88 protein-coding genes and 2 tRNA genes (1 of these 90 running past the window's edge) are annotated in these 97,748 nt (G+C 69.5%); 63 read left to right on the top strand and 27 right to left on the bottom strand.

Annotation, left to right across the window (positions count from 1 at the left end; all coding sequences use genetic code 11):
- Positions 1 to 164: 164 nt before the first annotated feature.
- Positions 165 to 602, bottom strand: coding sequence for an Lrp/AsnC family transcriptional regulator (locus ACFSVL_RS11920; RefSeq protein ID WP_378303399.1), 438 nt, complete (start codon positions 600 to 602; stop codon positions 165 to 167).
- Positions 603 to 727: 125 nt separating this feature from the next.
- Here ACFSVL_RS11920 and ACFSVL_RS11915 point away from each other — a divergent pair, with 125 nt between their 5' ends.
- From ACFSVL_RS11915 to ACFSVL_RS11895, 5 genes are all read left to right on the top strand, one after another.
- Complete coding sequence (locus ACFSVL_RS11915; RefSeq protein WP_378303398.1) at positions 728 to 1,147, top strand: rhodanese-like domain-containing protein; 420 nt, start codon at positions 728 to 730, stop codon at positions 1,145 to 1,147.
- Positions 1,144 to 1,893: a type 1 glutamine amidotransferase gene (locus ACFSVL_RS11910; protein ID WP_378303396.1), complete on the top strand. Its 750-nt coding sequence runs from the start codon at positions 1,144 to 1,146 to the stop codon at positions 1,891 to 1,893. The genes ACFSVL_RS11915 and ACFSVL_RS11910 overlap by 4 nt, the downstream gene beginning before the upstream one ends.
- 94 nt (positions 1,894 to 1,987) lie before the next feature.
- The gene (locus ACFSVL_RS11905) at positions 1,988 to 3,118 is read left to right on the top strand and encodes an inorganic phosphate transporter (protein ID WP_378303394.1); all 1,131 of its coding nucleotides are present in this window, start codon (positions 1,988 to 1,990) and stop codon (positions 3,116 to 3,118) included.
- 30 nt (positions 3,119 to 3,148) lie between these two features.
- On the top strand, positions 3,149 to 6,124 hold the full coding sequence (locus ACFSVL_RS11900; protein ID WP_378303392.1) for a bifunctional [glutamine synthetase] adenylyltransferase/[glutamine synthetase]-adenylyl-L-tyrosine phosphorylase: 2,976 nt from the start codon (positions 3,149 to 3,151) through the stop codon (positions 6,122 to 6,124).
- A 10-nt stretch (positions 6,125 to 6,134) separates the two neighbouring features.
- Positions 6,135 to 6,563 carry an acyl-CoA thioesterase gene (locus ACFSVL_RS11895; protein WP_378303391.1) on the top strand — a complete coding sequence of 143 codons (429 nt, stop codon included), beginning with the start codon at positions 6,135 to 6,137 and terminating at the stop codon, positions 6,561 to 6,563.
- A gap of 79 nt (positions 6,564 to 6,642) precedes the next feature.
- Here ACFSVL_RS11895 and ACFSVL_RS11890 read toward each other — a convergent pair whose 3' ends face one another.
- Positions 6,643 to 7,077: a winged helix-turn-helix transcriptional regulator gene (locus tag ACFSVL_RS11890; protein WP_378303388.1), complete on the bottom strand. Its 435-nt coding sequence runs from the start codon at positions 7,075 to 7,077 to the stop codon at positions 6,643 to 6,645.
- 72 nt (positions 7,078 to 7,149) lie between these two features.
- Here ACFSVL_RS11890 and ACFSVL_RS11885 point away from each other — a divergent pair, with 72 nt between their 5' ends.
- Together ACFSVL_RS11885 and ACFSVL_RS11880 are read left to right on the top strand one after the other, a co-directional pair.
- The gene (locus tag ACFSVL_RS11885) at positions 7,150 to 7,791 is read left to right on the top strand and encodes a DsbA family oxidoreductase (RefSeq protein ID WP_378303386.1); all 642 of its coding nucleotides are present in this window, start codon (positions 7,150 to 7,152) and stop codon (positions 7,789 to 7,791) included.
- A 49-nt stretch (positions 7,792 to 7,840) separates the two neighbouring features.
- Entirely contained in the window at positions 7,841 to 8,662 is an 822-nt protein-coding gene (locus tag ACFSVL_RS11880; protein ID WP_378303384.1) for an alpha/beta fold hydrolase, read from the top strand.
- 5 nt (positions 8,663 to 8,667) lie between these two features.
- Here the strand turns inward: ACFSVL_RS11880 and ACFSVL_RS11875 are convergent, their stop codons facing one another.
- Positions 8,668 to 9,219, bottom strand: coding sequence for a TetR/AcrR family transcriptional regulator (locus ACFSVL_RS11875; protein WP_344268626.1), 552 nt, complete (start codon positions 9,217 to 9,219; stop codon positions 8,668 to 8,670).
- A 232-nt stretch (positions 9,220 to 9,451) separates the two neighbouring features.
- On the opposite strand from ACFSVL_RS11875, the gene ACFSVL_RS11870 reads away from it, so the two are divergent.
- The 25 genes from ACFSVL_RS11870 to ACFSVL_RS11750 all read left to right on the top strand — a co-directional run bounded on the left by ACFSVL_RS11870 (position 9,452) and on the right by ACFSVL_RS11750 (position 40,925).
- Entirely contained in the window at positions 9,452 to 9,904 is a 453-nt protein-coding gene (locus ACFSVL_RS11870; protein WP_378303382.1) for a (2Fe-2S)-binding protein, read from the top strand.
- A complete protein-coding gene (locus ACFSVL_RS11865; protein ID WP_378303380.1) occupies positions 9,891 to 10,853 on the top strand; it encodes an FAD binding domain-containing protein in 963 nt (320 codons plus the stop codon). Before ACFSVL_RS11870 ends, ACFSVL_RS11865 begins: the two co-directional genes overlap by 14 nt.
- The gene (locus tag ACFSVL_RS11860) at positions 10,850 to 13,021 is read left to right on the top strand and encodes a xanthine dehydrogenase family protein molybdopterin-binding subunit (protein WP_378303378.1); all 2,172 of its coding nucleotides are present in this window, start codon (positions 10,850 to 10,852) and stop codon (positions 13,019 to 13,021) included. The genes ACFSVL_RS11865 and ACFSVL_RS11860 overlap by 4 nt, the downstream gene beginning before the upstream one ends.
- A gap of 536 nt (positions 13,022 to 13,557) precedes the next feature.
- Complete coding sequence (locus tag ACFSVL_RS11855) at positions 13,558 to 16,422, top strand: ATP-binding protein (RefSeq protein ID WP_378303376.1); 2,865 nt, start codon at positions 13,558 to 13,560, stop codon at positions 16,420 to 16,422.
- Between the two features lie 132 nt (positions 16,423 to 16,554).
- Positions 16,555 to 18,000 (top strand): eCIS core domain-containing protein, encoded by a 1,446-nt coding sequence (locus ACFSVL_RS11850; RefSeq protein ID WP_378303375.1) that lies wholly within the window; start codon positions 16,555 to 16,557, stop codon positions 17,998 to 18,000.
- A 102-nt stretch (positions 18,001 to 18,102) separates the two neighbouring features.
- Positions 18,103 to 18,858, top strand: coding sequence for an AfsR/SARP family transcriptional regulator (locus ACFSVL_RS11845; protein WP_378303373.1), 756 nt, complete (start codon positions 18,103 to 18,105; stop codon positions 18,856 to 18,858).
- Between the two features lie 44 nt (positions 18,859 to 18,902).
- Positions 18,903 to 19,118: a hypothetical protein gene (locus tag ACFSVL_RS11840; RefSeq protein WP_378303371.1), complete on the top strand. Its 216-nt coding sequence runs from the start codon at positions 18,903 to 18,905 to the stop codon at positions 19,116 to 19,118.
- Between the two features lie 55 nt (positions 19,119 to 19,173).
- Complete coding sequence (locus ACFSVL_RS11835) at positions 19,174 to 20,796, top strand: phage tail sheath family protein (RefSeq protein WP_378303369.1); 1,623 nt, start codon at positions 19,174 to 19,176, stop codon at positions 20,794 to 20,796.
- Between the two features lie 11 nt (positions 20,797 to 20,807).
- Positions 20,808 to 21,329 carry a phage tail protein gene (locus tag ACFSVL_RS11830; RefSeq protein WP_378303368.1) on the top strand — a complete coding sequence of 174 codons (522 nt, stop codon included), beginning with the start codon at positions 20,808 to 20,810 and terminating at the stop codon, positions 21,327 to 21,329.
- Complete coding sequence (locus tag ACFSVL_RS11825) at positions 21,329 to 22,027, top strand: T4 family baseplate hub assembly chaperone (protein ID WP_449224372.1); 699 nt, start codon at positions 21,329 to 21,331, stop codon at positions 22,025 to 22,027. Before ACFSVL_RS11830 ends, ACFSVL_RS11825 begins: the two co-directional genes overlap by 1 nt.
- Complete coding sequence (locus ACFSVL_RS11820; RefSeq protein ID WP_378303364.1) at positions 22,024 to 22,800, top strand: hypothetical protein; 777 nt, start codon at positions 22,024 to 22,026, stop codon at positions 22,798 to 22,800. Before ACFSVL_RS11825 ends, ACFSVL_RS11820 begins: the two co-directional genes overlap by 4 nt.
- Positions 22,797 to 24,032 carry a DUF4255 domain-containing protein gene (locus ACFSVL_RS11815; protein ID WP_378303363.1) on the top strand — a complete coding sequence of 412 codons (1,236 nt, stop codon included), beginning with the start codon at positions 22,797 to 22,799 and terminating at the stop codon, positions 24,030 to 24,032. The genes ACFSVL_RS11820 and ACFSVL_RS11815 overlap by 4 nt, the downstream gene beginning before the upstream one ends.
- Entirely contained in the window at positions 24,029 to 25,849 is a 1,821-nt protein-coding gene (locus ACFSVL_RS11810) for an ATP-binding protein (RefSeq protein WP_378303361.1), read from the top strand. Before ACFSVL_RS11815 ends, ACFSVL_RS11810 begins: the two co-directional genes overlap by 4 nt.
- Positions 25,846 to 26,076 carry a hypothetical protein gene (locus ACFSVL_RS11805; RefSeq protein ID WP_378303359.1) on the top strand — a complete coding sequence of 77 codons (231 nt, stop codon included), beginning with the start codon at positions 25,846 to 25,848 and terminating at the stop codon, positions 26,074 to 26,076. Before ACFSVL_RS11810 ends, ACFSVL_RS11805 begins: the two co-directional genes overlap by 4 nt.
- A gap of 321 nt (positions 26,077 to 26,397) precedes the next feature.
- Positions 26,398 to 27,054 (top strand): hypothetical protein, encoded by a 657-nt coding sequence (locus ACFSVL_RS11800; RefSeq protein WP_378303357.1) that lies wholly within the window; start codon positions 26,398 to 26,400, stop codon positions 27,052 to 27,054.
- 10 nt (positions 27,055 to 27,064) lie between these two features.
- Positions 27,065 to 27,382, top strand: coding sequence for a LysM peptidoglycan-binding domain-containing protein (locus ACFSVL_RS11795; RefSeq protein WP_378303355.1), 318 nt, complete (start codon positions 27,065 to 27,067; stop codon positions 27,380 to 27,382).
- A complete protein-coding gene (locus ACFSVL_RS11790; protein WP_378303353.1) occupies positions 27,375 to 28,496 on the top strand; it encodes a hypothetical protein in 1,122 nt (373 codons plus the stop codon). The genes ACFSVL_RS11795 and ACFSVL_RS11790 overlap by 8 nt, the downstream gene beginning before the upstream one ends.
- On the top strand, positions 28,493 to 29,029 hold the full coding sequence (locus ACFSVL_RS11785; protein WP_378303351.1) for a phage baseplate assembly protein V: 537 nt from the start codon (positions 28,493 to 28,495) through the stop codon (positions 29,027 to 29,029). Before ACFSVL_RS11790 ends, ACFSVL_RS11785 begins: the two co-directional genes overlap by 4 nt.
- A gap of 10 nt (positions 29,030 to 29,039) precedes the next feature.
- Positions 29,040 to 29,366 (top strand): hypothetical protein, encoded by a 327-nt coding sequence (locus tag ACFSVL_RS11780; RefSeq protein ID WP_378303349.1) that lies wholly within the window; start codon positions 29,040 to 29,042, stop codon positions 29,364 to 29,366.
- Between the two features lie 5 nt (positions 29,367 to 29,371).
- Positions 29,372 to 29,731 carry a GPW/gp25 family protein gene (locus tag ACFSVL_RS11775; protein WP_378303347.1) on the top strand — a complete coding sequence of 120 codons (360 nt, stop codon included), beginning with the start codon at positions 29,372 to 29,374 and terminating at the stop codon, positions 29,729 to 29,731.
- Positions 29,728 to 32,496, top strand: coding sequence for a putative baseplate assembly protein (locus ACFSVL_RS11770; protein ID WP_378303345.1), 2,769 nt, complete (start codon positions 29,728 to 29,730; stop codon positions 32,494 to 32,496). Before ACFSVL_RS11775 ends, ACFSVL_RS11770 begins: the two co-directional genes overlap by 4 nt.
- A 23-nt stretch (positions 32,497 to 32,519) precedes the next feature.
- On the top strand, positions 32,520 to 35,744 hold the full coding sequence (locus ACFSVL_RS11765) for a putative baseplate assembly protein (protein WP_378303343.1): 3,225 nt from the start codon (positions 32,520 to 32,522) through the stop codon (positions 35,742 to 35,744).
- The gene (locus ACFSVL_RS11760; RefSeq protein ID WP_378303342.1) at positions 35,741 to 37,867 is read left to right on the top strand and encodes a hypothetical protein; all 2,127 of its coding nucleotides are present in this window, start codon (positions 35,741 to 35,743) and stop codon (positions 37,865 to 37,867) included. The genes ACFSVL_RS11765 and ACFSVL_RS11760 overlap by 4 nt, the downstream gene beginning before the upstream one ends.
- A gap of 9 nt (positions 37,868 to 37,876) precedes the next feature.
- Positions 37,877 to 40,009, top strand: a complete 2,133-nt coding sequence (locus ACFSVL_RS11755; RefSeq protein ID WP_378303340.1) for a DUF6519 domain-containing protein — start codon at positions 37,877 to 37,879, stop codon at positions 40,007 to 40,009.
- On the top strand, positions 39,996 to 40,925 hold the full coding sequence (locus ACFSVL_RS11750; RefSeq protein ID WP_378303338.1) for a glycoside hydrolase domain-containing protein: 930 nt from the start codon (positions 39,996 to 39,998) through the stop codon (positions 40,923 to 40,925). The genes ACFSVL_RS11755 and ACFSVL_RS11750 overlap by 14 nt, the downstream gene beginning before the upstream one ends.
- Positions 40,926 to 41,291: 366 nt before the next feature.
- Here ACFSVL_RS11750 and ACFSVL_RS11745 read toward each other — a convergent pair whose 3' ends face one another.
- Complete coding sequence (locus ACFSVL_RS11745) at positions 41,292 to 42,143, bottom strand: oxidoreductase (protein ID WP_378303336.1); 852 nt, start codon at positions 42,141 to 42,143, stop codon at positions 41,292 to 41,294.
- Between the two features lie 74 nt (positions 42,144 to 42,217).
- Here ACFSVL_RS11745 and ACFSVL_RS11740 point away from each other — a divergent pair, with 74 nt between their 5' ends.
- Together ACFSVL_RS11740 and ACFSVL_RS11735 are read left to right on the top strand one after the other, a co-directional pair.
- The gene (locus ACFSVL_RS11740) at positions 42,218 to 42,823 is read left to right on the top strand and encodes a TetR/AcrR family transcriptional regulator (protein ID WP_378303334.1); all 606 of its coding nucleotides are present in this window, start codon (positions 42,218 to 42,220) and stop codon (positions 42,821 to 42,823) included.
- A gap of 152 nt (positions 42,824 to 42,975) precedes the next feature.
- The gene (locus ACFSVL_RS11735) at positions 42,976 to 43,839 is read left to right on the top strand and encodes a hypothetical protein (protein WP_378303332.1); all 864 of its coding nucleotides are present in this window, start codon (positions 42,976 to 42,978) and stop codon (positions 43,837 to 43,839) included.
- Positions 43,840 to 43,890: 51 nt separating this feature from the next.
- Here the strand turns inward: ACFSVL_RS11735 and ACFSVL_RS11730 are convergent, their stop codons facing one another.
- The 8 genes from ACFSVL_RS11730 to ACFSVL_RS11695 form a co-directional block, all read right to left on the bottom strand.
- Positions 43,891 to 44,736 carry a hypothetical protein gene (locus ACFSVL_RS11730; RefSeq protein WP_378303330.1) on the bottom strand — a complete coding sequence of 282 codons (846 nt, stop codon included), beginning with the start codon at positions 44,734 to 44,736 and terminating at the stop codon, positions 43,891 to 43,893.
- Complete coding sequence (locus tag ACFSVL_RS11725; protein WP_378303328.1) at positions 44,736 to 45,935, bottom strand: RNA polymerase sigma factor; 1,200 nt, start codon at positions 45,933 to 45,935, stop codon at positions 44,736 to 44,738. The genes ACFSVL_RS11730 and ACFSVL_RS11725 overlap by 1 nt, the downstream gene beginning before the upstream one ends.
- Positions 45,932 to 46,294: a YciI family protein gene (locus tag ACFSVL_RS11720; RefSeq protein WP_378303327.1), complete on the bottom strand. Its 363-nt coding sequence runs from the start codon at positions 46,292 to 46,294 to the stop codon at positions 45,932 to 45,934. Before ACFSVL_RS11720 ends, ACFSVL_RS11725 begins: the two co-directional genes overlap by 4 nt.
- A gap of 407 nt (positions 46,295 to 46,701) precedes the next feature.
- Complete coding sequence (locus ACFSVL_RS11715) at positions 46,702 to 47,526, bottom strand: dioxygenase family protein (RefSeq protein ID WP_378303325.1); 825 nt, start codon at positions 47,524 to 47,526, stop codon at positions 46,702 to 46,704.
- 51 nt (positions 47,527 to 47,577) lie between these two features.
- On the bottom strand, positions 47,578 to 48,513 hold the full coding sequence (locus tag ACFSVL_RS11710; RefSeq protein WP_378303323.1) for a helix-turn-helix transcriptional regulator: 936 nt from the start codon (positions 48,511 to 48,513) through the stop codon (positions 47,578 to 47,580).
- A gap of 75 nt (positions 48,514 to 48,588) precedes the next feature.
- Complete coding sequence (locus ACFSVL_RS11705; RefSeq protein WP_378303321.1) at positions 48,589 to 49,125, bottom strand: helix-turn-helix domain-containing protein; 537 nt, start codon at positions 49,123 to 49,125, stop codon at positions 48,589 to 48,591.
- Between the two features lie 7 nt (positions 49,126 to 49,132).
- Positions 49,133 to 50,644: a sodium:solute symporter family protein gene (locus tag ACFSVL_RS11700; RefSeq protein WP_378303319.1), complete on the bottom strand. Its 1,512-nt coding sequence runs from the start codon at positions 50,642 to 50,644 to the stop codon at positions 49,133 to 49,135.
- A gap of 4 nt (positions 50,645 to 50,648) precedes the next feature.
- Positions 50,649 to 50,867, bottom strand: coding sequence for a DUF3311 domain-containing protein (locus tag ACFSVL_RS11695; RefSeq protein WP_378303317.1), 219 nt, complete (start codon positions 50,865 to 50,867; stop codon positions 50,649 to 50,651).
- A 173-nt stretch (positions 50,868 to 51,040) separates the two neighbouring features.
- On the opposite strand from ACFSVL_RS11695, the gene ACFSVL_RS11690 reads away from it, so the two are divergent.
- From ACFSVL_RS11690 to ACFSVL_RS11680, 3 genes are all read left to right on the top strand, one after another.
- Positions 51,041 to 52,168, top strand: a complete 1,128-nt coding sequence (locus tag ACFSVL_RS11690; RefSeq protein WP_378303316.1) for an aminotransferase class V-fold PLP-dependent enzyme — start codon at positions 51,041 to 51,043, stop codon at positions 52,166 to 52,168.
- On the top strand, positions 52,165 to 53,400 hold the full coding sequence (locus tag ACFSVL_RS11685; RefSeq protein ID WP_378303314.1) for an amidohydrolase family protein: 1,236 nt from the start codon (positions 52,165 to 52,167) through the stop codon (positions 53,398 to 53,400). Before ACFSVL_RS11690 ends, ACFSVL_RS11685 begins: the two co-directional genes overlap by 4 nt.
- 96 nt (positions 53,401 to 53,496) lie before the next feature.
- The gene (locus ACFSVL_RS11680; protein WP_378303312.1) at positions 53,497 to 54,639 is read left to right on the top strand and encodes a TetR/AcrR family transcriptional regulator; all 1,143 of its coding nucleotides are present in this window, start codon (positions 53,497 to 53,499) and stop codon (positions 54,637 to 54,639) included.
- Here ACFSVL_RS11680 and ACFSVL_RS11675 read toward each other — a convergent pair.
- On the bottom strand, positions 54,636 to 55,610 hold the full coding sequence (locus ACFSVL_RS11675) for a zinc-binding dehydrogenase (RefSeq protein WP_378303310.1): 975 nt from the start codon (positions 55,608 to 55,610) through the stop codon (positions 54,636 to 54,638). The genes ACFSVL_RS11680 and ACFSVL_RS11675 overlap by 4 nt on opposite strands.
- 63 nt (positions 55,611 to 55,673) lie before the next feature.
- Between ACFSVL_RS11675 and ACFSVL_RS11670 the strand changes: the two genes are divergently transcribed.
- Complete coding sequence (locus ACFSVL_RS11670) at positions 55,674 to 55,982, top strand: ArsR/SmtB family transcription factor (protein ID WP_378303308.1); 309 nt, start codon at positions 55,674 to 55,676, stop codon at positions 55,980 to 55,982.
- Between the two features lie 43 nt (positions 55,983 to 56,025).
- Here ACFSVL_RS11670 and ACFSVL_RS11665 read toward each other — a convergent pair whose 3' ends face one another.
- From ACFSVL_RS11665 to ACFSVL_RS11655, 3 genes are all read right to left on the bottom strand, one after another.
- A complete protein-coding gene (locus tag ACFSVL_RS11665) occupies positions 56,026 to 57,237 on the bottom strand; it encodes an oxygenase MpaB family protein (protein WP_378303306.1) in 1,212 nt (403 codons plus the stop codon).
- Positions 57,238 to 57,661: 424 nt separating this feature from the next.
- Positions 57,662 to 59,683, bottom strand: coding sequence for a hypothetical protein (locus ACFSVL_RS11660; RefSeq protein ID WP_378303304.1), 2,022 nt, complete (start codon positions 59,681 to 59,683; stop codon positions 57,662 to 57,664).
- Between the two features lie 77 nt (positions 59,684 to 59,760).
- Positions 59,761 to 60,162: an ArsI/CadI family heavy metal resistance metalloenzyme gene (locus tag ACFSVL_RS11655; RefSeq protein WP_378303303.1), complete on the bottom strand. Its 402-nt coding sequence runs from the start codon at positions 60,160 to 60,162 to the stop codon at positions 59,761 to 59,763.
- A gap of 71 nt (positions 60,163 to 60,233) precedes the next feature.
- On the opposite strand from ACFSVL_RS11655, the gene ACFSVL_RS11650 reads away from it, so the two are divergent.
- Genes ACFSVL_RS11650 through ACFSVL_RS11640 form a run of 3 tightly spaced genes read left to right on the top strand, consistent with a single transcriptional unit; the run spans position 60,234 to position 62,091 of the window.
- Complete coding sequence (locus tag ACFSVL_RS11650) at positions 60,234 to 60,584, top strand: ArsR/SmtB family transcription factor (protein ID WP_378303301.1); 351 nt, start codon at positions 60,234 to 60,236, stop codon at positions 60,582 to 60,584.
- On the top strand, positions 60,581 to 61,654 hold the full coding sequence (arsB, locus tag ACFSVL_RS11645; protein WP_378303299.1) for an ACR3 family arsenite efflux transporter: 1,074 nt from the start codon (positions 60,581 to 60,583) through the stop codon (positions 61,652 to 61,654). The genes ACFSVL_RS11650 and arsB overlap by 4 nt, the downstream gene beginning before the upstream one ends.
- Positions 61,651 to 62,091 (top strand): arsenate reductase ArsC, encoded by a 441-nt coding sequence (locus ACFSVL_RS11640; protein WP_378303297.1) that lies wholly within the window; start codon positions 61,651 to 61,653, stop codon positions 62,089 to 62,091. The genes arsB and ACFSVL_RS11640 overlap by 4 nt, the downstream gene beginning before the upstream one ends.
- Here ACFSVL_RS11640 and ACFSVL_RS11635 read toward each other — a convergent pair.
- Entirely contained in the window at positions 62,051 to 62,950 is a 900-nt protein-coding gene (locus ACFSVL_RS11635; RefSeq protein WP_378303295.1) for a LysR family transcriptional regulator, read from the bottom strand. The genes ACFSVL_RS11640 and ACFSVL_RS11635 overlap by 41 nt on opposite strands.
- 96 nt (positions 62,951 to 63,046) lie before the next feature.
- Here ACFSVL_RS11635 and ACFSVL_RS11630 point away from each other — a divergent pair, with 96 nt between their 5' ends.
- The 3 genes from ACFSVL_RS11630 to ACFSVL_RS11620 are packed head-to-tail and all read left to right on the top strand — an operon-like array spanning position 63,047 to position 65,996.
- Complete coding sequence (locus ACFSVL_RS11630; protein WP_378303293.1) at positions 63,047 to 63,871, top strand: polysaccharide deacetylase family protein; 825 nt, start codon at positions 63,047 to 63,049, stop codon at positions 63,869 to 63,871.
- Positions 63,868 to 64,833, top strand: coding sequence for an NmrA/HSCARG family protein (locus ACFSVL_RS11625; RefSeq protein WP_378303291.1), 966 nt, complete (start codon positions 63,868 to 63,870; stop codon positions 64,831 to 64,833). Before ACFSVL_RS11630 ends, ACFSVL_RS11625 begins: the two co-directional genes overlap by 4 nt.
- Positions 64,830 to 65,996 carry a glycine C-acetyltransferase gene (locus ACFSVL_RS11620; RefSeq protein WP_378303289.1) on the top strand — a complete coding sequence of 389 codons (1,167 nt, stop codon included), beginning with the start codon at positions 64,830 to 64,832 and terminating at the stop codon, positions 65,994 to 65,996. Before ACFSVL_RS11625 ends, ACFSVL_RS11620 begins: the two co-directional genes overlap by 4 nt.
- On the opposite strand, the gene ACFSVL_RS11615 is transcribed toward ACFSVL_RS11620, so the two are convergent.
- Complete coding sequence (locus ACFSVL_RS11615) at positions 65,987 to 66,448, bottom strand: hypothetical protein (RefSeq protein WP_378303288.1); 462 nt, start codon at positions 66,446 to 66,448, stop codon at positions 65,987 to 65,989. The genes ACFSVL_RS11620 and ACFSVL_RS11615 overlap by 10 nt on opposite strands.
- Positions 66,449 to 66,595: 147 nt before the next feature.
- On the bottom strand, positions 66,596 to 67,630 hold the full coding sequence (locus ACFSVL_RS11610) for a hypothetical protein (protein ID WP_378303286.1): 1,035 nt from the start codon (positions 67,628 to 67,630) through the stop codon (positions 66,596 to 66,598).
- Between the two features lie 148 nt (positions 67,631 to 67,778).
- On the opposite strand from ACFSVL_RS11610, the gene ACFSVL_RS11605 reads away from it, so the two are divergent.
- Positions 67,779 to 70,022 (top strand): 2OG-Fe(II) oxygenase, encoded by a 2,244-nt coding sequence (locus ACFSVL_RS11605; protein ID WP_378303284.1) that lies wholly within the window; start codon positions 67,779 to 67,781, stop codon positions 70,020 to 70,022.
- Between the two features lie 399 nt (positions 70,023 to 70,421).
- Here ACFSVL_RS11605 and glnA read toward each other — a convergent pair whose 3' ends face one another.
- Positions 70,422 to 71,846, bottom strand: a complete 1,425-nt coding sequence (gene glnA / locus ACFSVL_RS11600; protein ID WP_116201910.1) for a type I glutamate--ammonia ligase — start codon at positions 71,844 to 71,846, stop codon at positions 70,422 to 70,424.
- A gap of 172 nt (positions 71,847 to 72,018) precedes the next feature.
- Here glnA and ACFSVL_RS11595 point away from each other — a divergent pair, with 172 nt between their 5' ends.
- Positions 72,019 to 72,504 carry an RDD family protein gene (locus ACFSVL_RS11595; protein ID WP_378303282.1) on the top strand — a complete coding sequence of 162 codons (486 nt, stop codon included), beginning with the start codon at positions 72,019 to 72,021 and terminating at the stop codon, positions 72,502 to 72,504.
- A gap of 62 nt (positions 72,505 to 72,566) precedes the next feature.
- On the opposite strand, the gene ACFSVL_RS11590 is transcribed toward ACFSVL_RS11595, so the two are convergent.
- The gene (locus tag ACFSVL_RS11590; RefSeq protein WP_378303281.1) at positions 72,567 to 73,295 is read right to left on the bottom strand and encodes a DUF4191 domain-containing protein; all 729 of its coding nucleotides are present in this window, start codon (positions 73,293 to 73,295) and stop codon (positions 72,567 to 72,569) included.
- A 64-nt stretch (positions 73,296 to 73,359) separates the two neighbouring features.
- Between ACFSVL_RS11590 and ACFSVL_RS11585 the strand changes: the two genes are divergently transcribed.
- The 5 genes from ACFSVL_RS11585 to ACFSVL_RS11565 all read left to right on the top strand — a co-directional run bounded on the left by ACFSVL_RS11585 (position 73,360) and on the right by ACFSVL_RS11565 (position 78,367).
- Complete coding sequence (locus ACFSVL_RS11585) at positions 73,360 to 75,459, top strand: ATP-dependent DNA helicase UvrD2 (protein WP_378303279.1); 2,100 nt, start codon at positions 73,360 to 73,362, stop codon at positions 75,457 to 75,459.
- A 209-nt stretch (positions 75,460 to 75,668) separates the two neighbouring features.
- Complete coding sequence (locus ACFSVL_RS11580) at positions 75,669 to 75,947, top strand: hypothetical protein (protein ID WP_378303277.1); 279 nt, start codon at positions 75,669 to 75,671, stop codon at positions 75,945 to 75,947.
- A gap of 152 nt (positions 75,948 to 76,099) precedes the next feature.
- Complete coding sequence (locus tag ACFSVL_RS11575; RefSeq protein ID WP_067592977.1) at positions 76,100 to 76,447, top strand: WhiB family transcriptional regulator; 348 nt, start codon at positions 76,100 to 76,102, stop codon at positions 76,445 to 76,447.
- 553 nt (positions 76,448 to 77,000) lie between these two features.
- Complete coding sequence (locus ACFSVL_RS11570; RefSeq protein ID WP_378303275.1) at positions 77,001 to 78,188, top strand: methyltransferase domain-containing protein; 1,188 nt, start codon at positions 77,001 to 77,003, stop codon at positions 78,186 to 78,188.
- Positions 78,185 to 78,367: a hypothetical protein gene (locus ACFSVL_RS11565; RefSeq protein ID WP_009073268.1), complete on the top strand. Its 183-nt coding sequence runs from the start codon at positions 78,185 to 78,187 to the stop codon at positions 78,365 to 78,367. Before ACFSVL_RS11570 ends, ACFSVL_RS11565 begins: the two co-directional genes overlap by 4 nt.
- A 530-nt stretch (positions 78,368 to 78,897) precedes the next feature.
- Here ACFSVL_RS11565 and ACFSVL_RS11560 read toward each other — a convergent pair.
- The 3 genes from ACFSVL_RS11560 to ACFSVL_RS11550 form a co-directional block, all read right to left on the bottom strand.
- The gene (locus ACFSVL_RS11560) at positions 78,898 to 79,470 is read right to left on the bottom strand and encodes a hypothetical protein (protein WP_378303273.1); all 573 of its coding nucleotides are present in this window, start codon (positions 79,468 to 79,470) and stop codon (positions 78,898 to 78,900) included.
- A gap of 456 nt (positions 79,471 to 79,926) precedes the next feature.
- Positions 79,927 to 81,228, bottom strand: coding sequence for an ABC1 kinase family protein (locus tag ACFSVL_RS11555; protein ID WP_378303409.1), 1,302 nt, complete (start codon positions 81,226 to 81,228; stop codon positions 79,927 to 79,929).
- 103 nt (positions 81,229 to 81,331) lie between these two features.
- Entirely contained in the window at positions 81,332 to 82,417 is a 1,086-nt protein-coding gene (locus tag ACFSVL_RS11550; RefSeq protein WP_378303272.1) for a ThiF family adenylyltransferase, read from the bottom strand.
- Positions 82,418 to 82,633: 216 nt separating this feature from the next.
- Here ACFSVL_RS11550 and ACFSVL_RS11545 point away from each other — a divergent pair, with 216 nt between their 5' ends.
- A complete protein-coding gene (locus ACFSVL_RS11545; RefSeq protein ID WP_378303408.1) occupies positions 82,634 to 83,140 on the top strand; it encodes a M48 metallopeptidase family protein in 507 nt (168 codons plus the stop codon).
- Between the two features lie 709 nt (positions 83,141 to 83,849).
- Here ACFSVL_RS11545 and ACFSVL_RS11540 read toward each other — a convergent pair.
- Positions 83,850 to 85,286 carry a zinc-dependent metalloprotease gene (locus ACFSVL_RS11540; RefSeq protein WP_378303270.1) on the bottom strand — a complete coding sequence of 479 codons (1,437 nt, stop codon included), beginning with the start codon at positions 85,284 to 85,286 and terminating at the stop codon, positions 83,850 to 83,852.
- 191 nt (positions 85,287 to 85,477) lie between these two features.
- Here ACFSVL_RS11540 and ACFSVL_RS11535 point away from each other — a divergent pair, with 191 nt between their 5' ends.
- The gene (locus tag ACFSVL_RS11535; protein WP_378303406.1) at positions 85,478 to 86,497 is read left to right on the top strand and encodes a YlbL family protein; all 1,020 of its coding nucleotides are present in this window, start codon (positions 85,478 to 85,480) and stop codon (positions 86,495 to 86,497) included.
- Positions 86,498 to 86,503: 6 nt separating this feature from the next.
- Here ACFSVL_RS11535 and ACFSVL_RS11530 read toward each other — a convergent pair whose 3' ends face one another.
- The gene (locus ACFSVL_RS11530) at positions 86,504 to 87,112 is read right to left on the bottom strand and encodes a TetR/AcrR family transcriptional regulator (RefSeq protein ID WP_378303268.1); all 609 of its coding nucleotides are present in this window, start codon (positions 87,110 to 87,112) and stop codon (positions 86,504 to 86,506) included.
- An 85-nt stretch (positions 87,113 to 87,197) separates the two neighbouring features.
- Here ACFSVL_RS11530 and ACFSVL_RS11525 point away from each other — a divergent pair, with 85 nt between their 5' ends.
- Positions 87,198 to 88,079, top strand: coding sequence for an oxygenase MpaB family protein (locus tag ACFSVL_RS11525; RefSeq protein ID WP_378303266.1), 882 nt, complete (start codon positions 87,198 to 87,200; stop codon positions 88,077 to 88,079).
- Here the strand turns inward: ACFSVL_RS11525 and ACFSVL_RS11520 are convergent, their stop codons facing one another.
- Positions 88,080 to 88,634: a PPA1309 family protein gene (locus ACFSVL_RS11520; protein ID WP_378303264.1), complete on the bottom strand. Its 555-nt coding sequence runs from the start codon at positions 88,632 to 88,634 to the stop codon at positions 88,080 to 88,082.
- Between the two features lie 148 nt (positions 88,635 to 88,782).
- On the opposite strand from ACFSVL_RS11520, the gene ACFSVL_RS11515 reads away from it, so the two are divergent.
- The 9 genes from ACFSVL_RS11515 to ACFSVL_RS11475 form a co-directional block, all read left to right on the top strand.
- Entirely contained in the window at positions 88,783 to 91,767 is a 2,985-nt protein-coding gene (locus ACFSVL_RS11515; RefSeq protein ID WP_378303262.1) for a UPF0182 family protein, read from the top strand.
- Positions 91,768 to 91,834: 67 nt separating this feature from the next.
- A tRNA-Met gene (locus ACFSVL_RS11510) sits at positions 91,835 to 91,908 on the top strand.
- A gap of 838 nt (positions 91,909 to 92,746) precedes the next feature.
- A tRNA-Met gene (locus tag ACFSVL_RS11505) sits at positions 92,747 to 92,820 on the top strand.
- Between the two features lie 240 nt (positions 92,821 to 93,060).
- Positions 93,061 to 93,561 (top strand): PadR family transcriptional regulator, encoded by a 501-nt coding sequence (locus tag ACFSVL_RS11500; RefSeq protein ID WP_378303260.1) that lies wholly within the window; start codon positions 93,061 to 93,063, stop codon positions 93,559 to 93,561.
- A gap of 64 nt (positions 93,562 to 93,625) precedes the next feature.
- Positions 93,626 to 94,729 (top strand): peptide chain release factor 2, encoded by a 1,104-nt coding sequence (gene prfB / locus ACFSVL_RS11495; RefSeq protein ID WP_378303258.1) that lies wholly within the window; start codon positions 93,626 to 93,628, stop codon positions 94,727 to 94,729.
- Between the two features lie 96 nt (positions 94,730 to 94,825).
- The gene (gene ftsE, locus ACFSVL_RS11490) at positions 94,826 to 95,515 is read left to right on the top strand and encodes a cell division ATP-binding protein FtsE (RefSeq protein ID WP_009073292.1); all 690 of its coding nucleotides are present in this window, start codon (positions 94,826 to 94,828) and stop codon (positions 95,513 to 95,515) included.
- Between the two features lie 51 nt (positions 95,516 to 95,566).
- Positions 95,567 to 96,460: a permease-like cell division protein FtsX gene (gene ftsX / locus ACFSVL_RS11485; protein ID WP_378303256.1), complete on the top strand. Its 894-nt coding sequence runs from the start codon at positions 95,567 to 95,569 to the stop codon at positions 96,458 to 96,460.
- A gap of 52 nt (positions 96,461 to 96,512) precedes the next feature.
- Positions 96,513 to 96,995, top strand: a complete 483-nt coding sequence (gene smpB / locus ACFSVL_RS11480) for an SsrA-binding protein SmpB (RefSeq protein ID WP_067593092.1) — start codon at positions 96,513 to 96,515, stop codon at positions 96,993 to 96,995.
- Positions 96,992 to 97,748, top strand: the 5' portion of a protein-coding gene (locus ACFSVL_RS11475; protein ID WP_378303254.1) for an amidohydrolase family protein. 140 nt of this gene lie beyond the right edge of the window; 757 of the gene's 897 nt are visible here — the first part of the coding sequence; the start codon lies at positions 96,992 to 96,994; its stop codon lies off the right edge, out of view. The genes smpB and ACFSVL_RS11475 overlap by 4 nt, the downstream gene beginning before the upstream one ends.

The raw sequence follows: 97,748 nt of genomic DNA, 5'->3' as shown, positions 1-97,748 counted from the left end.
GGAAGCTAAGCCTGACTGCGCCGATGGTACTGCAACCGAAGGGTTGTGGGAGAGTAGGACACCGCCGAACTTTACCTAGAAGGAAGGGGCGGGGCCCCGGTCGAGAACCCGAAAAGGGTTTTCCCGGAGCCTCGCCCCTTTTCTCATGCCCAAAAACGGGCAGGTCAGAGCGGCAGGCCGCGGCCCCGGACTGGAGAAGAGAACACCAGCGACGTCGTCGTCTCGCCGTAGCGCTGAGCCCGTTCCACGAACTGCTCCAGCTCCGCCGTCGTGCGGCAGTGGACCCGGAGCTGCCAGCACTCGTCCCCGGTGACGTGGTCGGCGTCGGTGATCTCCGGCAGCGGGAGGATCGTCTCGCGGAAACGCGGGCCGTCCAGGCTGCGGACGCGGACCCGGACGATCGCCTGGATCGGGCGGCCCAGTTTCTCCGGGTCAATCCGTGCGGAGTACCCGGTGATGACGCCGCGGTGTTCCAGCCGGCGTACCCGCTCCGTCACGGCCGGCGCGGACAGGGAGACCCGGCGGCCGAGTTCGGAGAAGGTCAGGCGGGCGTCGGACTGGAGCAGCTCCAGAAGGTGCCGATCGACGTCGTCCAGGTCCACGTCCGTGCCCTCCCGATAGATCCCAAGCCAGCTGCCGTCCGGGCCTGGAAAGCCCTGGTGAAGACCGTAGAACACCTGGATCTTCCACTGTCTCGCACGGGGGTGCGGCGGCGAGGATTAACGGCGTGAAACCTCGCATCCTCTCCCTCCCCAGTGAAGCCGCGACCGACGCTGTCGGGTACTTCGGGCGTGAGCTTGCCTTTGAGGTCGACCCGGCCGATCTTGCTCAGGATCTCGCGGACGGACGCACTGACGGCTACGTACTGGTCGAGACTCGCAGTCCGGGGGCGTACGAAGAAGCGCACCTGCCGGGCGCGATTTGCTTGCCGTACCGGGAAATCACCGAGGAAAGCACCCGTGACCTCGATCGGGACCTCGTCTACGTCTGCTACTGCGAGAGCATCTACTGCAACGCCGCCACCCAGGGCGCATACCGGCTCGCGCGGCTTGGCTTCACGGTGAAGCGGCTCTCCGGGGGCATCACGACTTGGCTCGCGCACGGCTATCCAACCGAGGCCGGGATGCCCGTACCCTGGACGCCGTGACTCGTCTGCTCATCATCCAGCCCGATGCCAGCGATCCCGTCGGCCCGCTCGGGGAGTGGCTCACCGAGGCCGGTGCCGAACTCGATGTGCGGCTGCCGCCGGAGCAGGAGCTGCCGGCGAGTCTCGACGGGTACGACGGGCTGGTGTGTCTCGGCGGCGGCATGTCCGCGCTCGACGACGCGGCCCACCCCTGGCTCGCCGACGTCCGGAAGCTCCTCGCCACCGCGGCGGGCAAGGCGGTGCCGACGCTCGCGATCTGTCTTGGCGCGCAGCTGCTCGCCGTCGCGACCGGCGGGCAGACCGCGGTGGGCGAGGCCGGGCCGGAGGTCGGGCCGGGGCTGGTGTCGAAAAAGGACGCCGCGTGGGTCGATCCGCTCTTCGCGGACATGCCGTTCCTCCCGGACGTCCTGCAGTTCCACCAGGACGCCATCACGGTCCTGCCGCCGAGCGCCGAGCTGCTCGCGTCCTCGCCGAAGTACCCGCACCAGGCGTACCGGATGAACCGTTGTGTCTACGGTGTCCAGTTCCACATCGAGACCACGCCGGACATCGTGCTGGCCTGGGCCGAGGCCGCACCGGAAATGGCGGAACTCACCCGTCCGGGCGCGCTGGAGCGGGACACCCTGACCTCTGTGCACGCGGACCTCGCCGAGACGTGGCGTCCGTTCGCGGCCCGGTTCGTCCAGTTGGCCGCCGGGCAGCTGCAGGCGGCTCCGGAAAGTCAACGCCAGTTGCCGCTGGCTTAACGGATGACGTCGGAATCACTTACGGCGAGTTAACGGTTCACCCAAACGGTCAGGTACCTTGCGAGAGGTATTTCCGTAGGGTTCGGAGGTCGGGGTGGACCCCTCGCTGCTCGTCGTCGTCGTGATCTGCACGGCGCTGGTTTTCGATTTCACCAACGGCTTCCACGACACGGCGAACGCGATGGCGACCTCGATCGCCACCGGAGCACTCCGGCCCCGCGTCGCCGTGGCGATCTCCGCGGTCTTGAACCTGGCCGGCGCGTTCCTGTCGGTCGAGGTCGCGAAAACGATTTCCAGCGGTCTCGTCGACGAGACGCGGATCGGGCCCGCCATCGTGTTCGGCGGGCTCATCGGGGCGATCGTCTGGAACCTCTTCACCTGGTACGTCGGCCTGCCGTCGAGTTCGTCGCACGCGCTGTTCGGCGGGCTGATCGGCGCGACCTGGGTGTCGGCGGGCGCGGATTCCGTGCACTTCGCCAAGATCGTGGACAAGGTGCTCGTGCCCGCCGCCGCGTCCCCGGTGATCGCGGGGGTGGCGGCGGCCGCGGTCACCTACGTCGTCTACCGCTTCCTGGTCCGCAAGCGCGGCGGGCGCGGATTCCGGGTCGGGCAGATCGTGTCCGCGTCGCTCGTCTCGCTCGCGCACGGCACCAACGACGCGCAGAAGACCATGGGCGTCATCACCCTGACGCTGGTCGCGGCCGGCAGTCTCCCGGCCGGGTCCGCGCCGCCGATCTGGGTGATCGTCAGCGCCGCGTCCGCGCTGGCGCTCGGCACGTATCTCGGCGGCTGGCGGATCACCCACACCCTCGGCAAGGGCCTCACCGACATCGAGGGTCCGCAGGGCTTTTCCGCGCAGACCAGCAGCGCGGTGGTGATCCTGCTGTCCTCGCACCTCGGCTTCCCGCTGTCGACCACGCACGTGTGCTCCGGCGGCATCGTCGGCTCCGGCGTCGGCCGTCGCGAAGCGCCGGTGCGCTGGCGGATGGCGGGCCGGATGGTGCTCGCGTGGCTGTTCACGCTGCCCGCGGCGGCCATCGTCGGCGCGGCGGCGGGCAAGATCGCGTCGCTCGGCGAAGCCGGGACCATCGCGGTCGGCGTCGTCGGAATTCTCTTCGCGGCCGGGATTTACCTCCTGTCCCGGCGCAAACCCGTCACCGCGCACAGCTTCCAGGTCCCCGAGCCGTCCGCGGCCGACACCGAACCGGACCGCCTGGCTGCCTGAACCACCCTCGGTCCGGCTACGGTGTGAGCGATGGCAGAGCGCGCGCGGACCACAGCTTCGGCGGCCAGGTACGGCTTCACTGACACCCGGGCCGACGGTCAACTGCGCGCGGCGGGCTGGTGGACCGAAGGCGGACCGGCCGACGGGGCCACGGACGTCCTGGTCGCGCTGTCCCGTGCGGCGGACCCCGACCTCGCGCTGGCCGGGCTCGATCGCATCCGCGAGGCCGACGAACCGGGCTGGGCCGAGCTGGACCGGACCCTCCGCGAGCACCGCACGTTCCGTGGCCGGCTGCTGGGCGTGCTCGGCACCTCTACCGCGCTGGCCGATTTTCTGGTCGCCAACCCGGGCGAGTGGCGTTGCCTCTCCGACAACCGGTGCACCGATCCGGCGAAGTTCGCGGACCGGCTGCTTGAGCGGGTCCGGCAGGACGACGGCAGCTATGCGACCGGAACCGCCGCCGAACACGAACTGCGTACTGGCTACCGCGGGCTGCTGCTCGGTATCGCCGCCGCTGACCTCGGTCATCTCGTGGAGCCCGGGCTGGAGCATCCGCAGTTCCGGGACATCGCCAGCGAACTGACCACCCTCGCCGAGGCTTCGCTGCAGGCCGGACTCGTGGTCGCCGAGCAGGAGGTCGGCGCGCCGGCCGAGGGCACGCTCGCGGTGATCGCGATGGGCAAGACCGGCGGTCGCGAGCTGAACTACGTGAGCGACGTCGACGTCATCTTCGTCGGGGCGGGCGACCTTGGCGTCGCGACCCGGCTGGCCAGCACGATGATGCGGCTGGTCGGCAACGCGTGCTTCGAGGTCGACGCGGCGTTGCGGCCGGAGGGCAAGAGCGGTGCGCTGGTGCGCACGCTCGAAGGGCACACCGCGTACTACCAGAAATGGGCGAAGACCTGGGAGTTCCAGGCGTTGCTGAAGGCGCGTCCGGTGGCCGGCGACGCCGAGCTCGGCAGGCAGTACGCGGAGATGGTCGCGCCGATGGTGTGGTCGGCAGCGGACCGCGAGAACTTCGTGACCGAGGTCCAGCAGATGCGCCGCCGGGTGGAGGACCACGTCGCGTCGGAGCATCTCGAACGCGAGCTGAAGCTGGGCCGCGGCGGGCTGCGGGACGTCGAGTTCGCCGTGCAGCTGCTGCAGCTCGTGCACGGCCGGGTGGATCCCGCGCTGCGCTCGCCGTCCACTTTGGAGGCCTTGGCCGCGCTCGGCGACGGCGGGTACGTCGGCCGGGCGGACGCGGCGGAGATGAGTTCGTCGTACGAGTTCCTGCGGACCGTCGAGCACCGGCTGCAGCTGCGCCGGTTGCGGCGGACGCATCTGTTCCCGGCCTCCTCCGACACCGATGAGCTGCGGATTCTCGCGCGCGCCTGCGGGATCCGGCCGGTTCGCGGGCGTAGCCAGGGCGAGGCGCTGCTCGCTGAGTTCCGCCGCCACGCGCAGGGGATTCGGCGGCTGCACGAGAAGGTCTTCTACCGTCCGCTGCTGCAGTCGGTGGCGAATGTGCCGACGGAAGCGCTGCGGCTCACCACGAAGCAGGCCGCCAGCCGTCTTGCCGCGCTCGGGTACGCCGCTCCGGAAGGCGCGCTGCAGCACATCAAGGCGCTGACCTCCGGGGTGTCGCGGCGGGCGGCGATTCAGCAGGCGCTGCTTCCGGTGTTGCTCGATTGCCTGGCCGATACGCCGGACCCGGACGGCGGGCTGCTTTCGTATCGCAAGGTGTCCGAGGCGCTTCAGGACACGCCGTGGTACCTGCGGGTGCTGCGTGATGAAGGCACCGTGGTCGAGCGGCTCGCGTTCCTGCTCGGCACGTCGAACTTGGTCCCGGATCTGCTCGTCCGCGCGCCGGAAGTGTTGCAGCTGCTGGGAGATCCGGCTCGGCTGACTGGACGGACTCCGGCGGAAGTGGCGACATCGCTGCGGGCTGCGGTGCGTCGTCAGCCTGGGCTGAGCGCTGCGGTTACCGCGGCCCGGTCATTGCGTCGGCACGAGCTGCTGCGCGTCGCGTGTGCGGATTTGCTGGGACTGCTGGATGTTCCGTCGGTCTGCGAAGCGCTGTCGAGTGTGTGGGTGGCCGTGTTACAGGGAGCGTTGTCGGCGGCTTACCGGCAACGGCAGGCTGAGCTGGGTCGTACTCCGGCGACGATCGCGGTCATCGGGATGGGCCGGCTCGGCGGGGCGGAACTGGGCTATGGCTCGGACGCCGACGTGCTCTTCGTCTGCGAGCCGGCCGAAGGCGTAACGGACGCCGAAGCGGTGCGGTTCGCCTCGTCGGTCGCCGAGACGGTGCGGAAGATCCTCGGCGCGCCGAGCGCGGATCCGGCCTTGGTCGTCGACGCCGATCTCCGGCCGGAAGGGCGCAGCGGGCCGCTGGTGCGGACGCTGGAGTCGTATCGGGCGTACTACCAGCGCTGGGGCGAGGTGTGGGAGTCGCAGGCGCTGCTGCGGGCCCGGTTCGTCGCCGGTGACGACGAGCTTGGCCGTCGGTTCATCGAGATGATCGACCCGCTGCGCTATCCGGAAGGCGGGCTCGACCCGACGGACGCGCGCGAGATCCGGCGGATCAAGGCCAGGGTGGAGACCGAACGGCTTCCGCGCGGCGCCGACCCGACACGGCACACGAAACTCGGCCGCGGCGGTCTCGCCGACGTCGAGTGGACTGTCCAGCTTCTGCAGTTGCAGCACGCGCACGAGGTGCCTGGCCTGCGGACGACGTCGACTCTCGAAGCGCTGACCGCGTTGGCGGAGGCTGGTCTCGCGTCGGCCGAATCGGTGGAATCGTTGCGCGAGGCCTGGCTGCTGGCCACGCGCGTGCGCAACGCGACGATGCTGGTGCGCGGCAAGGCGGCGGACGAGGTGCCCGGAACGGGACGCGACCTCGCCGCGGTGGCGCGCGTGTTCGGCTACTCGGTGGACGACGATCCGGGCGAGTTCCTCGACTTCTACCGGCGTGTGACGCGGCACGCACATGCCGTGGTCGAGGAACTCTTCTACGACAACTAGCCTGAGCCTCGTGACCGACCGCGAACCGTTCCGCACCCGGATCAAGGTGCGCCACTACGAACTCGACACGCTGGGCCATCTGAACCACGCCGTGTACCACTCCTACGGCGAGGTTTCGCGGCTGGAGGTCTTCGAGGCGGCCGGCGACGGAAACCTGCGCGAGGCGCGGCTGGCGCCGGTGCTGCTCGAATCGAACATCGTCTACCGGCGGGAACTGCGCGCCGGCGACGTGGTGGACGTGACCTGCGACGCGTCGTTCGGCGAGGGCAAGGTGTTCTGGATGACCTCGCGGATCATCAAGCTGGACGGGACGCTGTCGGCCGAGATCAAGTGCACGCTGGGGCTGATGGATCTGGAGAAGCGCAAGCTGGTGCCGGATCCGCGCGGGCATTTCGAGCGGGCTGGGGTGGACTTGAAGGTGCTGTCCACTTCGGAATGATCCGCGGAATGTTAATAGCGGCTTAGTTTATCGGGTAAGCGCAAGTTTCCCCGTATGAGTATTTCTCGAAGATCTTCTTTTATGCGGTGGTCGCGCGCTTTCCTGTCGGAGTCGGTTGCGGGGTCCGTGCGTCGTGCCGCGTACGGGCGGCCGAGATCTCCTCGCCGTGCTCCTCGCTCCAGTCGATGAGACCGCGCAGCCGTCCGCTCAGGTCGTGCCCGATGGCGGTGAGCGAGTACGAGACCCGCAACGGCGTCTCGGTTTCGACCGTGCGGTCGAGCAGTCCGTCGCGCACCAAGGTGCGCAGGTTCTGCGTCAGCATCTTCTCGCTGATCCCGCCGATCCGGTCGCGAAGCTGCGCGAACCGCAGCGCGCCCGGCGCGAGTGCCAGGAGGATGAGCAGGCCCCAGCGGCTGGTCGCCTGTTCGAAGAGCGGGCGGCCGGGGCAGTCCTTGCGGAACGTCGCGTCCAGCGGCGCGGCGGCCGGGCTTCGTCCAGGGCTGGTCGCATCCACGAATGGACCTTACCAAATTGTCAGTGCTTGTCAGTGGTTTCAGTGCGGCGCAGAGGTCCCTATTCTTGCGGCATGACGAAGATCGCGGTCGAAATCTGGTCCGACTTTCTGTGCCCGTGGTGCTATATCGGCAAGCAGCGGTTCGAGGTCGCGCTGTCCGAATTCGAGCGCGCTGGGGACGTGCGCGTCCGGTGGCGCAGCTACGACCTGCACCCCGACGAAAAGAAGGTGCCGGACCTGACCATCCCGCGCAGGCTCGAACGGGACCTCGGGCTCAGCCTCTCCGACGCGGAGGCCGCGGTCGACCAGGTCGGCGAGCTGGCCGCGGAGCTGGGGTTGCGCTATCGGATGCGGGACGCGCTCCTGGTGAACTCGTTCGACGCGCACCGGCTCGCGCACTTCGCGGAGGCCCGCGGGCACGGGAACGACTTTCGCGAACGGCTGATGCGGGCCTATACCGGCGAAGGGGCGAATATCGCCGACCATGCTTCGTTGCTGCAGTTCGGCGTCGACGCTGGGCTCGACAAGGACGACGCGCAAGCATTGCTCGACAGCGACGATTACGCGGACGCTGTCCGGGATGACCACCGCGAAGGACGGGCGCTCGGCGTGAGCGGCGTTCCGACGGTGATCGTCAACCGTCAGTTCGTGGTTTCCGGAGCCGCGTCCTCGGCCGCTTATCTCGACGCCCTCCGCCGAGCCGTCACGGCCTGATCCGGCGGGCTGGTCAGCGCTACGCTGGCCAGAGAGCCTTGGGGCGTTCATGGCAGGAAGCTCAGTGCAAGTGTCACTCGACGGCTGCACTCTTCGCGGGCAGACAGCCGGAGAAGGTCCGCTGCTGGTGATGGTGCCAGGCGGAGCCGGTCAGGCACATCAGACAGATCCGATGCGGGAGATGCTCAAGCCGCGGTTCGAGGTGGTCTCCTGCGATCGCCGCGGCATCTCGCGCAGCCCGCTCGCCCCGGGCGCGCCGTCTCCGACGATCCAGACGCACGTTGACGACCTGCACAGCTTGATCGAGACGCTCGGCGGTGGCGGTGTCTTCCTCTTCGCCACGAGCATCGGCTGTCTGATCGCTCTGGATCTCTTGGCCCGCTACCCGCACGACGTCGTGAAGCTGGTCGCGCACGAGCCCCCGGACACTCATCTGCTCAGCGGCGCGGCGCGGGAAGAAACAGACGCCGGTCTCGCGCGCCTGGCCCAGACTTTTCAGACTGACGGCACCGTGGCGGCGCTGCAGCAACTCACCGCTCTGATCGGCCTGAATCCCGCCGAGCGCGAGGCCGACGCCCCGGAACTCGTGGTGACGCCGCAGTTCTTTCAGGACATGTCGTTCTACCTCGAACACGATCTCGGCGCGGCGCGCGAGTACCGCCTGGATATCGAGGCCCTTCGCACGCATCGAGACCAGGTGATCGCGGGCGCGGGCGAGAAGTCCGGCACGCTGTGGACTTGCCTTTGTGCGCAAGCACTGGCACGGGAACTGGACGTGCCGTTGACTTCGTGGCCCGGCGGTCACAACGGTCCGGCGGCGTATCCGAAAGCCAGCGCGAGGGCCGTCATCGAAGCTCTCGCCGAGGCCTGACGCGGTCAGTCCAGCCGCATTCCGTGCCACACCAGGTCGACCACTCCTTCGGTCTCCGCCTTCCAATCTCCGTCCGGGGTAAGGAAAAACAGCCCGCCGAGGCCGCGCATCAGCGTTTCCGTCTTCAGGTCCGGCCGGATCGTGCCCGCTTCCGCGTTCGCCTTCCGCAGGGTGTCCAGCGCGTCGATCATCCGCGCGTACGCCTGCGTCGGCAGTTCGCTCTGCGACGCGCGCAACGCGTTGGCCAGCCCGCGTTTCGTCATCATGTAGTGCGCCAGGTGGTCCACGATCCAGACGCGCAACGCCTGATCGGGGGAATGTTTGGCGAGTAATTCGGGCACGATCTCGACGAGCTGGTTCACCTCGCGCTCGTAGACGGCCAGCACCAGCGACTCCGGCGTGGGGAAGTGCCGGTACACCGTGCCGACGCCGACGCACGCTTCCTTGGCGACCGCGTTGAACGACACTTCTCCCGCTCGGCTCACGGTTTCCGCGGCCACCGCCAGGATCCGTTCGTGGTTGCGCCGGGTGTCCGCCCGCCGCGGGCTCACCGGCATCGCGCCTCCCGCGTTTGCTTCGCCTTGTCTGACCTGGAGCTGCTCCAGCCTCACCTGGAGCAGCTCCACTTCGTTGCGTAGCGGATTCTAATCCGCTAGCCTCGGTCAAAGCGAGCCAAGCGGATGAATATCCGGTTTACCCCGGCGGCTCGTGTTCCCGAAGGGCCGTCACCACCACCATCACGCCGCAGGACGTCCGCCGCGGACGGGCTGCGGGAAAGCGAACCCTACTGTGGACATTTCCCTTGAAGTCAATGGAAGAACCGAAGAACTCGGCGTCGAGCCGGGGGTGACCCTCCTGGACGCGCTGCGCGAGCGGCTCGGCGTCACCGGCCCGAAGAAGGGCTGCGACCGCGGGCAGTGCGGTGCCTGCACCGTGCACGTCGACGGCAAGCCCGTGCTGTCCTGCCTCACGCTGGCGGCTGCCGTGCGCGGGCCCGTCACCACCGTCGAAGGACTGTCCACAGAGGACGAACTGCACCCGGTGCAGCAGGCGTTCGTGGACCAGGACGCGCTGCAGTGCGGGTTCTGCACGTCCGGGCAGGTGATGTCGGCGGTCGCCGCGGTGCGCGACGACGTGGCCGACGTCCGCGAGTTCATGTCCGGCAATCTGTGCCGGTGTTCGGCGTACCCGAACATCGTGCGCGCCGTGGAGCAGGCGAGGCAGGCCGATGCGACCGTTTGAGCTGACCGCGCCCGCCACGGTCGAGGACGCGCTGGGCAGCGCGGGCACCTACCTCGCCGGCGGTACCACCCTGGTCGATCTGATGAAGCTCGACGTCCTTACGCCGCAGCTCGTGCTGGACATCAACGACCTGCCGCTGCGGGGCATCGACACCTCCGACGGCCTGCGCTTCGGCGCGCTGGAGCGGATGGGCGACATCGCCGCGCATCCCGGCGTGTACCCGGCGATCTCGCGCGCGCTGCTGCTCAGCGCGTCGCAGCAGTTGCGGAACATGGCCAGCATCGGCGGAAACCTGATGCAGCGCACGCGGTGCTCGTACTTCCGCGACGTCGCGATGCCGTGCAACCGGCGTTCGCCGGGCAGCGGATGTTCGGCGATTTCCGGCGTCAACCGGATGCACGCGATCCTCGGCACCAGTGATTCCTGCGTGGCCACGCACGCCAGCGACGTCGCGGTCGCGCTGGTCGCGCTCGACGCGGAGGTTGTGCTGGCCGGGCCTGAGGGCACCCGGACGGTCGCGCTCACCGAGTTCTACCGCGAGCCGGGCGACACCCCGGAGATTGAGCACGACCTGCGTCCCGGCGAGCTGATCACCGAGGTGCGCGTGCCGCGGCTGGACTGGGCGGAGAACTCCACGTACGTGAAGATCCGCGACCGGCAGTCGTACGAGTTCGCGTTGTGCTCGGCGGCGGTCGCGCTCGACGTGCGCGACGGGAAGATCGCCGACGCCCGCGTCGCGGCCGGCGGGGTCGGGACGGTGCCGTGGCGGCTGCCCGCGGTGGAAGAGGCGCTGCGCGGTGCGGAGCTGACCGAGGAGGCCTTCGCCGCTGCCGCCGCGGTCGCGGTGGACGGGGCGAAGCCGTTGTCCGGCAACGTGTTCAAACCTTCGCTGCTGAAGCGGACGATCGTCCGCGCGCTGCTCGAACTGACCGAAGGGAGCCGGGCATGAGTGCGCGGCTGGACGGTCCGCGGAAAGTCACCGGGCGGGCCGATTACGCGCTGGACCGCACGTTCCCCGGGACGCTGTACGGGTACATCGTGCTCAGCACGATCGCGCACGGCGAGATCACGGCCATGGACGTGACGGCGGCGAAGAGCGCGCCGGGCGTCGTGAGCGTGTACAGCCCGTTCGACCCGCTCGAGCTGCACGCGTACGTGTCGCAGCTGATGGGGGACGTGTGGCTGCCGCTGCACGACCGGGACGTCGTGTTTTACGGCCAGCCGATCGGGCTGGTCGTCGCGGAGACGTTCGAGCAGGCGCGGGACGCGGCCGGGCTGATCGAGGTGTCGTATCAGGAGAAGCCCGCGCTGACGTCGATGGAGGACGGCCTCGCGACCGCGGAGGACGCGCCGGAAAGCCGTGGCGCCGAACCGTCGATCGAGGTGCTCGCCGACGGCGTCGAGTCCATTGCGGACGCACTGGCGCAGAGCGCGGTCGTGGTTTCGCAGACCTACCGCACCGCGACGCAGAACCACGCGGCGATGGAACCGCACTCCGCGGTCGCGAAGTGGGACGGCGGCGAACTGACGCTCTACAGCGGAAACCAGGCCAGCCACCTGCAAGCGGCGGAAATGGCGGGGGTGCTGGGCATCGAGCCGTCGGCCATCCACGCGGTGAACCCGTACGTGGGCGGGGCGTTCGGCGGCAAGGCGGGCACCTCGGCACCGGCGATGCTCGCCGCGGCCGCGGCGAAGGCGCTCGACCGTCCGGTGAAGTGCGCGCTCACCCGCGAGCAGGTGTTCACGGCGACCGCGAACCGGCCGGCCACGGTGCAGAATGTCGCACTGGGCGCGGACCGCGACGGCACGCTGATCGCGGTGCAGCACGATTCCTGGTCGGCCACGTCGATGAGCCGGTCCTTTGTGGAGCCGACGTCGCACGGCACGTCGCGCGAGTGGTACGCGACGCAGAACCTGTCGATCAGCCAGAAAATGGTGCCGCTGCACATCCCGCCGGGCACGTTCATGCGCGCGCCGGGGGAGGCGTCGGGTTCGTTCGCGCTCGAAAGCGCCGTCGACGAACTCGCGATCGCGCTCGAGATGGACCCGATCGAACTGCGGCGGCGCAACAGCTCGCTCGCCCCGCCCGGGGTCGACCTGCAGTGGTCGAGCAAGCATCTCGACGAGTGCTACGAGATCGGGGCGCAGCGGTTCGGCTGGGCGAACCGGTCGCCGCGCGGGCACGTCGACGGGGACTGGCTCGTCGGCATGGGCACCGCGACCGCGATGTTCCCCGGCCTGCGCTTCCCGGCGACGGTCGAGCTCACGCTCAACGCGGACGAGACCGCGGACGTGTCCACGAGCGGGGCCGACCCGGGCACCGGGCTGCTCACCGTGCTGGCCACGATCGGGGCCGAATCCCTCGACATCGACCCGGAACGCGTCACCCCGCACCTGGGCGATTCCCGGTTCGCGCCGGGCGGGATGTCCGGCGGCTCGACAGCGACGGCGAGCACCGGCACCGCGATCATGCTGGCGGCCACCGAACTGCTCGACGAGCTGGTGGCGCTCGCCGCCGAGCCGGGCGCGCCGTTCGAGGGCCAGGTGGTCACGTACGCCGAGGGCCTGCTGCACGGTGACAGCGGCACCATGCCGTTCGGCGAGCTGCTGCGCGCGATCGGCCGGGAATCCTTGTCCGCCAAGGGTTCCTCCGCGCCGGGCGAGGAGATGACGAAGCATTCGTTCAGCTCCTTCGGCGCGCAGTTCTGCGAGGTGCGGGTGCACCGGCTGACCCGCGAGGTCCGGGTGTCGCGGATGCTGGGCGTCTTCGACGGCGGCCGGATCATCAACCCGATGCAGGCGCGGAGCCAGCTGTCCGGCGGCATGATCTGGGGCGTGTCGGCGGCCCTGCACGAGGGACTGGAAGTGGAGTCGAACGGCCGCTTCGCGAACGCCGACTTCGCGAGCTACCTGGTGCCGGTCAACGCCGACATCCCGGAGATCGACGTGCAGTTCGTCGAGTACCCGGACACACTGCACAACGCGGTCGGCGCCCGCGGCGTCGGCGAGATCGGCGCGGTGGGCATGGCGGCCGCGGTGGCGAACGCGGTGTGCAACGCGACCGGGATCCGGGTGCGGAGCATTCCGATCATGATCGAGGATTTGCTGGTCGAGTGAGCGGGCGGGGGCGTCCGCCCCCACGCGTCCGCCCCCACGCGCCGGATCGGCGGCGAGCGAGTGCCGTTCGGTTCGGCAGCCAGGTCCGTGAAGGGCCCCTTGAGGGAATCAGATTCCCTCAAGGGGCCCTTCACGGACCTGCAGATACGGTCATATGGGGATCAATCGGACATTATGTGAAGGTTTTCGTCCTTTGTGGACGGTCGCCGGGCTGAGCCCGGCCCGGCAACGGTGCTTCGGTCGTCCGTGAGGGGCACCTTCACGGACTCTGATTCCCTCAGGGTTCCCCTCACGGCTGTCCGTGAAGGCGACGCGGAACGGGTGCGGAACCGCTCCGCGGCGCCATTCCCCGCATTGCCGCGTTGTGAAAAATGCTCATCAGCTGTGCCGACCAGGTCTAGTCCCGGCGGCTCCGATGCCTCCCCCGCAGGTCAGCGGCCAGATTCCCGGCGCCATTCTCCCCCGCGAGAAAATCGCTCGTGCCACCGCCTTCGGGCGGTATGGTTTTGAGGGCACTTGTTCGGGGAGGCTGGCGAATGGACGCAGCACCGGCCGGGAGTGCGGACCTGCCGCGAAGAGGCGGGATCGGCTCGTGTCGCGGATCCGAACCGGGCGTTCCGCTGATCGGCCGGGACGTCGAATTCGCTGTGCTGGCAGGGGCGATCGCCGCCGCGGGCGAGGGACGGGGCGGCTCGGTCCTGGTGTGCGGGCAGCCGGGGATCGGCAAGTCCCGGCTGGCCGCCGAGGCGATCGGGGCTGCCCGGGGCAAGGGATTCGCGATTGTCGAGGGGCGGGCGGACCCGTTGTTGTCCGGCCTTTCGTACGCGCCTATCGTCCAGGCATTCCGCGGCCATCTGAGTGAATCGGCCGGATTTTCTCCGGATCCCGGTAACGTCGGCGCATTGTTCCCCGACTTGCGTCCGGTTTCGCCTGAAGCCGGGGATCCCGGGCTGCAGCGCACGCGGATGTGCGAGGCGGTGCTCGCGGCGACGCGTCAGCTCGCCGTCCGTTCTCCGGTGCTGCTCGTGGTCGACGATCTCCATTGCGCTGATCGGGGGACCATCGAACTGCTGCACTATCTCGGGCGCAACGCGGAGGAACTGCCGCTGCTCGTGGTCGGGTGCTTTCGCTCAGGCGTGGACAACGAGGCGCTCGGCGCGATGGCGGAGGCGGCCCGGCGACACCCGGCCGGGCGGTTGCTGGAACTCGCGCCGCTGCCCGACGAGGCGGTGCGGGATCTGGTGCAGCACGTGCTGGGCACCCCGCCGCCGCTCGCGCTGCTTCGGGCGGTCACGTCCCGGGCGTCCGGGGTCGCGTTGTTCGCGGTCGCGCTGACCCGGCATCTCGCCGCCAGCCGGATGTGCGGGCCGCTGCCCGAGGTGATCCGGGACGTCGTGCGCGAGCAGATCGGGCTGCTCGGGGAGGCGGACCGGCGGCTGCTGGAGGTGGTCGCGGTCGCCGGGACGCACGGGCGGCCGGAGGTGCTGGCCGACGTGGCCGGGCTGGGGCTGCCGGGCCTGCACGCGGCGTTGCGCCGGCTGGTCGGCAGGCGGCTGGTCGTCGAGCATCAATCCCCGGTCGAGCCGCATTACCAAGTGGCGCATCCGCTTTACGCCGAGGCGGTTTACCACGAGCTGCTGCTTGCCGAGCGCCGGACACTGCACGCGGCGATCGGGGCGGCGTTGCACCGGGCCGACCGCACTGTCGCGGCCGCGCCGCACTACGCGGCTGGTGGCGACAGCGTTCCGGTGGACCGGGCGATCGAGGCGTTCAGCGCCGCCGGGAGCCGTGCGCTGACTGTCGGGGATCTGGACGAAGCCGCCGAGTACCTGGCTGCGGCGCTGCGGCGGGCGCGGGACGCACGGCCGGACGCGGTGCCGGCGTTGCTCGTGGATTTGGCTCGGCTGCAGCAAGGGCGCGGCCGGCTGGACGAGGCCGCCGAGTTGCTGCGGGACGCGGTCGCGCTCAGCGAGCGGCGCGGGCAGGACACCGAGCGGCGGCGGGCGTGGCGGCATCTGCAGGCGCTGCTCGAAGTCGAGCGCGGGAACCTTCCAGCGGCGGTCGGGCTCGCGCGGGCCAGCGGGCGCCGTCCGGCGACGGATCCGCCGACGCGGTTGCTGATCCACTGGATCATCGCGTTGCGGCACGGCGATTTCCCGGAGCTGGCGGTGATTTCGCGGGAGCTCGTCGCGCTTCCGTCCACAAGCGACACTCCGGGCGCGCACTCGGTCGCGCATCTCGGGGCCGGTGCGCTGGCGGCGCTGTCCGGCGACATGGAAACCGCCGTGGTGGAGCTGCGCGGCGCGCTGGAGCTTGCGCTGCGCTGCGGCGACGAGGGTCCGCGTCTCGCGTTCGCGCCGCGGATGATGCTCAACGGCCTGTCCACGCTGCGCGGTGATCTTGCCACCGCGATCCGGGTCGCGGACGTCGGCAGCACTCCGGCGGTCCGGCAATGGCTGCCGTCCGCGACGTGCTACCTGCAGACAATGCTGGCCACGACGCGGTATTTCGCCGGTGATCTGCGGACCGCGCAGTCTGAAATGGACAGTGCGGTGGCCGAGGCGCGCCGGGTCGGGCAGGACCGGCTGGTGGGGCGGACCCTCGCCGGGCGCGCTTTCGTCCGTGCCGAGCGCGGGCATCTCGACGAGGCGGCCGCGGACTTGGCCGACGCGCGCCGGCATTACGACCCCTCGCAGATCGACCTGCTGGACGCGTTCGACCTGGCGGCGACGGCGCTGGCGGTGCGGCGCGGAGTGGCGGCACAGGCTCCGCCGCTCACCGACACGCTCCCGTTCGGCGACACGCAGCTGAACTGTCTCCGGGTTTCCTTCGCCGGATATGCCGCGGTGCAGCGGGGAGACCTGGCCGAAGCCGATCGCGTGGTCGGCCTGCTTCGCGCGGCGGGCAGCAACGCTCCGGTGCTGCACGCGCTCGCGGACCGGCAGCAGGGCTTTGCCGACGCGGCCAGGGGAAAGGCCGTCGTGGCGGTCGAGCGGCTGCGCGGTTCGGCGACCGCGTTGCGCGGCTTCGGGATGAATCTGCTTGCCGCACAAGCCGAATTGGAGCTGGCCGAGCTGCTGTCCCCGGCCGAGGCGGAGGCGGTGACGTCCTCGGCGACGGCGGCGTTCACCGCGGCGGGCAGCACTCCGTGGCCGGAGCGGATCGTGAAGCAGGGCCATTCCGTCCCGGCGCAGCGGTCCGGGCCGCTGACCCGGCGGGAATCGGAGATCACCGCGCTGGTCGGGAACGGGCTGTCGAACGCCGACATCGCCGCGGCGCTGTTCCTCAGCGAGCGGACCGTGGAGACGCATCTGCGCAACGTCTACCGCAAGCTCGGGCTCAAATCCCGGGTCCGGCTCGCGCAGTGGGCGCGCGACCGGCGCGGGGAGGGCGCTCGCTGACCGGTCGGCGCATGCCGGGCAAGAGGAATATGCCGAAACGGACTGCGATCGCGGCGGGGAGCCGCCGCGGTGACGTCGCGGTGACGGATTCCGATCACACTGTCCCGGTGGTCCAGTGATCGGGAGGGTCCGATGGAGCAGCGCGTCCGGATGCCCGCGCCGGGACCCGCCGGGCCCGAGCCCGCGCGCGGCGGGAATCCTCTCGAACCGGGCATCCGGCACTTCATGGAGGAGCGCTTCGGCCAGGACTTCAGCCAGGTGCGGGTGTACTCGGACCGGACGGCGGCCGAATCCGCGGCCTGGCTGGGCGCGAAGGCTTACACGGTCGGCGAGCGCATTGTCTTCGGTACCGGCGAATACCGGCCGGAGACGAGCGCGGGACGGCGTTCCCTCGCGCACGAGCTGGCACACGTCGTCCAGCAGCGTCGCGGCGGCGGGCCCGCCTCCGGGCATTCGCTCGAACGGTCGGCGGACGCGGCGGCGAACGCGGTGGCCGGCGGCGGCTCGGTCCGGGTGGCCGGGGCCAGTGCGCCCGGTCTCGCCCGGCAGGCTGAGCCGGACACCCGGGCGGTGGTCGCGAATCTCCGCGGCAACCGGGTGTTCGGGGCGGTCCGGGCGGCGGTCTCGGTGCTGTCGGCGCCGCTTCGGTTGCTGGGGTGGGCGATCACCGGGGCGGCGGTCGGGATGCGGGCCTCCGGCAATGCCGGTGCGGGGGTGGGGGTCGGCGCGGGGCAGGACACGATGGTCTTCGTCAACCTGGAGTCCGGCGAGGTGACCACGGACATCATCGGGTACGGCGAACTCGGGGTCGCCGTGACCGCGGGCGGCAGCGAAGCGATCGTCGTGGCGCTTCGGCTCGGCCCGGCCGGGCAGGCGGGGAATGTGTCCGGCGCGTACGCGGGCGGGAGCGTTAACGTCGCGGCGAAGTTGCTCGCTGGGGTGGGATTTTCGGTCAGCACCGGGCTTTTCTCCGGGGAGGAAGGCTGGGTGGCCGCCGCGTTCAGTCTCGGGGCCGAGGCCGGGGCGCGGGTTTCGGGCAGTTACGGCGTGAGCGCGGTGGACACGGTCGCGCCGGCGGTCGCGGCGTGGACTCGCCGGGTGGCGACCGGGCTCGCGTCCGGGGTGCAGACGGCGGGCGCGATCGGGCAGGGCATCAGCAGCGCGGTGGCGCAGATGTTCGGCAGCGTGATCGGCATTCTCGACCCGGCCAACTGGAACCTCGCCGGATACACCCCGGCAGAGCAGCAGGCGTGGCGAGAGTTCGGCGGGTACCTGGCGCGGGTGATCACCAGCACCACGCTCGACCGGTTTCTCGCCGGGGAAGCGCAGGGGGTGCCGGTGTCGCGGCGGATCGCGTCGATCGGGGACGTGGGCGTATTCATTCGCGTTTCCGAGGCCATCAACGCGCGGTACCGCCGAATGGCTGGAGCCGCATTGCGGCCGGGTGACGAGATCTGGCCGGCGAATGCGTTCACGGAGCGCACGTACCTTCAATTTCTTGCCTTCATGCGGGACCAGCGATTGCTGGCCGGGGCTGGTCCGGGCGGCTCGTTCGCGCCGGTGCGGGAGCGGCCGTGAGCGAAGTTACGTGGTAGCACGGATGGCGCGGCGGCGGGCCGGTCACGATCATCGGAGTTCGGCCGGCGGCGTTCCCGGGGGACGCCGCCGAGGATCGAGGGGGTGTCGGTTCGGATGGTCGGTTCCAGAACAGCGGTGGAGTACGAATCGGGAGAGGGGACAGGATCGGCGTCGGTGCTCGTCGTGCAGACGTTGCCGGCTTTCGCGGTGGACGGAGCGGTCGGCGCGCGACCGCTTTCCCGTGCGGCGCAACGGTTGGTGACCTACCTCGCGCTGCGCGACCGGCCCGTGCGGCGGGCCGAGGTCGCGCACGCGCTGTGGGCGGACTCGTCGGAGGAACACGGTGCGGCGAGCCTCCGCACCACGTTGTGGCGGATCGGCCGGGTGCACCGCGATCTGGTGCAGGCGAGCGCGGAACGGCTTTCGCTCGCCGATACCGCGGCTGTCGACGTGCGGGCCGCGTCGAGCCTGGCGCGTTCGCTCGCGTCCGACACCGCGGAGCTTCCCGGCGACAGCGAACCGGTGATCAGTTTGCTGTCGACCGATTTGCTGCCGGATTGGTACGACGACTGGCTTTTCGTTTTCCGCGAGCGATGGCGGCAGCTTCGGTTGCACGCGCTGGAATGCCTTGCCGGACGGCTCGGCGAGGCGGGCCGCTTTTCCGAAGCGATCGACGCCGCGCTCACCGCGGTGGACGCCGAACCGTTGCGGGAAAGCGCGCACCGGTGCCTGATCCGCGTGCACCTTCTCGAAGGAAATCGCGGCGAGGCGGTGCGCGCGTATCGCGCCTTGGCCGAGTTGCTGCACAGTGAACTCGGCGTCCGGCCCAGCGCGAGCGTACGGGCTCTGCTCGCCTGATCCGGGTGACGGTGCGGTGACGGAGAACCGTTGTACTGCACCGTATGGCAGGTGCGGACTCGGAGCGAATCGCGCTGCACGTCCTTCGGGCGTGGCGCACGTCCGAAGGACAGTTGCGGGTCCGCATCACGACGACCGCGGACGTGCGCACCGACGCGACGACGTCGGAGGTGCTCACGACCCGCGAACAGGTTCTCGCGTCGGTGGACCGCTGGCTGAGCCGGATCGGCGCGGAAGACGGCGACGTGACGCCGCGGTGACGGAACCAGTGCACGCTCAGTACCACGGCCGAGAAAGCCGCGGAGGGAGACGGCCATGCCCATCACGCCCACCTTTCCGGGTGTCTATATCGACGAGCTGCCGAGTGCGGTTCGGACCATCACCGGGGTGCCCACCTCGGTCGCGGCTTTCGTCGGCACCGCACCGCGCGGCGTGACGAACGTGGCGGTGCACATTACGAGCTGGGAGGACTACGAACAGGAATTCGGCGGGCTCGACGCGGCGAGCGACCTCAGCTACGCGGTCTGGCAGTTCTACCAGAACGGCGGCAGCGAAGCCGAAATCGTGCGGGTGTTCGGCACGGTGGCGCCGCCGAAGACTCCGGATGCCGAGCCGGCCGCCGAGGATCCCAAGCCGCCTCCGCCCGCCGCCGCGGCGAAGATCGTTTTGCCGAGCGGGCCGACGCTGCACGCGCGGGGAGAAGGGTTCTGGGCCAACGGAAATCTGCTGGCGCGGGTCGACTACAGCACCGCCGCGGAGGGCGCGGACAAGCTGTACAACCTCACGATCCGGGACAAGACCAGCAAGGTCACCGAGCAGTACCTCAACGTCAGCATCGACCAGAAGTCCCCGCGGTCGCTGGGGAACGTCATCGCTTCCTCGGCGTTGATCGGCAAGGTCGAGAACCCCGGGAACCGTCCGGCCGAGCACAGTTCCGCCGATCTGGGCGAGGGCGAGGACCCGTTCCTGGACAAGGACAAGAAAGACGTCTGGTACACCGCGGCGAGCGGCGGAGACAACGGACCGGATCCGCGGCCCGCGGACTACCTCGGCGACCCGGGCAATCAGAGCGGTATTTACGCCTTGCTCAAGACCGACATTTTCAACATGCTCTGCCTGCCCGGCGCGCCGGGGCTGATCGGCGCGGACAACATTCTGGACAAGGCGCTCAAGCTGTGCGTGGACCGCCGGGCGATGCTGATCGCGGATCCGGATCCGAACTGGAAGACGCCGGCCGCGGTGTCGACGGCGGTGAAGGATGCCGGGTTCGTGCTGAACGGCGAAAACGGCGCCAACGCGGCGCTGTACTTCCCGCAGATCAAACAGCCGGACATCAAGCAGGAGAACCGGGTTCGCGATTTCCCGCCGTGCGGGGCGATCGCCGGGATCTGGGCGCGCACGGACGTCCGGCGGGGCGTCTGGAAGGCACCGGCCGGCACCGAAGCGACGTTGAGCGGGGTCAGCGCGCTGAGCGTCAAGCTGACCGACCCGCAGAACGGCGTGCTCAACCCGCTCGGCGTCAACTGCCTGCGCGGCCTGCCGTCGGTGGGGAACGTGGTGTGGGGCGCGCGCACCCAGCGCGGCGCGGACGTGCTCGCGAACCAGTGGAAGTACCTGCCGGTGCGGCGATTGGCTTTGTTCGTCGAGGAAAGCCTTTTCCGCGGCACGCAGTGGGTGGTGTTCGAACCGAACGACGAACCGCTGTGGGCGTCGATCCGGCTCAACGTCGGCGCGTTCATGAACACCCTGTTCCGCCAGGGCGCTTTCCAGGGCCGCACGCCGAAGGACGCCTATCTGGTGAAATGCGACGCGACGAACAATCCGCAGAACGACATCGACCGCGGCATCGTCAACATCCTGGTCGGGTTCGCCCCGCTCAAGCCCGCCGAGTTCGTGCTCATCCACATCCAGCAGCTCGCCGGCCAGATCCAGGTGTAGGGGGAACCGTCATGTCCGACAGCAAGACGAAACGCCGCGACCCGTACAAGAACTTCCGGTTCCGGGTGAAGTTCAGCGGCGGCGACTATCTGCTCGGGGTCAGCAAGATCACCGGGTTCAAGCGGAGCACCGAGGTGATCAAGCACCGGTCCGGCGGCGATCCGGCGACCAGCGCGAAACTCCCCGGCCGCACCGAATACGACGCGATCACCCTCGAACGCGGCGTGACCGCGGACAAGGTGTTCGCGCAATGGGCGAACCGCGTGTGGAGTTTCGCCAACTCCGGGCAGGGGCTGGAGACCTCGCTCAAGGACTTCCGCCGCGACCTCATCGTCGACGTGTTCGACGAGGGCGGCCAGAAGGTGCTGTCCTATCAGGTCTTCAACTGCTGGGTTTCGGAGTGGCAGCCGGTGTCCGATTTGGACGCCAACGCCAACGCGGTGGCCGTGCAGCACATCAAGGTCGAGAACGAGGGGTGGGTCGCCGAGGAGGTTTCGGAGCCGCAGGACGTGTTCTTCGAAGATCCGGCGTGATGTTCACCGAGGCGAGTCTCCTGGACGTGTGGGAGACGGCGCACGGGCTCAGCGCGGTCCGGCGGGCGCTCGTCCTGGCGGTCGCGGGCGGTGCCGAACCGGCCGCGGCCGGCGATCTCGCAGTGGGCCAGCGGGATGAATTCCTGCTGGCCCTGCGGGAACGGTGCTTCGGTACTGCTTTCCCGTGCCTGGTGAACTGCCCGTCGTGCGGCGAGGAGCTTGAGCTTGAGCTGGCAAGCCGGGATCTTCGTCCGTCGCGAGTGGACAGTCCGGCGATGATCGCGGTGGACGGGTACGAGGTCGAGTTCCGGCCGGTGACGAGCCGGGATCTGCTGGAAGTCCACAGTAGACGCGCACTGCTGGAAAGGTGTGTGGTGGCGGCGCGGTCTGGCGGGCAGGACGTGGACCGGTCGGAGCTGCCGGACGCGGTGCTCGCCGCGCTGCCGGACGCGCTGGCCGCGTGCGATCCGCAGGCGGACGTCCGGATCGATCTGGACTGCGCCGTGTGCGGGCATCGCTGGGCTTCTCCGTTCGACATCGCGGTGTATCTGTGGACGGAGCTGGAGGCCTGTGCGCGGCGGCTGTTGTACGACGTGCACGCGCTCGCGCTCGCTTACGGCTGGTCGGAGGCGGAAGTGCTCGCGGTGAGCCCTGGCCGGCGCCGGCGTTATCTCGAACTCGCGGGGACTACGGCATGAATGATTTCGTGGACCGGCTGCTCGGCCGGGTCGACGCGCCGCCGATCCGGCCGCTCGTGCCGACGTTGTTCGAGCCTGCGAGCCCGGTCGGAGCGGAGCCGGACCTGCCGATGGGCACGTTCACCGAGGCGGAGCCGAAACCGGTGGCGGGTAAGGAAGTCGAGCGCGTCCGCGAGGTGCTCGGGCCGGAGCGGGTCGAACAGGTCCGCGACGTCTCGGTGCCGCTTCCGGGGAAGGTCGAAAGCGTGCGTGAAACCGTGCTGCCGCAGGCAAAACTGGTCGAGCACGTCCATGAGGTTCCGCTGCCAGCTCCGAAGCCGGGAGATCCGGCCGCTGTCGTGCGGGAAAGCGTCGTCGAGTCTCGGACGCACACCGAGCACGCGGCCGTCTCCCATACGGAGCGGGTCACCGAACGATCACTGGAGCGCGAGACGCGGACGGAACAGCTGCGGCGAGACGTCGTGGCGGTACCGCGGCCAGCCGACGCACCGGCACCGCAAACCACGCCAGCGCCAACCGGGTCGGCTCCGGTCGCGCGGGCTTATCCGGTCGAGCCGGTCCGGGCGCATCCGGTCGCCCGTGCGGAACCGGCGCCACCGCCGCCGCAGGCCCTGGTGGTCCGGCGACGGAAACCACCGGCCGAACCGGACGTGCACATCAGCATCGGCCGGGTCGAGGTGACCGCGCGTCCGGCACCGGCTCCGGTCGCGAAGCCGCGGCCGGAGCGGAAACCGTTGCTGAGCCTCGACGACTACCTCCGGGAGCGCGGATGAGCGACGCCAATGCCATCGAAGCGGTGACCGAGGCGCTGGTCCAGCTGGTCCTCGAAGGCGCGCGCGAGGTCGAGATCGGCGCGAAGGTCGAAGCGCGCCCGCCGCACGAGACGCCGGGGCCGAGCGGCGATCCGCAGCTGAACCTGTTCCTCTACCAGATCGGCATCGACGAGGGGCTGCGCAACGAGGATCCGGTGGGGCTGGGGCCCGGCGAGCACGGCGATCCGCAGCTGCCGCTGATCCTGCACTACCTGCTCACCGCGTACGTGCCGGGTGGCGCGGACACCATCGCGCACCGGATGCTCGGCGGGGCGCTGCGGACGTTGCACGAGCATCCGCACCTCAGCCGGGAGCGGCTGCGGCAGGTGCAGTCGCCCAGCGACGTCTCGGAGCAGTCCGAGCTGATCCGGCTCACCTGGCAGTCCTTCGCGGAGAAGGACATTTACTCGCTCTGGTCGGCGTTTCAGACCAGCTACCGGCTCACCGTGGCCTTCGAGGCCAGGCCGGTGCTCATCGACAGCCGACGTCCGCCGCGGTTGCCGGTGCCGGTGCTGCGCCGGGGCGCGCAGGACCGCGGGCCGGAAGCGGCCTCCGGGGTCGAATCGCCGTTCCCGCAGCTCAACGCGGCGGTGCCGGTCGCGATCGGCACCGATGGCCGCGAGCACGAACAGGCGTCGGTCAAGCTCGGCGGCCGGGTCGTGCTGCGGGGTGCGCATCTCGATCTGGCGAACGAGGTGCGGCTGACGCATCCGCTGCTGGCCGAACCGGTCTCGATCCCGGTCGTTCCGGGGAACGCGGCCGAGGTCCGGTTCGAGCTGACCGGGCCGCCGCAGGCGTTTCCGGCCGGGCTCTGGTCGGTGGCGCTGGTGTCCGGCACGACGGCGACGAACGAGGTTTCGCTGGCGGTCGCGCCGGAGATCACCAGCCGGATGCCGATGACCGTGCACCGGAACGGATCGGCCGCGGTGGTCCGGCTCGCCTGCCGTCCCCCGGTGCGGACCGGGCAGCCGGTGCTGCTGGTGCTCGGGTCGCGGTCGGTGCTGGAGCGGCGCGCGGTCGCGGCCCGGCCGGACGATCCGGTGACCGGCGCGGACCTGATCTTCGACGTGCCGGACGCGCCGGTCGGCACCCACCTCGCCCGGCTCCGGATCGGCGGCGTGGACAGCCTGCTGGTCGACCGCACCGGGCCGAAGCCGAAGTTCGACGCCACCCAGACGGTCACGATCTCATGACCGGCGACTGGGAGGCGGCCAACGGACGCTTCCTCGCCGCGTCGCTGGAGTGGCTGCGGGAACGTCTGCGTCACCCCGGCGAAGAGGTCCCGGTCGAAGCTGTGGAATCCGCAGAGGCGATCGACCCGCCGCCGGCGCTGACCGTGCTGGCGGCGCGGCTCGGGCTGTCGCGGTTCGAACGGGACACCTTGCTGCTGTGCGCGGCCGTCGAGCTGGATCCGTCGGTCGCGGGGCTGTGCGCCGAGGTGCACGGCAATCCGCACATGGCGTATCCGACGTTCGGCTTGGCTCTTCGGGTGCTGCCCGATCCGGCGTGGGAAGCCGTGTCGCCGCAAGGCGGTTTGCGGTATTGGCAGCTCATCGAGGGTGTTTCCGGGCAAGGCGTGGTGTCCGCGCCGCTGCGGGCCACCGAGCGTGCGGTCAACTACCTGAAGGGCCTCAACAGCCTTGACGACCGGCTGACTCCGCTGGTCACGCCGCTGGCTCCGGCTGAGTTGTCGGCGTCGCAGCGGCGGGTCGCCGAGGAGGTGGCGAGCCAGTGGGCGCTCGCCGGTCCGGTGCAGCTCACCGGTGCCGACGAGGCCGCCAAACGGCAGGTGACCGCCTACGCGGCGGAGATCTCCGGGCTCGCGGCGTATCGGCTCCAGGCGTCCGCGTTGCCCGCGCAGCCCGCGGAGCTGGGTCAGCTGGCGCGGATCTGGCAGCGCGAGTCCGCGTTGCTGCCGCTGGCGTTGTACCTCGAAGGCGACGGGACGGACGCTGGGCGCTTTCTCGACCGGATCGGGGGACCGGCGGTGCTGGCGGTGCGCGAAGGCGGGCCGGGGCTCCGGTCGTTCGAGGTCAGCCCGCCGACGCCGGCGGAACGCGCGCTGGCGTGGGGCGAAGTGCTCGGGACGGACCAGGCGGCGATCGACGCGCTGTCCGCGCAGTTCGCGCTCGACCTGCCGGGCATCGCGGCGGTGGCGGCGGTCGCCGGAGCCGATCCGGAAAAGGTGTGGCAGGAATGCCGGATCCGCACCCGGCCGAGGGTGGACGGGCTCGCCCAGCGGCTCGAACCGGCGGCGGGCTGGGACGATCTCGTGCTGCCGGAGCAGGCCCGCTGGCTGCTCGGCGAGATCGCCGACCAGGTCGGGCAGCGCACGACGGTGCACGAGACGTGGGGCTTCGGCGGCCGCAATCTGGGGTTGAGCGTGCTGTTCACCGGGCCGAGCGGGACCGGCAAGACGATGGCGGCCGAGGTGCTGGCGGACCGGCTGGCGCTGGACCTCTACCGGATCGATCTGTCCACAGTGGTCAGCAAGTACATCGGGGAGACCGAGAAGCACCTGCGCAAGCTGTTCGACGCGGCCGAGGGCGCGATCCTGTTCTTCGACGAGGCGGAATCGCTGTTCGGCAAGCGCGGCGAGGTCCGCGACGCGCACGACCGGTACGCCACCATCGAGGTCGACTACCTGCTGCAGCGGATGGAAGCCCACCGCGGCCTGGCGATCCTCGCGACCAACATGCGGTCGACGCTGGACACCGCGTTCCTGCGGCGGCTGCGGTTCGTGGTCGAGTTCCCGTTTCCCGGCCCGGCCGAGCGGAAAATCATGTGGCAGAAGGCGTTCCCGGCGCGGGCCCCGTGCGAGGGTCTCGACTTCGACCGGCTGGCCCAGCTGCAGACGAGCGGTGCGATGATCCGGAACATCGCGCTCAACGCGGCTTTCCTGGCCGCGGCGGCCGGGTCCTCGATCGTGCAGGACACGGTGCTGGCCGCCGCGCGCACCGAGTTCCGGAAGCTGGAACTTCCGGTGCCGGAACGGGATTTCCGGCGATGATCGAGGTGCGGATCGACCGGCTGGTGCTGGACGGCCTGGACGGCTCGCCCGGCCAGCTTCGCGACGCGATGCAGACGGCGCTGGCCCGGCAGCTGGCGGACGCGCCGCGCCAAACGTGGCAGGCGGCGCGGCGTCGCCGGGTCGTGGCACCGGATCTCGCCGATGGTTCGCTCGCCGAAGCGATCGCGCTGTCGATTCACCGGGGTATTCGCGAGGCGGCCGGCTGAGTCGGCTGTCTGTGAGGGGCACCCTGAGGGAATCTGATTCCCTCAGGGTGCCCCTCACAGAATTGAAGAAACGGGCATTGCGGGGCTAATCGGGCATTTCGCTGGTCTGGGTGTCCTTTATGGACAGTCGGTAGGCTGAGCCGCCTGGCTTAAGTCCCCGGCATGGGAATCCACGTCCGTGAAGGTGCCCCTCACGGACGTGAAGATACGGCCAGCGCCGCATCACGCGGAACACGCTCTGAGCGGTGACGCCTTGGTGACGGGGTTCCGGCACGCTTTGGGGGCAAGGCGTTCCGCCGTTCGCTGGGGAGGACCACGACGATGACCACCTTTCCGCAGAGCCTGAATCCCGTCCGGGGCGGGTTCGTGCTCGTGGATCCGGACAGCGGACTGCCGTCGAAGACGATTCCGTTCCAGTACAACCCCGACACGCTCACCCGGACCGTGCAGCTGCAGGGCATCGGCTCGGAACCGGGCGACCGGCTGGAATCGTTGCGGCTCAAGGGCCCGCCGCACGAGTCGTACCGGTTCGAGGCCGAGTTCGACGCCACCGAAGCGCCCGCCAAGTTCCCCGACGGATTGTTCCCGGTGCTCTGCGCGCTGGAGAAAAACATGGCGCCGACGTACGCCCAGCTGCGGAACGAAGACCAGCTGGCCGGACAGGGGCAACTCGAAATCGTGCCGGTGGAAGCGCCGCTGACGGTGCTCGTTCTCGGGCCGAAACGCGTGGTGCCGGTGCGGATCACCGACTTCAGCGTCACCGAGGAAGCCTTCGACGCCACGCTCAATCCGATCCGGGCGAAGGTCAGCGTGACCGTCCGCGTGCTCACGGTCGACGACCTCGGCTACCCGCGTCCCGGCGATCCGGGTGCCCGCGCCAAGGGCGGAACGCTGTATCTGACCTATCTGCAGCAGAAAGAACGCTTCGCTGACGGAGTGAACCACCCGGTGACCGACGTCGGCGTGCCGACTGTCTAGGAGGTGCCCGATGTTCTCCGCGACCAGCCGCTACTACGGCCTGCCCACCGCGGTCCGCGATCTCCCGGACGGCCGCTCGGTCCGCTTCGTCCAGCGGCGGCTGCTGCCGCATCCCGAGCAGCTCGCGCAGATCGGCGAACGCGTGGTGAAACCCCGCGACCGGCTCGACCGCATCGCCGGCGACGTGTTCGGCGACGCCGAGCAATACTGGCGGATCGCGGACGCGAACCGCGCGATGGATCCGGACGAGCTGACCGCGGAACCGGGCCGCCGGCTGCGGATCACCCTGCCGCCCGGGATTCCGGCGGGAGGGACCGCTGGTGGGTAAGAGCTTTCAGCTGCAGCTGATGATGGGCCGGGTGCTCGCCGCGCCGGTGCCGCACGCGCTGATCGACGCGCTGCAGTCGGTACAGGTCACCTCCGCCGCGGGCGAGCGGAGCGGGTTCCAGCTGACCTTCGCGGTGAGCCGGAACTCGGTGCTCACCCGGACGTTGCTGCCGTCCGGGCTGCTCGATCCGCCCGCGCGGGTCGTGCTGTCGGTGATCGTCGGCGGTTCGCCGGACGTGCTGATGGACGGGGTGATCACCCGGCACGAGATGAGCCCGGGGGCCGGGCCCGGCGAATCGCGGCTCACGGTCACCGGCGAGGACCTCACCGCGCTGATGGACCTGCGGTACGAACAGGAGATCTTCCCCGGGCTGCCGCTGCACGTGCGGGTGCTGAAGATCCTGGCGAAGTACGCGATGTACGGAATCGTGCCCGCGCCGGTCCCCGTGCTGTTCTGGGAACCGGAGCTGCCGCAGGAGCGGGTCGCCGGCCAGTCCGACACCGATCTCGGCTATCTCCGGGAACTGGCCCAGGACGCGGGGTACGCCTTCTACCTGATCCCGGGGCCGGCGCCGGGCGCGAGCATCGGGTACTGGGGCCCGGAGGTGCGGGCCGGGGTCGTGCAGCCCGCGCTCACCGTGGATTCCGGGACGGCGACCAACGTGGAATCCCTGTCGTTCGGCTTCGACGGGATGTCCGGGAAGCAGTACACGATCCGGATCACCGAGCCTCGGACCAAGATCGGGATTTCCCTTCCGGTGCCGGGCCTCTCGCTGCTGCGACCGCCGCTGGCGGCGCGTCCCGCGGTGGCGTTGCACGAGGAACCGTTGCTGGACCTGGCCGGACGACCGACGCCCGAGGTCTTGCTGCGGGCGCTGAGCAAAGCCGCGAAAGGCGCGGACGCGGTGACCGGACAGGGAAAGCTCGACGTGCTCCGGTACGGCCACGTGCTCAAGTCGCGCGCGCTCGTCGGAGTGCGCGGCGCGGGGCTCGCGTACGACGGCCTCTACTACGTCAGCCGGGTCACGCACGAGATCAAACGCGGCGAGTACAAGCAGAGTTTCGGCCTGACCAGGGACGGTTTCGTCCCCTTCTCCCAGCAGGTGAGCGCATGACGACCGCAGAATCCCGGTTCGACGGCACCTATCAGGGCGAGGTGGTGTCCAATGTAGACCCGCTCGGGCTCGACCGGCTGCTCGTGCGCGTCGGCGACGTATTGGGCGACAACGCCGTCTGGGCGCGGGCGAGCACCGCCGCGCCGGGCATGAACGTGGTGCCGCTGATCGGTTCCGGCGTGTGGGTCGAGTTCCAGGGCGGCGACCTCGGCCGTGCGGTATGGACCGGCTTCCGGCGCGACGTGCGCGAGGAAGGGCCGCCGATCGCGTCCAGCATCCTGCCCGGCGTGCCGCAGGTGGTCATCGGCACGCCGCTGACCACGGTCGGGCTGCCGCCGCAGAACTACCTGCTGATCACCCAGCAGCCCGGCCCGACCGGCGGCATCCAGCTGCAGATCCAGGGTCCGACGGGCCCGTACGTGAAGCTCAACGAGACCGGGATCGAACTGTCCTGCGGTCCCGGTCTCGCCTCCATCCGGCTCGCCGGCACGTCGGTCATCATCAACAACGGCACCTTCGTCGTTCCGAAGTAGGAGGGTGGCCATGCCGGGTTTCCTGCTGCACAGCGGAATGACGATGAACTGCCCGCACGGCGGCGCGGTGACCGCGATCCCCGCCGGGCCGCCCGCCGCGCTGGTGAACGGAATGCCGGTGCTCACCACGAAAGACCAGCTGATCGTCGCCGGATGCACGGCCACGCCGCCTTGCACGAAGGTGCAGTGGGCGAACATCTCGTCCCTGCTGGCGGGCGGGACGCCGGTGCTCACGCAGCTGCCGCCGTCCGGACCGGGCGGCGGCGTGTGCATCGGGTCCGTTCCGCCCGCACCACCGGTAGTGGTTGTCATGCAACAGTTCGTCACGGGGAGGTGACCACTGTGGACATCGACTTTCCGTTCCATTTCGACGAACGAGGCCGGGTCGCGGAAACCGGGTACGCGAACCATGTGCTCGACCTGATCGAGCAGCTGCTCTTCACCACGCCGGGTGAGCGGGTGATGCGGCCGGACTTCGGCTGCGGGCTGCTGGACCTGGTGTTCGAACCGAACAGCCCGGAGCTGGCGGCGGCGGTGCAGGTGTCGGCCGAGGGCGCGTTGCACCGGTGGCTCGGCGACCTGATCACGGTGCAGCACCTGGAGGTCACCGCCGAGGACAGCACCTTGCGGATCGAAATCGGCTACGTCCTCCTCGCGACCGGCGAACGGCGCGAGGACGTCATCACCGGGAGGGCGGCATGATCGGCTGTGCGGACGAACGCCGCCGGGCGGACGTGCGGGTCGCGGGACGCAATGGCATCGACTCGGTCGGCGTGAGCGACGACGGTCGCTCGCTTGCGGTGGGGTTCTTCGGCAAGGCACCGGAAAGCCTGGGACCGGCGAACTTCCGGATCGACGGCGGGCGGCGGGTGACCGGGATCGCGGTTGTCGCGGTCGAGACGTGGGCGAGCGAGGATCCGGAACTCGCGGACGCGGTGCGGCTGACGGTCGATCGTGTTGGGGATCTGTCTGCGTATCGTCTGTCCATTGTGGAGTGTGGCCCGATCGGCAAGCCGGGTACGCGGCCGTATCCGGGCTTCGATCCGCGGTATTCCTTTGCGGACTTCACGTTCGGAAGCTGTGGCGACGTCGACTGCGCGCCGGCCGAGGAGTGTCCACCGCAGACGGACGCAGTGGTCGAAATCGACTACCTCAGCAAGGATTACGCCAGCTTCCGGCAGCTGCTGCTGGACCGGTTGAAGCTGACGATGCCGTCCTGGACCGAGCGGCACGTGCCGGACATCGGCGTCATGCTGACCGAACTGCTCGCCTACGAGGGCGACCGGCTGAGCTATCAGCAGGACGCGGTGGCGACCGAGGCGTACCTGGACACCGCGCGGCTGCGGGTTTCCGTCCGGCGGCACGCGCGGCTGGTCGACTATCTGATGCACGACGGGTGTTCCGCGCGGGCTTGGGTGTGCCTCGAAGCCGACGACGAGGTCACGATCCCCAAGGGGCACTTCCGGTTCAGCACGCTGCCAGGGCCCGCGTTGGCGGAACGGGATCTCCGCGGCGCGCCGGAAGTGTTCGAGCCGGTCCATGACGAAGCGCTGCGGCTTCTCCCGTCCCGCAACCGGATCAGCCTGTGGACGTGGGGCGACCACGACTGCTGCCTGCCCGCCGGGACGACCTCGGCCACACTGACGGACAACGACCGCACATTGTGCCTTGAACCGGGCGACGTGCTGTTCTTCGAGGAGCTGGTCGGCGCGAAGTCCGGTCTTCCGGCCGACGCGGACCACACGCACCGGCAGGCCGTCCGGCTGATCTCAGTGACCGAGGCGGAGGATGAGCTGTACCAGCAAAAGCTGCTGGAAGTCACCTGGGCTCGTGAGGACGCGCTGACGTTTTCGTTGTGTGTCAACGCTCGCGGTGGACCGGACTGCGTCGACCTTGAGGTCGGTGTCGCGCGGGGCAACGTGGTTCTGGTCGAGCACGGCGGGCGGATCAAGCCGGAGGACTACGACGTTCCCGATCCGGCCCCGGAGGAACCACAGTGCCCGCGCAATTGCGGATGTGGTTGCGGCGAAACCGAACCTGAGCTGGCGTACCCGCCGTTTCCGGTGGTCGTTCAGCCGCAGCTGCGCCCGCAGCCGATCACGCAGAGCGTGCCGTTCCCGGATCCCGCCGACGTCGCGGCCGCGCAGGCACGGTGGCTGGTCGGTCTTCCCGGCCGGATCCGCGCTCGGCTGACCGCGCTGTGGCGGGGTGAACTGTCCGAAGAGGACATCAAGTTTGTCACGGTGCTTTTCGGTGCCAAGCTGGTGAAGAAGATCGGCCTGCGTGAGCATCCTCGGCGCGCGCTTCGGTACCTGCTGGCGCGCTTCGACGATCTGCTGGAAACCAAACTGGAGCGGCTGAAGGACCTCATCCGGCAGGCTCGCGCGGGCTACGTGCTCACGGCTGCGAACGAGGGCTGGGAGATCGGCCAGAGCTGGGGTTGCGACGAAGGCTCGAAGCTCGATGAGCACCGTTCGGCGTTCCGTGGTCCGGCAAGCCTTGCTACCCAACCAGATCCGCGGGCCGCACTGCCTGCGGTGACGGTCACCGATCGAAAGGGCGACAGCTGGGTGGCCCGGCGAGACCTGCTCGAAAGCGGACCGGCGGACCGGCACTTCGTCGGCGAGGTCACCGACACCGGCGCGACCGTGCTGCGCTTCGGTGACGGCCGTAATGGCGCGAAGTTCCCGTTGAGCGGCAAGCTGACCGCGCGGATGCGGGTGGGGACCGGCGTGGCGGGGAACGTCGGCCGCGAAGCCATCAGCAGCATCGTCTTCCGCGGTACGGACGTGCCGGGCATTCGAAGCGTGCGCAATCCGTTGCCCGCCAAGGGCGGCGTCGAGCCCGAGCCGGTGTCCGAGGTCCGCCTGCGCGCTCCGCAGGAGGCCCGCCGCCGGCTGTTGCGAGCCATCACGGCCGAGGACTACGCGACGCTGGCCGGAGCCTCGCCGAACGTGCAACGCGCGGCGGGCGACCTGCGCTGGACCGGCAGCTGGTACGAGGCGCAGGTCGCGATCGACCCGCTCGGCATGGAGGTCGCGCCGAGCTGGCTGCTCGACGAGACGCGCGCCGGGCTGTACCGCTACCGCCGGATCGGCCACGACCTTTCGGTCTTCAGCGCGACCCTCGTCCCGCTCGATCTGACGGTGCACGTCGAGGTGCTGCCCGACCACATCGCCGGGCACGTGCGCTCGGCGCTGAGGCGGGTGCTCGGCGCGTTCTTCCAGCCCGACCGGCTCACCTTCGGCACCCCGATCCGGGTCGGCCAGATCGTCGCGGCCGTGGCCGCGGCGCCCGGAGTCCGGCACGCCGAGGTGACGCGCCTGGAGCGGCTGTTCGGCCCGCCCGGCACCGCGCTGGCCACCGGAGTGCTCCCGATCGGGCCGCTCGAAGTGGCGCGACTGGACGACGACCCGAGCCGTCCCGAAAACGGGCAGCTCACCCTCGACCTGGCAGGCGGACGATGAACTGCTGCGCGGGACCCGGCCCGATGACCCCGGCGACGACCTACCAGCGGCCCGGCCTTCCCGCGCTGTCCCGCCGGATCGGCACCTACGGGCGGTTCCGCCAGTCGATGCTGGCCCGGCTCGCGAGCCGGGCCGCGCTGGACCCGCTCACCACGCGCGATCCGGACGACCCGGCGATCGCGCTGCTGGACTGCTGGGCCGTCGTCGGCGACGTGCTGACCTTCTACCAAGAGCGGATCGCCAACGAGGGCTATCTTCGGACCGCCACTGAACCCGAATCGCTCGGCCACCTCGGGGCGCTCGTCGGCTACACGCCGCGGCCCGCACTGTCGGCGACCACCTATCTCGCGTACACGCTGGACCCCGGCGCGCGGACGGTGATTCCGGCGGGTACGGCGGCCAAGAGCGTGCCCGCGCAGGGCCAGCTGCCGCAGACGTTCGAGACCACGGCGGAACTCCAGGCCCGCGAGGAATGGAACGCGCTTCAGCTCGCCATGGCCGAGCCGGTGGACGTCAACGCCGAAACCGCGCCGTATGTCCCGCGGATCGGCATTCAAGGCACCACCGCCGCGCTCAAGCCGGGGGACCGGTTACTGCTGCTGTTCGGCACGTTCACCCCGGTGGTGCGGGTGGTCGCGGCCGCGAAGGAGGACTTCCAGGCCGGCCGCACGACCGTCACACTGGTCACCCCGGACGTTCTCCTGGACGAGCTGAACCTGGCGGTCTTCACCCTCGTCTCAGCGGTCGGGACCGCGTTGTCCTATCAGCCCGCATCGTCGCCCTGGAGCGACCACACGGTCATCCTGCTCACCACCACGAAGTCCTATTTGGACAACCTCGGCACTCTGCAGGGCGTGAGTTCGACCCTGGCCCGCACCGTCTACCACCTGAGCACCGAATTGGCGGAACAAGCCGCGCTCGCCCGCGCGCACGGGAGCTGCGCGGTCCAGAACTGGTTCCGCACGTTCGTCAAACCGGTGTCGGACGCGACGGCCGTGCTGCTGAAGTTCTGCATCGACGCGAGGCGGGAAAACGATCCGGAACTGCGCTACCTCAACAGTCTCGCCCGCGGATTGTTCTGCGACGCGCCGACCTACGGCTTCGACGGCTGCCGGCCCACTTACGGCCCGGAATGCGACCGGGCGGCCGCACTGATCGGGCTGACCCCGGTGCTGCCGTTGCTGCGCCGCGAGCCGTCCCGGCCGCCGCGCCGGGCGATCGATCTTCCGTCCACAATAGACAAGCTGTTCCACGCCGGTTCCGACGTCCACCCGAAACTGCTCATCGAGGCCGACCGGAGGCTGGGGCCGAATCTGCACCACGCCTGGGCGAACGAGCAGATCGCGCCGCCGCCGGCGCTGTCCGGCGTGCAGGCGCTGCGGACCCGGGCCGTCGTCGTGGACCGTCCGTCCGGTGCGATCGCGGACGCGGCGAACACCACCACGATGTGGCTGGACGCGGTGTACGACGGCATCGCCAAGGACAGCTGGGTCGTGGTGGAATCGGCGGCACGCGAGACGGACTCCGCGCAGGTGACCGCGGTGGAACTGGCCGACGTCGACGTCACGGTGCTCGATGCCCAGTCCAAGCCGAAGAAGGTCGGGACCAAGCAGGTCACCAAGCTCACCGTGAACCGGGTCGTCTCGCCGGTGCCGGTGGCGGGCACGGTCGTGTGGGCGCACGGCGACGCGCTCACCGCGATCGGCGACCCGATCACCGAGGACGTGCACGGCGACGAGATCGAGCTGTCGCGGGTCTACGACGGGCTCCGGCCGGGCCGCTGGCTGGTGGTGTCCGGCGAACGCACCGACGTGCCGCACACCAGCGGGATCCAGGCCGCCGAGCTGACCATGGTGGCCGGTGTCCGGCAACGGGTCGAACCGAGCCGCAACGGCAGCCATGTCCGCACGTTCCTGTCGCTGGCCACCGAGCTGTCCTACCGGTACCGCCGGGATACGGCGACCATCCACGGCAACGTCGTGGAGGCTGATCAAGGGGAGACCCGCACCGAGGTGCTCGGCAGCGGCGATCCGGGCGTCGCGGGGCAGACCTTCCAGCTGCGCCAGGTCAACGCCGACAATCCGCTCACCTTCCGGCCGTCGGCCAACCCGTCCGGTGCGGAGAGCACGCTCACCGCGCGCGTGTCCGGCGTGCGCTGGCACGAAACCGACGGCTTGGTCTGGTCCGGGCCGACGGGGCACGACTACGAGGTCGCCGCGGCAGCGGACGGCACCCGCACGCTCCGGTTCGGCGACGGTGTCCACGGCGCGCGCCTTCCCGCTGGCACGGAGAACGTGACGGCGGTCTACCGGGTGGGCGCGGGCCACGACGGGAATGTCGCGGCCGGGCAGATCAACCAGGCGACCGTCCGGCCGCCGGGCGTGCGCGCGGTGACCAACCCGCTGCCGTCCGGCGGGGGAGCGGACGGCGACGGACCGGCGGACGTCCGGGCCTCGATCCCGTTGCGGATGCTCGCGCTCGACCGGCTGGTGTCGGTCCGCGACTACGAGGACTTCACCCGGGCCCGCGCGGGGATCGGGAAAGCCAAGGCGGTCAAGCTGTCTGACGGCGGACGGCGGGTGGTGCACGTGACGGTCGCGGCGACCGGGGATGCGCGGATCGACTCGTCGTCCGGGTCGGTGGTCGCGCTGGAGGCCGCGCTGGCCGGGTTCGGCGATCGCGGCATCGAGGTGCGGGTCGCGGTGCGGGAACGGGTGCTGCTCGTGCTGCGCGCCGGGATCAAGGTACTGCCGGACTACTCGTGGGATCTCGTCGAGCCCGCGGTGCGCGCCGCGCTGCTGGACAAGTTTTCCTTTGCCCGCAGGGAACTCGGCGAACCGGCTTTCCTCAGCGAAGCGTTCGCGGCGATCCAGGCCGTGCCCGGGGTCGACTACGCGGACATCGACGTGTTCGACGGCGTCGGCGGCGACGTCACGCCGATCGAGCTGGCCACGATCTCGGACCGGCTTACCAAGGCGCAGCCGTGCGTCGGCGCGTCGGGCGCGCGGTTCGAGGAAGTCTTCGACACGGCGGGCTACGTGGACGGTTTCGGCCCGGACACCTTGACGACGATCGCGCTCCGCCACGGGCTGACGATGGACGAGCTGGTCGCGCTGAACCCGGGGCTCGAGTCGACGGCGCTCGAACAGGGGCAGCAATTGACGGTGTACCGCGGCATCCGGCCCGCCCGGCTCGCGGTGCTTCCGGCGGGCGTGCCGGAGGCATTGACGTTGGTGAGGATCCCATGACCCGCAATCCGGACCGGCTCTACGAGCTGATGCCGTCGGTCTACCGGCGGCGCGACGAGGAGAACGCGGGGCCGCTGAAGGCGTTGCTCGGCGTCATCACCGAGCAGGCCGACCTGATCGGCGCGGACCTGGACGCGCAGTACGCGGACTGGTTCGTCGAGACCTGCCAGGACTGGGTCGCGCCCTACCTCGGCGATCTGGTCGGGTACCGGATCCTGCCGGGAGCGGACGAGACGCTCGCGTCGGGATCGCCGGCGGCCCGGCGGCTGCTGTCGGCGCTCGCGCCTCGCCGCGACGTCGCGCACACCGTGGGCAATCGGCGGCGCAAGGGAACCTTGGCACTGCTGGAACAACTCGCCGCCGATGTAGCGGAGTGGCCGGCGCGCGCGGTCGAATTCCGGCAGCTGCTGGCGGTTTCGCAGGCCGTCCGGCTGCACGGCCGGGACCCGCGAGCCGACCGGCGGAGGCTGACCCGGGGCCAGCTGGCCGACCTGCGCGGGGCCGACGCGCTCGACCGGCTCGACGGGCCGTTCGACGAGCTGGCGCATGCGATCGACGTCCGGCGGATCACCTCGCATCGCGGGACCGGGCGGTTCGGCATCCCGGAAATCGGCCTGTACGTGTGGCGGCTGAAACCGTATTCGATCACGCGCGGGCCCGCGTACTGCGAGGACCGGGCGCGGACCCGGTTCACGTTCAGCATTCTGGGCAACGACACTCCGCTGATCGTCGCCCCGGTGCGGGAACCGTCGCCCACCCATATCGCCGACGAGACGAACGTGCCGGTGTTCATCCGACGGCAAGCCTTCGCCGACCGGCCAGCTGTCTACTATGGACCCGGCAAGAGCCTGTGTGTCTACCTCGGCAACGGGAATCCGGTGCCGTTGAGCGACATCGTGCCCGCGGACCTGTCCGGCTGGCGCTACCGGCCCGCGCACGGGAAGGTCGCGCTCGACCCGGTGCTCGGCCGGATCGCGTTCCCGACCCGGCAGGCCCCCGAAACCGGCGTGTGGGTCACCTATCACTACGGGTTTTCCGACGATACCGGCGCCGGTGAGTATCCGCGCGAGACGGAACCGGCGGAGAATGTGTACCGCGTCGGTCCCGGACACCATGAATTCGTCATGGAAGCCGTCGAGGAATGGCAGCGGGACAAGGAAACCGATCCGTCCGCGCGCGAGGCGGTCATCGAATTCACCGACAGCGGCGCGTACCAGGAACAAATCGAGCTGACCGTCGATCGCGGCGATTGCCTGACGCTGCGGGCGGCGAGCGGAACGCGTCCGGTGCTGCGCCTGCTCGACTGGAACAGCAACCGCCCGGACGCGTTGCGGATCATCGGCACCGGCCGGGGCGCGGAAGACGACCCGCTGCCCAAGGTCGTCTTCGACGGGTTGCTGGTCACCGGGCGCAGCGTGCAGGTGCACGGTCCGGTCGGGCAGTTCGCGGTGCGGCACTGCACCTTGGTGCCCGGATGGTCGCTCGACGCGGATTGCTGTCCGGAACACGAGGAGGAAGCGAGCGTCGAACTCGCCGATACGCCGGCGAGGTTGTGCGTGGAACACAGCATCCTCGGCACGATCCTCGTCTCCGCCGACGAAGTGCACCGCGAGCCCAACCAAATCCGGCTCACCGACAGCATTCTCGACGCCGCCGGTCCCGGCCTGGCCGCGCTGTGCGGTCCGGACGACGGCTGCGCGCACGCGGTGGTCGACGTTCGCCGGTGCACGGTGTTCGGTTCCGTCTTCGCGCACGGCACCGGACTGATCGAGAACTCCATTATGGACGGTCGGGTGCGGATAGCCCGGCGTCACGAGGGCTGCGTGCGCTTCTGCTGGCTGCCGGAGAGTTCGCGCACGCCACCGCGTTTCCATTGCGAGCCAGAGCATTCCGGCGATCCGGTGCGCGTCGTCCCCCGGTTCACCTCGGTCCGCTACGGCACCCCCGGTTACGCGCAGCTCGCGCGGTCCGGTCCGGAGGAGATCAGCCGCGGCGCGGAGGACGGTTCGGAGATGGGCGCCTTCCACGACCTGTTCCACCCGCAACGCGAGGACAGTCTCCGGCTGCGGCTCGACGAGTACACCCCGGCCGGCACGGACGCCGGCATCCTGTTCGCCACTTAGGAGACCGCCATGCAAGCCGACTTCTCGCGCCGCACTTTCGACTCGCTGAAGCACTTCTCCGCGGTGCTGGCGCAGCAGGGCCGGGTCCAGCTCGACGCGGACGCGAACGAGCAGGCCGCGATCCTGCTGCACCAGCTGCGGACCACCGTCGCCGACCTGCTCGGCCCGGCCGCCGTGCCCGCCGGCGAGCCCGGATTCCGGCTGCACCCCGTGCTGGACCAGCGGAAGATCACCGACCTGCGGATCTCGGCCGGCCGGCTGTACGTCGACGGGCTCTTGGTCGAGAACGACCGGGCCACGCGCTACTGGTCCCAGCCGGAGGGCTACCTCGACCAGGAGAAGGACACGCTGCCCGAAACCGGGCCGTTCGTGGTGTACCTGCGGGTGTGGGAACGGCTGATCACCGCGCTGCAGGATCCGGCGATCCGCGAGATCGCGCTCGGCGATCCCGGCCCGGACACCGCGGCACGGGCGAAGGTCGTCTGGCAGGTGGCGTGGTGCGCGGGGCAGAACGCGGACGATTTCGCGGACTTCCGCCACTCGCTGAACCCGGAGCCCGGCTTGCTTGCCGCCCAGGCGAAACACCCCGGCGATACGGACGCCTGCCACCTGCCGCCGGAGGCGCGGTTCCGCGGGCAGGAGAACCAGCTGTACCGCGTCGAGGTGCACACCGGAGGCCGCGCGTGGACGGATTCCGCGCCCACGAAGGAATCCGGCGAGACGCTGCACGGCGCGACGTTCAAATGGTCGCGGGAGAACGCGTCCGTGGTGTTCCCGATCGTCTCGGTATCCGGTGCGACGGTGACGCTCGGAACGCTGGGCCGGGACAGCAAACTGGACCTGGACGTCGGCGACTGGGTCGAACTGCTCGACGACGCCGCCGTCATCCGCGCCGCCGACGACCTCCCCGCGAAGCGCCGCCCCAAACCGGCCCCCGCACTGCGGAGAGTCGTGGCGATCGACCCGGCGGACCGGCTGGTCACCCTGGACGGCGAACTCGACGAACGCTGCGGCCCCGGTTCCGACGCGGACCTGCACCCGTTCCTGCGCCGCTGGGACCACCTGGCCGGCGACAGCAAGGACGGCGCGGTTCCGCTGGTCGAGAACACGTGGATCGACCTGGAGGACGGCGTCCAGGTGCGCTTCGAAGCCCCGCCCCGGACGTCGGCGGAGGTCGCGGCCGGCCAGCCGGGCACCTACCGGCGCGGCGACTACTGGCAGATCCCGGCCCGCACGGTGACCGGAGACGTCGAGTGGCCCCGCGACGACGACGGCCCGCGCCCGGTCCCGCCGCACGGCGTCGAGTACCACTACGCGGTGCTGGGCGTCGTCGGCGAGGACGGCACGGTGACCCTGCCGCCGGACAGCTTCGAACCGCTCTTCCGGCAGGGGCCGAACCCCACCGCGCCTGCCCCGGAGGAACCTTCGCCTCCGGACGATTCCCCGAAGCCCTCGACGGAAATCGACTCGCCGCCGGATCCGCCCGATCCGGTGGTGTTCGCGGCGGAGATGTCGACCGCGCACTCGCCCGAGACCGGCTCGGCGGCACCCGCGCGTTCGCCGGAGACCGGATCGAGCGCACCTTCGCCGAAACCGTCCACTGGTTCGGCCGCGTCTCCGCCGACCCTCGCGCTCTCGGCCTCGCCGCCGAAACCGGGGCCTTCGAACGGTTCGTCTTCCGCGAGCGCAACCGCGACCTTGGCACCCCCGGTCGAGGTCTCGTTCCCAGCCCCGGAACCGGTCCACCCGCCCACCCGCACCGTGACCGAACCGTCCACATCGGACCCCGAGACCACCTCGGACAACCCGCCCGCCCCTTCCACCGCACCGGAGACAACCGCCATGACGCACCCGACCGGACCGCTCGGCGACCACCTCACCTCCTGGCTGCGCACCGTCGTCCCCGGCCTGTGGTCGGCACTCGTCGCGTGGCTCGTCTCGCTCGGCCTGCCCGGGTCGGTGACCGACGCGGTGGCCGGGCTGGGAAACCAGGTGATCGTGCCGCTCGTGCTCGCCGTCGTCTACGCGCTGCTGCGCGGTCTCGAAGCCCAGATGCCGCCGTGGCTGACGCGGATCCTGCTCGGGTCCAACCGGCCGCCGAGCTACGCCGAAACCGGGGCGGACCGTCATGCGCTGGGCTGACTATTCGGCGGGAAGACCGAGTTCGGCCGCGCTGAAAGCGGCCGGTTTCGGCGGCGTGATCCGCTACGCGGGTCTGGGCCGGGCCTCGAAACGGCTGACCGGACCGGAGTACCGGGAACTCGTCGGCGGCGGGATCACGGTCGCGCTGGTCATCGAACTGGGCACGGACGACGCGTGGGGCAGCACCACCGACGACGACTTCGCCCGCGGCGTCTCGTTCGCGCAGGCGGGCCTCGCCGACGCGCGCGGGATGGGCCTCCCGGAGTCGATACTGATGGCCTGCGCCGCCGACAAGCACGCGCTGGACTTCCAGATCGACGACGTCGTGCGGTTCGCCCGCGGGTTCGCCAGCGTGGTCGGCCAGGGCCGAGCCGGGTTCTACGGCTTTTCCGAGACGCTGCGCGCGGTCCACGACGCCGGGATCGTGTCGTGGTACTGGCGCTGCGGTTCGCAGCCCACCGCCGCCGAGCGGACCTGGACCCACCTGTGGCAGCGCAACGACGGCAAAACCGAGGTCTCCCGGGTCCCGTGCGACATCAACGAGCAGTACATCCAGCTTCCCGGCGGCGGGGGCAGCGCGCCCGCCCCCGGCTCCGGCAACGACGAGGAGACTCTGATGCTGATCCCCGCAGCCCCGAACGGCGACCACTTCTACATCCCGCTCGCCGGCCGCCCGCCGTACCTGTATCTCTTCGCCGGCTTCGGCGACACCATCGAGATCAAGCAGATGGACTTCGTGCGCGCGAGCAAGTCCGGCAACCAGGGCGATTTCGTGCCCGGCGCGCAGATCCGGAACTTCACGTTCCTCTCCGACCGCCCCGGCCCGCTGGACCTGCGCAGCGCCGCCGCGGCGGGCGCGATCGGCATCTCGATCTGGTACCAGGCCAAACACTCGTTCACCGCCTACGTCGGCTGACCCCGGCTCCGCACGCCCCAATGCCACATTGGGTGCGTCTGACGCACCGAACGCCACATTGGGTGCGTCGCATGCACCCAATGCCACATTGGGGCGGCTGCGGAGCCAGCTCAGCCCGCTCCGCCCGAAGACGTCCGTGAGGGGACCCCTGAGGGAATCCAATTCCACTGCCGGGACTCAAGCCGCGCGGCTTCAGCCTGATGACCGTCCACAAAGGACGCCAAAGTCGCCGAAATGCCCGATTGATGCTCGCTTGGCCGGGTCCGCAAGTCCGTGAGGGCCTCCCTGGGGGAATCAGAGTCCGTGAAGGTTCCCCTCACGGACCTCCCGGGGAGCGCTTCTGCCCAGCGCGGCGACGGCTCCGGCTCAACCAGGCAGCTGAGCACCGTCCGGAAAGTCAGTCGACCGGCTCAACTCCGCCCACTCCTCGATCTCCCGATCCACCGCCGCCCGCCCGTTCGCGACCAAACGCAGCGCGTCCGAGCCAAGAACCAGATGCGCGGGCGGGTTCGGGACGTCGAGGATGCGCAGCACCGCCTCCGCCGCCTTCCGCGGGTCGCCGAGCTGGTTGCCGCTCGCGGCGCGGCGGTGGTCGCGGATCGGGTTCATCACCTGGTCGTAGTCCGGCACCGAACGTTCGGTGCGGACCATCGACCGGCCCGCCCAGTCGGTGCGGAACGAGCCCGGCGCGATCGCGGTGACGTGCACGCCGAACGGCGCGACCTCCTTGCCGACCGTCTCCAGGATGCCCTCTACGGCGTACTTGCTGCCTTGATAAAACGACGTGCCCGGCACAGTGATCAGCCCGGCCATCGACGTCACGCCGAGGATGTGCCCGCGCCGCCGCCGGCGCAGGTGCGGCAGCACGGCTTTCACCGTCGCGACGACGCCGAACACGTTCACCTCGAACTGCGCGCGCAGCTCCGCCATCGTCGATTCCTCGAAGACGCCCTCGTGGCCGTACCCGGCGTTGGCGATGACGACGTCGATCGGGCCCACCTCGGCCTCGATCTCGTCGACCGTGCGGAACACCGCGTCGTCATCGGTGACGTCGAGGATGCGCGCGAGGGATTTCCCCGGCTGGAGCTGCTCGAACGCCTCGGCGTCGGCCTGCTTGCGGACGGTGCCGACGACGGTGTGCCCGGCTTGGAGCGCGGCCTCGGCGAAAGCGCGGCCGAGGCCGGAGCTGGCGCCGGTGATCAGGAAGAGCTTGGTCATAAGCCAGACTCTACACCGCGTTGATAAAAATCTGCACTGTGTCAAAAATAGTCGGCATGTGATAAAACGGGCAGGTGGAAGACGAGCAACGCGGCACCAGGACCCGCCGCCGGACCGCGCCGACCAAGGGGGACCTGCGCGAGCGCGCGATTCTCGACGCGGCGGAGCGGCAGCTGGACACGGCGGGCGCGGACGCCATGACGGTGGCGACGATCGCGCAGGAGGCCGGGATCACCCGGGGCGCGCTCTACTTCTACTTCGGGTCCAAGAACGAGGTGCTCGCCGCGCTGGTCGAGCGCACGGTCACCGCGTTGCGCGCCGGGGTCGACGCGGTGGACGACGGCGGGGCTCCCGCGGACGTCGTGCGGCTGGGGATCGAGCGGACCGCTCAGATGTGGCGCGAGCACGGCACGGTGATGCGCACGGCGGTCGAACTGTCGCCGTCGGTTCCGGCGGTCGACCGGGCGTGGCGTTCGGCGGTGGTCGCGCTCGCGGACACCATGTCCGGCGTCGCGGAACGGGCCGGAGTTCCGCCCGCGACTGCCGCGCCGGTCTCGGCCGCGCTGGTGTGGATGACCGAACGCGTCTTCTACCAGGCGTTTCTCGCCGAAAGCTCGCTGGACGAGGCGGCGGCGACGCTGACGCACGTGTGGCTGGCGGCGTTCGGCGTCGCGTCCTGAGGGTTGCGAGACCGGCCGAGGTCGTGCCCGCGCGGACCCCGCCGGGGCGACGTTGGGGCAACTATGGCTCTTCGCGGAACTGCGGCGCAACGTCATTCGGTGCTTCACGTCTTTGGGAGTAGAGATTCGCCAAAAGACACGGGGAGCGCACAATGGGATTCACCGCGATGAAGTCGATGAAGCTGGTCATGGTCGGCGGTGCGGTCGCCGCGACCGCGTTGCTTTCCGCGTGCAGCGGAAACAATGTCGACGGAAATGGTTCCGCGGCGAAAAACATTTCCGAAGTCGCTGCGGTCAAGCAGGGCGGTTCGGCCGGCACCGCGGCCACGTCGAACGGCGATGTCAACTGCAGCAAACACGGCGGGCAGGTCGGCCCGGCCGGCAAGCAAATGGACCTGATCGCGGTGCAAAGCGCCAACGGCAGCATTCCCGGCTGCACCGAGGCATTCAATGTCATGACGAAGTACTACGAATTGTCACCGACTCAGGGTGAAGGTCCCGGAAAGCGCGTGCTCGGCATTGACGGACACTGGGATTGCGCATTGGGCGCGGAAGAGGAATTCACTCAGGGCGTGGTGAACTGCGGCAAGGACGGCGGCACCGAATTCATGATCAAGACCGCGCCGGCCGCGGGCAAGGGCCAGCAGCCGAGCGCGCCGACCCGCCGCTTCCCGAACACGACGCAGACCGTGCAGTTCACCGGCTTCGACCACTCGGTCAACATGGCCCAGTTCCAGCTGATCACCTGGCAGAAGGGCGGCGCGGACAACGGCCACTTCGTGCCCGCCGACCCCAAGACCTACCGCCTGCCGGTGAGCCAGGCCGCGAAGGTGTTCGGCGCGGCCGAGCTGTGCCCGGGCGACGAGGTCGCCCTCGACCCGCAGGGTCGCGGCACGAACCCGTGCACCGAGGAGGCGCTGATGGAGGCGCTGAACGGGCCGAACCAGCTGCACGCCGAAATCCACGTCGACAAGAACGACAACATCGACGTCGTCAAGGAGCTCTACCGCCCCTGAGCGGACCGCTGAACCGGCGGCCGGGTGACACACCCCGGCCGCCGGTTCGCGTTATGCGCCGAGTTTCCGCTGTCCGGCGTCGTAACTGCGCAACGCGGCACCCACCGCCGCGGCGACGGTGATCTCGTAGACCTCGTCCTCGCGGTATTCCGTTGCCAGCTCAGCGAAATCGGCATCGGTGAGCCGGTAGGACGCGTCGCGAACCTTCGCCGCGAACGGCTGCAACAGCGCGGGCAAGCCGTCCTCGCCAGCCGCAGCACGACGAAGCGCCGGATCGGTCATCGCGGGCACGGTGAACACCGAATACCGCATATTCTCCACCGGATCCTCGTGCGGGCCCACGGGACCGCCGGCGAGCAGAAAACCGGGGAACCGGTACCCGAACCGGTGCAGCGCACGGGTTCCGCTCTCCAGCTGCCCGTCGCGGAGCACGAAGCCGAACGCGTTCGCGAGCCGGTTCACGACGTTCCACACCAGGTTCACCCGCAGCGCCTCGCGAATCGCCGGCGGCGGCAGATCCGGCAGCACGATCTGGTCCGGGTTCAGCGTGACGGTCTCCAGAAACGCCCGGACGGCGCGCACCTCCGGGCGAGCCGAGTCCGCCCGGTCGGGATCGATCTCGCCGTGCCCGGCGATCCGGGTCAGCTCCGCGTGCGAGTCGACGCAGAACGGGCATTCGTGCAGCAACGCCGTTGACATGGCGAGGAATTCGCGTTCCCCGGCCGTCCAGTACGACGGTCCGCGCATCGCCGGCGCGGTGAGGTCCAGCAGCGGCCGGGTGAGGAAACCGGGCCGGTACAGCAGCATCTTCACGATGTCCGGCGGCTGTTTCGACGTGACCGACAGGAACAGCCTGGCCCGCAGGCGATGCCCGTTGTCGAGAATGGACAGTCTCATCAGTGCTCCAAAGCGGCTAGCCGTCCCGCGAGAAACCGCCGGTCGGCCGGGTTGGCGGCGAGTTCGTGCGCACGCCGGTACGCGGCGATCGCGTCCGGGGCACGGCCGAGGCGGCGCAGCAGATCGGCGCGCGCGGCGTGCATCAGGTGGTACCGGTCGAGACCTTCGATCCCGTCGATGAGCGCCAAGCCGTCCGCCGGACCGTCGGCCATCGCGACCGCGACGGCGTGGTTCAACGCGATCACCGGCGACGGAGTCATGTCGTGCAACCGCTGGTACAGCCCGGCGATCGCCGCCCAGTCGGTGTCCGCGGCGGAACGGGCCTGCGCGTGCTGGACCGCGATCGCGGCCTGCAGCTGATACGGCCCCGGCGCGCCGAACCGCAGCGCCCGGTCCAGCAACCCGATCGCTTCGGCGATTTCCGTGTGGTCCCAACGACTTCGGTCCTGGTCTTCGAGCAGCACGACGTCGCCGCCGCGGGTATACCGGGCCGCGGTGCGCGAATCGTGCACGAGCAGCAGGGCGAGCAGGCCGATCGCCTCGGGTTCGTCCGGCATCAGAGCCGCGACGAGTTTCGCCAGCCGGATCGCTTCCCGCTGCGGTTCCCGGTGCTCCGGAGCGGTGTAGCCTTGAGTGAAGATCAAGTACAGCACCGCCAGCACTCCGGACAGCCGCTCGGGCAGCAGATGATCGGCGGGCACGGCCAGGCTGATCCCGGCGTCGCGGATCTTGCGCTTGGCCCGCACCAGCCGCTGCGCCAGCGTCGCCTCGCTGACCAGGAACGTCCGCGCGATCTGCCCGGCGGTCAGCCCGGCCACCGCCTGCAGCGTCAGCGCGACGCGGGCCTCCTCGGCGAGCGCGGGATGGCAGCAGGTGAAGACGAGGCTGAGCCGTTCGTCGCCGATCGAGAGCAGGCGTTCGTCGGACGGTTCCGCGCGCACGGCGGGTTCCCCGAGCTGGGCGAGCTTCTCCTGCCCGCGCCGGGCCCGGCGGAGCCGGTCGATCGCGCTGTTGCGGGCGGCGGTCAGCAGCCACGCCACGGGGTCGTCCGGCGGCTCGTCGCCCCAGGTGCGCAGCGCGAGCGCGCACGCGTCCTGGAGCGCGTCCTCGGCGAGTTCGAAATCGCCGAGGACGCGGACCAGCGCCGCGAGCATCCGGGCCCGGTGCGCGCGGTAGGTGTCCCGCAACGGCGAGGTCATGCCTGGTGCGCGAGCCCCGGCACCGCGGCGACCGGGCGCACCTCGACGGTGCCGACCGCGGCCATCGGGCACAGCGCGGCGAGTTCGAGCGCCTCGTCGAGATCGCGGCAGTCGAGGACGTAGACGCCACCCAGGTGTTCGTGCGTCTCCAGGAACGGCCCGTCGGTGACGAGCGTCTTCCCCTCGCGGACGCTGACCGTCGTGGCGGTGTGCTCGCCCTGCAGCGGATGTCCGGACACGAACGCCCCGCGCCGGCGGCATTCGTCGGCGAACGCGTTCACCCTGGCCAGCGCGTCGGGGAAGGCCGGGTCATCGGGTTCCGGGCGGTCGCAGTTGTAGATCACCAGCAGGTACAGCATGTGTCCTCCGAGAGGCCGGTACGGCGTTGTCGTAGTGGAAGACGAATGCGTCGACCGTAACTCGACACCCCGCGCCGGGCTTCCCGGAAAACGGCGATGCCAGGAACTCAAGGCGGCGCTAAGGAGCTGGCCAGGGCCGGTGCGGCTCTTGGCGGGTCCGCTGCCGCGGGGGTTGGGTCGTCCGTGAGGGGAACCTTCACGGACTCTGATTCCCTCAGGGTTCCCCTCACCGCCCTTCAAATGTGGTCATGTGGGAATCAATCGGGCATTTCGGCGACTCTGGAGTCCTTTGTGGACGGTCAGCGCCGGCTTAAGCCCCGGCATCGGGACCCGCGTCTCCCTCGCGGACCTGAGGAAAACGGAGAACGGCGGGCCCGGGGGAGCCCGCCGTTCTCGTTAGGAGGGGATCAGCCCTTCTGCCACAACGCCGGAGCGTTCGGCGGTTCCCAGCCTTGCTGGGCAGTGTGGCCCTGCAGGCACACATAGCTGACCCCGTTGAACGTGACGCGCGTGCCGGCGGTGTAGGCCTTGCCCACCGCCCAAGACCCACTCGGTTGCGTGGTCGGCGACGTGGGCTGGGTGGTCGGCCCGGTCGTCGGCGTCTGCCGGACGTTCAGCACGAAGTCGAACGCGGCTTCCTTGGCGTTGTTCGGGGCGTCGCGGACCGTCATGAGCAGCCGCGGGTCGAAAATCGTGTCGGTGTTGTTCCGCGGTTCGCCCGGGAAGTACAGCTGGGTCGTCAGGATCCGCTGGCCGGGGGCCTGCACCTTGACGTGGATGTGCCGGGTCCGGCCGGGGTAGAGGCCGGGCACGATCGTGGTCAGCTTGAACTCGCCGAGATCGTTCGTGTACTGGTGGCCGCGGAAGGTGTAGCCGACGTTGTCGTACGCGCCGTTCACGTCCGCCTGCCAGAAGTCCAGCAGCGCGCGGCCGATCGGCTGGCAGGCCAGCCCGAAGACGTATCCGCTCACGGTGAGCCGCTGGCCCGGGGTGTTCCCGTCGACGAGCACGCTGCGCTCGGGCGAGTTCGGCTTGAAGTACGGGCCCTCGGTCTGGTCGATCGTCGGTTCGTCGCCGTCGTGGCAGTACGGGGTCGGCTCGACCGCCTGCCCGCCCGCGAAATTCGTGCGGGCGAGCGCGGGTCCGCCGACGAGGGCGACCGGCGCGGCGACTCCGGCGGCCAGCGCGGCCTTCAGCACTGCCTTGCGGCTGAACTTTCTGTCTTCGTCCATGCCTGCTCCTCGGTGGGGGCTCGGGATTCCCCTCGACGGTAGGAGAACCGGTCAGCCCGCAGCGATGGACGGAGTCATGCAGTCGTGGTGAATCTTCGGGGCGGCGTCGCCGGTGCGGCGGAATCCGCCGGGACTCAACCCGGTTTCGCGCCGAAAGAACCGACAAAAGTAGGCTGGATCGGCGAATCCGACGCGGCTGGCCACCTGCCGCACGGACAGGTTCGTCCGCAGCAGGAACCGTTTCGCCTCCTGCGTCCGCGCTTCGCGCACCAATTCCGCCGCGGTACGCCCGGTTGCCGCCTTGACGGCCTCGGTGAGGTAGCCGGGAGTGACGCCGAGCCGTTCGGCGTGCGCGCGCACCGACCACAGCCCCAGCTCGGATTTTTCGGCCTGCTGGGCGAATTCCGCCGCCACCGCGCGGGCGCGGGCGGGCGGCGGCGCGGGCGGGATGCCGGGAAGCCGCCCCGCACGCACGATCAGCACGTGCACCAGCGCGCGCAGCACGGATTCGCCGTCCTCGCCGCCGCGCCGGAACTCCTCCTCGAGTTCGGCGATCAGCCGCGCGGTCCGGTCGTGCGCGGGCCCGTCGAGGCGCAGCCACGGCCGTTCGCGCAGCCGCCGCAGGGTTTCCCGGTCCGACGGGTGGTCGAAGAGGAAATCGTCGGTGAACAGCACGACCGATCCGGTGAGCCCGCTCGCCTCCCAGTGGTGCACCTGGCCGGGGGTGACCACGCCGAGGTGCGGCGGGCTCAGCTCCCAGCGCGTCAGGTCGACCACGTGCGCGCCGGTCCCGCCGGTGACGAGCACGATTTCGTAGAAGGTGTGCCGATGCGGGAATTCCGCCCGCGACAACGGGCCCACCGCGTCGAAGGACCCGACCGCGAACGGCACCGAATCGGGGGCGGGCACCTCCAGCCGGTGCAGCGGAAGTTCCCCGGTTTTGACCGGTCGGCAGCACATTCCCGGGGGCACCGTCGTCCCACGCATCAGTTCCGTCCCTTTCGCCGGGTTCGGAACGAAAAGTCTAGACCAATTTCGCGCCGGATACCTCCGACGGAAGTATCAGTAACTCGGCGGAGTGACGCTCACGAGGAAGCGGGCGACGGTCCGGCCGTCGTTGCGGAAGCGGTGCGGGATGGCCGAATCGAAGTGGCAGCTGTCGCCGGTTTTGAGCACGTGCGTCTGCTCGCCGACCTGCACGGTCAGCCGTCCGGCGATGACCACCACGCATTCCTCGGACGGATGCGAGCGCAGTTCGTCGGACGAGGCGCCGCCGGGTTCGAGCACGCCTTCGAGCACCTCGAGCTTCGCGCCGCCCGGCGAGGCGCGGGTGTAGGTGATCGCGTGGTGCGGCGAGGAGATCCGGTACCGGTCGTCGTGCCGGATCACCGCGACGGTTTCCTCGTCCGGCTCCTGGAACAGGCTGAACAGCGGGATGTCCAGCACCTCGGCGATGCGCCGCATGGTTTCCAGGCTGGGGTCGGTGACGCCCCGCTCGACCTGGCTGATCAACCCGGTCGACACCCCGGCCTGGTCGGCGAGCTGGCGCACGGTCAGCCCGCGCAGGGTGCGGAACTCGCGGATCCTCGTCACGGTCACCCGATCATTATCGTCGAACGGCGCTCCGGCGCAGGTCACCGGCCTCGGCGGGTCCCGCTGGGCGGTCCCCTGTCCCGATCTCGACCGCCGTTGCCGAGGGCGGCCGGGTCACCAGGCTGACCGCCACCGTCACGATCAGGTTGACGACGAGCGCGGGCAGCCCGACCACGGTCCCGGGCGGCATGGTGTGCGCGGCGAGCGAGCCGAGCGCGGGCACTCCGACGATCAGCCCGCCGCACAGCGCGCCGGCCGCGAGCCCCGGCGCGGTGACCCGCCGCCACAGCATCGAAAGGAACAGCGCGGGGGCCAGCTGCCCGACGGCGCTGTACACGTTCGTCATGATGCTCAACAGTTTTTCGTTGCTGTGCGCGACAAGAAGTACGGAAAGCGCGGTGAAAACGAGAACGCCCACGCGCATCGCGGTCAGCGACGAGGCCCATTTCTCCGACCGCGCACCGGCGACATTGCGGGTGAACAGGCTGCTGGCGGCGAGCACGAGCACCGCGGTCGGCACGAGCGCGACGAGAATGCCCGCGCCGCCGAGCAGTCCGATGACCCACTCGGGATATTTCTCGCGGACGAAAATCAGCAGCGAAGCGTTGGCCTGCTTGCCGGTCAGCTTCGGCAGCGCGAGCACCGCGGCGAGCGCGATCATCACGATCAGGACGTAGAACAGCGAATACAGCGGCTGGATCACCTGGTTGCGGCGGATCGTCGCGACGTCCTTCGCGCTGTAGGACACCTGGAACATGTGCGGCAGCGCGAACGAGCCCAGCGGCGTGAGCAGCAGGAAGCTCATCCACCACCAGGTGTTCGTGGCGGTCGAACCGTGCAGCCCGGGCAGCGTCGCGCCGCTGGGATGCGCTTGTTTCATCGCGTCGAACACGCCCAGCGGTCCGCTGACCCCGGCCGCGTCCGCCGCGCCGATCGCGACCACGAGCAGGATCGCGATCAGCAGCACGTCCTTGACGATCGCGGTGAACGCGGCGCTGCGCATCCCGCCGACCAGCACGAACCCGGCGACCAGCACCCCGCCGGCGACGACGTAGGCCAGCGACGGGACCTCGCTGCCGAACAGGCTCGCCAGGATCAGGCTCAGCCCGGTCAGCTGGACCTGGGCGTAGAGCAGCAGCGCGACGATGCCGAAAACGGCGACCAGCCCGCCGAACCAGCGGGCCTCGAACCGGGCGGTGAAGTAGTCGGCCATGGTGACCAGGCCGTGCTGCTTGCCCGCGCGCCAGATCTTCGGCACCACCCAGTAGCCGACCGCGGCGGTCAGCACGACCGTGCCGAGGACGTAGAACCCGGGCGCGCCGTTGCTGAACACCCCCTGCGAGGCGCCGAGCAGCGCGAACGTGGTGAACGTTTCGCCGACCAGCAGGAACCAGAACAGCCAGGTGCCGAACCGGCGGCCGCCGACCGACCATTCCTGCAGGTTCATCGCCCGGCCGCGCGCGGCGGCGACGGTGCCCCAGACGATCGAGCCCACCGCGATCAGGAGAGCGAGTGCCAGCGCCATCGCGTCACACCCGGTCCAGGTCGCCGCGGCGCCGGTCGATCGCGTAGACCAGCCCGATCGCGCCCGATCCGACCAGTACGCCCGCGGTCATCCACACCAGCAGGAACGGGACCGAGCCGAAGACGTACTCGATCCGGTTGACCAGCGGAATCGCCGCGACGCACCACGCGAACGGGACGACGAGCAGCAGCCAGTGCCAGCGGCGGCGCTTGGTTCGGGCCATGATCACTCCTCAGCTACCCACGTCGCTGTGTTCAGCCTGGATGAATGTGCATCAGTGTGAGCGATGCTTTGTGTCGCGTCAATGACGACGATCGGGTGGACGCGAGAAAGTCTTGCGCAGTGAGGGTGCTAGCTGTTCACTGTGGCTGACGGCAGCTCTCGCGGAGGTGACTCGTGGATCCCGACCGGTTCCGTGCCCAGTTCCCCAGTCTGGCCGACACCACGCACCTGGCTTCGTGCAGTCAGGGCGCGGTTTCCGTGCAGGTCACTGCGGCGATGGGGGAGCTGGTGTATTCGCTGCGCGACCAGGGCGCGCCGTGGGGCCCGTGGATGGCCGAGGTCGAACGGTTGTGGTCGGCCGCGGCGGGTTTCCTCAACGCACAGCCGGACGAGATCGCGCTGGTGCCGTCCGCGTCGCACGCTGCGTTCCAGGCGGTCAACGCGGTCGATTTCGACGACGGCGGCGTGATTGTGTCGATGGCGTCGGAATTTCCCAGCGTCGGGCAGGTGCTGCACGCACAGGGCGAGCAGATGCGGTGGGTCAGCCAGGACGCCATGCGGACGCTCGGCGTGATCGAGGCTTACCGCGCCCAAATCGATGAGTCGACAAGGCTGGTCTCAATCCCGTTTGCCTTGTACACCAACGGTTCCCTGCAGCCGGTGAACGAGATCGCCAAACATGCGCGGGCGGTCGGCGCCCGGGTGCTGGTCGACGCGTACCAGGCCGCAGGCGTCGTCCCCGTCGACGTCCAGCAGCTCGACTGCGACTACCTCGTCACCGGAACCCTCAAGTACTTGCTGGGCCTGCCCGGAATCGCGATCCTGTTCGCCCGCTCCGGGGTCGAAGACCACCAGCCGCCGCGGATGACCGGCTGGTTCGGCCGCGTCGACCCGTTCGACTTCGACCCCGAGCTCCTCGACGTCCCGGCCAGCGCCCGGCGCTTCGAATCCGGCACCCCCGGAATCCCCGCCGCCTACGCCGCCCGGGCGGGCATCGAGGTACTCGGCCAGCTCGACCCCGCGGACGCCTGGGCACACGTCGAACGCCTAGTCGCTTTAACGACCGAACGACTCACCGGCTCCGGCGAGACCCTGGACGGACCCGCCCCGGACGCTCGCCCTGGCCCGCAAGTCGCGCTGGTCGACGCCGATCCCGTTGCCCTGGCGGACTTCCTGGCCGCCCGCCGGATCGTCACCGCCCCGCGCGGATCGAACCTCCGGATCTCCTTCCACTGCTACAACACCACTGACGACATCGATCGCCTCTGCACGGCGATCGCGGACTACCGGAGGCAGGCATGACCGTTCTCGCCGCCGCGCGCTTGCTGACGGACGCGTCCGCGCCGCTGATTCGCGACGCCGCCGTCGCCATCACGGACGGCACGATCACCTATGCCGGGCCACGGAATTCCGCCCCCGGCGGCGACGTGACTGATCTCGGCGACGTCACCCTGATGCCCGGATTGATCGACTGTCACGTGCACCTCTGCCAAGACCCAGGTTCCGGCGAAGTCACCCTCGAAATGTCCGCCGACCACGACGCACTGAGCCGCCGGATGACCGCCAACGCACGCCGTTTGTTGGACGCCGGCGTCACCACCGCCCGCGACCTCGGCTCCCCCGGCACGCTGGGCACCCGGGTCCGGGATTTGCTCGCCGCCGCCCCGGAAGCCACGCCGCGAATCCTGGCCGCCAACGCCCCGATCACCGTCACCGGCGGCCACGCCGCGTCCATGGGCGGCATCGCGGACGGCGTCCACGGAGTCCGCGCGATGGTCAAACAGCACGCCGAGGACGGCGTCGACCTGATCAAAGTCATGACCACCGGCGGGTTCATGACCCCTGGCAGCCATCCGTCCGAAGCGCGCTACACCGTGGACGAACTGACCGCTTTGGTGTCCGAAGCACACGCGCGCGCCTTGCCGGTCACCACGCACGCGCTAGGCGTCGAAGGCATCGAACGCGCCGTAATCGCCGGTGTCGACTGCATCGAACATTGCGGCTGGGTCACCCGTACTGGCACCGAATTCGACCCGCGCATCGCCGAGTTGATCGTCTCGCGCGGAATCGCCGTCAGCCCGACCATGAACACCGCTTGCACCGCAGCGGATTACATGTGCCCGTGGGACGAACGCGACGCCGTGATCGGCAACCTCCGGGCGCTCATTTCCTTAGGTGCCACCATAGTCGCCGGAACGGACGCCGGAATCCCGCTGGTCCACTTCGAACGCTACGCCGACTGCCTCGACACTTTCGCCGAAGCCGGGATGACACCACGGCAAGCGATCGCCAGCGCCACCTCAGTCGCCGCACGCGTATGCGGTTTGGCTTCGACCGGCCGACTGGCCCCTGGCTTCCGCGCCGACGTCATCGCCGTCGCCGGGGACCCCACGGAGTCGCTGGCCAGCCTGCATCGCCCGCGCTTCGTGATGGCGAACGGCCTCCGCCACGACATCCGCAGCACCGACCTGGGCACCGGGGACTCCGCCGCCCGGGACCGCATCCGCCGAAACCTCGAACAGGGCGCGGGCTGATGACAGCCCGCGCCGCGCCCGCGTGAAGACCCGCCCGTCTCGTGATTGACTGGCTGGCATGGCCTTGCTCCCGCATCCGTGTGCCCGGGGTCCGCGGTGACCTCCGAACCGGCTGCGGCGACCCGTCCGCGCAACCGCAAGCAGCTCATCGTCGAGGCGGCGGGCCGGGCGTTCAGCGAACGCGGCTATTACGCGGCGTCCATGGAGGAGATCGCCGCCGCTGTCGGCATCACCGCGGCGGCGCTGTACCGGCATTTCCCCAACAAGTACGCCCTCTTCACCGAATGCGCCAACGTCATGGCGGACCGGCTGGTCGCCGCACTCGACGCGGTGCCGCCGGACGCGTCCGCCGCGGACGTCCTCGGACCGCTGGCCCGGGTGACGGTCGCCCACCGCGAGTCCGGCGGCCTGTACCGCTGGGAGGCCCGCTACCTCGACCGAGCGGACCGCCGCGTCCTCAGCGCGAAGTTCGCTCAGGTCGTCGCGCGGGTCACCGAAGCGGTGCCGCCCTCGCCGGACGCGGACCTCCGCGCCGTAGCCGCACTCGGCGCGATCGGCTCCATCACCATGCACCGCACCTCGATCGCCCACCACCGCGCCGAAACCCTGCTCACCGAATCCGCCCTCCGCCTCGCCACCGCAACGACCACGGCCAGCGCACCCGCGGTCGAACTCCCCGCCCAGCCGGTCCCCAGAACCCGCCGCGCGCAGATCCTCGCCGCCGCCGTCCCGCTGTTCGAACGCGACGGATTCGCCACCGTCACGAACGCCCGGATCGCCGAAGCCGTCGGCTTGGTGCCGTCCGCGCTGTACCGGCATTTCCCCAACAAAGCCGAAATCCTGGCCGCGGCCTGCCTGCAAGCCGCCGGGCTCCTGTCACAGGCCGTAGAACAAAACCTCCACGGCATTACCGGCGCGGAAGCCTTGCCGGTGCTGGCCGCGACCTACGTGGCTTACAGCTTCGAGCACACCGCCTTGACCAACGTCGCCGCCGCCGAAGTCGGCGGGCTCCCCGCCGCGTTGCAACGCCCGCTGATCCTCGCCCAACGCGAACACATCGCCGTGTGGGAGCAGCAACTTCGCCTGGCCCGCCCGGAGCTGGACCCGCACCAAGCCCGCGTGCTGGTGCACGCGGGCTTCGGCACGGTCGTCGAAACCGGCCGGCGGCTGCGGTGGCGGGACACGCCCAGCCACCGCGCCGCCGCCACGGCTTTCCTGCTGAACGCGTTGGGCAGCTAGCTCGGGACAGCGATGGCGATCTTGCCGCGCGGACGCCTGCGGTCCCCGGTGCCTTCCAGCAGCGCGTGCGCTTCGGCGACGTCGGCCAGCGGCAGCACCGTGCCGATCACCGGCCGGAGCTTGCCCTGGTCGACCAGCCGCCCGAGCGACGCGAGCTTGTCCCGGCCAGGGCTGACGAACACGAAGTGGTAAGTCGCGTTCACGCCCCACGCCGCCAGCAGGTTCTGCGGTTCGGGAATGTCCACGATGGACACCACCCGGCCCCGGTCGGCGAGGACCTCCGGGCTGCGGGAGAGGGTATCCCCGCCGACGGTGTCCAGCACGACGTCCACCCCGCCCAGCGCGCGGACCTTCGGCACGTAGTCGCCATCCGAGAAATCGATCGCGACGTCGGCGCCCAACCCGGTGACGAACTCGTGGTCCCGCGCCCGCGCGGTGGTCACCACCTCGGCCCCCAGCGCACTGGCTAGCTGGACGGCGACCGAGCCGACCCCGCCCGCACCACCGTGCACGAGCACCCGTTCCCCGGCCCGGACCCCGGCGCGTTCGACCAGCGCCTCCCACACCGTCACACCCACGAGCGCGAGCCCGGCGGCCTCGACGTGCGACAACCGGGCTGGCTTCGGCGCGACCAGCGCCTGGTCGACCACGTGAAACTCGGCGTAGGTGCCCTGTTCGGCGAACACCGGTGCCAGGTACCAGACCTCGTCGCCCGGCCGGAAGTCGTCCGCCCCAGGGCCGGTTTCGACCACCGTGCCGGCCACGTCGTTGCCGATCACCGCGGGCAGTGTCACCTGGTCGCGGTAGTCGCCGCGCCGGGTCTGCAGGTCGAGCGGGTTCACGGACGTGGCCCGCACGCGCACCAGCACCTGGCCGGGTCCGGGGACGGGTCTTGGCAATTCTCGGGCGGCGAACGCGGCGTCCGCACCGCCGAAGCGGACGAGTTCCACCACACGCATCGAAGTCGGCATACGGCGACCATAGATCTATATATCGCGAATCGTCAATATGAAGAGCCGGGTTAGGATCGCCCCGTGTTCTCGGAGGCGGAGTTGCTGGCGGTGTTCCGGGCCCTGTCGAACCCGACGCGCAGGCAGATGCTGGTGTGGCTCAAGGATCCGATGAGCTTCCCCGGCCAGGAGCCCGAGGACGTCGAGATCGGCGTCTGCGTGACCGACATCCAGCAGCGCGTGGGACTGGGGCAGTCGACCACCTCGCAGTACCTCGCGACGCTGCGGCAGGCCGGCCTGGTGGTCGCCACCCGCCGGGGCAAGTGGACCTACTACCGCCGCGACGAGGCGAACATCGCCCGCCTCCTGGAAACCCTGCGCGACGTGTTCTAGCGCGCCTCCGGGAACGCTTTCCGGTTCCCGGAGGCACTTTTCGCTAAGCGCCCGGCCGATTCGCCACCGGGAGCGTAATCGGCGTCTGCGTCGGCGAGGTCCCGTTGTTGAGATACAGCATCGAAATACCGCGTACGAACTGATCGAAGAGATAAAAACTGCCCGGCATGATCTTGGACGCGCCCTCCCGGAACGCGACATACGCGGGCCACTCAAGCCGAACCAGTGCCGCCTGCGCGTAATCGCGGGGAAGCCCGAGCCAGTCACCCATCTGGTCATTGAGCAGATACCGCACCAGCTCGTTGACGAACCCGGAATCGAGCCCCAGCGTCGGCTTCTCGATATACCCGAGCAACGTCTTCGCCAGGCTGACCCCTTCGTCCGTCGGTCCGAGCACCGGCCACAGCATCTGCTGCGCCTGCGCTTCCGCGTCGGCCCAGGTCTTCGGAATGAACTGCTCCTGCACCCCGAGCAGATGCAGCGCGACCTGCCAGGCGTGCAAATCCGCTTCCTGCTCCGCCGTCGACAGCGCGATGTGCCACTTGAGCATGTTGCTGCGCGCGTACGTCGCCACCGAATGGAACGTCCGCAGAATGTCGCCATTGCTGATCGGCTTGGGCTGATCCGCGCCGTCTTGGTATTTCGCCGACGTCGGCAGCAAATTCCGCACCGCGGCGTGCACCAGCCGCGTCTTGTTGGCGGTCACGACGAAGTGCCCGTCCGGCGCCCAGGCTTTCGAGTTGTGCAGGTCGTAGCCGAAGGTGAACGTCTTGGCCGCGCGCTGCTTCATGTCCGCGCCGCCGGCCGACCAGTAAACCGCCCGCGCCTCACGCGGAATGACGGTGCTCATGATCCCGCTGCCGAGCGTCTCGGAGACGAACAGATAACTGCTCAACCGGGTGTAAAGCTTCTCCGACGCGGCAAGCTTGGCCGGATCCGCCCACGACGGCAGTTTGTTGACCTGCCGCAGATACGAGACCAGATAATCCGGCATCCCGGCGGGCAGCGGAGCGTTGTTGTCGATCCAGCCCTGCCAGGCCGTGTTGACCGCGGGTATTTTGCCCTCGGCCAGCAACGCCTTGGCGACCGCGTCGGCGGTGTCGTCCCAGACCTGGAACGGATCGGCCCCCGTCCCGCTCCCGGCGATGGACCCCTTGCCCGACCACGCCCACGCGGTGCCCGACGTGCCGGCCATCCCCGCGATGCCGAGTGCCGCGCCGAGGGTCAGCACCTTCCTTCTGCTGAGATTCTCCATGTACTTGTCTGCCTCTCTGGTAGGCGTCGTTGCCATCCCATCACCGGCCAGGGGCTGCTCGCCGCCCCCTGTCGACAGTCTCGGAAGAAGTGATTTCTCATTAACATAACGGCGCCGGTCGGCTGGTGGCAAGAGGTGTGCCCGCTCCGGATCACCTCGCGGCACCCGCGCGGCCAATGCCAGGGACCTAAACCGGGCGACCTCAGTCCGCCGACCGTCCACAAAGGACACTCGCGTCAGCGAAACGCCCGTTTAATGTCATAATGCCGGTTTGTTTAGGTCTGTGAGGGGCACCCTGAAGGAATCTGATTCCCTCAGGGCGGCCCTCACGGACGACACGCCCAGCTCCCGCCGTCCCCGGACGCAAACCAGCCCGGTCCGCCAGCTGCTTCCGCTCCGCCCGGGGCGAGAGGGAGTGCAGCGCTCAGCGCCGCCGCCGCTTCTTGCCGGTTTTCTTCGCGGACCGGGAAATTCCGCCCAGCGGATGCACGGTCGCGTGCCCCGGCCGCCGCCGGGTGAACAGCTCCCGCAGCTCCGCCAGGCCGGCCTCGTCCGGATGGCCGCAGTTCAGCACGTTCGTGGTCAAGCCGCGGGCCTCGTCGGGCGGCAGTGTGGCGAGGGTGTCGGCGATCGCGTCGGGGCCGCCGGTTTCGAGCAGGTGAATGAACTGCTCGGCCACGCCCCGCAGAGCTTCCTCTTCGCCGAGTTCTTCCATGGACAGCTCGTCTTCGCCGATGAGGGCCTGCACGGCGATCGGGCCGAGCTGCCGGTCGTCGCGCAGTTCCCGAAGCATCGCGGAGCTGTCCGGAAGGGCTTCGGCGAGGATGTCGAGCATCGCGCTCGCACGAGTGCGGAACGGGCAGTCCCGGACGGCGTCCAGCAGCAGCGGCAGCCCGCGTTCCCGGCCGCCGTGCGCGGCCAGCCATCCGGCCAGCTCCGCTGCCGCCGTTTCCGGGGGGTAGTGCTCGGCGAGCGTGCCGAGCAGCCCGGCCGGTCCGGCGTCCGACAGCTCCCCGACCAGCGGCGCGTGGCGGCCGTCGGCGACCATGCTGGCGCGGATCGCCCGAACGGCCATCGGCGTCAGCGCCACCAGTTCGGTGGCGCCGGCGGAGAGCGCGGACCGCAGGCGGGCGTCCGCGTCCGGCGGGAACACGTGAGGTCCGTCCGGGCCGAGGTCGGCGCGGTAAATCGGATCGGGCACCCCGGTCGTGAGCGTGACCGCGCCGAAGTCCGCGAGCGTCGCGAAAACCTGGCGCAACTCCTCGCCGACTCCCTGCCGCCATTCCGTCTCGGTCGTCTCGTCCCGTTTGTCGAACCAGATTGCCTCGACAAAGGCCAGCCAGACGCTTTCCTCCAGCCGGACGACCGGCACGGGCTCGGGGAAGCTGTAAAGGGTGTTGAGGACGTCGGGCAGCACCACGTCGATGATTTCGCCGAACAGCACGCTGTACCGGGGCGCCCAGGCGCGGCCGCGGAGGACGAGTTCGGGGGAGGGCAATCCGTCGAACGCCGCGGTCCAGAGGCCGAGACTGTCCCGGAGCAGCCGCGCGTTCTTCGCGACGCGCACCAGCTTGCCCTTGACCGTCCGGACGATCCGGGCCTTTTTCGCCAGCTCGACCAGACCGGTCAGCTCGGTCAGCTCGCTGCTGCTCTGGGTCCGGTAGACCCGGTCGCCGATCGCCCGGTCGATCTCGTCGCCGGTGCCCAGCAGGGGCACCAGCTCGCGCGCGTCGGCCAGTTTCAGCTGGCCGGTCGAGGTCAGCGCCCGGCCGTCGCCGACCCATTCGGCCAGCGCGCGCAGCTGGGCGACGACCCGCGTCCGCTCGGCGGCCGCCGCGAGTTCGGCCTCCGGGGGAAGCGATACCGGAAGGTGCGTCACCGCGCGCTCGGGCTGGCCGTCGAGGAGTTGCCGCGAGGCGATCTCTTCGAGCACCTTTTCGTCGTAGCTGATCTCGCCCGCGCGGACCCTGCCGATGAACCTCTCCATGGCCGCGTTGTCCGCGGGATCGACGCCGTGCCGGAGCGCGTTCATCACCCAGAACTTGGCCACGCCGAAATTGCGTTCGTCGGCCATCGCCGCGGCGAAACCGGAACCGGCCTGCGCGATCGCCGTCTCCAGGTGCGCCAGCGGATCGCCGGTCGGATCGGCCAGCCCGGTCGCGTGCAGATAGCGCAGGAACCGCCGGAGGCTTTCCGGGGCGTCGGCGACGTCCTCGGGAGCGGCCGACAGCGTCCGGGGCAGGTAGGAGATCAGGAATTCCCGGACCCGGCCGGCGGTCCAGTACCCCAGCCGCCCGTCGACGCTGTGGTGCCGGAAATTCAGCGCCGATTCCAGGATCAGCGGATCGATGTCCTCGTGCCCGGCCTCCGCCGCGCAGCGCCGGATCAGCAGGGCTTTGGCCTCCTCGAACGCGTCGACGTCCTCAGGCTGGAAAAACATGCGCATGGTGGTCTCAGGGTCCTCGCAGGTCCGAAGCAGGCTCCCTGCAGCGTAGGGCCTCGTTGCCGTCCGCTGGGTACCGGTCAAGCGCAACAGGCCTCGCCGGAGTTGTCCGCCGGCGCGTCCGCCTTGACGGTGTAGACCTCCCAGGCCTCCTGGCCGGGCCCGTGCACCCAGACCTTGTCCTGCACGGCGTAACAGCAGGTGGTGTTGTCCTCGGTCAGGGTCTCCAGGCCTTCGCCGGTCAGCCGCTGGCTGGCCTCGTTGACGTCGCCGGTCGACTCGACCTCGACCCCGAGGTGGTCCAGGACGGTGGCCTGACCGGGTTCGCCTTCCAGGAGCACGAGCTTGAGCGCGGGCTCCGCGATGGCGAAGTTGGCGTAACCGGGCCGGAGCTTGGCGGGCTCGGTGCCGAACAGCTTTGAGTAGAAGCCGATCGAACCAGCCAGGTCTCCCACGCGAAGCGCGAGCTGAACTCGGGACATCTGATCCTCCTTGAATAGATGACTGTCTAACCAGCATTGCCGTCTAAGTAGAAGCCTGTCAAGATAGACAGATGTCGAAGCAACTCCTGTACGCGGCGATCAGCGCCTGCTGTACCCCGCTGGCGCGCGACCCGCTGACGGCGGACGATGCCGCGGAGCTGGCGAAGCTGTTCAAAGCGCTGTCCGACCCGGTGCGGCTGCGGTTGCTGTCGCTGATCGCGTCCCACGCCGGGGGAGAAGCGTGCGTGTGCGACCTGACCGGGGCGTTCGACCTGACCGGACCGACGATCTCCCATCACCTGAAGGTGCTGCGCGAATCCGGCTTGATCACCGGGGAACGGCGCGGCACCTGGGTCTACTACCGCGTCCACTCCGAGATGCTCGCCCGCCTATCGGCCGTCCTCGTCCCCGGCGACGCATGACCGGCACGCAAACCGGAGTAGTCGGCAAGCTGTCCACTTTGGACCGATACCTGCCGGTGTGGATCGCCGTCGCGATGGTGCTCGGACTGCTGGCCGGACGGTGGATCCCCGGCCTCGGCGGGGTGCTCAACGCGGTCTCGGTCGACGGGATCTCGTTGCCGATCGCGCTCGGACTGCTCGTGATGATGTACCCGGTGCTGGCGAAAGTCCGCTACGACCGGCTCGGCACCGTGACGGCCGACCGGCGGCTGCTGTGGCCGTCGCTGGTGCTGAACTGGCTGATCGGGCCAGCGCTGATGTTCGCGCTCGCCTGGCTGCTGCTGCCCGACCTGCCGGAGTACCGCACCGGGCTGATCATCGTCGGCCTCGCCCGCTGCATCGCGATGGTGATCATCTGGAACGACCTGGCCTGCGGCGACCGGGAAGCCGCCGCCGTGCTGGTCGCGCTGAACTCGGTGTTCCAGGTCGTCATGTTCGGCGTCCTCGGCTGGTTCTACCTGGCCGTGCTGCCCGGCTGGCTCGGCCTGCCGCAAGCCGGACTGAGCGTGTCCGCGTGGCAGATCGCCAAGAGTGTGCTGATCTTCCTGGGCATCCCGCTGCTCGCCGGCTACCTGTCCCGCCGCCTCGGCGAACGCGCGAAAGGCCGCACCTGGTACGAATCCCGGTTCCTGCCGAAGGTCGGCCCAGTCGCGCTGTACGGGCTGCTGTTCACGATCGTGGTCCTGTTCGCGTTGCAGGGCGACCAAATCACCAGCCGCCCGCTCGACGTCGCCCGGATCGCCCTGCCGCTGCTGGTCTACTTCGGACTCATGTGGGCCGGCTCCTACGCGCTCGGCAAGGCGGTCGGCCTGTCGTACGAACGGACCACCACGCTGGCGTTCACCGCCGCGGGCAACAACTTCGAACTCGCCATCGCAGTCGCGATCGCCACTTTCGGCGCCACCAGCGGACAAGCGCTAGCCGGAGTCGTCGGCCCGCTCATCGAAGTCCCGGTCCTCGTCGCCCTGGTCTATGTGTCCCTCGCGCTCCGACGCCGCTTCGCAACCACGCCCGCGGAGGTCTCGCCATGACCGTCCCCGAAGTGCTATTCGTCTGCGTTCACAACGCCGGACGCTCGCAGATGGCGGCCGGGCTGCTGCACCACCACGCGCGCGGCCGGGTCCTCGTCCGCTCCGCCGGATCCGCCCCAGCCGACACGATCAACCCCGCGGCCGTCGCGGTCATGGCCGAACTCGGCATCGACCTGTCCCGCCGGTTTCCGCAGCCCTTGACCGCCGAAGCGGTCCGCTCCGCCGACGTCGTGATCACCATGGGCTGCGGCGACGCCTGTCCCGTCTTCCCCGGCAAGCGCTACCTCGACTGGCAGCTCGACGACCCGGCGGGCCTCCCGGCCGAGCAGGTCCGCCCCATCCGGGACGAGATCGACCGGCGGGTCCAGGCTCTGCTCGCCGAACTGCTGGCTGGGCTCACTGACGAGGAACCGGCTCCACGCCCGGAACACCGCTGATCTGCTCAACGAGAAAATCCCGGAGCAGCCGGACCCGCGCGATCTCAGCCCGTTCCGGCACCATAAGCAGGTTCAACGGCAACGGCGCACACCGGTACTCCGGAAGCACGACCTCCAACGCCCCGTCACGAAGGAGATCGTCAACGAGCCACCGGGGCACCGGCGACACCCCACGGCCAGCGACAAGCGCCTCCCGCGCCGCAAGCCCGTGATCGACGCGAAGACGCGGCGTAAACGTCGCGACCCGCGCCGTGCCCTGCTCGTCGAGCAGCGTCAGCTCATGACTCCTGGCCACACTCGTCCGGCGGATCACGTCGTGCCCCGAGAGATCCTCCGGCGACCGAGGCGTCCCGCGTCGTGCGAGATACGCGGGCGCCGCGACGAGAATCTGGTGCGCCACCCCGAGCGGACGCAGGCGTAGTTCGCTGTCCGGCTGAGGCCCGATCTGAATGGCGAGATCCACGCCGTCGCGGATCAGGTCGGAGCGTTCGTCGGTGAGGACGAAGTCGACGCGAATGTCTGGATAGCGGTCCTGGAAAGCGAAGATCAGCCTGCTCAGGTGCATGACCCCGAAGAAGGCCGAACACGAAATCCGCACCTTCCCGGACGCCTCGGTCTTGGCATCCTCGATCTCCTGCCCCGCCTGTTCGACCAGCCGGAGAATCTCGGTGGCGCGCGCGTAGTAGCGGCGGCCCTCCTCGGTCAGCGAGATGCTCCTGGTGGTGCGGCTGAACACGGCGACCCCGAGCGCGTCCTCCAGTTCGCTCACGTGCCGCGTGACGGTGGGCTGGCCGACGCCGAGATCCCGGGCGACGGCGGAGAAACTCCCGCTTTCGGCGACCCGGACGAACGTGCGCATGCGATCGAGCGTGACTTCTGATTTATGCATCGTGCGGATAGATCCTCTCCTCCGTCGAGGCTAAATGAACCGCTCTCCCGCGGCTACCGTGACGGCATGCCCACGAGATCTGTGCCGGCTTGGCCGGAAGGCAAGAAGGTCGCGGTGAAAATCTGCGTCGCGCTCGAATCGTGGTCTGACGGCCACTGGCCGGTCTATGCGCCGATGGCCGCCGCGTGGCCGCTGCCCGCCGCGGAATGCCGACACAGCATGTCCTGGGCGGAATACGGGGCGACGACCGGAGTATGGCGGCTGCTCGAAGTGCTGAACCGGCACGAGATGCGCGCGACGTTCGGCGTCAGCGGTCTTCTCGCGGAGCGGCACCCCGAACCCGTGCTGGCCGCGCACGCCGCCGGACACGAGATCGCGGCGCATTCGTACGCACAGGACATCATCCCCGGACAGCTGGGACTCGACGAGGAACGCGAGAACCTCAAGCGCTGCACCGAAATCCTGCGGCAGGTCACCGGTTCCCGTCCGGTCGGCTGGCTCAGCCCCCGCGCCACCCCGTCCCGAAACACTCCCGAACTGCTCGCCGCCGCCGGCTACCGCTGGTCCGGCGACCACAACGACCGGGACCTGCCCTACGTCACGACCACCTCCGCGGGTCCGCTGGCGTACCTCATGCACAGCGACTTCACCGACGTGCGCGGCGTACTGGCGGGCCCGCGCGCGTACCGGGACGTCCACGTCGACCTGCTCGATTATCTCCTCCGCCAGGAGACGCCAGGCATCCTCAACCTGACCGTCCACGCCCACGTCGGCGGACGGCCGCTGTTCGCCGACCAGTTCGAGCAGGTACTCGAGCAGATCGCCCGTGTCCGGGACGACGTCTGGATCGCCACCCATCAGGAACTAGCCGATCAGGTGCTCGCGTCATGAACCGCACCCTCGTCATCGGCGGCACCGGCGCGATGGGCAGCCGCGTCGTCGCGCAACTCCTCGCCGACACCGACGATGAGCTGACCGTGCTCACCCGCAACCCGGACTCACCCCATGCGGCGGCCCTGGCCCAGGACCGCGTGCGCCTGATCCGCGGCGACGCAGGCGACCCCGCAAGCATCCAGGCCGCGCTGACCGACGTGTCCCGGGTCTTCTGCAACACCGACTTCTTCTCCGCCAAAAGCCCGCTCGCCGAGTTCACCCAAGGCACGAACATCCTCGAAGCAGCACGGAAACACGGCGTCGACCGGTTCGTGTGGTCCTCATTGGACAGTACCGCGACGCTGACCGCCGGCCGCGTCCTCACGCCGCATTACGAGGCCAAAGCCGCGGTCGCCGCGCACATCCAGCTCCACCGCTCCGAGGAAATGATGCGGCACGATCCGGACGGCTGGTACTCCGAGCACGTCTCGATCCTGGTGACCTCGCCGTACTTCGAAAACCTCCAGTCCCGCCTGTCACCCGCCGACGGCGACGACGGCGTGGTGTTCACCCTGCCGCTCGGCTCCGGCCGGTACCCGATGATCGCCTTGGCCGACATCGCCTGGTTCGCGGTGCACGCGCTGGAACACTGGCAGTCCTGGGGCGCACGCGACCTAGCCGTCTCCGCGGACAGCCTCACCGGCACCGAAATCGCCGCGACCTTCGAGCGCGTAACCGGGATCCCAGCCCGCTACGCAGACCTGCCACTCGACACCCTCCGGGCAACCATCCCCGAAGTCGGCCACGACTACGCAGGCATGTTCGGCTTCTTCCAGCACCACGACCTCGCCGCGCACGACCGCGACCTGGACCTGCTGCGCCGGCTTCACCCCGCCCTGATGACCTTCGAAGACTGGCTCCAGCAGACCGGCTGGGACGGCCGTCGCCACGAAGTCCAGCAGTTCCGGCCCCGCGCATGACGTCCGCCTCCGTCCGAAACGACCTGCGCATCGAGCTAGCCGAACTCCGCGCCGCGAATCTATACAAGCCCGAACGCCCGCTCGCCTCACCGCAATCGCCACGCGTGACTATCGACGGAACAGAAGTCCTGAACTTCTGCGCCAACAACTATCTCGGCCTAGCCGACCATCCCGCGGTCATCGACGCCGCCAAGCAAGCACTAGACGACCAGGGCTTCGGCATGGCAAGCGTCCGCTTCATCTGCGGCACGCAGCACCTGCACACCAACCTGGAGTCGCGCCTGTCGACTTTCCTAGGCACCGAAGCAACGATCCTCTACTCCTCATGCTTCGACGCGAACGTCGGCGTATTCGCCACCCTGCTAGACGAGCGGGACGCAGTTCTCTCCGACCACCTCAACCACGCGTCAATCATCGACGGCATCCGCCTCTCCAAAGCACGCCGTCACCGCTACCGCGACCTGACTGACCTAGAAACCCAACTGGCATCAACGAGAACCGCCCGCCGCCGGCTAGTCGTCACCGATGGCGTCTTCTCAATGGAGGGCTCCATCGCGCCACTGCGAGAAATCTGTGCCCTAGCCGACCGCTACGACGCCATGGTCATGGTCGACGACTCGCACGCCGTCGGCATCACCGGCCCGACCGGCGCGGGAACTCCCGAACTGCTGGGCGTGCAGGACCGGGTGGACATCGTGACCGGCACCCTGGGCAAAGCACTCGGCGGCGCATCCGGCGGCTACGTCAGCGGTCACGCGGAAATCGTGGACCTCCTGCGGCAGCGTTCCCGCCCGTACCTCTTCTCGAACGCCCTCCCACCCGTCATCGCCGCCGGTGCCCTCACCGCCCTGGACCTAGCCACCGACCCCGCCCGCCGCGAGGCACTCCACCAAAACACCGCGACCTTCCGCGCCCAGATGACGCGGGCAGGCTTCCATGTCCTGCCCGGCGAACACCCGATCGTGCCGGTGATGTTCGGCGACGCGGGCGAGGCCGTCCGGATCGCTGACCGAATGCTGCGCTCCGGCGTGTACGTGACCGCGTTCAGCTACCCAGTGGTGCCGATGGGCAAGGCGCGCATCCGCGTACAGCTCTCTTCGGAACACTCCCGCGACGACCTCGACCAGTGCGTCGAGGCTTTCCTCGCCGCCCGCTACGACTGATTGGGATAGGCGTAGACGGTGTCCGAAGACGCCGCGTAGATCGCGCGCGGCATGGCGCAGGTGAGCCATTCGGCCGTGCCGCCGCGAGTTTCGCCCCAGGCGAGGACGCCGTCGGATTCGCGAAGGACGAGGAAACCAGCCGGCGGCTTGGTTTCCGCGGCCATGGTGGGCACCAAGACCCGGCCCTCCCCGGCGGTGAGGCCATCTCCCATCGGGCGCGGCAAGCGCGTCCCCCATGCCTTGCTGCCGTCGTGCGGGTCGATTCCCCACACCATGTCGGTGGCTTCTCCCGACTCTGTCTCGGAGTGCTCCCCGACGGCGAACGTGGTGGTCAACGCGCCGACCCCGCGGATGCCGGTCGACGTCTGCAGCGCCGTCGGGCGCCGGACGCCGGTGGCGGCGTCCAGAAGAACCAGCCGTTCCCCGGCGACCGCCACGGCACTCCCGACCACCGCGTTGCTCCCACGCGCCGATGAAACCCTGATGACACAGGCGGCGTGAGCGGGTTGCGCGGTCCGTGAAGGACTCCTTGAGGGAACCAGATTCCCTCAAGGAGTCCTTCACGGACTTGAAGACAACGGTCAGGCGGGGAGCCGCGGTCAGCCTCGCGTCAGTCCCGCGCGCCGATGCGACTCGACGATCTCCTGTGCGCGTTTCGGGAGAGGAGCGCCGATCTCGATCGCGAACTCCTGGAACGCGTGATGGCCGGGCAGCAGGTCGAGGCACTCGCGCACGAGCTTCCGGGCGCGATCGAGATCGCCGCGCTGGCGAGCCAGCCGCGCCTGGAGGAAGGTCAGCTCCGGCCCCCCGAGAGAGCGGTGTCCGGTCAACCGGTCGAGCCGGTCGCCGGCGTCATAGCCGGGCAATCGGTCCAGTAGCAGGCCATGCCACTCAGCCAGGTCGCGGGTTCGCTGATCGCGGTCGAAATCGTCGGTACCACCGGCCTCGTCGAGTGCGCTGAGGTAATGGTCGGCGAAGGCGACCCACATGTCGGGCGCTTCGAGTTGGCGGGCGAGGACGCTGGCGAGACTGGCCTCCTGCCCGGCAATCGAGCCCCAGCCGCCGCGCGTCCAGCCGTACTCGGACTCCCACCGGACAAGCTGGGTCGCGGCCCGCGCCGAGAACCGGTCGAAACCCCCGGTGCGCCGCAGGCGGTCCCACACCTGCTCCACCGCCTCCGACACCACGAACCGCGCCGCCTCCATTGGATCGTCCGACCTGAAGTAGTCGTTGCCGCGGGTGTCGTATGCGAGGTCGATGAGCAGCTCCATCGCGACGATCCCCTGGCCGGGATCCTCCGCTGCCAGTGCCTCCCTCGCCTCGCCCGCCAACCGCCGGAACGTGGTGCGCCACCCGCTTCGTTCCTTCGGCGCGACACGCCGATCGCCGCCCAGATAAGAGCCCGCCCGGGCCAGGGAGACGAAGTCGCGCACCGCCGTCAGCACCTCGTCCGGGTCGGCAAGCGGGCGGCTGGCCGGTTTGGCCGGACCGGGATCGAGTTCGCCCTCGATCCGCTCGCGCATCGTGGCATTGCCGCGCCAGTACAGGTTCCACAGCGCTTTTTTCAGGCGCTCCTCGTCGAGGACGGCCACCTTGCCGAAGAACTCCTCGCGATTCATCCGCTTCATCGCCACGCCGGCAGATGCTAGCCGGGGCGGAGCCGGCGACCGCACCGCCCGGTACGGTCCACGTCGTCGATGAACGCTCGGAACCAGGCGAAACTGTTGCTCGATTGAGCCCGGCCGCACGCGAGCGAGGTCCGGCAAACACACAAGGGGACACATGGCGAAGACGGCACGGGAGCGGTTGGCGCGGCTGTTCGCGAGCACCGGTCAGGCCGGGTCGTTCAGCGCTCAGCTGCAAGCTCCGGCACAAGCGGTGGAACTCGAGGTGTCCGGGGTCGGGCCGGTACGGCTTCCGGTTCGCGCGCCGGCGGCGAAGAAGCTGATCGCGGTGGCGCGTCCGGCGATGTTCGGCCGGGGCGAGCAGACCCTGACCGATACGGGCGTGCGCGACACCTGGGAGCTGACCCCGGACCAGTTCACGCTCGGCGGATCCGGCTGGACGGCGCTGCTGGACGACGCGCTGGAGCATTTCCGTGACGAACTCGGGCTCCTGCGGAGGGCACGGCTGCGCGCCGAGCCGCACTCGATACTGGTGTACGGCAAAGGGCAGTTCTTCCTCCCCCACCAGGACTCGGAGAAACACGACGGGATGGTGGGCACGCTGGTGGTGTCACTGCCGTCGGCGCACACCGGCGGGGAGCTGGTCATCGACCACGCCGGGGAGAGCAGGACCTACCGTGCGTCGAGGGAGGACCTGACGCTCGTGGCGTTCTACTCCGACTGCCGCCACGAGGTCACGCCAGTGCGATCCGGGTACCGGCTGGCTCTCACGTTCAACCTGCTCGCCGACGCCGGGACTCCGGTGCCGGAGGCAGGTCCGGTCACCGAGCTGGCGGGCTGCCTGACCGAGCACTTCACCACACCGGCCACCCCTCGGTACGGCGGGCGCGATCTGGACCCGCCGAATCGGCTGGTCTTCCTGCTCGACCACGAGTACACCCAACGGGGCCTGACCTGGCACCGGCTCAAGGGCGCCGACGCGGAGCGGGCCGCCCTGCTGCGAGCTGCCGCCGAACGAGCAGGCTGCGAGCCGGTGCTGGCGCTCGCCGAAGTGCGGGAGACCTGGAGCGTCGGCGGCAACGAGTGGGACGACTACGACGAGGACGACGCGGATCCGGACGACCATCAGCTCGACGATCTGATCGACGACGAGATCGCCCTCGGCTGGTGGACCGATCCGGACGGCAGCGGCGGCGAGCCGATCTCGCTGCACGTTCCCGGCCACGAGGTGTGCGCGGCCACCCCGAGCAAGTCCCTGGAACCTTACGAGTCCGAGTACGAGGGCTACATGGGCAACTACGGCAACACGCTGGACCGGTGGTACCGGCGGGCCGCGGTCGTCGTCTGGCCCCGGGACCGGGCGTTCGCGGCACGTGCCGAGGCCGGATCGCAGTGGGCGCTGCACGAGCTTCGGGCCCGCATCGAGTCCGGTGATCTGGCGGGGGCCCGTGCCGCGGCGGAGTCGCTGGCCCCGTTCTGGCATCGGACCGCGGCACAGTCGGGACTGTTCGGTGCCGCGCTGGAGGTGGCCACATGCCTGCGCGCCGCCGGAACGGCCACGATGCTGCTGGAGCCGTTTCGGGTCGAGACACTGACCCCGGAGCACGCGGCAGGACTGGCGGCAGCGGCAGGACAGTACGGCCAGGCGTGGACGCGGGACGTCATCGATGGCTGGTTCGGACAGCAGCACCGACACGGAACCGCCTGGCACGAGTGGGTCGAGGAGTTGCCGAGGCTGTGCGACGAGCTGCGCGTTGCCGGCCGAGCGGAGGCAGCGCGGCTGCTGGCCGCCGGAACGTGGCACCGGCTGCACGACGAGTTGCGGGCGTGGACTACGACCGCGCGCGCGGAGTTCCGCCGACCTCAGTTGGAGCAGCTCAGTGCACCGCTCACGCGGCTGATCGAGGCGGCCGACGACACACAGCGCAGGGAGATCAGCGCGGCCCTTCGCGAGTTCGGGGACCCGGTGCTGGAGTGCCTGATGCCGGTGCTGCGTTCGGCGGCCTCGCGGCGGACAGCGGGCTTCGACGAGGTCGCACGAGACTGCGGGCAGCGGCTCGCCGAGATCCTCGCGCGACCGCAACGGGAAGACGGCGACTGGTCGATCGCCTGGACCGGGTGCCGCTGCGAGCTGTGCGACGCGCTGCGCACATTCCTCGGCTCCCGGACACAGCGGACCTTGGAATGGCCGCTGGCGAAAGACGGACGCCGGCACGTGCACACCCAGATCGAGTCAGCCGACTTGCCAGTGCGGCACCAGACCCGGCGCCAGGGTCGGCCGTACACACTCGTGCTGACGAAAACTGACGAGCTGTTCACCCGCGCCGCGACTGCGCGGCACACCGCCGAGACCGACCTGGCGTGGCTGACAGCGGTGCCGTCTCCGGGGCCTCCCGGCTAGGCCTTCGCTCCCGTACCAGGGATTTAAGCAGGGTGGCCCCACGTCTCCCCGATTGTCCACAAAGGACGCCAGGGCTGCCGAAATGCCCGATTGGCACCCACGTGAACGTTTCTTCCACGCACCCAATGTGGCGTTGGGTGCGTCGCATGCACCCAACGCCACATTGGGGCGCTAGCCCTCCCAGACGAGCCGCCGCAGTCCCGCCGGTCCCATTGGGCCTTCGCCCACCGGCGTCTGGCATCTCCGGCCGCAACGCCGAGTGCCGTCGGCGAGACTTCTCGTCCTGTGACCCATGCGCTGGTCCGCGCGATGCTCGCCGGGTCTCGACTGCTCCTGGGCGTCATGCACGAAGGCCCGCCAGCAGAGTGCTGGCGGGCCTTCGCGTCGAGCAGGCTCGGATCACACGTCGTAGTACAGCGAGAACTCGTACGGGTGCGGGCGAAGCCGCAGCGGGTCGATTTCGTTCTCGCGCTTGTACTGGACCCACGTCTCGATCACGTCGGGCGTGAAGACGCCGCCCTCGAGCAGGTAGTCGTGGTCGGCTTCCAGCGTGTCCAGCACGGTGCCGAGGTCGCCCGGCACCAGCTTGACGTTCTTGGCCTCCTCGGGCGGCAGCTCGTAGAGGTCCTTGTCGATCGGCTCCGGCGGCTCGATCTTGTTCTTGATGCCGTCGAGCCCGGCCATCATCATCGCGGAGAACGCGAGGTACGGGTTGCCCGACGAGTCCGGGCAGCGGAACTCGGCGCGCTTGGCCTTCGCGTTGTTGCCGGTGATCGGGATGCGGACGCAGGCGGACCGGTTGCGCTGCGAGTACACCAGCGAAACCGGGGCCTCGAAGCCCGGCACCAGGCGGTGGTAGGAGTTCACCGTCGGGTTGGTGAAGGCCAGCAGGCTCGGCGCGTGCTTGAGCAGGCCGCCGATGTAGTGCCGCGCCGTGTCGGACAGGCCCGCGTAGCCGGACTCGTCGTGGAACAGCGGCTGGCCGTCCTTCCACAGCGACTGGTGGCAGTGCATGCCCGAGCCGTTGTCGCCGGCGAGCGGCTTCGGCATGAACGTCGCGGTCTTGCCCGCGGCGAACACCGTGTTCTTCACGATGTACTTGAACAGCTGCAAGTCGTCCGCCGCGTGCAGCAGCGTGTTGAACTTGTAGTTGATCTCCGTCTGGCCCGCGGTGCCCACCTCGTGGTGCGCGCGCTCGATCTCGAAGCCGGAGTTCGTCAGCGTGCGGACGATGTCGTCGCGCAGGTCGGCGAAGTGGTCGACCGGCGGGACGGGGAAGTAGCCGCCCTTGAACTTCGTCTTGTAGCCCTGGTTCCCGCCCTCGGTGTCGGCTCCGGTGTTCCACCAGCCCTCGACCGAGTCGATCTCGTGGAACGACAGGTGCTCGGCATCCTCGAAGCGGACCGAGTCGAAGATGTAGAACTCCGCCTCCGGGCCGAAGAACACGTTGTCGGCGACGCCGTACTCCGCGATGTACTGCTCGGCCTTGCGCGCGATGTTGCGCGGGTCGCGGCTGTAGGCCTCGCGGGTGAACGGGTCGTGCACGAAGAAGTTCAGCGAGAGCGTCTTCGCCTTGCGGAACGGGTCGATCCGCGCCGTCTCGGGGTCCGGCAGCAGCAGCATGTCGGACTCGTGGATCGACTGGAAGCCGCGCACCGAGGAGCCGTCGAAGGCGAGGCCTTCTTCGTACGCCTCCAGGTCGAACGCCTTGGCCGGCACCGTGAAGTGCTGCATGACGCCCGGCAGGTCGCAGAACCTGACGTCGATGGACTCCACCTTCTCATCGGCGATGAGACGCTGAATGTCGTCTGGAGTAGTGGGCACCCTCGGTGACTCCTTCTCGTTCGTTACCGGCGGCTGTACTCTCTTCGGCTCACGCTAAGAGGGCGGTGTTGCCCGACCGTCACCCGAATGTTTCGCCGGTGTTAACGGGCCGCCGCCACCGCCCAGTCGACCAGGCCGGATGTGGTCCGCGCCACCGGCATACCCTGGACGGGTGGCGAGATGGACGGGTGAATGGCTGCCGGGGACCGGCGACGGCTCCACCGCGGCCCCGCGCGAGGCCCCGAAGTGGCGCGGCGAGTCGATGGGCCTCCCGGAATCCGGCGTGGGCGCGGTGGCCGGCGGCGGCCCGCGCTTCCTCGCGCTGGTGCTCGACCTGGTGCTCGCGTCGCTGATCACGGCCCTGTTCGTGCGCTACGACCTGCAGGACGCCGCCGCGATGCAGACGTTCAACCTCTGGGCGGGCGCGGTCTGGGCGGTGATCACGGTCCTCCCGGTCACCTTCTTCGGCTTCACGCCCGGCATGGCGGCTCTCGGCATCCGGGTCGCCCGCCTCGACGGCGCGACGATGGTCGGCCCGTGGCGGGCGCTGGTGCGGATGGTGCTGACCGCGCTGCTGCTCCCGCCGCTGGTGCGCAACGCCGACGGCCGCAACTGGCTCGACCGCGCCACCAACACCGTCGTCATCCGGATGCGCTGAGCCCCCTTCGAACACAAAGAACCCCCGGTCGGCACCCGACCGGGGGTTCTTCGCGAGCAGGGTCAGCGACGGCGGATGGTGCGCTGCACGTTCCGCATCTTCGCGCCGGCGGGCATCGGTCCCTTCGGCATCGCCGCGCCGCGCGAGCCGAGAGCGGCCAGCTTCGCCTCGAGCGCGTCGATCTGGGCCGGCTTGAGGTTGCGCGGCAGCTTGGTCAGGTGCGACTGCAGCTTCTTGAGCGGAACCTGCTTGTCCTCGTGCCCGATCGTGACGTCGTAGATCGGGGTGTCGCCGACCAGCCGCGACACGCGCTTCTTCTCCTGCGCGAGCAGGCTCTTCACCCGGTGCGGCGCGCCTTCGGCCACGAGGATCACGCCGGGGTGGCCGAGCACGCGGTGGACGGCGTCGAGCTGGGTCGTCGCGGCGACGGTCGGCGTGACCTTCCACTTGCCGCGCATGTTCTCCAGCGCCCAGGCTCCCGCGCCGGGCTGGCCGTCGGCCTTCCCGTAGACGGTGCGCTGCACGCGCCTGCCGAAGATGATCACGGCGAGCAGGATGCCGAGCACGATGCCCAGCGGCAGCAGCGTCCACTGGATGTCGAAGAGGAACCCGATGCCGAACAGCACCCCGGCGACCACCACGATCGAACCGGCCATCCAGGGGATGAGCATCGGGTCTTCGCGGCGCTGCATCTTGAACGCCTCGAACAGCTGGCCGCGCCGTGCCTTGCTCGCAGCGCGCTTTTCCCGCTTGGCCTGCTTGGCCGCTTCCTTGTCCTGCTTGCCCGCCATATGACCAGGATACGGCCGCGTGCCCGGCCGGGAATCCGTCGGCCCCCTCTGCGAGGATCGCGGGGTGGCCATCGCATCGTCTCCCCAGAGCCGGCAGAGCCGCGCGGGCCTGCTCGACGGGCTTGATCCCGAGCAGCGCGCCGCCGCGGCGGCCCCCCGCGGCCCCGTGTGCGTCCTCGCCGGAGCGGGCACCGGCAAGACCCGGACGATCACGCACCGCATCGCCCACCTGGTGCAATCGGGGCACGTCTCGCCCGGTCAGGTGCTGGCGGTCACCTTCACGACGCGGGCCGCGGGGGAGATGCGCACCCGGCTGCGCGGCCTCGGGGTCGACGCGGCGCAGGCGCTGACGTTCCACGCCGCCGCCCGCCGCCAGCTCCGCTACTTCTGGCCGCGGGTCGTCGGCGACCGGCCGTGGGACCTGATCGACAACAAGTTCCGGCTCGTCGCCCAAGCCGCCCAGCGCGTCCGGCTGAGCACCGAGACCGAGGTGCTGCGCGACCTGGCGAGCGAGATCGAGTGGAGCAAGGCGTCGCTCGTCTCGCCGGACGACTACCCCTCGGTCGCCGCGCGGATGCAGCGCGACACCCCCGCGCCGGTCGCGCAGGTCGCCGAGGTCTACCGGTGGTACGAGGAACTGAAGACGAACGCGCAGGTCCTCGACTTCGACGATCTGCTCCTGCAGACCACCGCGGTGCTGGAGCGCCACGACGCGGTCGCGGCCGAGTTCCGAGACCGGTACCGCTGCTTCGTGGTCGACGAGTACCAGGACGTCACGCCGTTGCAGCAGCGCCTGCTCGACGCGTGGCTCGGCGGCCGCGACGACCTCACTGTCGTCGGCGACGCCAACCAGACCATCTACTCGTTCGGCGGCGCCTCGCCGAAGTCGCTGCTGGAGTTCACACGGCGGTTCCCGGAGGCGACGGTCGTGCGTCTTGAACGCGACTACCGGTCCACACCGCAGGTGGTCGCGCTCGCCAACCGCGTGATCGGCGCCGCGCGCGGACGTCCGGCCGGATCGCGGCTGAAGCTCGTCGGCCAGCGGCCGGAGGGCCCGGAGCCGCGGTTCGCCGAGTACGAGGACGAAGCCGCCGAAGCTGGCGCGGTCGCGCGGCGGGTCCGTGAACTGCTCGACGAGGACGTGCCGGCGAGCGAGATCGCGGTGCTGTTCCGGGTGAACGCGCAGTCGGAGGCGTACGAACAGGCGCTCACCGAGGCCGGGATCCCGTACCTGGTCCGCGGCGGCGAGCGGTTCTTCCAGCGCACCGAGGTGCGGCAGGCGATGGCGGCGCTGCGCACGGCGTCGATGGAACCGACCTCGTTGGAGCTGGTCACCGCGGTGCGCTCGGTGCTCGCCCGGGTCGGCCTCACCGAGCAGCCGCCGTCGGGCGGAGCGGCGAAGGAGCGGTGGGACGCGCTGCTCGCGCTGGTGGAGCTGGCCGAGGAACTGGCGGCGACGGTCGAGGACGCGGACCTGCCGCGCTTCGTAGCGGAACTCGAACAGCGCGCGGCGGCGCAGCACCCGCCGACCGTCGAGGGCGTCACGCTCGCGTCGCTGCACGCGGCGAAGGGGCTGGAGTGGGACGCCGTATTCCTCGTCGGGCTGTCCGAGGGCACGATGCCGATCCTGCACGCGGACGGCGACGACGCCGCGATCGAAGAGGAGCGGCGGCTGTTCTACGTCGGCGTCACGCGGGCCAGGGAGCACCTCTCGCTGTCGTGGTCGCTGTCGCGCGGGCAGGGGAGGGGACGCAACCGGCGGCGGTCGCGGTTCCTGTACGGCCTGATCCCGGAGGACCACCCGGCGGCGCGCATCGCCCGTTCGCAGCAGGTGTCGAAGCCCGGCTCGAACGTCGCCCGCTGCCGGCTGTGCGGCGGCCCGCTGGTGCAGACCATGGAGGTCAAGCTCGGCCGGTGCGGGAAGTGCCCGTCGACGGTCGACGAGGGTTTGCTGGAGAAGCTGAAGGCGTGGCGCGGGGAGCGGTCGCGGGAGTTGAAGGTTCCGGCGTTCGTCGTGTTCACTGATGCGACGCTGATGGCGATCGCCGAGCAACGGCCGACCGACGACGGCGCGCTGGTGTCGATCTCCGGGATCGGCGCGACGAAGCTGGAACGGTTCGGCGCCGAAGTGCTCGACGTGGTCCGGTCGTCGATGCGATCTTGACCGCGTCTTAGCGGTGATCGATGCGGCGAACCTGCTGCTAGGGGGCGATCTTCGTCTCTTCGGCAGAGATTTGGGAAAATAAGTTGCCCCGGCTGTGCCGGGGCGCATAGCCTGCGTAAGCACCCGGGCGAGAAGCCCGGTCTGGGGAAGAACATGACGGTCGCCGCTTCGAGCGGCGCGGTCCGACAGAGAAAGGCGGTGCCGGTGAAATGATCAGCAATCTGATGCACACGAACCCTGGCACCGGTCTGCCTGTTCGCATGGCCGTCACTGCTCCGCGCCAGGGCACGGGTGTGTCCACGTCTGCGCACTTCGGCGAAACGCGTCGTCACATTGACGGTTTGCGTCGCATCGAGCGCAACGGGGCCCCGGCCGGCATCACTCTCGCGAGCGCCGCCGTTGTTGCCGCGTACCCGCAGGTTGATGTCGATCTGCCGACCATCAAGCAGTTCCGTGTTCCGTTGTCATTACGGGAGCGAAGTTCCTGACCTGCGTCAGGACACGAGGCTCACGAAGGCCGCGGAACCGGTAACCGGATCCGCGGCCTTCGTGTTTTTTTGGCTGCACAACAAGAAGGAACAAGTTGTCCAGTTCGATCGCCCACCGCCACACCACCACCGCACCGCAAAGGAGCACGGAAATGTCATCCGCCATCGCCCTCGCCGAGGGCCCGCTCGCCGAAGGGTTCGACATCGGCGACCTGCTCGACGGAGTCGCCGAGCCCGAACTCCCCTGCCGCTCGCGCGACGCGGACCTCTGGTTCGCCGAATCGCCCGCGGAACTCGAGCGGGCCAAGGCGTTCTGTGCCGGCTGCCCGGTCCGCGAGGCCTGCCTCGCGGGAGCACTCGCCCGGCGTGAGCCGTGGGGTGTCTGGGGAGGCGAAATCTTCGAGCGCGGCGCCGTGATCGCGCGCAAGCGGCCCCGTGGCCGTCCGCGCAAGAACGCCGCCCTCGAACCCGCCGCCGCAGCCCGGAGCGCCGCCGCATGACCGTCGACCTCATCACCACGCGCGATTTCGAGGCCCGCGCCGGAAAACCGGTCCGCGTCCAGCCGAAACCCAAGCAGAACAAGTCTCAGGAGACCACGAAGATGTTGCTTCACGAAGAACTGTCCCGAGCGCGAATACGCGACCTCATAACCGAACACGAAACCCAACGTCCATGGCGCCGCGCCCGAGCCGCGCGCCGCTGGTCGCGGGTAGCCCGCTGGGCGGCCAGCCGAGCGGAGCGATACCAACCACCCAATTAACGAGGCAGGTCAGGCAGGCTTCGACCTGCCTTGACCAGCCCCTCTTGGTGACGCCGGTTGCCTGCCGTCAGGACTGCCTCCAGCCCTGACGGCGGGCCCGGCATGCCCGTCCTCGGCGACCCCGCGCTGTGCCCAAGGGGAGGGGCCAGCGCTTCAGGCGACCGCGTTTGCTTCTGCTTTCGCTTTCGCTTCGCCGAGGTCACCGCTTCACGAGAATGAGCCTGGAAGGCCCGTCGGGGGACCGTCCAGGCTCATTCTCGTTCGGGGACCGCTGACGGGTGTTCAATGAGCCCGTGTCCGGACATACGCACGACCACATCGACTGGGCTGACCGGCTGGCCCTCCTCCGCGCAGCCGACACCCTCGACGCGCCCGCACAGGCCGCCATCGCCGCACGCCTGGTCGCGAAACTCCCCGCCAACCCGACGGTGATCGACCTAGGCTGCGGCGCCGGCGGGATGAGCACCCACTTCGCCGAAGCCTTGGCTGCCCACAACGGCGGCACCATCATCCTGGTCGACGCGACTCCCGAACTGCTGCACGAGGCCGAGCGCGCCGTCCGCGCCGCCGCCGAGACAGCGCGTGCCAGCCGAACAGACGGCACAGCACCGGTCGACGGCTTCGCCCCCGAGAGAAATTCCGCCCAGCCGAACGGCCGCCTTACGACAGGCGTCGGCGCGGGTCCCGACGCCGTGCCCGGTGGTGGCACAGGGAATCGCGCCGCACCCGACGGACGCTCGGGTAACCAAGCCGTGTCCGACGGTGGCGCGGGTAGCCACGCAGCGACCGGCAGCAGCGCGGCGAACCGAGTCGCATCCGACGCAGACTTGGCCGACCACGCCGCGACCGGCGGAGAAGCGAAACTCTCCACGGCAGCCCGAGACACCGCGCCGAAGGTCGAGGTCCGCGCGGTTGCCGCCGACCTCGCGGACGGTTCCTTGCCCGACTTGCTACCCGCCGCTGATCTCGTGTGGGCTTCGCGCGTCGTGCATCACCTGCCGGATCAGCAGGCCGCGATCGGCACCCTCACGGCCGTCGCGGGGCCTGACGGAGTGGTCGCGCTCGCTGAAGGTGGGTTGTCTTTCTCTTGCCTCCCTTGGGATCTCGGGGTCGGACGGCCTGGACTAGAGGCCCGGTTGCAGGCAGCGCAAGCCGAGTGGTTCGTCGGGATGCGCGAGGGCATCGACGGCGCCGTGCCGATGCCCTACGGCTGGACAGCCGCGCTCGAACGGGCTGGGCTCGCCGACGTCAGCTCGTTCAGCGCACTGGTGGACCATCCCGCACCCGGCCTGGACGGTCTCACTGACTATGTGCACCACCACCTTTCCCGTCTCGCGACGCACGGTGCCGACCATCTCGCGGAGGAAGACCGCGCGACGGTGGCTTCTTTGCTCGATCCAGACAGCACCCACTACCTCGGCAAGCGCCGCGACCTCTTCCTTCTCGGAGCACGCACGGTCCACCACGGACGTCGACCGTGACCGCCCCCGACCCCACGTGCTCGTGGTGCGGCCGAGCACGCGCCGCGGAAACCGACCCGCTCGCGACCCTGGCATGGGTGAGCACCAAGGAAAACGGCGAGCAGCGCTGGCTTTGCCCGGACTGCGCGCGCAACCACGTCCGGGATATCGAGGGCAAATTGCCGGACGAGTACTGGTGACCGGCCCTGCCCGGGCATTGAGGAAAGGCCGCTGGACGAGGTAGTGGTGACTGGTCGTGTCCGGGCATTGGGGGCAGACCGTCGGACGAGGTAGTGGTGACCGGCGCTGCCCGGGCATTGAGGGAAGGCCGCTGGACGAGGTAGTGGTGACCGGCCTTGCCCGGGCGTTGGGGGCAGGTCGTCGGGCGAGGTAGTGGTGACCGGGTCATGACCAGGCATTGAGGGCAGGTTGCGGTGCGGGCATTGGCGACCCGGGATTGCGCGCAGCCAGGTTCGGGAAGCCGACGGCAAGCTGCCTGGCGAACACCCGTGACTGAATCGCGTGCGCAGCCGTGTCCGGGATGCCCGGGGCGAGTCGCCTGACGAACATTGGCGGCTGAATCGCGTGTGCAGCCACGTTCTGGATGCCAAGGACAGAGTTGCCGGACGAGCACTGGCGGCGTGATTGCGCGCGATCACGCCCCACACCCAGCCGGCGACCCGACGAGTGCTGGCCCCGCCCAAGCCGGTCGGCCTGTGTCAGGTTCGGGTCATGCGGCATTTCCCGTCTTGTAGACGGCGCGCACTTTGGGGCGGGGCGTGCGCGTCGCGTGGCGGTAGGCGTTGAGGAGTTCTACGCCCATGTCCTCCGGCGATTCCCGGAGCTGGCGTGGGGTGCACCGGAACAGCACGGTGCCGGTCGCGGCCAGGGCTAGGTGGCTGAAGTCTTCGGGGCCCGCGGCGGTGCGGTAGCGCCAGGCCAGGCCGATTTCGTCCCACCAAGCGTCTGCGGTGCCGAGCCGGCGGCCGCGGCGGTCGCAGACTGCGACGTTCCATTGCGGGGTCGGCAGCGGTGTTCGTTGGAGGACACGGAGTGCTTGGCCGTGTGCGAAGGTTTCTTGGTCGTCGAGGTTGCGTAGGACGGTGCGCACGGCCGCGGAGCCGCGCTGGTTTCCGGTGTCCAGTTCGGCTGTTAGTTCTGCGCGGTCGGCTAATCCCCAATACAGCGGCAGCGAGACCAGCCTTGCGATTTCGTCGGGATCGTTTTCGCGGCGGGCCAGGTCGAGTGCGGCGCGGGCGGCGCTCGCGTAGGGCAGGCCGTCGATCAGGATCGGTTCGGGCATGCGTGCGGTGCGGTAGGTGATGACGCTCGGTTCGTTGGACGGCCTTCGGTTGTGCGGCACTAGCAGACGGATCTCCGGGGTCCGTGGATGGCTGATTCCGTGTGCGCACAACGCATCCGTGCCCGTGACGACGGTTCCGAGACCGTAGCGGGCAACGGCTGCGTGCAGGAGTTCTTCCCGGCTCGGAGGTTTGTCGTGCACTAGGTACACGCCGGAATACACCTGCCGCCACGGTCCGCCTGGGCCGGAGAGCTGTGCGGCTCTTCGGTCTGAGATTCCCGCGACCCGCAGATGCCGCCGGTGGAGCACTCCGTGCGAAATCAGGTCACCGAAAGCGAGGGAGTCGATGCTTGTCGTAGTTGCCATACATCGAGAATGCCGCCCTGATCAACTTCGCGAAACCACCCTGCGCAATCTGTGGACAACTCAGGGTTATTTTACTGCCTTGTGGATAACTCAGGCGGCGAACCCGGGCTGCCACCGTTCCACGATGCCGCGGGCCGGGATCTCGGCGTCGAGCTGGCAGAGGATGCCCGTCGAGCCCGCCGTGACCCGGTGGATCATCAAGTATTCCGGCGGCAGGTTCAGCGAGCGGCCGACGTGGAAGTCGTTGCCGCGGGAGTCGCCGACGCGCCCAGCTTGCCGCTGCATCCAGCGACGCGTGAAGTGGAACGTGGGCTCGGCCAGCGGCTCGGTGAACGGCGAGAGATACGCCAGCACCTCGTCCGACTCCAGGGACGAATCCGCGCGCACGAAACCGTTCTCGCGCAACAGCCGCATCAGTTCGTCGGAGTGGCCGTCTAGGGCGAGGCGCGTGATTTCGCCCAGGTGCCGCGGAATTCCGTGCGGAAGCTTGGCTACGCCGCCGAAATCGATCACGCACAGCCTGCCGTCGCCGGTGAGCATGAAGTTGCCGGGATGCGGGTCGGAGTGCAGCAGATGCGCCCGCGCCGGCGACGAGTAGTGGAACTCGGCGAGCAGCCGTCCGGCGAGGTTGCGGGTGGCCGCATCGCCGTCCGAGATGATCTTGGCCAGCGGGGTGCCGGTGGCCCATTCGCTGACCACGACCTTCGGCGCGCTCGCCACGACGCGCGGGATCAGGAATTCGGGGTCGCCCTCGAACGCCTTCGCGAACGCGCGCTGGTTGTCGGCTTCGGCGAGGTAGTCGAGTTCCTCGTCCATCCGCTCGGCCAGCTCCGTGAGCAGCGGTTTCACGTCGGTGCCGGGGACGAAGGCCTGGAACAGCCTGCTGAAGCGCTGCAACTGGCGCAGGTCGCTGCGCAGCGCCTCGTCCGCGCCCGGGTACTGGACCTTGACCGCGACCTCGCGACCGTCGTGCCAGGTCGCGCGGTGCACCTGGCCGATGCTCGCGGCGGCGGCCGGCTCGTCGTCGAAGTGCGCGAAGCGTCCGACCCAGGACCGGCCCAGCTGCTCGGCGAGCACGCGGTGGGTTTGCCGGGCGGGCATGGGCGGCGCGGCCGACTGCAGTTTCGTGAGCGCTTCCCGGTACGGCTGCGCCATGTCGTCCGGCACCGCGGCCTCGAACACGCTCAGCGCCTGCCCGAACTTCATCGCGCCGCCCTTGAGCGTGCCCAGCACCTCGAACAGCTGCTCCGCGGCCTTGGCCGAGAGCGTCGCGCTCACCTGCTCAGCGCTCTGCCCCGCCAGCCGCTTGCCCCAGCCGCCCACCGCTCGGCCGGCGATGCCGAGCGGAAGGCTCGCCAGCTTCGCGGTGCGGGCAGCGCCGCGGCGCGGCATGGCGGAATCGCGGTCTCCGGTGCGGTCGCGAAAGTCGGTCACTCTCCGATTCTGCCTTGGCGAGCGCGACGGCCGCAGCCTGCTGACCGCACCCAGGTGTGGCCTACGTCTCTTGGAGCACCTCCTCGGGAGTTTCCTCGGCCGGCGAGGGACCTTCCTCGACGGGAACTGGCGCACCGCAGCCGCAGTCGGGATGCGGTTCCCAATGCTGGCGGCGCACTTGCCCGTCGAAGTTGTCGATCTCAAGCGTGGCGTTCCACGCCGGCGGCGGGGTTTCGCTCGGCGAGAGCAGCCGCATCGCCTGCGCGACGGCGAGCGAGGCGCACGCGTGCACGGCACCGAGATCAGGCCGCGGCATCCGGCCGACCAGCTGTGTCGCGATCCTCGGCCACGACTCGTCCGCGTCGGTTCGGTGCAGGTCGCAGCAGCGGAGGCAAGCGCTGCGGCCAGGCACCACGAGCGGCCCGACGATGCCGATGCCCTCGCAGACGCGGACCGGCAGGTGCGAGATGCCCGAGTCGATCAGCTCGGCCACTTCTTCCGGCGGCGGGACGAGCGTGTCCGTGAGCAGCACGAGATCGGGGACGCGACGCTGGTTCCGGGCGGTGCTGACGTCCGGCGCGATCCGCGAGACGACCGTCCGGATCGCGCGTTGCCGGGGTTGGCCCAGCTCAGCGGGTGTGAAGCCGGAACCGAGATCGGCCTCGGTGACGGTGCCGGACGCACGGATGTCGAGGTGCCCGACACCGGACGTCGCGAGCAGCGCGGCGACTGCCACGGCGATCCGCCCGCTGCCGTGCACCGCGATGAGGCTTTGCCAGCGACGGTCAGTGAGCGCCGGTTGGTAGTGCCGGGCGCGCAGCGACCACAGCCCGGTCTCGACCCGTTTCGCGGACTTCTTCGCCGCTTCCGTGACCAAACCGAGCGCGGCCAGCTGTTTCAGCAGGAGCTGGAACTGCTCCCGGTGTTCGCCTACAGCGAGCAAGACGTCCTCGAGCGTGCGCCGCCCGTCGAGCCCGCGGACGCTGTCGACGATCGGCGCGGGCAGGCCGTTGGCGATGATGCCGTGGCGTGGGTCGAGGCCGAACTGGATCTCGTTGCCGTCGCGTTCGAGCACGTGGATGCCCGGAAGCAACGTCGGATACGCCGGAAGGAGCACGTCCGGCGGCGGAACACTGGACAGGGTCATGCGGCCAGCTTGGCAGCTCCGCGACGCCACTCGCGGGTGAGAAGCCGAGTTGTCCACAGGGAAAGCTTGTTGTGGACAACTTAGGGCTGTGACCTTTCGGCGCTCCAAGTTGTCGGTGCTGAGCCTTACCGTTGTCGAGTGGTCGAAGCACGGATTCCCTCGCTGAGGGGCAGGGGCGAGAAGGCCCCGTCGGACACTTCTCAACACAAGGTCGAGGTGCGGCGCAGCCAGCGCAGGCACCGGACGGTCACCGCGTACTGGAACGAGGACACCCTGGTGGTGCTCATCCCGGCACGGATGACCCGCGAGGAAGAGAAACACTGGGTCGCGGAGATGGAGCGCAGGCTGCTGCGCTCGAGCGGGCGGAAGGCACCGCCCAAGTCGTCGGACGCGGTGTTGCTGGCGCGCTGTGCCCTGCTCGGCGCGAAGTACCTCGGCGGGAAAGCGCTGCCCGCCAGCGTGCGGTGGGTGCCGCCGATGCGCACGAGGTGGGCTTCGTGCACGCCGGTGGACGCGACCATCCGGGTCAGCGAACGGCTCCAGCGAGTGCCGCAGTGGGTGCTGGACTACGTGCTGGTCCACGAGCTGGCGCACCTGACCGAGCCGGGGCACGACCCGGCGTTCTGGGCGCTGGTCAACCGGTATCCGAAGACGGAACGGGCGATCGGGTACCTGGAGGGTCTTTCGGCGGCGGCCGGGTGGGGGCTTTCGCTGGACGATTGAGCGGGCCGGTTGGCGCGGGCTGGGGGAGGTGGATGGCTGGCTGTGGGGTGGAGGGGGTTCGGATGTGAGGTGGCGGGCCGGGTGCGGCTGGTTGTTGCTGTGGAGGGAATCCGGCGCGAGCTGAGGGAAGGGGTTAGCACGGCCGGTTGCAGGTGGCGAGCTTTGGAGGAGTGCGGGCGGGCCGGGTGCGGCTGGTTGTTGCTGCGGAAGGAATCCGGCGCGATCCGGCGGAAGGGGTTAGCGCGGCTGGTGGTGGCTGTGGCGGGGCTTCAGACGTGAGCTGGCGGGTGGGCCAGGCGTGGCTGAGGCGGGTCGTTTGCGGCTGCGGACGGGATTCAGCGGAGGGCTGGGCGCGGCCGACGTTGGCGGAGTGCGGAGCCTGGGAGAGGTGCGGAGCCTAGGACGGGACTGAACTGGCGGCCGGGTGCGGTCGGGGAGGGGATTGAGCTGGCGGCTGGTGCGGCCGGAGAGAGGGCTGGGCTGGTGGCTGGTTGCCGCCCGGGAGAGGGCTGGGCTGGCGGCCGGGTGCGGCTGGAGATCTTGTACGCGGAGCGGGCGAGGACTGAGCTGGCGGGCTGAGGGGAGAAGGCGGGAGAGCTGAGCGCGGAACGGCGGACTGGCAGCACAAACGCCGCGCGGACCGTCTCTAGGAAGCGAGACGGTCCGCACGGTGGTCCAAAAACAGCCAGCCCTGCCGGAAAGCAGGAGGTCAGGAGGGCGGGTTCCCCTCGTCCTTCGGGGTCTCGCCGCCGTCGGAGCCGGTGGTGCCGCCCTCGCCCGTCTCGCCGTCAGCCCGGTCAGCCTTGTCGGCCTCGCCGGTCTTGGCGTCGCGGGCCTCCCGCTCGGCCTTCTCGGTGCGTTCCAGCTCCGCGATCGGGTCCAGGTCGGACGCCAGCGCGGGAGGCTCGGCCATGCGGTCGGCGAAGTCCAGGGGCTCGTCCAGGTCCTCGGCGGTCGGCATGAGGTCCGGGTGGGACCAGAGGCCGTCGCGCTTCTCCAGGCCGTGGCGTTCTCCGACGAGGTTCCACAGGGACGACGCGGCGCGCATCCGGCGCGGGCGCAGTTCGAGGCCCACCAGGGTGGCGAAGGTCTGCTCGGCCGGACCGCCGGTCGCGCGGCGGCGGCGCAGGGTTTCGCGCAGGGCCTCGGCTCCTGGGAGGCGGTCGCCGATCGCCTCGGCCACCACTACGTCCACCCAGCCTTCGACCAGCGCCAGCAGGGTTTCCAGGCGCTTCAGGGCTGCCTGCTGCTCCGGCGTGGTCTGCGGTTCCAGCAGGCCGGACGACATCGCTTCCTCGATGCTCGCCGGGTTGGCCGGGTCGATGCGGCCGGCCAGGGACTCCAGCGCGGAGGTGTCGACGGTGATCCCGCGGGCGAACTCCTCGACCGTCGCCAGCAGGCGCTGCCGCAGCCACGGCACGTGCGCGAACAGCCGCTGGTGCGCGGCCTCGCGCGCGGCCAGGAACACCAGCACCTCGCTGGCGGGCAGCTCCAGGCCCTCGGTGAACTTCTCGATGTTCGCCGGCAGCAGTGCCGACGTCGTGGCCGGGCCCAGCGGCAGGCCGACCTCCGTGGACGTCAGCACTTCCTGCGCGAGCTGCGCCAGCGCGTTGCCGAGCTGGGAGCCGAACGCCATCCCGCCCATCTGGCCCATCATCGACAGCAGCGGCCCGGCGGCCTGCTTGGCCTCCTCGGGCAGCGCCTGCATCCACGCCCCGGACACCTGCTGCGCCACCGGATCGCACAGCCGCTGCCAGGTCGGCAGCGTCTTCTCGACCCAGGTGCGCGCCGACCACGTCACGGTGGTGCTCGCGCCCGCGGGGAGGATCGTCGCCGCGTCGAGCCACAGTTCCGCCAGGTGCGCGGCGTCGCGCACGGCGGTGGCGGAGTCGCCGTCCTCGGATGCGAAACCGATCTTGGCGTCGTCCCGCCCGCTCAGGTTCTGGAGTGCGATCTGCTTCGCCAGGTCGTAGTTGACCGGCCCGCTCGACGAGCCCGCCTGGCTCAGCATCTGGCCCAGCTGGCTCAGCATCTGCCCGAGCTGGTTGAACGCCTCGGCTCCGCCGGGCTGGCCGGGGTTCGAGGGGTCGTTGTCGCCTCGCTTGTCGGGATCGGGCGGTCCGAAGCCGAACGGGGGATTGCTCATAGCTCCACCGTACGCGGGTGGGACCCGGCTCAGCGCGTCAACCGTGGCCTTCACCGGGAAGCGAACACAGTCACCGTACGCTGTCGCTCGTGACAAAACCGGACGAGGACACCGCGAACCAGTCCGACCGCGCCGAACCGTCGCGCGCGCCGGCCCGCAGCGACCGGCGGATGACCCGCCGCGGCTGGACGATGCTGGTCAGCGGCGTGCTGTTCCTGGTGTTCGTCGTGGCCGGGTTCCTGGTCCAGGTCCCGTATGTCGCGATCAGCCCCGGGCCCACCTACGACACCCTCGGCCGCGACGTCGCGGGCAACCCGGTGATCCAGGTCAAGGGGCAGCAGACCTACAACACCAGCGGCGAACTGCGGATGACCACCGTCTCGCTCAACGACGGCATCAACCTCTTCACCGCGCTCGGCCTCTGGGCCAGCGGCCGCTACGCGCTCGCGCCGCGCGAGGAGTACTACAAGCCCGGCGAGACCAACGAGCAGGTCAAGCAGGAAAACATCCAGCAGCTGCAGAACTCGCAGAGCAACGCCCAGGTCGCCGCGCTGCGCCACCTCGGCTACCCGGTGCAGGTCGTCGCGAAGCAGATCGTGTCCGGCAGCCCTGCCGACCACATCCTCGCCCCCGGCGACAAGCTCATCGCGGTCAACGGCAAGCAGGTGCGCGAGGCCGCCGAGGTCGCCGCGTCGATCGTGAACACCAAGCCGGGCGACTCCGTCCAGGTCACCTTCCAGCACCTCGGCCAGCCGGAACGCACCGTGCCGGTCACGCTCGCCCAGCGCGAGGACCGCACTCAGGGCTTCCTCGGGCTGACCGCCGTCGACCGCGCGGTCGCGCCGTTCTCCGTCGACATCTCGCTGCAGGACGTCGGCGGCCCGTCGGCCGGGCTGATGTTCACTCTCGCGATCATCGACCGGCTCACCCCGCCCGGGAAACCGGGCAGCGACCTCGCCGGCGGCAGGCACATCGCGGGCACCGGCGAGATCAGCGAGACCGGCCAGGTCGGGCCGATCGGCGGGATCTCGTTCAAGGTCGTCGGCGCGAAGGAAGCGGGTGCGACCGACTTCCTCGTCCCCGAGCACAACTGCGCCGAGGCCAGGTCGGCCGCGCCGGAAGGGCTCAACCTCATCAAGGTGTCCACGCTGGACGACGCGCTCAAGCAGCTGGACAACCTGAAGGCGGGCCGTCCGACCGCGCACTGCTGAGCGCGGTCAGCCGAACTCGCCGGTGATCGCCAGGCCGGCTCTCCGCAGGACGTCCACGATGCCCGCCGCGGTGCCGGGGGAGCCGTCGGCGAGCCAGCGGCGCAGGACTTCCGTGGTCCCCGCGACCACGAGCACGAAGGCCGACCGGGCGTCCGGATCGTCCTCGCGGCCGGGGAGCAGGATGCTGACGAGCAGGTCGGCGAACTCGGCGTAGGCCTCGCTCCGGTGGCGTTCCAGGACCGGATGGTGATTCGCTTCCACCCACAACCGGCTCACCCGGGGGTCGGTGACGATGGCGTCCACCGTGGCGGTGACCAGCCGCGTCATCCGCTCCTCCGCGGCTGGGGGAGCGTCCGCCAGCGCGGTTTCCAGCGCGGACCGGACGGCGTCGAAAACCCCGGTCAGCACCGCGATCAAGAGCGCTTCCCGGTCCGCGAAACTCTCGTAGAAGTAGCGCTTGGACAGGCCCGCGCGCTTGCACACGAGGTCAACCGTGGTTTCGGCGACGCCGACCTCGCCGACGACGTCGAGACCCGCTTCCAGGAGCTGGCTCCGGCGCTGCCCGCGGCGGTCTTCGGCGCTGACGCCGCGATAGGGGCGGACTACTTCAGGCACCGGCCAATCTTGACACACGTTCGTTCCTAGTTGATAGTCGACCAAATCAGGAACGCTGACGTTCTTACTTGGTCCGGAGGTGCCCATGAACGGACTCGCCGGCGGGCGCGGCCTCGCGGCGGCGATCGCGGCCCTCGACCCGGTGCGGGACAACGAGGCCATCACCCACCTCAGCCTCGGCGTGCGCTACGGCGACGCGATGTTCGTGCACGGCGCCTACACCGTCGCGTTCGCCCGCCAGGTCGCCTCGCCGTCGATCGCGCGGATCGTCTACCGCACCGGCACCGGCGACCTGATGCGGGACGTCCGGCGCCGCAACGACCACACTCTCGTCTTCTTCGGCGAGCTGATCCGGCACGGGCACAGCAGCGAGGCCGGCCGCCGGGTCATCGACCGGATGGAGGAGATCCACGCCCGGTTCGGGATCACCGGCGAGGACAAGCTGTTCACGCTCGGGTCGCTGATCTTCGAACCGGCCCGGATCCTCGGCGAGCTGGGACTGTCGGTCTTCACCGAGGCCGAGGACGTCGCGCACTACCGCTTCTGGCGTGGCGTCGGCGAGCGCATGGGCCTGGAGATCCCGCCTGGTCGTCAGGAGTTCCTGGACTGGATCGGCGGCTACGAACAGCGGCTCGCCTTCACCGACGGCGGCCGGGCCCTCGTGGACCAGCTGTTTCTCGACTGGCACCGCTGGTTCCCCGGTCCCGCGCGCCGTCTCGCCGCGCCGAGCCTGCTGCTCCTCATAGGACGGCAACTGCGCGAGGTCCACCGGTTGCCCGAGCCGCCCGCCGCGATGCGGAAGGCGGGACCGGGCCTGGTGTCGGCGTACCTCGGCCTCCAGGGAGCCCGTCCGCACCACGTCGACCGATCCTGGTCCGATCACTTCGCCGACCCGCACGCGAGCACGGCGGACATCGCCCGGTACGGCCACCAGCCGCCGGAGCGGAAGGCGACCGTCGCGAGCTGATCAGGGCTGCAGGGTCGTCTTCAGCGCGTCCACCAGGTTCGGCGCGAGATCCGGGCTCTCCACCAGTTCGTCCACCGCGTTCTCGTCCTCGTCGCCCGGCTGGACGCCGCGCAGCCGCATCACGCACGCCGCGTCGCCCTCGCGCAGGACCGCGGCCACGAGCCTCGCCTCGGTGCGGCGCGGGTGGTCCGCGGCGGCGCGGCGGAGGCTTTCGGCGTCCGCCTCGGCGATTCCTTCGAGTTCCGCCTCCACGTCCGGGGGCAGCACGATGATCTCCTGCGCCAGCGCGCATCCGACCACGATCTCCGGCCACGCGATCCGGCCGAGCGATTCGGCGAGATCGCCGTCCGGCAGCGCCTCCTGGGCGACCGGCGTCAGCGGGTTCGCGCGGTCGAGCTGACCGGCCAGTTCGGGCTGCTCGTCCAGCAGCGCCGCGGTCGGCACCAGCGCGAACAGCTGCGGCGGCTGGTTCCAGCCGGCGGCGGCGACGAACTCTTCGACTTCCCGGGCCAGCCCGGCGACAGGGTGGGCGGCGGACGGCTCACTCGGTGGCATGGCGACCATCGTGTCAGGCGTCCCCGCGACGCGCCGCGCGTGCCCGGTTTGGGTGGTCCCGGGAACTCGCGGCACCGTCCGTAGAGTTAGAGGTCACGGGGACACCGCTGTTCCCGGAGAACGTGTTCACGAAGACAGGAGCATTGCCGTGGCGACTCGGCCCCCGGTGAGCCTGAAGCTGTCCCGGCGCAGCCGGATCCTTCTCATCATCGCCGCGGTGATCGTGCTGGCCCTGCTGGCCGGCGTCCGGTTGCTCGACACCTACGTGGACTGGCTGTGGTTCGGCGAGCTGCAGGCCAGGTCGGTGTTCACCACCCAGCTGGTGACCCGGATCGTGCTCTTCCTCGCGGTGGGGCTGCTGGTCGGCGGGGCGCTGGCGGTGAGCCTGCTGATCGCCTACCGGACCCGCCCGGTGTTCGTGCCGGTGTCCGGCCGCGACGATCCGCTGTCGCGCTACCGCTCGTTCATCGTCGGCCACATCCGGCTGTTCGGCATCGGCCTCCCGGTGCTCACCGGCGTCATCGCCGGCGGGTCGGCGACCGGGGACTGGCAGACGATCCAGCTGTTCCTCAACGGCACCTCGTTCGGCCAGACGGATCCCGAGTTCCGCATCGACCTCGGGTTCTACGCCTTCACCCTGCCGTTCGTGAACTGGCTGCTCGGCTGGCTGTTCGTCGCCGTCGTCATCTCGTTCTTCGGCGCGCTGATCGCGCACTACATCTTCGGCGGCATCCGGCTCGCCGGCCGCGGCGGCCAGCTGGCCGGCCCGACGCGCGCGCAGCTCGCCATCACGGTCGGGCTTTTCGTGCTGCTGAAGGCGGTCGAGTACTTCTTCGACCGGTACAACCTGCTGCTGTCCGACCGGAACATGCCGCTGTTCAACGGCGCCACGTACACCGATCTCAACGCGGTGCTGCCGGCGAAGCTGATCCTGCTGTGCATTTCGGTGATCTGCGCGATCGCGTTCTTCGCGGGCGCGTTCCTGCGGAATCTGCAGCTGCCGGCGATTTCGCTGGTGCTGCTGATCCTTTCCAGCGTGCTGGTAGGCGTGGCGTGGCCGGCGATTCTCGACCAGTTCTCGGTCAAGCCGAACGCCAACGAGAAGGAAGCGCCGTCGATCCAGCGCAACATGGACGCGACGCGCGCGGCGTACGGCCTCACCAACGTGAAGTACGAGCAGTACGCGGGCAAGACCGAAACCACGGCGGACGCGGTGAAGGCCGACACCGGCACGGTGTCGAACATCCGCCTGCTCGACCCGAACATCCTCAGCGACACCTTCACCCAGCGCGTCGGCCGCGAGAACTTCTACGGCTTCCCGTCGAAGCTGGACATCGACCGGTACACCCTCGGCGGCACCACGCAGGACTACATCGTGGCCGCCAAGGAAATGAAGACCGACGGGCTCAGCGGCAACCAGGCCAACTGGATCAACAAGCACATGGTCTACACGCACGGCAACGGATTCGTCGCCGCGCCCGCCAACACGATCGACCGTGCGGTGAAGGACTCGAACTCCGACGGCGGCTACCCGATCGCCACCACGAGCGACACCACCAACCCCGCGGGCGCGGGCGCGGTGAACGGCCAGCCGGGGATCAAGGTCGACCAGCCGCGGATCTACTACGGCGAGCTGACCAACCAGTCCGACTACGCGATCGTCGGCGGCACGCCGGGCAAGGCCCCCGGCGAATACGACACCGACACCCAGCGCGGCTACCTCTACCAGGGCAAGGGCGGCGTCTCGCTCGACAACTGGTTCAACCGGCTGATGTTCGCCGCCGAATACCGCGAACCGAAGATCCTCTTCTCCGACGCCATCGGCGACGGCTCGAAGATCATGTACAACCGCGAACCGCGCGACCGCGTCGCCAGGGTCGCCCCGTGGCTCACCCTCGACGGCGACCCGTACCCGGCGGTGGTCAACGGCCGCATCCAGTGGATCGTCGACGGCTACACCACGCTCGACAACTACCCGTACGCCCAGCAGACCCAGCTCGGCGAGGCGACCAACGACTCGCTCAACGGCGTCACCAAACAGGCGAACAACTCGATCAACTACATCCGCAACTCGGTGAAGGCGACCGTCGACGCGTTCGACGGCACGGTCAACCTGTACTCGATCGACGACAACGAACCCGTCCTCAAGGCGTGGGAGAAGGTGTTCCCGGGCGTCGTCAAACCCAGCTCGGAGATTTCGCCGGAACTGCGCTCGCACTTCCGCTACCCCGAGGACCTGTTCAAGATCCAGCGCGAACTGCTCGCCCGGTACCACGTGGACAGTCCACAAGAGTTCTACGCTCAGCAGGCGTTCTGGAGCGTCCCGCAAGACCCGACCGAGGACGGCAGCTCCACCACCGCCGGCTCGAACGTCGCCAACCAGCCCGGCTACTACGTCCTCGCCAACGCGGCCGGCGAAGGCAAGCCGACCTTCCAGCTGACCAGCGCGCTCACCGGTCTGCAACGGCAGTACCTCTCCGCCTGGATGTCCATCTCGTCCGATCCGCAGGACTACGGCACCATCCGGGTCCTCCGACTACCCCCGGCCAGCGGGGCCAACCAGGTCGACGGGCCCGTCCAGGTGCAAAACCGGTTCCAGAGCGACCTGCGGGTCGCACAAGACCGGACACTGCTGAACAACCCCAACATCATTCCCATCTACGGCAACCTGATCACGCTGCCGGTGGCCGACGGATTCCTGTACGTCGAACCCGTCTACATCCGCCAGCGCAACCAGCTCAGCTACCCGCAGCTGGCGCGCGTGCTCGTCTCGTACGGATCCAAGATCGGCTTCGCGTCCACCCTCAACGAGGCACTGGACCAGGTATTCGGCAAGGGAGCCGGCGCGGCGGCCACCACCCCGAAGGACGGCGGCGCACCCACCCCGACACCGCCGACATCGAGCACCTCCGCGCCGCCGCCCAACACCGGCGGCAGCAACCCCGCCATGGACAAGGCCGTCGGCGACATCCAAGCCGCGCTCGCCAAACTCAAGGCGGCGCAGCAGTCCGGCAACTTCGCCGACCAAGGCGCCGCGCTGCAGGCGCTCGACGCGGCCACCAAGGAATACAACTCCGCCAAACCGACCACCCCGCCCGCCAGCAGCGGACCGCAGTCCCAGCCCGGCGGGTGACCTCGGTTACGTAATAGGCACCTGCTTTGCGCCCGCCGGAAACCAGGGCGTAAGGTAGGTCCTACGACGCGGGGTGGAGCAGCTCGGTAGCTCGCTGGGCTCATAACCCAGAGGTCGCAGGTTCAAATCCTGTCCCCGCTACAGAGATGGGAGACCCGTACTCGCACAAAGCGCGAGTGCGGGTCTCTTTCGTTGTGTCTTCTGGGGGTCGAACCCCCAGACCCCCGCCAGGGGGCTCGCCCCCTGGACCCCCGTGGTGGGTCGATTCGGGTGGGTGGGTTCGGGTCTGGCGGGGCGCGAGTTTCTGGTGTTGGTTGGGGTGGGTTTTTGGGGTTCGCTTTTGGGCGGGACTCTTGGGCTTGGTTGCCGGGGCTCAACTGCTTTGGCTCAGAATCCGTCCCAAGCGGCCAAGCGGCCAAGCGGCCAAGCGGCCAAGCGGCCAAGCGGCCAAGCGGCCAAGCGGCCAAGCGGCCAAGCGGCCAAGCGGCCAAGCGGCCAAGCGGCCAAGCGGCCAAGCGGCCAAGCGGCCAAGCCCCCGGGCGTCCCAGTTGGTCCCAGGTCTGCTCGGATTCCGAAAACTCGTCCCGTTGAGGCGCGTCCCAAGCCGGTGTTGGGGCGGGCAGCTGGCTGGCTTCGAGGCGGCGGGAGTCTGCGGCTTCTGCGGTCTCGTGAGCGGGGAGGCCGGTTCTAACCGGTATTGCCGCTCACGAGCCGGTGGGCGAGACAGGTTTAGACCTCTGGCTTTCGGCGGGAAGTTGTTGGGGGCGTTGGAATATTCCTGTGTGGCCGGCGGGGATGGGGTGTTGCGGGGGTGCGGAAGTCGTGGTGATTTTTGGGTGGGGGTGCGGGATTCGTGAGGGGGTTCGGGGGTGTTGGTTGGCCAAAGGTTTTGGATTGGGGTGTTGTTGCTGGTGAGGGGGTGTTTTGGGGGGTGGTGTTGGGCGGGGTTTCCGGGGGTGTAATGTTGTTTTCACAACGACGCGGGGTGGAGCAGCTCGGTAGCTCGCTGGGCTCATAACCCAGAGGTCGCAGGTTCAAATCCTGTCCCCGCTACGCAGATAAAGGGCCGGGGCTCGTGCAGGTGCACGGGCCCCGGCTTTTTTGTGCGCCATTTGGCCGTCGCTCGGGTGGTGGTTGTGGTCCGGTGATCGTTTCGGCGGTGGTTGCGGAGCGTGGCAGAGTCTACTGTGGACATACCAGCGGACTGGGCTGTTAGAGGGGTTGCCGCTGGCCACAATGGACTCATTGGTGACCACTGTGGACACAGCGGCGGATAAGTGGGACCGTAGAGGGGTGTCCGAATTGAATGCAACCGCCGCCGCTCTTCTCGGTCTGCTCCACGACGGCCCCGCCACGGGCGGGCAGCTGGTCTCGGGCGCCGACGAGCGTTTCGGCGCCTTCTTCAGTGTCACCCGCAGCCAGGTCTACCGCGAGCTTCCGGCGCTCTCGAAAGAGGGCCTCGTCCGGCTCGGCAAGCAGGGACCCCGTTCGAGCCAGCAGTACGTGCTCACCGCGGCAGGCAAGAAGGCCTTCAAGACGTGGCTCACGTCCGAGGCCGGACCCGACCACCTGCGCAGCCCGCTCATCCTGCGGCTCGTGCACGCCGGCTCGCTGACGGCCAAGCAGCGCACCGCCCTGCTCGACAGCGCCCGCACCACCTACCAGGCGCAGCTCGAAGAGGCCAAGAACGCCACCAAGACCGCCGACGGCCCGTACGCCAAGGCGGTCGCCGAGTTCGCCCAGGCGCAGGCCAAGGCCGCGCTGAAGCTGCTCGACTCGGTCCCGCAGGCCTGAGCGCCGCCCCGGCCCCACGACCGGTTCGCGACCGGTCGTGGGTTTTGCCGTAACCTTGTCCGACGTGAGCGATGAGTTCGATGCGGCACTGAAGGACCTGACCGGCAAGCTGACCCAGATCGAGTCGGTGATGGACCTCGACGCGCTGCGGGCGCAGGTCGCCGAACTCGAGGAGCAGGCGTCCAGCCCCACCCTCTGGGACAACGTGGAGGAAGCCCAGAAGGTCACCAGCCAGCTGTCCCACCGGCAGGCCGAGCTGCGCCGCGTCTCCGAACTGCGCCAGCGCCTCGACGACCTGGGCGTCCTGTACGAACTCGCCGCCGACGAGGGCGACAGCGGCAGCATGACCGAGGCCGAGGGCGACCTCGCCGACCTCGGGAAGGACATCGACGCGCTCGAGGTCCGCACCCTGCTGTCCGGCGAGTACGACGAGCGCAACGCCGTCGTCAACATCCGCTCCGAGGCGGGCGGCGTCGACGCGGCCGACTTCGCCGAGATGCTGCTGCGGATGTACCTGCGGTGGGCCGAACGCCACGGCTACCCCACGGACGTCTTCGACATCTCCTACGCCGAGGAAGCGGGCATCAAGTCCGCCACCTTCAAGGTGACCGCCCCGTACGTCTACGGCACCCTCTCCGTCGAGCAGGGCACCCACCGCCTCGTGCGGATCTCGCCGTTCGACAACCAGAGCCGGCGGCAGACGTCGTTCGCGCACGTCGAGGTGCTGCCCGAGGTCGAGGAAGTCGACCACGTCGACATCCCGGAAAAGGACATCCGCGTCGACGTGTACCGCTCGTCCGGCCCCGGCGGGCAGAGCGTCAACACCACCGACTCCGCGGTCCGCCTCACCCACATCCCGACCGGCATCGTCGTCTCCTGCCAGAACGAGAAATCGCAGCTGCAGAACAAGGCGGCCGCGATGAAGGTCCTCCAGGCGCGCCTGCTGCAGCGGAAAAAGGAGGAGGAACGCGCCGAAATGGACGCGCTCAAGGACGGCGGCTCCAGCTGGGGCAACCAGATGCGCTCCTACGTGCTGCACCCGTACCAGATGGTGAAGGACCTGCGCACCGAGTTCGAGGTCGGCAACCCGTCCGGGGTCCTCGACGGCGACATCGACGGCTTCCTGGAGGCCGGGATCCGCTGGCGGAAGCAGACGAACGCGGTCTGAGCCGCCCCCGGCGGCGGCCCGCGCCGGATGCGGCGCGGGTCACCCGGGGCACCGGCAACCCGGGCTTAACGGGGCCCATGGGTAGGATGCCGAACCGTGATCCGGCTCGAAGAGGTTTCCAAGGTCTACAAGACCTCGACCCGTCCCGCCCTCGAACGGGTGTCGGTCGAGATCGACAAGGGTGAGTTCGTCTTCCTCATCGGCCCGTCCGGTTCCGGGAAGTCGACGTTCCTGCGGCTGCTGCTGCGGGAAGAGGTGCCCTCCAAGGGACGGGTCATGGTGTCGAACTTCGACGTCGCCAAGCTCGCCCGGCGCAGGGTCCCCCGCCTGCGCCAGACCATCGGCTGCGTGTTCCAGGACTTCCGGCTGCTGGCCAACAAGACCGTCGCGGAGAACGTCGCGTTCGCGCTCGAGGTCATCGGCAAACCGCGGCCCACGATCCGCAAGGTCGTGCCCGAGGTGCTCGAACTCGTCGGCCTCGACGGCAAGGCCGACCGGCTGCCCAACGAGCTGTCCGGCGGCGAGCAGCAGCGCGTCGCGATCGCCCGCGCGTTCGTGAACCGCCCGCTCGTGCTGCTGGCCGACGAGCCCACCGGGAACCTCGACCCGGACACCAGCCAGGACATCATGCTGCTGCTGGAGCGGATCAACCGCACCGGCACCACCGTGCTGATGGCCACGCACGACCATTCCATCGTGGACTCGATGCGGCGCCGCGTCGTCGAGCTGCAGCTCGGTCGCGTGATCCGCGACGACGCCAGGGGCGTCTACGGCATCGGCCGCTGACGCCCTCCGCCCCCGCCCTTTCCCGCCCCGAACCAAGGAATCACGAGAGCGATGCGTGCCAGTTTCGTCTTCAGCGAGGTCGTCACCGGTTTGCGCCGGAACGTCACGATGACCATCGCGATGATCCTCACCACCGCGGTCTCGCTCGCGATGCTCGGCGGCGGCCTGCTCGCCGTGCGCACGATCGACAAGATGAAGGCGAACTTCCTCGCCGAAGTCGAAGTTTCGGTCGCGCTTGTCGACGACGTGAGCGCGAACGACAAGAACTGCACGCAGGCGCTCTGCACCGGGCTCCGCCAGTCGCTGCAGAACAACCCCGGTGTCGAGTCGGTCGTCTACGAGAACCGCGACCAGGCCTACGACCGGTTCAAGAAGATCTTCGCGAGCCAGCCCGAACTGCTCGAGCTGACCGGCCCGGAGGCGCTGCCCGCGTCGCTGCAGGTGAAGCTGAAGGACCCGGACCGGTCCGACGCGATCATCAAGCAGTACACCGGCCAGCCCGGCGTCAAGAAGGTCGACGACCAGAAGAAGTTCCTCGACCGCGTGTTCAACGTCTTCAACGGCGTCCGGAACATCGCGTTCGTGATGGCGCTCATCATGGCCGTGGCCGCGCTCCTGCTGATCGCGAACACCATCCAGGTCTCGGCGTTCACGAGGCGGACGGAAGTCGGCATCATGCGCCTGGTGGGCGCGACACGGTGGTATACCCAGCTGCCGTTCCTCCTGGAGGCGGTGGTCGCCGGCACGGTCGGCGCCGTGCTCGGGGTGGTGTTCCTGCTTCTGACGAAGCTGTCCTTCCTCGACACGGTCTTCACCGGCGAAGTGTTCCCGCAGATCACCACGCTCGAGGTGCTGTTCCCGGTCGCGCCGATCCTGCTGGCGGTGTCGATCGTGATCTCGGCGATCACCGGGTACGTCACGCTGCGGCTGTACGTGCGGCACTAGCCGGCGGGAAATCGGCTGCTCGCTGTCGGACCCCTCACGTAAAGTGGTCGGTATGCCCAAGGAACGTGGACAGAAGGTCATCGCGTCGAACCGCAAGGCTCGGCACGACTACTCCATCCTGGACACCTACGAGGCCGGGATGGTGCTGCAGGGCACCGAGGTGAAGAGCCTGCGGGCCGGCAAAGCGTCGCTTGTGGACGCGTTCGCGACGGTGGACGACGGCGAGGTGTGGCTGCGCAACGTGCACATCCCGGAGTACACCCAGGGCACCTGGACCAATCACATGCCGCGGCGCACGCGGAAGCTGCTGCTGCACCGGCGCGAGATCGAACGGCTCATCGGCAAGACCAAGGAAAGCGGCCTGTCGCTGGTGCCGCTGTCGATGTACTTCAAGGACGGCAAGGTCAAGGTCGAGATCGCGCTGGCCAGGGGCAAGAAGGCCTACGACAAGCGGCAGTCGCTGGCGAAGCGGGACGCGCAGAAGGACATCAGCCGCGCGATGGGGCGGGCGTTGAAGGGCCGGTTCACGGAGTGACGGCGGGGCCGGCCACCGACGCCGACGTCCCGGGCTGGATCGCCGGGCTCGGCCTCGACGGGATCGTGGACCTGCACGTCCACTTCCTGCCGAAGCCCGTCCTGGACAAGGTGTGGGCGTACTTCGACCGCGCCGAGCAGCATTACGGCACGCCGTGGCCGATCCAGTACCGCACGCCGGAACCGGAGCGGGTCGAAACGCTGCGCGCGCTGGGCGTGAAGGCCTTCGCGCCGCTGGTGTACCCGCACAAGCCGGGCATGGCCGAGTGGCTCACCTCGTGGGTGCTGGAGTTCGCCGAGCAGGTGCCGGAAGCGGTGCCCACCGGCACGTTCTACCCGGAGCCGGGCGCGGCGTCCTCAGTGGACAGTGCGCTGCGCGCGGGAGCCCGGTGTTTCAAGGCGCACGTGCAAGTGGGCGCGTACGACCCGCGCGACGCGCTGCTCGACCAGGTGTGGGGCTCGCTGTCCGAGGCGGGCGTTCCGGTGGTGATCCACTGTGGACACGGTCCGCTGCGCGGCGACTTCACCGGGCTCGAGGTGTTCGAGGAAGTCCTGCGGCGGCATCCGCGGCTCACCGCCGTCCTCGCGCACGCGGCGATGCCCCAGTTCACCACCGCGTTCGAGCTGATGGCCCGGTACCCACGGGTGCACCTGGACACCACCATGGTCGGCGTGCCGTTCTCGGAGGCGATGTCGCCGCTGCCGCCGGACTGGACGGTCCGGCTGGCCGAGGTGGCCGACCGCGTGGTGCTCG

It is taken from the genome of Amycolatopsis silviterrae (assembly GCF_042684085.1).
In the GTDB taxonomy this organism is placed as follows: Bacteria; Actinomycetota; Actinomycetes; order Mycobacteriales; family Pseudonocardiaceae; genus Amycolatopsis; species Amycolatopsis silviterrae.
The sequence above is the reverse complement of the archived record's forward strand: the minus strand, read 5'-3'. Positions and strand labels throughout refer to the sequence as shown.

What these genes read in the sequence shown, in the direction of transcription:
- ACFSVL_RS11900 (WP_378303392.1), top strand. Translation starts at nt 3,149, where the DNA reads ATGGCAGAGCGCGCGCGGACCACAGCTTCGGCGGCCAGGTACGGCTTC.
- ACFSVL_RS11885 (WP_378303386.1), top strand. Translation starts at nt 7,150, where the DNA reads ATGACGAAGATCGCGGTCGAAATCTGGTCCGACTTTCTGTGCCCGTGG.
- ACFSVL_RS11880 (WP_378303384.1), top strand. Translation starts at nt 7,841, where the DNA reads ATGGCAGGAAGCTCAGTGCAAGTGTCACTCGACGGCTGCACTCTTCGC.
- ACFSVL_RS11875 (WP_344268626.1), bottom strand. Translation starts at nt 9,219, where the DNA reads ATGCCGGTGAGCCCGCGGCGGGCGGACACCCGGCGCAACCACGAACGG.
- ACFSVL_RS11865 (WP_378303380.1), top strand. Translation starts at nt 9,891, where the DNA reads ATGCGACCGTTTGAGCTGACCGCGCCCGCCACGGTCGAGGACGCGCTG.
- ACFSVL_RS11860 (WP_378303378.1), top strand. Translation starts at nt 10,850, where the DNA reads ATGAGTGCGCGGCTGGACGGTCCGCGGAAAGTCACCGGGCGGGCCGAT.
- ACFSVL_RS11855 (WP_378303376.1), top strand. Translation starts at nt 13,558, where the DNA reads ATGGACGCAGCACCGGCCGGGAGTGCGGACCTGCCGCGAAGAGGCGGG.
- ACFSVL_RS11850 (WP_378303375.1), top strand. Translation starts at nt 16,555, where the DNA reads ATGGAGCAGCGCGTCCGGATGCCCGCGCCGGGACCCGCCGGGCCCGAG.
- ACFSVL_RS11840 (WP_378303371.1), top strand. Translation starts at nt 18,903, where the DNA reads ATGGCAGGTGCGGACTCGGAGCGAATCGCGCTGCACGTCCTTCGGGCG.
- ACFSVL_RS11835 (WP_378303369.1), top strand. Translation starts at nt 19,174, where the DNA reads ATGCCCATCACGCCCACCTTTCCGGGTGTCTATATCGACGAGCTGCCG.
- ACFSVL_RS11830 (WP_378303368.1), top strand. Translation starts at nt 20,808, where the DNA reads ATGTCCGACAGCAAGACGAAACGCCGCGACCCGTACAAGAACTTCCGG.
- ACFSVL_RS11825 (WP_449224372.1), top strand. Translation starts at nt 21,329, where the DNA reads ATGTTCACCGAGGCGAGTCTCCTGGACGTGTGGGAGACGGCGCACGGG.
- ACFSVL_RS11820 (WP_378303364.1), top strand. Translation starts at nt 22,024, where the DNA reads ATGAATGATTTCGTGGACCGGCTGCTCGGCCGGGTCGACGCGCCGCCG.
- ACFSVL_RS11815 (WP_378303363.1), top strand. Translation starts at nt 22,797, where the DNA reads ATGAGCGACGCCAATGCCATCGAAGCGGTGACCGAGGCGCTGGTCCAG.
- ACFSVL_RS11810 (WP_378303361.1), top strand. Translation starts at nt 24,029, where the DNA reads ATGACCGGCGACTGGGAGGCGGCCAACGGACGCTTCCTCGCCGCGTCG.
- ACFSVL_RS11805 (WP_378303359.1), top strand. Translation starts at nt 25,846, where the DNA reads ATGATCGAGGTGCGGATCGACCGGCTGGTGCTGGACGGCCTGGACGGC.
- ACFSVL_RS11800 (WP_378303357.1), top strand. Translation starts at nt 26,398, where the DNA reads ATGACCACCTTTCCGCAGAGCCTGAATCCCGTCCGGGGCGGGTTCGTG.
- ACFSVL_RS11795 (WP_378303355.1), top strand. Translation starts at nt 27,065, where the DNA reads ATGTTCTCCGCGACCAGCCGCTACTACGGCCTGCCCACCGCGGTCCGC.
- ACFSVL_RS11785 (WP_378303351.1), top strand. Translation starts at nt 28,493, where the DNA reads ATGACGACCGCAGAATCCCGGTTCGACGGCACCTATCAGGGCGAGGTG.
- ACFSVL_RS11780 (WP_378303349.1), top strand. Translation starts at nt 29,040, where the DNA reads ATGCCGGGTTTCCTGCTGCACAGCGGAATGACGATGAACTGCCCGCAC.
- ACFSVL_RS11770 (WP_378303345.1), top strand. Translation starts at nt 29,728, where the DNA reads ATGATCGGCTGTGCGGACGAACGCCGCCGGGCGGACGTGCGGGTCGCG.
- ACFSVL_RS11765 (WP_378303343.1), top strand. Translation starts at nt 32,520, where the DNA reads ATGACCCCGGCGACGACCTACCAGCGGCCCGGCCTTCCCGCGCTGTCC.
- ACFSVL_RS11760 (WP_378303342.1), top strand. Translation starts at nt 35,741, where the DNA reads ATGACCCGCAATCCGGACCGGCTCTACGAGCTGATGCCGTCGGTCTAC.
- ACFSVL_RS11755 (WP_378303340.1), top strand. Translation starts at nt 37,877, where the DNA reads ATGCAAGCCGACTTCTCGCGCCGCACTTTCGACTCGCTGAAGCACTTC.
- ACFSVL_RS11750 (WP_378303338.1), top strand. Translation starts at nt 39,996, where the DNA reads ATGCGCTGGGCTGACTATTCGGCGGGAAGACCGAGTTCGGCCGCGCTG.
- ACFSVL_RS11745 (WP_378303336.1), bottom strand. Translation starts at nt 42,143, where the DNA reads ATGACCAAGCTCTTCCTGATCACCGGCGCCAGCTCCGGCCTCGGCCGC.
- ACFSVL_RS11735 (WP_378303332.1), top strand. Translation starts at nt 42,976, where the DNA reads ATGGGATTCACCGCGATGAAGTCGATGAAGCTGGTCATGGTCGGCGGT.
- ACFSVL_RS11730 (WP_378303330.1), bottom strand. Translation starts at nt 44,736, where the DNA reads ATGAGACTGTCCATTCTCGACAACGGGCATCGCCTGCGGGCCAGGCTG.
- ACFSVL_RS11725 (WP_378303328.1), bottom strand. Translation starts at nt 45,935, where the DNA reads ATGACCTCGCCGTTGCGGGACACCTACCGCGCGCACCGGGCCCGGATG.
- ACFSVL_RS11720 (WP_378303327.1), bottom strand. Translation starts at nt 46,294, where the DNA reads ATGCTGTACCTGCTGGTGATCTACAACTGCGACCGCCCGGAACCCGAT.
- ACFSVL_RS11715 (WP_378303325.1), bottom strand. Translation starts at nt 47,526, where the DNA reads ATGGACGAAGACAGAAAGTTCAGCCGCAAGGCAGTGCTGAAGGCCGCG.
- ACFSVL_RS11710 (WP_378303323.1), bottom strand. Translation starts at nt 48,513, where the DNA reads ATGCGTGGGACGACGGTGCCCCCGGGAATGTGCTGCCGACCGGTCAAA.
- ACFSVL_RS11700 (WP_378303319.1), bottom strand. Translation starts at nt 50,644, where the DNA reads ATGGCGCTGGCACTCGCTCTCCTGATCGCGGTGGGCTCGATCGTCTGG.
- ACFSVL_RS11695 (WP_378303317.1), bottom strand. Translation starts at nt 50,867, where the DNA reads ATGGCCCGAACCAAGCGCCGCCGCTGGCACTGGCTGCTGCTCGTCGTC.
- ACFSVL_RS11685 (WP_378303314.1), top strand. Translation starts at nt 52,165, where the DNA reads ATGACCGTTCTCGCCGCCGCGCGCTTGCTGACGGACGCGTCCGCGCCG.
- ACFSVL_RS11675 (WP_378303310.1), bottom strand. Translation starts at nt 55,610, where the DNA reads ATGCCGACTTCGATGCGTGTGGTGGAACTCGTCCGCTTCGGCGGTGCG.
- ACFSVL_RS11665 (WP_378303306.1), bottom strand. Translation starts at nt 57,237, where the DNA reads ATGGAGAATCTCAGCAGAAGGAAGGTGCTGACCCTCGGCGCGGCACTC.
- ACFSVL_RS11660 (WP_378303304.1), bottom strand. Translation starts at nt 59,683, where the DNA reads ATGCGCATGTTTTTCCAGCCTGAGGACGTCGACGCGTTCGAGGAGGCC.
- ACFSVL_RS11655 (WP_378303303.1), bottom strand. Translation starts at nt 60,162, where the DNA reads ATGTCCCGAGTTCAGCTCGCGCTTCGCGTGGGAGACCTGGCTGGTTCG.
- ACFSVL_RS11650 (WP_378303301.1), top strand. Translation starts at nt 60,234, where the DNA reads ATGTCGAAGCAACTCCTGTACGCGGCGATCAGCGCCTGCTGTACCCCG.
- arsB (WP_378303299.1), top strand. Translation starts at nt 60,581, where the DNA reads ATGACCGGCACGCAAACCGGAGTAGTCGGCAAGCTGTCCACTTTGGAC.
- ACFSVL_RS11640 (WP_378303297.1), top strand. Translation starts at nt 61,651, where the DNA reads ATGACCGTCCCCGAAGTGCTATTCGTCTGCGTTCACAACGCCGGACGC.
- ACFSVL_RS11635 (WP_378303295.1), bottom strand. Translation starts at nt 62,950, where the DNA reads ATGCGCACGTTCGTCCGGGTCGCCGAAAGCGGGAGTTTCTCCGCCGTC.
- ACFSVL_RS11630 (WP_378303293.1), top strand. Translation starts at nt 63,047, where the DNA reads ATGCCCACGAGATCTGTGCCGGCTTGGCCGGAAGGCAAGAAGGTCGCG.
- ACFSVL_RS11625 (WP_378303291.1), top strand. Translation starts at nt 63,868, where the DNA reads ATGAACCGCACCCTCGTCATCGGCGGCACCGGCGCGATGGGCAGCCGC.
- ACFSVL_RS11620 (WP_378303289.1), top strand. Translation starts at nt 64,830, where the DNA reads ATGACGTCCGCCTCCGTCCGAAACGACCTGCGCATCGAGCTAGCCGAA.
- ACFSVL_RS11605 (WP_378303284.1), top strand. Translation starts at nt 67,779, where the DNA reads ATGGCGAAGACGGCACGGGAGCGGTTGGCGCGGCTGTTCGCGAGCACC.
- ACFSVL_RS11590 (WP_378303281.1), bottom strand. Translation starts at nt 73,295, where the DNA reads ATGGCGGGCAAGCAGGACAAGGAAGCGGCCAAGCAGGCCAAGCGGGAA.
- ACFSVL_RS11580 (WP_378303277.1), top strand. Translation starts at nt 75,669, where the DNA reads ATGATCAGCAATCTGATGCACACGAACCCTGGCACCGGTCTGCCTGTT.
- ACFSVL_RS11575 (WP_067592977.1), top strand. Translation starts at nt 76,100, where the DNA reads ATGTCATCCGCCATCGCCCTCGCCGAGGGCCCGCTCGCCGAAGGGTTC.
- ACFSVL_RS11560 (WP_378303273.1), bottom strand. Translation starts at nt 79,470, where the DNA reads ATGCCCGAACCGATCCTGATCGACGGCCTGCCCTACGCGAGCGCCGCC.
- ACFSVL_RS11555 (WP_378303409.1), bottom strand. Translation starts at nt 81,228, where the DNA reads ATGCCGCGCCGCGGCGCTGCCCGCACCGCGAAGCTGGCGAGCCTTCCG.
- ACFSVL_RS11550 (WP_378303272.1), bottom strand. Translation starts at nt 82,417, where the DNA reads ATGACCCTGTCCAGTGTTCCGCCGCCGGACGTGCTCCTTCCGGCGTAT.
- ACFSVL_RS11540 (WP_378303270.1), bottom strand. Translation starts at nt 85,286, where the DNA reads ATGAGCAATCCCCCGTTCGGCTTCGGACCGCCCGATCCCGACAAGCGA.
- ACFSVL_RS11535 (WP_378303406.1), top strand. Translation starts at nt 85,478, where the DNA reads ATGCTGGTCAGCGGCGTGCTGTTCCTGGTGTTCGTCGTGGCCGGGTTC.
- ACFSVL_RS11525 (WP_378303266.1), top strand. Translation starts at nt 87,198, where the DNA reads ATGAACGGACTCGCCGGCGGGCGCGGCCTCGCGGCGGCGATCGCGGCC.
- ACFSVL_RS11520 (WP_378303264.1), bottom strand. Translation starts at nt 88,634, where the DNA reads ATGCCACCGAGTGAGCCGTCCGCCGCCCACCCTGTCGCCGGGCTGGCC.
- ftsX (WP_378303256.1), top strand. Translation starts at nt 95,567, where the DNA reads ATGCGTGCCAGTTTCGTCTTCAGCGAGGTCGTCACCGGTTTGCGCCGG.
- smpB (WP_067593092.1), top strand. Translation starts at nt 96,513, where the DNA reads ATGCCCAAGGAACGTGGACAGAAGGTCATCGCGTCGAACCGCAAGGCT.